This window comes from Pseudarthrobacter sp. rb (genome assembly GCF_056389225.1).
Genome location: NZ_JBWJAR010000001.1, coordinates 266451 through 381793, shown reverse-complemented (window position 1 = coordinate 381793; position 115343 = coordinate 266451). Strand labels below are relative to the sequence as shown.

Sequence of the window (115343 nt, the reverse complement as noted above, 5' to 3'; positions counted from 1 at the left end):
TCTGCCAGACCACCATGCGGTCGGTCATTTGGCCGATGGAGCGGGTCACCGAAATGGCGGCTTCCTCCGTGAGCTTGCCGGCGCGGACCAGGTCCACCACCGTGGACAGGGCGGCCTGGTCACGTTCGGTGAAGGCGACGTCCTCATCGCCGAAGTTCGGGAAGCCCAGGGCGCGCCAAAGTTTGCGGGCAGAGAGCAGTGAGAGTCCCGCGCCGGCAGCAACTTCACGACGGCGGAGCTTGCGTTCACCACCCAGCAGCCGGGCTTCGAGCGCCTTCATGGCCAGGCGCTCGGCGGACATGGCACCTGTGGGCGGGTGCCGGTCGACGGCGGGCATTTCCGCGGGGGAATCCGGGCCGGCCAATGACGCGCCGGCGTGGTAGTCGTCGGAAGCAGGCTCGACGGCGGCGGTTCCGGTCGGGATGCGCTCGACGCGTTCCTGCTGGGCCTCATCGGTCATCCCGTCCACCTTCTCTCATGTCCTCCGGAAAAGCACCGGCGGGGTAATACGTCGCGCCACCCGGCTGGGTCCCGCTGTCGTCCGGCAGTTCCCCGATGGCGTCGAGGATAAAGTCGCGGAACCGGGCGACCTCGGGCACGTCGCGAAAGGTCACCATGCCCTGGTGCCCGGTTTCCAAGGATATATTCCCTGAGCGCACCAGTCGCTGCAGCAGCGATTCATGGACTGTCAGGTTGCGCACCGACGCCAGGTTCACCTGCTGGTCCCGCCGGTTCAGCAGGCCGTACCGGGCCACCATCCGCTGGCTGGTCAGGGTGTAGCGGGTGCCTTGCCAACGCAGCAGGCGGGGCAGGCAATAGCCCAGCCATACGGCGGCGGCGGCGAGGACGCAGGCGGTCACGAGCCAGGGCGTCCACTGGCGGCCGAGGGCCGGCGCCACACGGGCTGCGCCGCCGCGGATGACCCAGGCGCTGGCGAAGGCGGCAAGTGCAGGCGCCAGGACAAAGGCCACCGCGGCTCCGGCGAGCTTCCTCGGCTGCGGGCGGGTAGTGACGATGACCTGCTCCCCTGGCACGAGGGTTTTACGCATACCCACCCTGGTTTGGCGCGTCCGGGGATGTCCAGGGCCGCAGGTGCACCACGTCACCGGCAGTGACCACGTGCTCGTGCGAGTCCCGGTCCACCACCAACAGGGAGCCATAGTCATCCAGCCGGGATGCATGCCCAATGATTTCGTGGTCGCCGGGCAGTTGTGCGCGCACCTGCTTTCCCAGGGTGACCATGACGGCCTCAACCCTTTTGTGCAGCGAAGGGCCCCCCGCCATGCCTGCCGTCGGGTCGCCGTCGGCGTTGCAGAAACTGCGGTACAGGACCGCGAAGTGGGACAGGTAGCTTTTCAGCAGCGCGGTGCGGTCGGTGGTGCGGGCACCTTCGATGACCACGGACGTGGCAGTGGGAACCGGAAGTTCGCTTTCGCGCAGCGTGACGTTCAGCCCGGTCCCCAGGATGACGGGGGGCACGCTGCCGTCCACCATGGGGCCCAGCTGGGCCAGGATGCCGGCGATTTTCCTGCCGCGCACCAGGACATCGTTGGGCCATTTGAGCTCGGCCGGGAGGCCGGCCGTTTCCAGCAGCGTTTCACGCAGCGCCAGGGCTGCGATGAGGGACAGCCAGGAGTAGCTCTGGGTGGGGAGGGGCCTGCCCTCCGCGTTGACGGGACGCAGCACCACGGAGACAGACACCGAGCTCAGCGGGGGCGCCTCCCACCGCCTGTCCAGGCGTCCCCGTGCGGCTGTCTGGTACTCCGCCGTCAGGACGGAGAGGTCCGGCCATGCCCCAGGGTCCACCGTGACACCGCGCAGGAGGTCGGCGTTGGTGGAGCCGGTGGAGTCCACGACATCGATCCGGGGGATCCCCGTGGCAGCGAGGAAACGCTGGTCGGCCAGGTCCCCTCGGTTCAGGGGGGAACCCGGTGCATGTGCGTCATCCATAGCTAGATCCTACCGAGCCGGGCCGGGTCCTACCCAGCCACCCGCCCTCGCGGAACAGGCCGTCCGGGCACCGCAGGGGGCCTGCTAAAGGAAGATGTCGGGAACCAGCCGGTCTTCCGGTGCCCCCAGGCTATAGGGGCGGAAGTCGGTCACGCCCGCGGCGGCGAGGACCTGTTCATCCGTGTAGAAGTTGCCCGACGGCGGCGCGCCCGCAGCGAGGTTGCTTCCGGTCAGGACGGCGTGGGCGGCGTCGGCCATGATCTGCGGGCCGCGGGCGGCAAGCACCATGGTGTCGCCGTGGGGCATGTTGCGGATGGCCGCCGTGTCGATCAGGGTGCACGGCCACAGTGAGTTGACCCTGATCCCGTCAGCCTTCAGTTCCTCGGCCAGGCCCAGGGTGGTCAGGCTCATCCCGTATTTGGCCATGGTGTAGGCAAGGTGCTTTCCAGCCCAGGAGGGGTGGAGGTTCAGCGGCGGCGAGAGCGTCAGGATGTGTCCCTGTTCGGAGGCACGGAGCGCCGGGAGCGCCAGCTTGGACAGCAGGAAGGTGCCGCGGACGTTGATGTCCTGCATGAGGTCGTACTTCTTCATGTCCACGGCGTCCGTGGTGGAGAGGTCAATGGCGGAGGCGTTGTTGATGACGATGTCGATGCCGCCGAACCGGTCCACGGCTGCGGCCACGGCGCCGGCCACGTCTTCGTCCCTGCGCACGTCGCCCACCAGGGGCAACGCCTGGCCTCCGGCCGCCTCCAGCTCCTTGGCAGCCGTATACACGGTGCCCGCCAGCTTGGGGTGCGGCTCCCCCGTCTTGGCAAGGAGGACGATATTGGCGCCGTCCCGGGCCGCCCTCAGGGCGATGGCCAGGCCGATCCCGCGGCTGCCGCCGGACAGCAGGATGGTCCGGCCCGCCAGGGAGCCGGTGGCCCGGTACGGGCTTTCGGAGGCATGCAAAGCATCGTCGCTTGAAGTCATGGGAACACTGTAGCCCAACTATGTTACCGGCGAGTAACATTGCGATGGTGTTGCTCGAGCCGCAGAAAATTGTAGGTTCCCTACAGCCGTCGGCGCCCAAACCGTCACTAGACTTGCCAGCAGGGTTGGTCTTTTGTGTGGATGCTACTTAAAGCGCCGGACAACACGGGCCGCCAGCCGACAGAACTGACCTGCTACAGAGCCGGAGACACTTGATGAGCCACGATCTGACAACGACAGCGGGAAAGATTGCCGATTTCCGCGACCGCCAGGCGCGCGCCGAACAGCCTTCCGGCCCCGAAGCCATCGAAAAGCAGCACGCCCGCGGCAAGAACACCGCCCGCGAGCGCATCGCCCTGCTGCTGGACGAGGACTCGTTTGTTGAGTTTGACGCCCTGGCCGTGCACCGCTCCACCGCCTTTGGCATGGAAAAGAAGAAACCGCTGGGCGATGGCCTGGTGTCCGGCTACGGCACCGTGGACGGACGCCTGGTGGCGGTCTACAGCCAGGACTTCACCGTCTACGGCGGATCGCTGAGCCAGGTCAACGGCGAAAAAATCGTCAAGGTCCAGGAGTTCGCGCTCCGCAACGGCTGCCCGGTCGTGGGCATCCTGGACGGCGGCGGCGCCCGCATCCAGGAAGGCGTGGCCTCGCTGGCCATGTTCGCGGACATCTTCCGGAACAACGTCCATGCCAGCGGCGTGGTGCCGCAGATCTCGCTCATCATGGGCCCGTCCGCCGGCGGCGCGGCCTACTCCCCCGCCCTCACCGACTACGTGGTGATGGTGGACAAGACCTCGCACATGTTCATCACCGGCCCCGACGTCATCAAGACCGTCACCGGCGAGGACGTGGACATGGAAACCCTCGGCGGCGCCCGGCAGCACAACGCCACCACCGGCACCTCCACCTACCTGGCCTCGGACGAGACCGATGCCATTGAGTTCGTGCGCGAACTGCTGGACTTCCTCCCGTCGAACAACCTGGCAGAGGCACCCGTCCTGGGGCACCAGCAGGAGTTGGAGACCGACGACGACGACCTCGCCCTGGACACGCTGGTTCCGGATTCAGCCAACCAGCCCTACGACATGCGCGCAGTGGTGGAGCAGATTGTGGACGACGGGCACTTCCTGGAGATGCAGGCCCTGTACGCGCCCAACGTGATGATCGGCTACGGCCGGGTGGAAGGCCACACGGTAGGCATCGTGGCCAACCAGCCCCTCCAGTTCGCCGGCACCCTGGACATCGCCGCATCGGAAAAGGCGGCCCGCTTCGTGCGCCACTGCGACGCCTTCAACATCCCCATCATCACCCTCGTGGATGTCCCCGGCTTCCTGCCCGGCAAGGACCAGGAGTTCCAGGGCATCATCCGCCGCGGCGCGAAACTTCTCTATGCCTACGCCGAGGCCACCGTCCCCAAGCTCACCGTCATCACCCGCAAGGCCTACGGCGGCGCCTACATTGTCATGGGTTCCAAGAAGCTCGGTGCCGACCTGAACCTGGCCTGGCCCACGGCGCAGATCGGCGTGATGGGCGCGCAGGGTGCGGTGAACATCCTCTACCGCCGCGACCTCGCAGCCGTGGCCGAGGACGGCGGCGACGTCGAGGCCCGCCGTGCCCAAGTGATCCAGCAGTACGAGGAAGAACTCCTCAACCCCTACCAGGCCGCTGAGCTGGGCTACGTGGACGCCGTCATCGCCCCTTCAGACACCCGCATCCAGATCATCAAGGGACTGCGCGCCCTGCGGGACAAGAGGGCCAGCCTCCCCGCCAAGAAGCACGGGAACATCCCGCTGTGACGGCGTCTCCCGAAGCCCCGGAACCCCAGGCCGAACCCCTGCTCTCTGTGGTCAAAGGGCAGCCGAGCGCCGAGGAGCTGGCCGCGCTGGCCGCCGTCGTCCTTTCCCTCAGCGGGGAAAGCCCGGCACCGGCCAGGACCGCCAGCGTGCGGCACTGGGTGCGGAGGCAGCAGCTGCGGCTCGCCCCCACGCCCGGACCGGGAGCATGGAGACGCAGCCAGGGCTGAGCCTCGCCACCGGGTAGGCTCGGGATGTGACTACCGACACTGCACCCGCCACGCGCCCGCATACCCGGATCGACGATGTCGCGGACAACTACACCGACACCCTGATCAGGCTCAATCCGACCTTTGCCACCACCCTTGGCCTGGCGGGACATGAGACGGAATACCAGGACTTCTCCCCTGCCGGCATCGCCGGGTTCGCCGAGGCGGCACGGGATGCCCTGGTTGCGCTGGAAGGCCTGGAGCCGGAGGACGACGTGGACGCCGTCACCCTGAACGCCATGCAGGAGCGGTTGGGCCTGCAACTGCTCATCCATGCCTCCGGGTGGGAGTATGCGGACCTGAACAACATTGCCTCCCCGGCCCAGGACATCCGCGCCATCTTTGACCTCATGCCCACCGAAACCGAACAGGACTGGGAGCACATCGCCGGGCGCGCACACAACGTGCCGGCTGCCATCAGCGGCTACACCGAGTCCCTGCGCATGGCCAGGGATGCGGGCAAGGTCGCCGCTGCCCGCCAGGTACGCATCGTCATCGAACAGGTGAGCAAGTACGCCGCCGGGGACGGCTTCTTCGCAAAGCTGGCCGCGGGTGCCGCCACGGATGCCGGGCCGCTGCCCACGTCCCTGCAGGAGAAGCTCAACGCCGGTGCTGACGCTGCCCGCCGGGCCTACACCGGCCTGGCGGAATTCCTGCGCACCGAACTGCTCCCCGCCGCTCCCGAAAAGGATGCCGTGGGCAGGGCCCGCTACGCACTGGCCTCCCGATCCTTCCTGGGCGCAGAGGTGGACCTGGAGGAAACGTACGCGTGGGGCGTCCAGGAACTCGACCGCCTCATCGCGGAGCAGGAACAGGTCGCAGCCGCCATCAAGGCGGGCGCCACCATTGCCGAAGCCAAGGAAATCCTCAACAACGACCCCGCACGGCAACTGAAGGGCACGGAGGCGCTCCGGGAATGGATGCAGGACCTCTCCGACAAGGCCGTGGCCGAACTCGCCGGCGTGCACTTCGACATCCCCGAGGTGATGAAGACACTTGAGTGCCGGATTGCCCCCACCGACGAGGGCGGCATCTATTACACCGGCCCGTCCGACGACTTCAGCCGGCCCGGCCGCATGTGGTGGTCCGTTCCCGCAGGCGAGGACACCTTCACCACCTGGGCCGAAACCACCACCGTGTACCACGAGGGTGTCCCGGGCCACCACCTCCAGGTGGCCACCGCCACCTACCGGCGCGAACTGCTCAACAAGTGGCGCCGGAACGTCTGCTGGACCTCCGGCCACGGCGAGGGCTGGGCCCTCTACGCCGAGAAGCTCATGCAGGAGCTGGGCTACCTGAACGATCCCGGCGACCATATGGGAATGCTGGACATGCAGCGCATGCGGGCAGCCCGCGTGGTCTTCGATATCGGCGTGCACCTCGAACTCGAGATGCCCGAACGCTGGGGAACCGGCACCTGGACCGCGGACAAGGGCTACGGATTCCTCAAGGAAAACCTCCCCATCAGCGAAGGCCAGCTCAACTTCGAGTTCACCCGCTACCTTGGCTGGCCGGGCCAGGCCCCCTCCTACAAAGTTGGCCAGCGGCTCTGGGAACAGATCCGTGCGGAGCTCGAATCACGGCCCGGGTTCGACCTGAAGGAGTTCCACACCAGGGCCCTCAACATCGGCTCTGTTGGACTCGATACCCTGCGGCGGGCGCTGCTGAGCTGACAGTCCACCCTCCGGCCGGATCCCTGGCGGGTGGACCATGCCCACGGCAATTGGTGGACAGCGCCCACGGCAATCAATAAGCTTGCTTACTAAATTGCCGTGGCGCATTGCCGAATGAGCAGGGAGACGATGTTGACGAACCTCCAAGGGACGCCGGCTGAGACGGGGGTGCATGGCGAACTTCGCCAGGACACGTCCGTGGGTGGCAAGGACCTCACCAGATGGGACACCCGGGCAGGCCGGCGCCTGGTGGGAGTGGTCCACCGCCTCAGCCAGGTACTGGGCCCGCACGGCGCACTGATCCTGACGCTGCTGGTGGGGGCGGTCATTTCCGCCGCCTTGACCGCCGCGTTCAGCGAGGTCTATGAAGCGGTAGTGGCCGCCGACGGGGTGGCGGGACTTGACCACCCGATATTGGCGGCCAGCAAGGACCTCCGCACCCCCGCCCTGGATGTGGCTGTCACAGCATTCACCGATGTTGGCGGGACCATCGGCATGCCGGTCCTCGCCATCGCCATCATGGCGGCGCTCGCGTTGCGGCGCCGCTCCTGGACCCCCGTCATCCTGATCGTCACCGCGGGCCTGGGTTCACTGCTGATGACCATCGCCGGCAAGCGCCTGGTGGGACGAACGCGGCCGGACCTCAGCGACGCCGTACCGCCCTACGAACACTCGGCATCGTTTCCCAGTGGGCACTCACTGAACGCGGTGGTGATTGCAGGCATCGTGGCGTACCTCATTATCCTGCGGCTCCACTCGAACCGCGCCCGCATCATCACCGCCGCAGCGGCAGCCCTCTTCGCCGTTGCGATCGGCCTGAGCAGGGTCTTCCTGGGCCATCACTGGCTCACCGATGTGCTGGCCGCCTGGGCACTGGGTGCTGCCTGGCTGGCGATCGTGATCACCGCCCACCGCCTCTACCTGACGGTCAGGAAGCACCACGAACCACGAGACGTTAAGCACACCCCTGCCGGGAATAAGTAACAAATGCCGCCGCTCGCCTTGATTCTTCGGGGATTTCCCACTGAGGCCCCGATCCGGGGTGCGTAATATTTCTCAATATTGGTTCGACGTGATATTAGCGGAGGTCTAGCTTGTTCTGGTGAGCACTCAGACAAGCACCCCCTCCCCCGCAGGGAAGACCGGATTCCAGCTCCCCAAGTGGGCGGGTTCCTTCGGCTTCCAGATCATCGCCGCCCTCATTGTGGGTCTTGGCCTCGGCCTGCTGGCAAAGTACACCGGCAGCACCAAGACCAACCCCAACGCCCTCGGCGCCACTCTGCAGACCATCGGCTCAAGCTATGTGTCGCTGCTGCAGACCGCCGTTGTTCCGCTGATCTTCACCGCCGTGGTCAGTTCCATCTCCAACCTGCGGCAGGTATCCAACGCCGCCCGGCTGGCGTGGAACACGCTCCTGTGGTTTGCCATCACGTCGCTGATCGCGGTGCTGATCGGCATGGGCCTGGGCGTGCTGCTGCAGCCCGGCGCCAACACCGGCATCTCCGGAGACGCCAAGTACACCGGCAAGTCCGGTGACTGGTGGGCCTTCCTCGTGGGCCTCTTCCCCAAAAACTTCCTCGGCCTGGGCGCCAGCTCCACCGTCGCCGATTCCGGCGCCGTCACCACGTCGGTCAGCTTCAACGTCCTGCAGATCCTGGTCATCGCCATCGCCGTGGGCGTCGCCGCACTCAAGGTGGGCAAGGCCGCAGAGCCGTTCCTCACCCTCAACGCATCAGCCCTTGCCGTGATCCAGAAGGTGCTGTGGTGGATCATCCGCATCGCGCCGCTGGGCACCATCGGCCTCATCGGCAACGCCGTCGCCGTCTACGGCTGGGACACCATCGGCTCACTGGGCAAGTTCACCGTGGCCATCTACGCGGGCCTGGTCCTGGTGCTGTTCGTGGTCTACCCCATCCTGATCCGCAGCCACGGACTGTCCATCAAGCAGTACTTCTCCGGCGTATGGCCTGCCGTGCAGCTGGCCTTTGTGTCCCGTTCCTCCGTGGGAACCCTGCCGCTGACCCAGCGCGTGACCGAGCGCAGCCTGGGCGTGCCCCGCGCCTACGCCTCGTTCGCCGTGCCGCTGGGCGCCACCACCAAGATGGACGGCTGCGCAGCCATCTACCCCGCCATCTCGGCGATCTTCGTGGCCCAGTTCTTCGGAATCCACCTGGACTTCAGCCAGTACCTGCTGATCGCCCTGGTCTCCGTTCTTGGCTCCGCCGCCACGGCCGGCACCACCGGCGCCGTGGTGATGCTCACGCTGACGCTCTCCACGCTGGGACTGCCGCTGGCCGGCGTCGGACTCCTCCTTGCCATCGACCCCATCCTGGACATGGGCCGCACCGCGGTCAACGTCGCAGGCCAGGCGCTGGTCCCCACCATCGTGGCCAAGCGCCAGGGCATCCTGGACGAGTCGCTGTACAACGCACCCCGCAACGGCACGCCCTTTGTTGAAGAAGAAACAGGCAAAGACGCCGCCGCCGGTGGATCCGCCACGGACGGCACCAGCGCCGACACCGCACCCCGCGAACTGCAGGATGCAAAGGCGTACCGCGCACCCGCAAGGAACGGCGGCCCCGGGAGAACCGCCCGGGGACGCCTTTCTTGTTCAAAGGGCGGTGCCTCCGGCCAGTCACCGGCCGCCAGCAGTCAGCGGCCGCCGCCGCCAATCACCCCGTTCTGGACCGCTTTGGTCACCGCGTCGGCTTCCGCCTGCGTCAGCTTTCCATTCGCCACGGCCTTGTCCAGGCGGGTCTTGAGCGCGGCGGCGTGCTCGGACTGCTCCTCGCTGCGGATCTCCTGGAGGGCGGCCGTCACTTTCGCCTCATCCATGCCCAGCGACTCAGCCAGGGACTTGGCGAGCGCGGCCTCGCGCGCGGCGGGGTCCGGCTTCTGGCCGTCGGCGGGCGGAGTGGCGGGCTTGTTGGCGTCGCGGAAAGCCTTCAGCGCGTCAGTCACCTTGGCTTCGTCCACACCAAGTTTCGCTGCCAGCGCGGACGCCTGCTCCATGCCGCGGCCGCCGTGCCTGCCCATGCCGTCGTGGCCGGTGCCGGTACTGCCGTCAGTGGAGGCACTGGAACTTGCACTCGGCGCGGGAGTGGGAGTTGTGGTGGTGGCAGAGGCCATGCCGGCCACGCCGATTCCTGCGCCGAGCGCCAGCGCCGCGGCTGACAGGCCCAGGGTCATCTTCTTCGTGCGTGTCATTTCTTGTCTCCTGATTCGCCGTCGCCTGACGGCTTCTGGTGATACGCCTCGTGGCGGGACATTCCAAGCATCTGCGACCGGGTTCAGCAGAGGCTGTTGGGAACCTTTCGTTCTCCTGTGAATCCGGAGGCACCACGCACCCGAGCCTCCGCGCAGGACAACTTGCATGCAGTGCAAACTTGCACGTAGTGTAAGGGCGTGCCAAGCCCCTTTTCCCCGCCCGACGCAACCCAGGACGCCGGGTCCGCCGCCCCTTCCCGGCGCGAGCTGAACAAGGCCGCCACCCGCCAGGCCATCACCGATGCCGCCCTGGGACTCCTGCGTTCCAAGGGCCCCGGCAACTTCACGGTGGAGGACATCGCCGATGCCGCCGGAATTTCGCGGCGCACTTTCTTCAACTACTTCAGCAGCACTGACGCCGCCCTGGCGTCCATCGTCCACGGATTCCTGGACAACGCCATCCAGCAACTGCGCCTGCGCCCGTCCGACGAACCCATGCTTGAGTCGGCCCAGGCCGCACTGGTGGCCCTCGCCGATCCCAAGGCCATCGCGCCCCTGGCCGAATTGTTCACGCTGACCCAGCAGAGCCCGCTGATGTCACACACGGAACTGGAGGCGTGGGACCACTGCCGGGCCCAGGTCTTCACCGTGGCCCGCGAACGCCTCGCCGGCACCCCCGGTGAGCGGGACGAACTGTATGTCCATGCCCTGGCCGGCTCCATCATCTCCTGCGGAAAAGCCGCCATGGAAGTCTGGTTCAGCCGGCGCGGTCCGGACCTGTCACCCGCCTCCCTGGCGGAACTCCGCCAACTGCTTATTGATGCCATGGCCCTGCTGGGCGCCGGCTTCACCACCACTGCTTTCCCATCCGCCACCCGTTCCTCCTGATCAGATCGGTCCTCCCGCATGGCACTCCTCCTCTACCGCCTCGGCAAGTTCTCCTACCGCCGGCGCTGGCTTGTCATCTCCCTCTGGCTTGCCGTGCTGGTGGCCGTTGGCGGTTCCGCCGCGGCCTTCCATGGCACGCTGTCCAACAACTTCCAGATCCCGGGCACCGAGACCCAGCGGATCGCGGACAAGCTCAAGCAGGATTTGCCGGCAGCCTCGGGCGGAAGCGCCACGATTGTCTTCGAAGCCCCCGGGGGCGGGTTTACGGCTGAGAGCCGTGCGGCCGTCACGGATGCGCTGAAGAAACTCCAGACCATTCCCGAGGTCCGCGGCACGGTGGACCCGTTCGCCACCCAGGCCCAGGTGGACCAGGCCGGCAAAGCCATAACCGACGGCGAACAGCAGCTGGCGGCCGGCCAGGCGCAGCTTGACGCCTCCCGGACGCAGCTGGAGGCCGGGAAGGCACAGCTCGCGGCGGCCGAGCAACAGCTCACGGCCGCCGGCGCACCGGCAGCCGTGGTCGAGGCCCGGCTGGGCCAGCAAAAAGCAGCGCTGGCTGCCGGCCAGGCCAAGCTCGACGCCGGCGCCCAGGAACTGGAGGCCAACAAGGCGAAGCTGGAACTTGGCAAGCGCCAGGCCCAGGCCGCGTCCGCCATCCGCTTCGTCTCGGAGGACAACAAGGCGGCCGTGGCCCAGGTGCAGTTCAACACCTCCATCAACGGCCTGGCACCGGCGGTCCGCAAGCAGGTACAGGAGATCGCCCATCAGACGTCCTCCGCCGGCGTCCAGGCCTTTGCCAGCAAGGAAATCACCGAGGACATCTCGGCCCTGTTCGGGACGGCGGAGATCGTCGGCATCGCCGTCGCGGCGCTGGTCCTGATCCTCATGCTGGGCACCCTGATCGCCGCGGGCCTGCCGCTGCTGATGGCCGTCATCGGCGTCGGCGTGGGCGTGGGCATCACGTTCGCACTCTCAGGCCTGTTCGACATGAGCTCCATCTCCCCCATGCTGGCCCTCATGCTGGGCCTCGCCGTCGGCATCGACTATTCGCTGTTCATCGTCAACCGGCACCGGACACAGCTCCTGGCCGGCATGGACCCTGAGGAGTCCGTCGCCCGGGCCAACGGCACGTCCGGCAACGCCGTGGTCTTCGCCGGCCTGACCGTGATCATCGCCCTTGCCGCCCTGGTGGTCCCGGGGCTGCCGTTCCTCACCGTCATGGGGCTTGCCGCCGCGGGAACCGTGGCCGTGGCGGTGCTCGTTGCCATCACCCTGACCCCCGCCATGCTGTCCCTGATTGGCCGCCGCATCATCTCCAGGCGGGCCTGGGCCAAGTCCGAGGCGCACAACGCCGAGCCGGGCCACGAAGCCGCAGATATCGCCGTCGACCGCGAACGAAGCACCCACGGGTGGGGCGGCCTGGTCACCAAGCACCCCTGGGTGGCACTGACCGCCGGCATCCTCCTGCTGGGGACCCTGGCCCTGCCCGCCACCCAGCTCCAGCTGGCCCTGCCCGACGGCGGGTCCGAACCCGTGGAGTCCGAGGCCTACCAGGCCTACGACCTGACCGCCCGCAGCTTCGGCGAAGGCGTCACCGGACCGATCGTGGCCGTGGGCGAGTTCCCGGCGAACCTGGACGCGGCCCAGGCGCAGAAGCTGCAGTTCGACATCGCGGACAAGCTCCGGGCCGTGGACAACGTGGTCGCCGCCGTACCGGTGGCGCTCAGCGAGGACCGCCGGACCGCCGTCTTCCAGGTCATCCCCAAGGAAGGCCCGGCCAGCGCCAGCACGGTCAAGGTGGTCTCCGAACTCCGGGGCCTGAACGGCGAGATCAAGGCCGACTACGACGTTGCCATGGGCCTGACCGGCCAAACCGCCGGCAACGTGGATGTCTCCACCAAGCTCGGTGACGCCCTGCCGCCCTACCTGGCGATCGTCGTCGGACTCTCCCTGGTCCTGCTCCTGCTGGTGTTCCGCTCCATCGTGGTCCCGCTGCTGGCCACGGGCGGCTTCCTGCTGTCCCTGTCGGCCGCCTTCGGCGCCGTGGTGGCTGTCTACCAATGGGGCTGGCTGGGGAACGTCTTCGACGTGGCCAACCCCGGCGCCGTGCTGAGCTTCCTGCCCATCATCCTGATCGGTGTGCTGTTCGGCCTGGCCATGGACTACCAGGTGTTCATCGCCTCCGGCATGCGCGAGGCCTACATGCACGGGTCATCCGCCAAGGAAGCGGTGCGGGTGGGCTTCCGGCACGCGGCCGCCGTGGTCACCGCCGCCGCGATCATCATGGTCAGCGTGTTCTCCGGCTTCATCTTCAGCCACCTCACCATGGTCCGGCCGCTGGGCTTCGCGATGGCCTTCGGCGTCCTGTTCGACGCGTTCGTGGTCCGGATGACCATCGTCCCGGCTGTGATGTACCTGCTGGGCGCCAAGTCCTGGTGGCTGCCGCGCTGGCTGGACCGGATCCTGCCGGACGTGGACGTGGAGGGCGCCAAGCTCAACCGCGGCCAGGCTGCACCGGCTCCGGGCGAGCTGGTCCACTAGGCTGAAACCGTGCTGCATCTGATCCTCGCCTCCCAGTCCCCCGCCCGCACCAAGCTCCTGGCGGAGGCCGGCATCCGGCACACCGTGCTGGTCTCCGACGTCGACGAAGCGGCCGTCCAGGCGCAGTACGGCGTCACGGACCCGCACGACACCGCGCTGCTGCTGGCACGTGCCAAGGCCGAAGCCGTCGCCGCGCTGCCGGAAGCGGAGGGCGCGCTGGTGCTGGGCTGCGACTCCGTTTTCGAGTTCGACGGCGAGGCGCACGGCAAGCCGTACACCGCCGACGTCGCGCGGGAACGGATGCTCCGCATGAGCGGGAGGGCGGGGGTGCTGCACACGGGGCACTGGCTGGTGGACTGCAGGGACACGGACGACGACGGCGCCGCCCGCGGTTCGGGCGCCACGCTCGGGGCGGTCGCCTCCGCCGAGGTGTCCTTCCTGGACATGGCACCGGAGGAGATCGACGCCTACATCGCCACCGGCGAGCCGCTGCACTGCGCCGGCTCCTTCACGATCGATGGCCTGGGCGGGGCCTTCATCCGGAAGGTCGACGGCGACCCGCACGCCGTCGTCGGCCTCTCCGTCTCCACCCTGCGCGGCCTGCTCGCTGCTGCCAACGTTCGCATCACGGACCTCTGGCCGCCGCGGTAAAGTACTCCCTTTTCTGCACCACTTGTAGCTTCCCTACAAAGGCGGGCCGGTTTACACGCGGATTCCGCAAGTAATATCGGCGGAACCTCCAAAACCGCGCTAGGCTCCCTGAAGGAAAGAAGGAGACGCCTTGTCAGCAAATTTGGAGCAGTCCGCAGGAACCACGCAGCCCAGCCTCACAAAGGTGCTGATCGCCAACCGCGGCGAAATCGCCGTGCGGATCATCCGGGCGGCCCGGGATGAAGGCATCGCCTCCGTGGCCGTCTACGCTGACCCGGACCGCGATGCGCTGCACGTCCGGCTCGCTGACGAGGCCTACGCCCTGGGCGGGACAACCGCTGCCGAGTCGTACCTGGTCATGGACAAGATCATTGACGCCGCCCGCCAGTCCGGCGCCGACGCCATCCACCCCGGCTACGGCTTCCTGGCCGAGAACGCCGAGTTCGCCGCCAAGGTGATTGCCGCGGGCATCACCTGGATCGGCCCCTCCCCCGAGGCCATCTCCGCCCTGGGCGACAAGGTCCGCGCCCGGCACATCGCCGAAAAGGTGGGCGCTCCCCTGGTCCCCGGCACCGCCGACCCCGTCGAATCCGCCGGGGAAGTCCTGGAGTTCGTGGACCGGCACGGCCTGCCGGTGGCCATCAAGGCGGCCTTCGGCGGCGGCGGCCGCGGCATCAAGGTAGCCCGCACCCGCGAGGAAATCCCCGAACTCTACGAATCCGCCGTCCGCGAGGCAACCGCCGCCTTCGGCCGCGGCGAATGCTTCATCGAGCGCTTCCTGGACGCTCCCCGGCACGTGGAAACCCAGTGCCTGGCCGACGCCCACGGCAACGTGGTAGTGGTGTCCACCCGCGACTGCTCCCTCCAGCGGCGCAACCAGAAACTCGTCGAGGAAGCTCCGGCACCCTTCCTCACCGAAGACCAGAACCGCCGTCTCTACGAATCCTCCAAGGCGATCCTGAAGGAGGCCGGCTACCTGGGCGCCGGCACGTGCGAATTCCTGGTGGGCCAGGACGGGACCATTTCCTTCCTCGAGGTCAACACCCGCCTGCAGGTGGAGCACTGCGTCTCCGAGGAAGTCACCGGGATCGACCTGGTCCGCGAGCAGTTCCGGCTGGCCCGCGGCGAGGAACTGGGCTACGGCGATCCCGAGGTGCGCGGACACTCCATCGAGTTCCGCATCACCGGCGAGGACCCGGGCCGCAACTTCCTGCCCGCCCCCGGCACGCTCCGCGTCCTGAAGAACCCCACCGGTCCCGGCGTCCGCGTCGATTCCGGCGTGGAACAGGGCGACGTCATCAGCGGGAACTTCGACTCCATGCTGTCCAAGCTCATCATCACCGGTGCCAGCCGCCCGCAGGCCCTGCAGCGCGCCCGCCGCGCGCTGGAGGAAATGGTGGTGGAGGGCATCCCCACCGTCATCCCGTTCGACCTCGCAGTGGTCACGGATCCAGCCTTCGCACCCGCCGAGGGGCCCTTCACGGTCCACACGCGCTGGATCGAAACCGAGTTCACCAACAACCTGCCGGCCTGGACCCCGGACACTGCCGTTGACGGCGAGGGCTCCGCCGGGGAGCGCCAGCGCGTGGTGGTGGAAGTGGGCGGCAAGCGCCTCGAGGTGGTCCTCCCCGCATCCCTGGGCACCCCGGGAACGGCCTCGGCCGCCACAGGCAAGCCGGGCAAGTCCAAGAAGCGCTCCCGCTCCGCCGGTCCGGCTGCGGCCACCGGCAATGCGCTGACCTCCCCCATGCAGGGCACCATCGTGAAGGTGGCCGTGGCGCACGGGGACGTGGTCACCGAAGGCGACCTGGTGGTGGTCCTCGAGGCCATGAAGATGGAACAGCCCCTCACCGCGCACCGGTCCGGCACCATCACGGGCCTGACGGCAACGGCGGGCGAAACGGTGTCCGCGGGCGCCATTATCGCCACCATCGAAGACTAGAAAGCGGCACACGCAGCCATGCTCGCACCAAGTTTCCAGGAAGAAGTGGACCGCTACCACCAGGCGGTCCCTGAAATCACCCGGGGAAACCCGGCGCCGATCAAGGACCTGTATTCCCGGCTGGATGACGTCACCCTGGCCAACCCGTTCGGCGGCATAGCCCGCGGCTGGGCGCAGGTGGAGGCGCGGCTGGACCAGGCCGCGCGGCAGTTCCGCGACGGCGAGATGCTGGGCTTCGACACCGTCACCTCCTACACGGCCCGCGACACCGCATACCTGGTGGAGACCGAACACTTCCGGGCACGGCTGGACAGCGCCGCCGCCACGGAGGAGTTCGCGCTCCGCGTGACCAGCATCTTCCGCCGCGAGGAGGGCTACTGGAAGCTGGTGCACCGGCACGCGGACCCCGCCGCCCGGCCGCAGTCCCGCCGCTCGCTCACGCAGCCTCCGGCCTGAGCCGGCTGCCCCGCGGGTGCCTGCGGGTGCCCGGCGGGGCCCGTTGCCGGCACGGTGACCGCTGCTCGAATGCTGGCAGGCGGCGCCGGCAGGATGCAGACTTAGCACATGCTGCCTTTCCTGCTCCTGGCCTCCCGCGCGGAAGACGCCGCCGCTGAGGACGAGTACGCCGCGTACCTGAGGTACGGCGGGCTGGAGGAGCGGGAGCTGCACCGGATCCGGCTCGAAGCCGCTCCCCTGCCCCCGCTGGACCTCTCCAGGTACTCCGGCGTCATCGTGGGCGGCAGCCCGTTCACGTCCAGCGACCCGCCGGAGCACAAGAGCACGGTCCAGCACCGGGTAGAGCAGGAGCTGGCCGCACTGCTGGACCAGCTGGTGGCCCGCGACTTCCCGTTCCTTGGCGCCTGTTACGGGGTGGGCACCCTCGGGAGCCACCAGGGCGCCGTGATCGACCGGACCTATGGCGAGCCCCTCGGCGCGGTGGAAGTGGAGCTGACCCGCGAAGGCCTGCAGGACCCCATCCTGCAGGGAATGCCCCAACGGTTCACGGCGCTGACCGGACACAAGGAGGCCGTCAGCTCGCTGCCCCCGCACGCTGTCCTCCTGGCACGGGCCGCCACCTGCCCGGTCCACATGTTCCGGATCAGGACCAACCTGTACGCCACCCAGTTCCACCCCGAACTGGACGCCGACGGGCTGGTGACGCGGATCGATATCTACCGGGACGCCGGGTACTTTCCACCGGAGTCCGCCGAGGAGCTCATGGCTGCCGCACGGCGGTTCACCGTCACCGAGCCCATGGCCGTACTGAAGAACTTCGTGGCCCGCTACGCCCGGTAAAAACGGCAATGCCCGGCGTGCCGAAAGGCAGCGCCGGGCATTGGGGCAAACGAAGCGTCAGGCGACGTTGTTCTCGTAGTCCAGGTCGCGGGTCTCACGGGTGAGGAACAGCGCGATCAGGGTCAGCACAGCCATGGATGTCAGGTAGATGCCTACCAGCAGCGGGCTGCCCTTGGCGGCTTCCCACAGGGCGACGGCGATGAACGGGGCCACCGCGGCACCCAGGATGCTGGAGAAGTTGTAGCTGATGGCTGAGCCGGTGTACCGGACGTTCGTGGGGAACAGTTCCGGCAGCAGCGCACCCATGGGGCCGAAGGTGAGGCCCATGAGGGAGAACCCGAGGATCAGCAGGCCCATGGTGCCCACGAAGCCGCCGCTGAACAGCGGGACAAACAGCAGGCCGAAGACGAAAATGCCGGCGGTGACGGCCATGAGCATCTTGCGGCGGCCGTACTTCTCGGCCAGCGGTCCGGAGACCAGGGTAAAAATGCCAAAGAATACGACGCCGGCAATCAGCATCCAGAGGAAATCGTTGCGGCTGTAGCCAAGGCCCGGAACGAACGCGGCGGCAGCGGCTTCGGACATGGGCTTGCCGGCCTTTTCGGCTGCGGCCTTGGCGCCCTCCAAAGTCGGCTTAGTGCCGTAGGTCAGCGTGAACGTGGTCATCAGGTAGAACAGCACATACGTGGCCAGCATGATGAAGGTGCCCAGGATCAGCTGGCGCCAGCTGGACTTGAAGACCCGGCCCAGCGGAAGCTTGGCTACCTCGTTCGATTCCACCACCTTGGTGAAGGCCGGGGTTTCGATCAGCTTGAGCCGGACGTAGAGGCCCAGGATCACCATGACGGCGCTGAGCAGGAACGGGACGCGCCAGCCCCAGGCCTGGAAAGCTTCCGGGGTCAGGGTGTAGCTGGCCACCAGGAAGATGACGTTGGCAATGATGAAGCCGATGGGGGCACCGAGCTGCGGGAAGGTGCCGTAGATGGCGCGCTTGTTGGCGGGGGCATTCTCCGTGGCCAGCAGGGCCGCGCCGCTCCACTCGCCGCCGAGGGCCAGGCCCTGGGCGAACCGCAGGACCACCAGCATGGCCGGCGCCCAGAACTCCCAGCCCGGAACCAGCGCCGTGGGCAGGCAGCCGATGAGGAAGGTTGCGATGCCCATGGTCAGCAGCGACGCCACAAGGGTTCCCTTGCGGCCGAACTTGTCGCCGAAGTGCCCGAAGACGATCGAGCCGAGGGGGCGGGCAACGAAGGCCACGCCGAAGACGGCGAAGGAGCTCAGCAGCTGGGTGGTTTCGTTCGCGCCCGGGAAGAAGAGCTTCGGGAACACGAGCACGGCGGCCGTGGCATAGACGTAGAAGTCGTAGAACTCCACAGTGGTGCCGATCAGGCTGGCCACGATAACGCGGCCGCGGGAGTTCACCGGCTGGTGCGAACCAGGCACCTTGGTGGTATCGGTGGATGACATGGGTAAACGCTTTCGTGAGATCGGCCGGGCGCAGGCAGTGCTGCCTCCCGGCGCGAATAGTTAGAGTTCGATCTTACTTCGCCGCGTCCAGTCAATGGACGAAACGTCCACAATGCGGACCTGTGTTGTGCATCTCATATTCCGGGCCCTGGCACCGCCTCACGCCGCATGGCGGGCCCGGATAGGCAAAAGTCACAGCGCGTTAACAAACATCGACTGTCCGCGAAACGCGCCGTCCCTACCTTGGAGGAACAACATCCCCCGAAGGAGGTAACCCGTGACTGTTGACCGCACCGTTGATGCCGTATCCGCCAGCGCACAGCCCGGCCCTACCCGCACTACTGACGCCCCCGCCCTTGAATTCCGCCCCGGCCGCTGGATCGCCAACTGGGATGCCGAGAACAAGGAACAGTGGGAGGCCGCAGGCCGGGCCATCGCCCGCCGCAACCTGAACTGGTCCATCTTCGCCGAGTTCCTCGGCTTCGTCGTCTGGCAGCTGTGGTCCATCGTCGTGGTCCAGCTTCCCGCCGCAGGCTTCACCTTCTCCACCTCGGAAATCTTCTGGCTCATCTCCATGCCAAGCCTGGTGGGTGCCACCCTCCGCATCCCCTACACCTTCATGGTCCCCCGCTTCGGCGGCCGCAACTGGACCATCGTCTCCGCCCTGCTGCTCCTGATCCCCTCCACCGGGCTGGCCCTCTGCGTCTCCAACCCGGACACACCGTTCGGTGTCATGCTCCTCGTGGCTGCCCTCGCCGGCTTCGGCGGCGGCAACTTCGCCAGCTCGATGGCCAACATCACGTTCTTCTACCCGGCCAGGGAAAAAGGCTGGGCGCTGGGACTGAACGCCGCGGGCGGAAACCTGGGGGCCGCCGTCGCACAGCTTGCCGTTCCCATCGTCATCACCCTGCTTGCCGCGGGCACCGTCAACCTTCCCCTGGCGGGCTGGATGTGGGTCCCCTTCATCCTGCTGGCCGCATTCGGCGCCTTCAAGTACATGAACAACCTCACCAGCGCCAAGGGTGACGTGGCCGGCTCGGTCGCTGCACTGAAGGAACCGCACCTGTGGATCATGGCGCTGCTGTACATCGGCACCTTCGGCTCCTTCATCGGCTTCGCCGGCGTGTTCCCCAAGCTGATCAAGGACTACTTCCCCGCGTTCTCCTCCATTGGAGTGGGAACCGTGGCCCTGTCCCTGGCCTTCCTCGGCCCCCTGGTGGGTTCGCTGGCCCGTCCCTACGGCGGCCGCATGGCGGACCGCATGGGCGGGGCCCGGATGACCGTGTCCGCCTTCGCCGCGATGGCCGTGATCACGCTGACCATGATCTGGACCCTGCCGCTGAAGAACTTCCTGCTCTTCCTGGTCCTCTTCCTGATGCTGTTCACTGCCAGCGGCTTCGGCAACGGGGCCACGTACCGGATGATTCCGGTCATCTTCGCCACCTCCAGCCGGGCTGCCCGGAACGGTGCAAACCCGGTGGCCACCCAGCGGCTCGCGTCCTCGGCCCTCGGCCTGATCTCCGCGATCGGCGCTTACGGCGGCTTCGTGATTCCCCAGGTACTCAACGCCTCCAGCACCGCCAGCGGCTCCTACACCCCGGCCTTCTACGGATTCGTCGGCGCCTACGTCCTGATGCTGGTGGTCTGCTGGACCTGCTACATCCGCAACGCCGGCCGGAACGCGATGGGACACGTCTAACATGACAAAAAGCGCCGACACGCACGGCCCTTAGTGCGCCCTGCAGTGCGCCATGACGCTCACGTCCCCGGCGGACCTGGCCCCGGCTTCGCAGCCGGGGCCAGGCCCCGCTCCTGCACCTGCCGGCTCCAAGGCATCCCCCGTCCTGGACGTGGCCGGCCGGGACTTCCCCACCAACCGCGGCGGCCTGTGCCGCAAGGGCTGGACCTCGGCCACGCTCCTGAACCACGCGGGCAGGATCACCGAGCCCCTGCTCAGAGGTGCTGACGGGATCCACCGTCCCATCGGCTGGGACCAGGCCCTGAACCTCGCCGCTGCGGCAGTCAAGGACGCCCGCGCCCGGTACGGTGCGGACGCCGTCGGCGTCTTCGGCGGCGGCGGCCTCACCAATGAAAAGGCCTACCAGCTGGGCAAGTTCGCCCGGCTGGCGCTGGGCACCTCCCGGATCGACTACAACGGCAGGTTCTGCATGTCCTCCGCGGCCGCAGCGGGAATGCGCGCCTTCGGCGTGGACCGCGGGCTGCCGTTCCCGCTCGAGGCCCTGGACACCGCCAGCACCATCCTGATGCTCGGCTCAAACGTTGCCGAGACCATGCCGCCGTTCGTCCAGCACCTGCAGGGAGCCCGCGACGCCGGCGGGCTGGTTGTGGTGGATCCCCGCCGCTCCGCCACCGCGGCCTTCACGGCCGACGGCGCCGGCCTCCACCTCCAGCCCCTTCCCGGCACCGACCTCACCCTGCTGCTGGGCCTTTCGCACGTGGTCATCCACGAGGACCTGGTGGACACCGCCTACCTCCAGGAGCGCACCTCGGGCTACAACGCCGTCGTCCGCAGCGTGAACGCCTTCTGGCCTGAACGCGTCCAGTCCATCACCGGCGTCCCCGCGGACCTGATCCGCGAAACCGCCAGGATGCTTGCCGCAGGCGCCCGCAAGGGCGGCAGCTACATCCTTACCGGCCGCGGCGTGGAACAGCACGTGGACGGCACGGACACCGCCACCGCGGCCATCAACCTCAGCCTCATGCTGGGCCTGCCCGGCTCCGCCCGCAGCGGCTACGGCACCCTCACCGGCCAAGGCAACGGCCAGGGCGGCCGCGAGCACGGCCAGAAGGCCGACCAGCTGCCCGGCTACCGCAAGATCACCGACCCCGCCGCCCGCGCGCACGTCGCCGCGGTCTGGGGCATCCCCGAGGAACTCATCCCCGGCCCCGGCCTGCCCGCCGTCCAGCTCCTGAAATCACTGGGACAGCCCGACGGCGTCCGGTGCCTTTTTGTCCACGCCTCCAACATCGCGGTGGCGGCACCTGACGCCAACGCCGTGATCGAGGGGCTGCGGAGCCTGGACTTCCTGGTGGTCTGCGACTTCTTCCTGTCCGAGACCGCTGCGGAGGCGGACCTGATCCTTCCCGTCCTCCAGTGGGCCGAGGAGGAAGGCACCCTGACCAACCTGGAAGGCCGCGTCCTGCGCCGCCGCCGTGCCATCTCCCCTCCCGCCGGTGCCCGCAGCGAACTCTGGATCATGGCCCGCCTGGCCGAGCGCCTGGACGCCCCGTCCACCTACAGCGACGATCCGGAAACCGTCTTCGAGGAACTCCGCCTGGCTTCCGCGGGCGGCCTGGCCGACTACTCCGGCATCGACTACGCCATGCTGGACCGCGGCGAGGCCGCCTACTGGCCGTACCCGGCCGGCAGCACCGGAACGCCCCGGCTGTTCCGGGACGGCTTCGCCCACCCCGACGGCAAGGCGGTCATGGTCCCGGTGGCGCCGCGCCGCCGCCGGGCTCCCGCAGCTGAAGCCGCCGGGCACGCAGCAGGCCCCGCCGGCACAGCCATGACCCTCATCACCGGCCGCCTCCTGGAGCACTACCAGTCCGGCGCCCAGACCCGCCGGGTCGCCGAGCTCGCCGCCGCCCAGCCGGAGGCCAGGATGCAGATCCACCCGGCGGCGGCCGACGCCATGGGCATCGCCGCCGGAACACTGGTGTCGGTGTCCAACGGGCGCGGCGAGGTGGTGTGCCGGACCGAGCACAGCACCGCGATCCGCCCGGAAACGGTGTTCCTGCCCTTCCACTTTCCCGGGGCTGAGAGCGCCAACCGGTTGACGGAAGCGGCGACGGATCCGGTCTCCGGGATGCCCGAGTTCAAGTTCAACACCGTTTGGGTCCGGCCCGTGGCCGCGCCCGAATCCGCCCGCATGCTTCAAACGACGGAGGCCTCATGAGCGAGCAGATTGTCATTGTGGGATTCGGCCCCGTGGCCGCCCGGCTGGTGGACGAGCTCCTGCCCGCCGTGCGCAGCGGACACGCCAGGCTCACAGTGGTGGGCCAGGAAGCCGAGGCCGCCTACAACCGCGTCCTGGTGGCCGATCTCGGCGTCGGCCGGACCACCGCTGACGCCCTTGCCCTCGCCGACAACGCCGAGCTGGTTGCCGAGGGAGTGGACGTCCGGCTGGGCGTCCGGGTTAAGCGCGTGGACCGGGCGCGGCAGCAGGTGGCCCTGTCCGACGGCGCGTCCGTGCACTACGACCGGCTGGTGTTTGCCACCGGATCCCGGCCGGTGATTCCCAACCTCACCGGCATCAATCCGGACCCGTCTTCCCCCGTGCTGCCTGCCGGAGTCACGGCACTGCGGGACCTCCGCGACGCCCAGGTGTTGCGGCAGGCGGTGGCCGGCGGCAAGCGCGTGGTGATCCTGGGCGGAGGCGTCCTGGGCCTGGAAACCGCATTGGCCGCCGCTGAGGAAGGTGCCACGGTCACCGTGGTCCACAACGGCCCGCACCCGCTGGGCCGCAGCATCGACCGCGGCGGCGGGGCGGTCCTGGCCGCAGGGCTGCGCCGCTGCGGCGTCCGGGTGGCCGGCAACGCCCGGTCCACCGGCGTTGAGCACAACGCGCCCGACGGCGGGTTCTCGGCTTTGCTGCTGGATGACGGATCGGCGATCGACGGCGACCTCCTGGTCATCTCGTGCGGCGTACGTCCCCGGACCGAGCTGGCCGAAGGCTGCGGCCTCTCCACCGGCGCCGGCATCCTGGTGGACCACAGGCTGCGGGCACACCACGAGCCGCACATCTTTGCCATGGGCGACTGCGCCGAAGTCCGTTGCCCGGATCCGGGCTGCGCCACGTGCCGGAACGCCTCCGGACCGTCCGGGCTGGTGGGTCCGGGCTGGCGGCAGGCCGAATGGCTGGCCGGCTACCTCACCCTGTTGGCCGAAGGGGCGGAAGCGGACGCAGAAGTGCTGCCTGCGCTGCCGCCGGAACAGCCCGGCGTCGTGGTCCTGAAGGCCCGGGGCATGAACATGGCCGTGGCCGGGGACAACGCTGCCGAGCCGTGGGACGAGGAAGCCCTCACGGCCGGTGCGGTCAACGGAAGGCCGCGCCTGCAGGTGTCGCAGTGGGCCGATCCGGAGCACGGCCGGTACGTCAAGATGACCACCCGGGGCGGTGTGCTGGAAGGCCTGGTGGCGGTGGGCATGCCCCGGACCGCGGCCGAACTCGTGGGGCTTTTTGAACGGGGCGCCGAGCTGCCCGCGGACCGGTCACTGCTCCTGCGACTGGATGGATCGGACCAGCTGCCCGGGGCCGGGGCTGCCGACCCCGCCGGCACCGTCTGCCGGTGTGCGGGGGTCAGCGGGGCGACGATCACGGCGGCAGCCTCTGACGGCTGCTCCACGGTGGCCGAGGTTTCCAGGGCCACCCGCGCCGGCACTGGGTGCGGTGGCTGCCATGAGGACATCAAGGGCCTGATCGAACAGCACTTCCAGGCGGCAGCGGCATAGCGGCTGCGGGGCTTTGGCCCCTGATCCGGTGAGGGGCCTTGACGGCGGCGTCCGCGCAGCATGTGATGGACGGGACTGACCCGCGCGCCCATCTTCCGGGCCGGACGCCTGCCGTTCGGAACAACGAAAGGACTACCCCATGTCCCTGCTCGACTCCGCCCTCTGGGAAGGCAAAATCTACCTCAACGGCTGGCGGGCGGGCGGCGGTGGGGCCGCCCCCAGCATGGAACCGGCTACCGGTGGGCAGCTGGGGAGCTATGGCGTGGCTTCCGTGGCGGACGTCCGCGAAGCCGCAACCGCCGCCGCGAAGGCGCAAAAGGAATGGGCTGCCCGCAACCCCGAGGACCGGGCAGCGGTACTGCGCCGCGCCGGACAGCTCTGGGAGGAGCACGCTGCCGAGGTCCAGGACTGGATTGTGCGCGAATCAGGCGGCATTCCGCCCAAGGCAGGGCTGGAGACGCATATCGCAGCCAATGAATGCTACGACGCGTCGGCGCTGCCCTCGCTCCCTGCCGGTGACGTGCTGACGTCCAACGAAAACCGCTGGTCCTTTGCCCGGCGCCGTCCGGTGGGTGTTGTCTCTGTCATCGCGCCGTTCAACTTCCCGCTGATCCTCTCCATCCGCGCCGTGGCCCCTGCCCTGGCATTGGGTAACGCCGTGCTGCTCAAGCCGGACCCGCGGACCGCGGTCTGCGGCGGCGTGACCGTGATGCGCATCTTCGAGGAGGCCGGGCTTCCGCCGGGCCTGCTCTCCCTGCTGCCCGGCGGCGCCGACATCGGAGCCGCCGTCGTCGAAGCCCCCGAGGTCCGCGTGATCGCTTTCACGGGATCGACGGCGGCCGGGCGGAAGATCGGTGAAACGGCCGGCCGCCTGCTCAAGCGTGCCCACCTTGAACTCGGCGGCAACAATGCGCTCATCGTGCTCCCCGGCGCCGACCTGGCCAAGGCGGCCTCCGCGGCGGCGTTCGGCTCGTTCATGCACCAGGGCCAGATCTGCATGGCTGCCGGACGCCACATCGTGCATGAGGACATCTACGACGACTACGTTGCCGCCCTGTCGGAGAAGGCGGCCCACCTGCCCGTGGGAGATCCGAAGAGCGGCACCGTGGCGCTGGGGCCGGTCATTGATGAGCGCCAGCTGCAGCGGGTGGACGGGATCGTCCAGGACGCGGTCCAGGCGGGCGCCCGGCTCGCCGCCGGGGGAACCCACGATGGCCGGTTCTACCAGCCCGCCGTGCTGGTAGACCTGGACACTGACAGTCCTGCCTGGAAGGACGAAATCTTCGGCCCCGTGGCCCCGGTGATGAAGTTCTCCACCGTGGATGAGGCTGTGGCGCTGGCCAACGACAATGAGTACGGCCTGTCCATCGGGATCCTGGGCGACGTCGGACTGGCCATGACCATCGCCGACCGGCTGGACTCCGGGAAGGTCCACATCAACGAACAGACGGTCTCCGATGAGGCGAACTCCCCGTTTGGCGGAACGAAGAACTCAGGCAACGGCTCGCGGATCGGCGGCCACCACGCCAACATGGAATCGTTCACCGAGATCCAGTGGCTCACCATGCGACCGGACATCGCCCCGTACCCGTTCTAGGCCCGTTCCCGTCTTAGGGCGGGCAGCCCTCCGGTTACCTGTCACAGCCCGAATATTTGCCCCGCCAATACGTAGACTCCGTAAGCGCCCGCGGCGAGGAGGGCACCCAGATAAGTGAGCACGAGCCGCGTGTCGCGCAGGAAGCATTTGGACCGTGCCAGGCCCCGCCGCCTTGCCTTCCAGTACCCCGCAAACCCAAGGCCGGCGAAGACCGCCAGTGCGGCAGGTCCCGCCAGCCACCCCAGCAGCGCAACTGTGGCAAAAATGCACAACCGGAGCGGATCATACGGTGCCTGGCCGGTGGGTGCGGGGGTGCCCGGACCCTGCGGGGTGGAGTGCGCTGCGGCGTGTCGGCGCACCAGTTGGGACGGCTTAGGTCCTCCAGCAATGCGCCGGGCATCAGAGGCCGGGTCCATGAATCCTCCCTAAACCTGGCGCACCGGAAGCAGCCGTGCGCCGGTCGCCTTGCTCATCCGCTGCCGGGCAAGGGAAGGCCATGCCTGGACAGCGCAGAAGGGCGCGCACTGGTGCTCCCCGTCGTCGCCCTTGGTTCCGACGTGGACGCAGCATTGGGTGAGCCGTTCCTCGATCATGGTGGACATGTCCATGAAGGGCTTGACCATGATCCGGGTAACCCGCTCGGCCAGGAGCCGGCGCAGGCGCTGCTGCTGGCCCGGAAGCTTGCCTGCCGCCAAAGTGGTCAGCGTTCCGATGCCAAGATCGCACTGCGTGCAGATGTTCTTCCAAAGATCCATGGTCCGTGGGTGCGACAGGGACGACTGCTCACTCAGCAGGTCCAGCAGAGAGGTCTTCATCAGGTTCCGCAGTTCCAGCGGGATGGCGCTGTCAGCAATCCGGTTGGCGATGCTGTCAGGATTGAGTTCGAGCCACGACAGCAATTGGTCGTGGCCTATGAGCGCCGCCAGTGAACGCCAGGTGCCGGCGTCGTCCTTGAGCATGTAGCCCACCGATGCGCAGTGCGGATGGGAGCACGGCAGTGCCGTGAGGTCGTGCCAGGAGACCACACCACCGGTTTGTGACTCGAGCCTGTCCAGGACGCCGGTATGCGTGAGCCGGTCCAGGGGGTCGATGCCGTGCCCGCGCCCGGATCCAAACACGGGCTGCAGCGCCACGCCGCCCACGTACGGGGTCTCCAGGGCGCGCATCACCACGTCACCGATCTCACTGTCGTTGACCCCCAGGGATGCCGTCATGGTCAGGGTTGTGAATATCCCGGCCGCGGACAGGCGGGAGATGGCCGCATCCTTGTAGCGGGTCAGGTCGCCGCCCCGGTGGTGGATTGATGCCTCCCTGGAAGAGCCATCGTATTGGAGGTACACCTCCACGCGGTCACGGTGCCGCGCCAACAGGGCAAGCAGTTCGTCGTCAGTGGCTATCAGCATGCCGTTGCTGTTCACCATGATCCGCACGATCGGCCGGGCCACGAGTTCGTCCAGCAGCTCCGCCAGGTACGGGTACAGCGTTGGTTCACCGCCAGACAACATCAGCACATCGAGGCGGTTGTTCTCGCGTGCCAGGCGGGTATCAATATTGGCCAGCACCTCCTCAAGCGGAGCCACGCCCTGCAGTTGCGGTCCGGAGGCGGTGAAACAGGTGGGGCACTTCAGGTTGCAGTGCTCGATGATGTCCTGGAGCAGGATGCAGGTGTGCTGGGTCTGCATGGGGGGAAGCCCGTAGGCATACGCCTCGGGGATGGGACGGAAATTGCCTGCCCGGTCAGGAACGTGCTGCTTGGTGGGCGCCTGCCATTTCTCCAGGTAGCGAAGGATCTCCGGGGACTCGTCGTAGAGCGTGCGGACCAAACCGTGGTCCGGGCAACCTCGTTCAAGCCACACCCGCCCGCCGTGGATCAGCAGCGCCCCGGACAGCCGCCGGACCTCGCTGAGTGGAGGGTTGGTTTCATGGCAACGGGGGCAGAACGCCGTGACGTAGCGGTGGATCCGGTCACCCCGCAGCGGCTGGCCGGGCCCTGGCAACTCTCGAGACCTCATTGATCAGTGCTCCTTCTCAGACTCTGGTCTGTGCGAGGGCACCCACGCACAGTCCCCCGCCGAGCAACAGGAAGATGCCCAGCCCAATCAGCATCCCCGCCCCGGTCCGCGCGGTATCGGGGCGCACGGCAAGGGCAATGCCCAGTCCCAGGTAGACGGCGATGGGGACAAAGGCAGCGGGTCCGGCCAGGATGCTGGTCGCCCAGGAATTCGGCGCACCGACGCCGATTGTTGCCCAAAGGTAGAGGATGTACAACGCCAAGGCGCCAAATGTGAGGCCCGGGCCCAAGTAGCCGCGCCGCGGTTGCCGCTGCTGCCCCGGGCGGTGGGGCTCCTTCGGAGGGGGCGGAGCCTCCTGGTCATCGTCCATATCAAGCCCGGACCTGGACAAGGAAGCTGATGCAGAGACCGCCGCCGAGCAAGACAAAAGCGCCCAGGCCGATCAGCAGGCCTGCGCCCCAGAACGACGTCCGGCGCCGTACTGCAAGCACGATCGCCACGGCCAGGTACAGGACGATGGGAATGAAGGGCGCCGGTACGGCGAGGACGCTTGCGGACCAGGCATAGGGCCCTTGGGCTATGGTTCCCAGGACGTAGACCGCGTACAGCGCCACGGCGCCAAACACGGCCCCCAGCCCCAGGGACCCGCCCCGTGGTTCGTTGTCCTGGGCGTTCTCTTGCCGCCGTGGAGGAGGCTGCAGTGGCCCATCGGGGGTTTCTCCGCTCATGCCACGGTTCCTTCCAGTGCAGGGCGGACGGGCTTCCTGAACACGCGCCGGACGCGCCAGGCCAGTAAAGGCAGGACCGCCAGCAGGAACAGTTGGGGGCGGCTCAGGCCAAGCCAGAGGACCTCGTTTCCCCGGACGAACTCGACGAAGAACCTGAAGACGGCGTAGGCGCTGACGAAACAGATGAAGAGGTCACCGGGATGGGGCATGGCGTCCCGGTAACGCCACATCAGGGCGAAGGCGGCCAGGTGGAAGGCGATCTCGTAGGCGAAGGACGGATGGAGGGCCACTCCCGCCGGGGCACCGGCCAGCGCAGCCTGGGCAGGGGTGAGGATGATGCCCCAGGATCCGCCGGTGGGGGTGCCCGGGAGCTCGGTGAGGAGGCAGCCCACCCGCCCGATAACCAAGGCCAGGGCCACCGCAGGCGCCAGCAGGTCTCCCGTGGACTCCCTGTAACCGGTCAGCCGTTTGCCAAGGTGGACGCCGAACCACGCCCCCACCAGGCCGGCGAGGATGCTCCGGTCACCGTTGCCCCACCAGTCCGCCAGGGACACCTGCCGGGATACGTCCCAGGTGAGCACGCGGGAGCCGATGCCCCCAAAGGCCACGGCGAAACCGGCGATGGGCCACAAGCGGGGGTCCGTGAGGCCACGGCGGCGCTTCTCATAGGCGTAGAACAAGAGGGCTGCACCGATGCCCAGCCCCACCATGCCGGCATGCACCAGCGCGTTTCCCGCCAGGGGAAGCCCAATCATGGGCAGAGTGTAGCAACGGAACGCCCACCGAATGCGGGCCCTTCGGCCCTTACATGTGGACGTGCAGGCGGCGGGCTGCCTCGGAGATGGATCCGGTGAGCGACGGGTACACGGTGAAGGTGCTGGCGACGTCGTCCACGTGCAGCTTCTGCTTGACCGCGATGGAAATGGGGAAGATCAGCTCGGAGGCGTTGGGCCCCACCACCACGCCGCCGATCACCGTGCCGGAGCCCTTCCGGGCGAAGATCTTCACGAACCCGTCCTTGGCGTTGCGCATCTTGGCGCGGGCGTTGCTGCGCAGGGAGAGCTTGATGACGTCGGCCTGGTACTTGCCGGACTCGATCTCGGCTTCGGAGACGCCCACGTTCGCGATTTCCGGTGAGGTGAAGATGTTGGAGGCCACCTGGTGGAGCTTGAGCGGGGTGACGCCGTCGCCCATGAAGTGCGCCACCGCGATCCGGCCCTGCATGGCGGCCACGGAGGCCAGCGGCAGGACGCCGGTGCAGTCACCGGCGGCGTAAATGTTCGGGGCCGTGGTCCGGGAGACGCCGTCGACCTTGATGTGGCCGCTTTCGCTCACGGCCACGCCGGCCTCCTCAAGGCCAATCCCGGCAGTGTTGGGGATGGAGCCAAGGCACAGGAGGCAGTGGCTGCCGGTCACCTTGGTGCCGTCGGAGAGGGTGACCACCACGCCATCGTCCGTGCGTTCCACGGTCTGGGCGCGGGAGCGGGACAGGACCCGCACACCGCGGCGTTCAAAGACTTCCTCCAGGACCACTGCGGCGTCAACGTCTGAGCCGGGCAGCACGCGGTCACGGCTGGAGACCAGGGTGACCTTGGAGCCCAGGCCGTTGTAGGCTGACGCGAATTCGGCGCCGGTGACGCCGGACCCCACCACAATGAGCTCCTCGGGCAGCTCGTCGAGGTTGTAGATCTGCGTCCAGTTCAGGATCCGTTCGCCGTCCGGGCGGGCCGTTTCCAGCTCGCGGGGGTGCGCGCCTACCGCCAGCAGGATGGTGTCGGCTTCGACGGTTTCGGTGCCGTCCACGGTCAGGACTTCGATCCGGTGGCTGTCCAGGAGCCGGCCGGAGCCTTCGATGATGCGCACGCCCTGTTTCTCCAGGCCGTCGCGGATGTCCCGGGACTGGTTGCGGGCCAGGTTAAGGAGGCGGTCGTTGATGTGCTTGAGGTCGGCGCGCATGACCGGGACGAAGTCGCCGCCGTCGACGTCGAACTTCACTCCCAGCTCGCCGGCTTCCGCGACGCGGGTCATGAGGTCGGCCGTGGCAATGAGGGTCTTGGAGGGGACTACGTCGGTCAGCACCGCGGATCCACCGAGCCCGGCACGTTCGATGACGGTAACGGTCGCCCCCAAAGAGGCGGCCACCATGGCAGCTTCGTATCCACCGGGACCACCTCCCAGGATTGCGATCCGGGGGGAACTGAAATCTGGATGCGTAGTCACAGTCATCCATTCTCTCCCATTTACGGCCGGACCACCAAGAAACCAGGGTGCTTTCCGGGCCTGCCGTGACCGGGGCAACATGGGCGGCAGGATAACTTGTACTGGTGAGTACAACAGACTTCCTGAACACTGACCCGTTCGCCGCCGCCCGCGCCGCCGCGGACTACATTGCGGAAGAAACCGGAGTGGACCGCCATGACACCGCCCTGGTTCTAGGTTCCGGGTGGGGCGAGGCCGCAGACCTGATCGGCGAGACCACCGCCACGCTGTCCGCCGAGGAAGTTCCCGGCTTCCACGCCCCCGCCGTGGAAGGCCACGTTGGCACCATCCGTTCCGTGCTGACCACGTCCGGCAAGCGCGCCCTGGTCCTGGGCGCGCGCACCCACTACTACGAGGGCAGGGGCGTCCGCGCCGTGGTGCACGGCATCCGGACCGCTGCGGCTGCCGGATGCAGCACCCTCGTCCTCACCAACGGCTGCGGCGGCCTCAACGAGGACTGGGCCCCCGGCACCCCGGTGCTGATCAAAGACCACATCAACCTCACCGCCGCTTCCCCGCTGGAAGGCGCTACGTTCGTGGACCTGACGGACCTGTATTCGCCGCGGATCCGCGGGCTGGCCCGGGAAGTGGACCCCACCCTGGACGAGGGCGTGTACGCACAGTTCCCCGGCCCGCACTATGAGACCCCGGCGGAGGTGCAGTATGCCAAGCGGATCGGTGCGGACCTCATCGGGATGTCGACGGCGCTTGAGGCCATCGCAGGGCGTCATGCCGGCATGGAGGTGTTCGGCATTTCGCTGGTCACCAACCTTGCGGCAGGCATCAGCCCCCAGCCGCTCAGCCACCAGGAAGTCATCGAGTCCGGCCAGGCAGCGGGCCCGCGCATTTCCAGGCTGCTGGCTGACATCATCGCCCGGCTCTAACGGGTCAGGCGCCCGGGGTGCGCCACGTGGGCGGGCAATGACGATAGCGTTATGCCCATGACGTCTTCCGATGCCGAACTTCGCCTGCTCACCGAAGCCCGCGAATGGGCTGCCCAAGACCCGGATCCCGCAACGGAGGCGTCGCTCCTGGAGCTGGTCCGCCTCGTGGAGGATGGCGATCCCGCGGCCCGGCAGGAACTGGAAGACAGCTTCCGCGGCACACTGCAGTTCGGCACTGCGGGACTGCGGGCCGCGCTGGGCCCCGGCCCAAACCGGATGAACCGGGTGGTGGTCCGCCGGGCTGCAGCGGGACTCGCGGCGTTCCTGGTGGAGGCCGTGGCCAAGGCGGCGGCCGGCACCCGGCCGCGTGCCGTCGTCGGCTATGACGCCCGCTACAACTCGGATATTTTCGCCGCGGAAACGGCGGCGATCTTCACCGCGGCCGGCATCGAGACCTTCCTGCTGCCGGCAGCCCTCCCCACTCCCCTGTTGGCCTACGCTGTCCGCGCCCTGGAGTGCGACGGCGGCGTCATGGTCACCGCCAGCCACAACCCGCCGCAGGACAACGGGTACAAGGTGTACCTGGGGCGGAACGCGGTAACGGCAGAGGGCGACGGCGCCCAGATCGTGGCGCCGTATGATGCCGAAATCGCCGCGCGCATCAGCGCCGTGGGGCCGCTGGAGTCCATAGCGCTGGCAGGGGACGGATGGACCGTCCTGGACGGCTCCATCGCCGCCGAGTACCAGCGGGCGACGGCGGCACTCGCAATGCCGGAGCGCTTTCCGGCCCGCGATCTCCGGATTGTCCTGACCCCGCTGCACGGCGTCGGCGGCGGGACGGCGCTGGAAGTGCTCAAGGCGGCAAGTTTCACGGATGTCACCGTGGTGGCCGAGCAGGCCGATCCGGACCCCGATTTCCCCACCGTCAGTTTCCCCAACCCGGAGGAACCCGGCGCACTGGACCTTGCCCTGGAGGCAGCGGCGCGGCTGGACGCCGACCTGGTCATCGCCAATGACCCCGACGCCGACAGGGCTGCCGTGGCGGCCAAGGACCCCGACACCGGCGCGTGGCGCATGCTCCGCGGGGACGAAGTGGGGTCCCTGCTGGGCGCCCACATGGTGGCCCGGCTCGCGGACGGCGACTCCCTTGCGGAGGCTGACGGCCGCCGTGTGTTCGCCAATTCGATAGTCTCCTCCCGCCTGCTGGCTCGCATCGCCGCGGCCGCCGGACTCGACCATGAGGAAACGCTGACCGGATTCAAGTGGATTTCCCGGGTCCCGGGGCTGGTCTACGGGTACGAGGAGGCGCTGGGATACTGCGTCGCGCCGGATCAGGTGAAGGACAAGGACGGCATTTCCGCCGCGGTCCTGATCGCCGAACTCGCGGCCACCGCCAAAGCCGCAGGCAAGACGGTCTTCGACACCCTGGACGAGCAGTACCTCCAGCACGGCCTGCATGCCAGCGACCAGCTGAGCATCAGGGTTGCGGACCTGGGACTGCTGGACGCCATGATGAACCGCCTCCGGGTTTCCCCCCCGGAGTCGTTCGGGCAGTCAGCGGTGGAGGTGTTCACGGACCTGGCCGAAGGCAGCGCACAGCTGCCGCCCACGGAGGGCCTGCTCTACATCACCCGGAACCTGACCCGCGTGATCATCCGGCCCAGCGGCACCGAGCCCAAACTCAAGTGCTACCTGGAAGTCATCCACCAGGTGGGCTCCGCCGCGGAACTGCCGGCGGCACGCCAGGCGGCACGCGCCTCGCTGGATGAAGTCCTCCACGACGTGAGCGAGGCGCTGGGACTTTAACCGGGGAAAGGGCGTGCCTCTTCGGCGCGCCCTTACCCTGCGGAAAATCCTAGAGCTCCACCTCGACGAAGCCGTCGCTGACACGGGTGCTGAACGCTGCCAGCCGCAGGCCCGGAGTGGTGAAGCATTCACCGGTCTCCAGATCGTAGACCTCCTTGTGCAGCGGCGAGGCGATCGTGGGGCGGGTGCCCTTGGAGCCGAGGATGCCGCGGGCCATGACGTGGGCTCCGGTGGCGGGGTCCTCATGCGCCACGGCGAAGACTTCGCTGGGGCCGGTGCGGAACAGTGCCACCTGGCAGCCTGCCACCAGGGCGGCCTCGCCCCATGCCGGTTCGAGGTCATCCACCATGCAGACACGGTGCCAGCCGGTCCCGAACCCGGCGGTGTCTGATTCGGCGGCGAGCGCCCCAAGTTCAAGTGTTGCCGTCATGTCCGGCTCCTTTCCCTGTGCCTGTTGTCCCTTGCATTGGCAGCTTTTGCGGCCGTGTCCCACGCTAGGGTCCGGGTGTTTCAAAGGGGTGCGGTGAATGTGTCCGGCGCGTAAAAGAGACCTAACGCGGGCGGAAATGCGTTCGTGATGCAGAAGTTAAGTTGACGAAACAATTGGGAAACTGAGGCGAAACTGCCCCTTCCTAGGCTGGATGCACAAGCTGCAGAGCACCGTCTGCGGCCCATGCGAAAGGCCCACAGTGACCGAACAGACTTCAAGCACAGAGACTCCGCGCCGCATCGTCGTCGCCGGCGGCGGCCCAGCGGCCCACCGTTTTGCGGACGCCATGCATGCCCGCGGCCTCGACGGCTGGCATGTCACGGTCCTCACCGAGGAAGCCCACCTCCCCTACGACCGGGTGGCACTTTCCAAGGCCCTCACCGATGCCGGGGTGGACCTCACCCTGGGCACCGCTTCCATGTGGGACCACGGCTCGCTGGTCCTGAAGACCGGCGAGCGCGTGGTGAAGATCAATCCGGAAACAAAGAGCGTGGAAACCGCCGCCGGCCACAGCTACGAGTACGACCAGCTGGTGGTGGCCACGGGCTCGGACGCTGTACGCCTGCCCATCCCCGGTGCTGAGCACGCCCACGTGTACCGGACGCTTGAGGACGTGTGGGCCATCAACAAGGCCATCGCCGAACTCACCGCAAAGCTCGGCCGCAAGATCAACGCGGTGACCATCGGCGGCGGACTCCTGGGCCTTGAGTCGGCCGCCGGCACCGAGCAGCTCGGCGCCACCCCCGTCGTCATCAACGGGGCTCCCTGGCTGATGAACACCCAGCTGGACGAGGGTGCGGGCCAGGCCCTGGGCCGGCTCATCGAGGCGAAAGGCTTCGAGGTCCACGGCGGTGTGTTCCCTTCCGAGATTTTGGCGGACGACGACGGCCAGGTCACCGGAGTGCTCATGGCTGACGAACGCGTCATCCCGGCAGACCTGGTGATTGTCGCCGTCGGCGTCAAACCCCGCGACGAACTCTTCCGCGCCGCCGAGGGCGAAGACCAGCTCTTCAGCCTGGGCCCCCGCGGCGGGGTGGTCATCAACGATTACTGCGCCACCGAAGTACCGGGCATCTGGGCCATTGGCGAAGTGGCCAACTTCGGCGGCATGTGCCTGGGCCTGGTGGCGCCCGCCAACACCATGGCCGAGATTGTGGCCGACCGGCTCCACGGCGGCGACGCCACCTTCCCGGGTTTCGACACGGCCACCAAGCTCAAGCTCTCAGGCGTGGACGTTGCCAGCTTCGGCGATGCCTTCGCCCGCACCGAACATGCCCTCGAAATCGTCTACGCCGACCCCGCCCGCGGCGTGTACCAGAAGATCGTGACCACCGACGACGCGAAGACCCTCCTGGGCGGCATCTTCGTGGGCGACGCCTCCCCGTACATGAGCCTGCGCCCGCTCCTGGGCCGCGAACTTCCCGCCGAGCCCGGCGCGTTCCTCAGCGCGGCCGGCGGCGGGGACGCTCCGGAAACCGAACTGCCGGACGACGCCACCCTCTGCTCCTGCAACAACGTCACCGCGGGAACCATCCGGGACACCATCAACGGCTGCGGCGCCTGCGAGGGCAACGCCCCCGTCCAGGAGCTGGGCGAGCTGAAGGGCTGCACCCGTGCCGGCACCCAGTGCGGTTCCTGCGTGCCGATGTTGAAGAAGCTGCTGGAAACTGAGCTGACCAAGTCCGGCGTCGAGGTTTCCAAGGCCCTGTGCGAGCACATCGAACTGTCCCGGCAAGAACTCTTCGACGCCATCCGTGTCCTGGGGCTGACCTCCTTCGAGGAGATCATGGCCAAGTACGGCACCGGCGCGGGCTGCGACATCTGCAAGCCCACCATTGCCAACATCCTGGCCAGCCAGAACAGCGCCTACGTGCTGGACGCCGGCCGCGGAACCCTGCAGGACACCAACGACCGTGCCCTGGCGAACATGCAGAAGGACGGCACCTACTCGGTGGTCCCCCGCATCGCCGGTGGCGAGATCACCCCGAAGAAGCTCGGAGTAATAGCCGCCGTCGCCGAAAAGTACGGCCTGTACACCAAGATCACCGGCGGCCAGCGGATCGACATGTTCGGCGCCCGGCTCGAACAGCTCCCGGAGATCTGGAAGGAACTGGTGGACGCCGGCTTCGAGTCCGGCCAGGCGTACGGCAAGAGCCTGCGCACGGTGAAGTCCTGCGTCGGTTCCACCTGGTGCAGGTTCGGTGTCCAGGACTCCGTGGCCATGGCCATCCAGCTGGAGCTGCGGTACCGCGGCCTGCGGAGCCCGCACAAGCTCAAGATGGGCGTCTCCGGCTGCGCCCGCGAATGCGCCGAGGCCCGCGGCAAGGACGTGGGCGTGATCGCCACCGCCGACGGCTGGAACCTCTATGTGGGCGGCAACGGCGGAGCCACGCCGGCGCACGCACAGCTGCTGGCCAAGGACCTGGACGACGAGACCCTGATCAAGTACATCGACCGCTACTTCATGTACTACATCCGCACGGCGGACCGCCTGCAGCGCACGGCCCGGTGGCAGGAAGAGCTCGACGGCGGCATCAAACACGTGGAGGACGTGGTGGTCAAGGACACGCTGGGCATCGCCGCAGACCTCGAGGCTGCCATGGCCAAGCACGTGGACACCTACGTCGACGAGTGGGCTGACACCCTGAAGGACCCCGAGCGCCTGCGCCGGTTCCGCTCGTTCGTCAACGCACCCGACCAAAAAGACGACTCCATCACCTTCGTTCCGGACGAGCGCGGCCAGATGCGGCCCGCCACTGCGGAGGAGAAGGGGAAAGTCCTGATCGGGGCCTCCATCCCGGTCCGCACCACCACGACCACCTCTGGAAACGAGGCATAACCATGCAGCTCAGTATCGACCTCACCGGCCGGGACGTCCTGGTGACCGGCACCCCTGCTGCCGCGCGGCAGGCGGTGCGGCGGTACAAAGCCGCGGGCGCCGTCGTCCACCGCCTCACCAGCCCGTACAACGCCCAGGGCGCCCCGCTGCCCAAAGGACTGTTCCTGGTTGCCGCCGTCGAGGACGGGCAGCCCGGCTGGGCCGGCCTCCTGGACCGCTGCCGGGACGCAGGCATCCCCGTCGCTGCCGAACCTGCCGCCGGTGCCGCCGGGCACGTCACCCTGGTAGGGGGCGGCCCGGGCACCAGCGACCTGCTCACCGTGGCCGCCGTCAAGGCGCTGCGCGATGCGGACGTGGTGTTTTACGACCGCCTCGCTCCGTACCAGGAACTGCCGCTGCTGACGTCCGCGGAACTGGTGGATGTGGGAAAGAAGCCGGGGCACCACAAGGTCAGCCAGTCGGATATCGAAAAGCTGATGGTGGAAAGCGCACTGGCCGGGAACAATGTGGTCCGCCTCAAGGGCGGGGACCCCTACGTGTTCGGCCGCGGAGGCGAGGAAGTAGCCGCCTGCGTGGCCGCCGGCGTCCAGGTCCAGGTGGTGTCCGGCGTGACCAGCGCCATCTCGGTGCCCGCCGCTGCAGGCATCCCCGTCACCCACCGGGAAGTCAGCCACATGTTCACCGTCGTCTCCGGGCATGCACCACTCACCGAAAAGGAGCACCACCACCTGGCCGGCCTGGGCGGCACCATCGTGGTGCTCATGGGCATCGGCACCCTCCACCAGCTCGCCGCCGGCCTTCGCCGCGCCGGGATGCGCCCGGACATGCCCATGGCAGTGGTGGAACGCGGATACCGGCCGGGCCAGCGCACCACCATCGCCGATCTGGGTACCATCACCTCTGCCGCGGCCGGCTGCAGCAACCCGGCCGTGCTGGTCATCGGTGAGGTGGTGCGGGTGGCTGAAGCCAACCAGCAGCACGCCGGTGCCGCCGCCGACCTGGACAGGCTGGCGGCCTCGCTGCTGGGATCATGAAAGGATTGACCCCCATGACTGCACTTGCACCGGCCGAATCACCGCAGGCTGAAGAATCCACCGACGCCGCGGAGTCGCCGCTGGAGGGATTCCGCATCGGCGTCACCTCGGACCGGCGGTCCCGCGACCTGATCGAGGCCCTGGAACGGCGCGGCGCTGAAGTGCTGCACGCCCCCGCACTGAAGATCGCCCCCGTCCAGGAGGACATGCGCCTCATCGAGGACACCCGGGCCATCATCGCGGCCAAACCCGACCTCTGCATTGCCACCACCGCCTATGGCATGCGCCGCTGGTGCGAGGCAGCGGATTCCTTCGGGATCGGCGACGAGCTGCTGGAGACGCTGGGCAGCTGCCGCATGTTCGTCCGGGGACCGAAAGCCCGCGGTGCGGTGCGCGCGGCCGGCCTTGCCGACGTCGGCATCAGCAGCGACGAAACCACCTCCACCCTGGTGGACATGCTGCTCACCGAGGGCGTCCGGGGCAAGACTGTCGCCATGCAGCTGCACGGCTACACCGACGTCCGCCAGATCGAGCGCCTGCGGATGTCCGGTGCCACGGTCCTCACAGTCACGCCCTACCGCTGGGTCAAGCCCGACGGCGAGGACAGGCTTCCGCGGCTGATCGACGCCGCCTGCACAGGCAACCTGGACGTCCTGACCTTCACCAGCGCCCCCGCCGTGGACGCCATGTGGAGCACGGCCCATGAGATGGGGCTCTACAAGCAGCTGGTGGAGAGCCTGAAACTGAACGTCACCACGGCCGTGGTGGGTCCTGTCACGGCGCAGCCCCTCCTGGACGCCGGGATCACGCCGCTCATCCCCGAGCGGTTCCGCATGGGCGCACTCATCCGGCTGGTATGCGAGCACCTGGCACTGAACCACGTCCGACGGCTGGAGACCCGCTCCGGGAGCCTCGAGCTACGTGGCCGCAGCCTGCGCATCGACGGCCGGCAGGTGGAACTGGCGCCGGCTCCCCTGCTGCTCCTGCGCGCCCTGCTGGGCGCCGGCGGCGCGGTCCTGTCCCGCGAATCGCTGTCCGACCTGCTGGAACTGCGCGGCTCCGTCCACGCGCTGGACATGACCGTGAGCCGCCTGCGGTCCTCGCTGCCGGACGGCAAGCTGATCGAAACCGTGGTCAAGCGCGGGTACCGGATCCGCGTCTAGGTGGCTGCGGCCGGGCGCCCAGCGCCCGGCGCGGCGGCTTTTGTGTCGGCGGACGGACGAATGAGAGGTGCGTCACGGGTTCTGTTACCGGCGGGTAAATACTGGCGAACACGAGTCCGCTAAACAGCAACTGAAGGGAAACACCCCGGAAAAGACGCGCGCCTACGCTGTGTTCCATCACGAAGTTCCGGCCGCTTACCGGCCGCCAGCGAAAGGGCCAGCACATGTCCGCTCCGGCACCCTCACCGTCCACCTCCACCGCAACCCGCATTGTCATTGCCGGTGCCGGCCCCGCTGCCCAGGCCCTGGTGGCGCAGCTGGACCGCGCCCGGTTCAGCGGCACCATCACCGTGCTGAGCAACCGCGATGACACTCCCGCCGAGCTGCTGGAGCTGGCCCTGCTGCCCCAGGTTTCCGTACGCTTTGGCCAGCCTGCCAGCCACATCGACGCGGTCAACCGCACCGTGGCCACGGCTGACGGCATGGAGTTCGCCTACGACCACCTCGTCATCGCCACCGGCTCCGCCCCCGTGGCGAACCCGGTGGACGGGGCCGCGCAATGCCTGAGCTATGCCACCATCGACGACGCACCGCGCATCGCGAACTCCGTACAGAAGGTGGCACGGGAGCTGGGGCGGCGCCCGGTGGGGATCCTGGTGGGCACCGGAGCCGCGGCGGGACAGGCCGAAGCGGTTCTGCGGGCCAAGGGTGTCCGGCCCATCCGCACCACCGCCCGCCCTGCCGCCGTCATCCCTGCTGTCGTGTCCGGTGCATCCACCTCCCGGGCGCCCGCGTCCGCCGTGGTCTTCGAGGATGGCAGCAGCATGACCGGTGACCTTGTTGTCCTGGCCGAGGAACGGGTCTCCCGCGACGGGCTGGCCGCCAGCGCAGGCCTGCAGACCGCAGCCGGGGGTGGCATCGTGATCAGCCGGGACTACCGCACGTCTGTTCCGGGGATCTGGGCGATCGGGGACGCGGCAGCGTTCGACGGCGTGCGGCTGGGGCTGCTGGTGGCAGCGGCTTCGGCGGCAGGCGCCTGCGCCACCCAGCTGCTGACGGCGGCAGCGGAAGCGCCGGCCCTGCAGGCGGCCTGAGCGGCCGTGCCCCGCTGCGGGGGCGCCGGGCTCTCCTGGCGCTCCCGGCGCTCCGGGTGGGGCATGCTGCGGTGCGGCCCGCTGTGACAAGATGGTTCCCGAAACCGAGTCAACGCCGGGCCCACAAGGCACTCCGAGAGGACCATCATGAGCAACGAAGCCACCGTTCACGCAGGCACCGCCCACCCGGCCGGCCGCGCGGACATCGCCTCCTACATTGACCACACGCTGCTCAAGCCCGAGGCCTCGGAAGCTGACGTACTGAAGGTCTGCGCCGAGGCGGCCGAGTACCGGTTCAAGTCGGTCTGCGTCAATCCCATCTGGGTCAAGACCGTCACCACCGCCCTCAGGGGCTCGGGCGTCCTCACCTGCTCCGTGGTGGGCTTCCCCCTGGGGGCCACTCCCACGGACGTGAAATCGTTCGAAGCCCGCGGCGCAGTCCTGGACGGCGCCGAAGAGGTGGACATGGTGATCAACATTGCTGCCGCCAGGGCCGGTGACAAGGGCGCCCTGACGGAGGACATCGCCGCCGTGGCTGAGACCGTGCACGCCGGCGGTGCCATCCTGAAAGTCATCATCGAAACAGCCCTCCTGACGGATGAGCAGAAGGTGCTGGCGTGCCAGGCTGCCGTGGAGGCCGGAGCCGACTTCGTGAAGACCTCCACGGGGTTCAACGGCGGGGGCGCCACCGTCAAGGACGTGGCCCTGATGCGCAGGACCGTCGGCCCGGAGGTGGGGGTCAAGGCCTCCGGGGGCGTACGGTCCCTTGCCGATGCGCAGGCTATGATTGCAGCAGGTGCAACACGAATTGGTGCCAGCTCCGGAATTGCCATCGTCAAGGGTGAACAGGGTTCAGCCGCTTACTGACCCTGGCCGGAAGCCGCCACAGATCAAGCCCCGCGGGGCCGAGGAGGAACACATGTCCAGCCAGATCAACGCGTCCAGCAGGGACTCGGCGTCCAGCCAGGAATCGGTCCGGACCCCGCAGAACGAAAACAACCTCGCCACCAGCGTGGTCCTGTTCGTGATCTGCTTCGCCCTGTTCCTGGGCGCCATCTACTCACTGTCCTTCCTCACCCTGGGCAACCCGTGGCCCATGGCCGTCTGCCTGGGCCTCTTCGCCCTGGCATTCTGGCTTCCGCAGACCATCTTTGGCCGTTCGGACTCGGCCGGCGAGCACTAAAGACCTGATCAGCAGCACAAGAAGGGACCCCGGACATTGTCCGGGGTCCCTTCTTCGTCTGGTGATAATGGTGCCGCCGGCTAGAACCAGAGCCTGATCCAGGCGCCTGCGGCTGCCGCCACGCGGCCCCAGTGGTGCTGGGCAATGGCCCAGCCGGCCATGGTCATCCCCACCATGGCGTAGGCGCTCACCGGGATCAGCACCAGCCATTCCCGCTTGGAACCGGCCCGGCCCAGCAGCGGCACGGACAGGGCGCCGTTGGCACGCCAGATGTTCCGCAGCAAGGGCAGCCGGCGGAGCATTTTCGGCGGCCGGACCACGAGCGGCCACAGCAGCGGCACTCCCCCGGTGGTGATGAGGTCTCCGACGATGTGCACCACCACCCCGATCAGCATCGACGTGGGCAGCCAGGTCCACTGTTCCGGCGCGTAGGCCGTGACCAGGCCGGCCATGACCAGCGCGAAGATCCAGTTGGAGATGAAGCCGCTCTTGGGAAAGAGTTTCAGTGCCTTCGCCGCGATGTTGATCAGGAACATGCACAACAGCCCGGCGCCGACGGACAGGCGCCCCCATCCTGTGTCCATGTGGATCTGCGATGCCAGGCCGGCCAGGAAGACGAAGAACGCCGCCCCGAGGATGGAGTGCGTGCCCTGCCGGTGCCCGCCGCTGGCATTCTCAATGCCGCGCGCAATCACGTTGGACAGCGGCGGCAGCGAATGGGCCACCGTGCTGGACCGGTGGTCCCAGTCGCATACCAGTGCGGTGCCCGCGGTGGCCATGCCGCCGATCAGGATGCCGGTGGGATCCAGCGGGTACCAGCCCAGGGTGTACGGGCCGGTGGACGCAACAGCTACCCACGCCGCGGCTCCCGACGCGGCGTGGTGTCCTCCCATCAAGTGCTAACTCACCGCCAGCGGGGCGTCGGAGAAGATATTCCGGATGACGCCGTTGGCCCATTCCAGGATCTCGGCGTCCTGGAGGTCCCGGCCGCCGATCCGTGCCGTCTTGGGCTTGGGAATGAGGATGGCGTCCATGGCCGGCTTGGACTGCGATCCCGGGTACATCCGGTTCAGCCGCATGGTCTTGGACTCCGGGAGCGAGGCCGGGGAGAACTTGATGAAGTTGCCCTGCAGCGCCACGTCGGAGAGGCCGGCCTCGCGGGCGGCGACACGGAACCGTGCCACTTCCACCAGGTTCCGGGCAGGCAGCGGCAGCTCGCCGTAGCGGTCCACCAGCTCGGCCTGGACCTCGTCGATGGCCTCGTTGGTGAGGGCTGCGGCGAGCTTCCTGTAGGCCTCCAGGCGAAGCCTTTCGCCGGGAACGTAGTCGTGCGGCAGGTGCGCGTTGACCGGCAGCTCGATCTTCATCTCCGCGGCCTTCTCTTCGGCTTCGCCACGGAAGTCCGCCACGGCCTCGCCCACCAGGCGGATGTACAGGTCGAAACCCACCCCCTGGATGTGGCCGGACTGTTCCCCGCCCAGCAGGTTGCCGGCACCGCGGATCTCCAGGTCCTTCATGGCCAGCTGCATCCCGGCACCGAGCTCGTTGTGGGCGGCAACGGCTTTGAGCCGTTCCAGCGCCACCTCACCCAGGGGTTTCTCGGAAGGGTACAGGAAGTACGCGTAGGCACGTTCGCGGCCACGGCCCACACGGCCGCGGAGCTGGTGCAGCTGCGACAGACCGTACTTGTCCGCCCCGTCCACGATCAGCGTGTTGGCGTTGGAGATGTCCAGGCCGGTCTCGATGATGGTGGTGCACACCAGGACATCGAAGCGCCGTTCCCAGAAGTCCACGATGATCTGTTCCAGGCGGCTTTCGGACATCTTGCCGTGCGCCACCTCAACCCGGGCTTCCGGGACCAGTTCGCGGATCTTCGCCGCGGTCCGTTCGATGGTGGACACCCGGTTGTGGACCAGGAACACCTGCCCTTCGCGCATCAGCTCGCGGCGGATGGCGGCGGAGGTCTGCTTGTCCGTGTACGGGCCAACGTAGGTCAGCACCGGGTGCCGCTCCTCCGGCGGGGTTGCCAGTGTGGAGGTTTCCCGGATGCCGGTGAGGGACATCTCCAGGGTGCGGGGAATCGGGGTGGCACTCATGGCCAGGACGTCCACGTTGGTGCGCATCTTCTTCAGCGCTTCCTTGTGCTCAACGCCGAACCGCTGTTCCTCATCCACGATCACCAGGCCGAGGTCCTTGAACTCGAAGTCCTTGGACAGCAGCCGGTGGGTGCCGATCACCACGTCCACGGCGCCGCTCTTGACGCCCTCGGCGGTTTCCTTGGACTCCTTGGCGGACTGGAACCGGGACAGCGGCTTGACGCGCAGGGGAAAACCGGAGAACCGCTCAGTGAAGGTCTCGTAGTGCTGCTGGGCCAGCAGGGTGGTGGGCACCAGCACCGCCACCTGCTTGCCGTCCTGCACGGCCTTGAACGCAGCGCGCACCGCAATTTCGGTCTTGCCGTAGCCCACGTCGCCGGACACCAGCCGGTCCATGGGGATTTCCCGCTCCATGTCCGCCTTGACCTCGTTGATGGTGGTCAACTGGTCCGGCGTCTCCACGTAGGGGAAGGCTTCCTCGAGCTCGCGCTGCCAGGGGGTGTCGGGGCCGAAGGCGTGGCCGCGGGAGGCCATGCGGGCCGAGTACAGCCGGATCAGTTCACCGGCGATCTCCTTGACTGCCTTGCGGGCCTTGGACTTGGTGCTGGCCCAGTCCGCGCCGCCCATCTTGCTCAGCACCGGAGCATCGCCACCGACATACCGGGTCACCTGGTCCAGCTGGTCTGTGGGGACAAACAGGCGGTCGCCGGGGGCGCCGCGCTTGGCGGGTGCGTATTCCAGCACCAGGTATTCCCGCACACCGTCGCCGCCGCCGGCCACCTTGCGCTGGATAAGTTCCACGAACCGGCCGATGCCGTGCTGTTCGTGGACCACATGGTCCCCCGCCACCAGCTGCAGGGGGTCGACGGCGTTGCGCCGCTTGGAGGGCATCCGCCGCATGTCCTTGGTGGACCCGGCAGAGGTTCGGCCCAGCAGGTCGGCCTCGGTGAGCAGGCCGATCTTGAGCCCGTCCAGGACAAACCCACGGCCGACGGCGGCAGTGGTTACCTCGATGATGCCCGCCTGGGGCTCGTGGTCCAGGCTGTCCACCCGGGCGCAGGGGATGTCGTTCTCGTGGAAGAGTTCCGCCAGGCGCTGCGCAGGCCCCGGGCCCTCGGTGGCCACCACGATCCGCCACTGGTCGCGGACGTGCGAGCCGATGAAGTCCATCATCTCGGCAACGTCGCCCTGGTAGCCACGGGGTTCCCGGGCGTGCAGGTTCAGCACGTCGATCTCCGGCAGCAGCTCCGCATCCTGGGCCAGCGAGGTGATGGACCACCAGGACACGCCGTGCGCCAGCGCTGAGCCGCGGGTTTCGGCCAGCGACCGGAAGCTCGCCGAATGCAGCGCGGCCGACGCCTGTGAGCTGAGGTCCAAAGGTGCCGAGCCGCCGTCGGACGCGGTGGACCACGCCGCCTCAAGGAACTCCTCGTTGGTGGCAGCGAGGTCGTGGGCGCGGGTGCGCACCTTCTCCGGTTCGATCACCACGGCGATGGAATCGGCCGGCAGCTGGTCCACGAACGGAACCATCGCATCCACCAGGACAGGCGCCAGCGACTCCATGCCTTCAACCGCGATGCCGCCGGCGATCTTCTCCAGCATGTCGGCGGCGGCCGGAAGCTGGGATTTCAGCGTGGCCGCGCGGGACATCACGGAGGGGGTGATCAGGATTTCCCGGCATGGCGGGGCGTGAAGTTCGGTGGGGTGGTGGATGCCCGGGGCGGACAGCGAGCGCTGGTCGGCCACCGCGAACCAGCGCATCTGGTCCACCTCGTCCCCGAAAAACTCAACGCGGATGGGATGGTCCTCCGTGGGCGGGAAGACGTCGATGATGCCGCCGCGGACAGCGAACTCGCCGCGGTGCGTCACCATGTCCACCCTGGCGTAGGCGGCGTCAGCGAGGCTCTTCACCACGCTGCTGAACGGAACGTCCTGGCCAACCTTGAGGGTGACGGGCACCAGGTCGCCAAGGCCGGCCACCACGGGCTGGACCACGGCGCGGACGGGCGCGACGACGACGCGCAGCCGGGCCGTCGTCGAACTTTCCGGATGTGCCAGCCGGCGCAGCACGGACAGCCGGCGGCCCACGGTGTCCGAACGGGGCGAAAGCCGCTCGTGCGGGAGGGTCTCCCAGCTGGGGAACTCTGCAACCGAATCGGCGGGCAGGTAGGCGCGCAGGGCTGCGGACAGGTCCTCCGCCTCACGGCCGGTGGCGGTGACGGCAAGCACGACGCCCGGCTCCGCGGACTGTTCTGCTGCGGCCGCGGCGAGGCCGTCCGCCATCTCCGCCAGCAGCACGGGGCGCAGGCCCGCGGGGGCACTGATCTGGTAATCCTGGCCGCGGACGGCAAAGCCACGGGCGGCCTCGGCACCGACCCGGGTGAATGTCTGGTCCGGTTCAAGGGCGCGGCGGAGTCCGTCCAGCGTCGGGAGCGCGGCGGACTTGCCCGTGCTGGATGTGCCGGCGGCGGACTGGCCGGGAAGACTCATGGCAGAAGCTCCTGTGGTGTTCATCGAAAACAAGCAGGCAACGCGAAAACCCGAAATTCTCTGCGAATCCCGGGTACTCCCAGCCTACCGCGCAGGAACGACATGGCAGCACGGCACCTATCTCCGGGGGAATGGATCTAGGCTGGCAAAGCCGATCCATTTCCGCAGCCTTTTCGCCGGGGCAGCCGTCCTCATGGGCCGCCGCTGCGAATTGCTTGGGACGAACAGGAGCCAGCATGACCGCAATGAGTGCCCAGCCAACACCGAAGACCGTCCTCGTTACCGGTGCCACCGGCTACATCGGCGGCCGGCTGGTGCCCAGGCTGATCGAGGCAGGCCACACCGTGAAAGTGCTGGTCCGCTCTCCCGAGAAGATCGCCGGTGTCCCGTGGCGGGACAAAGTGGACGTCGTGCAAAGCAGCCTCGATGACGGCGACGCCCTCCGCGACGCCCTGTCCGGCGTCGACGTCTTCTACTACCTGGTCCATTCCATGGCGGCAGGCGCCGGGTTCGAAGCGAAGGAAAAGGCCATGGCCAGGACCGCCGCGGACGCTGCCGCCGCCGCGGGAGTGCAGCGGATCGTGTACCTGGGCGGTCTGCATCCCCAAGACGTCGAGCTGTCCACCCACATGCGGTCCCGGGAGGCGGTGGGCAAGGTGTTCCTGGACAGCCCGGTGGACGCCGTCGTCTTCCAGGCGGGCGTGGTGATCGGTTCCGGCTCCGCGTCCTTCGAAATGATCCGGCACCTCTCCGAGACGCTGCCGCTGATGCCGGCGCCAAGCTGGGTGCGCAACAGGATCGAGGCCATCGCTGTGCGCGATGTCCTGTACTACCTGGTGTCCGCCGCGTCCCTGGAGGGCGCCATCAACCGGACCTTCGACATCGGCTGCCGGCAGGTGCTGACCTACGCGGGGATGATGAAGGAGTATGCCGCGGAGGCGGGACTGCCCTACCGCGTGGTGCTGGCGCTGCCGGTGCCGGCACCCAAGCTCGCCGGCATGTGGGTGGCCCTCACCACCCCCATACCGCTCTCCATGGCCGTACCCCTGGTCCAGTCCCTGCAGCATGACGCGGTGTCCAACGAGCACGACGTCGACGAGTACATTCCCCAGCCCGACGGCGGCCTCACCCCTTACCGGACAGCGGTGGCCCTGGCACTGGGCAAGGAGCGGGACGGCCAGGTGGAAACCACGTGGGCCAATGCGGGCGCCGACTCCGACCCGTTGCCCAGCGACCCCGACTGGGCCGGGCACAAGGTGTACATCGACGAGCGGACGTTCCACGGCGACGTGGATCCCGCCCATGTCTGGACCATTATTGAAGGCATCGGCGGACGCAACGGCTGGTACTCGCTGCCCCTGGCCTGGCAGGTCCGTGGCTGGCTGGACAAACTCACCGGCGGCGCAGGCCTGCTCCGCGGCCGCCGGCACCCGCACACGCTGGTGACGGGGGAAGTTGTGGACTGGTGGCGGGTGGAGAAGATCGAACACGGCAGCCTGCTGCGGCTGCGGGCGGAGATGCGTGCGCCGGGGCGGGCATGGCTGGAGCTGTCCGTGGAGCCCGACGGCGGTGGCAGCCGCTACCGGCAGCGCGCCATTTTCTTTCCCAAGGGCCTGAGCGGACGGCTCTACTGGCTCGCCGTCCTTCCCTTCCACAGCCTGATCTTCCCCGCCATGGCACGGAACATCACCACGGCCGCGCAGAAACTGGCCGATGCGGACCGCGCCCAGCTGACCCCGTAGGATGTTGGAGGCGTAAATCCTTTCCCGACGTCCCAGGAGGACCCATGGCGCTGAGCGCAACCACCACCCTTCCGCACTCCGTTGACAGCGTTGCCGCTGTGCTGGTGAACGAAGATTTCCAGCGCCACGTCAGCCAGCTGGTGGGCGGCACCCTGGAATCCTTCAGCGTGGACGGCGACACTGCAGGGGCCTTCAACACCACGTCCGTACGCACCCTCCCCACCACGCGGCTGCCGGAAATCGCCCGGAAATTCGTGGGTGAGAACCTCAAGGTGACCCAGGTGGAGAACTGGGAAGCACCCTCGGCAGACGGCTCCCGCCAGAGCAACATCTCGCTGAAGATCGCCGGCGCCCCGGTGGATGTCACGGCCGTGCAGCGGCTGGTGGCTGACGGCGGCGGAACGCGCGTTGAGCTGGAAGGCGCCGTGAAGTCCTCCGTCCCGTTCCTGGGCGGAAAGATCGCCGACGCCGCTGAGCCCATGGTGGCCAAGGCACTGAACCTGCAGGCTGCCCAGGCGCAGGCCTGGCTGGAAAGCCACTAGCCCATGCAGCTTCCCGTCTTCGCCGCGCTGGTCCTGATCATCGCCGGCGTCTGGTCCCTGGTGGTCTGGCCGCAGTTCCTGCGCCGGGTGATGAAGGATCCGCGGGCCCGTGATGCCGCCGGCAAGGCAACCAGGTTCCTGACCGTGCATGTAGTGCTGGTGAGCATCTCCATGGTGCTCGGACTGGCCACCGCCGTGATCGGCGTCCTCGGCCTGCTCGGCTAAGCTTCCCGGCCAAGGCAGGCGTTTTCCGCACGAAACAGCCCGGGCCTTCCTCCTGCTGGAGGAAGGCCCGGGCTGTTTGCTGTCCGGCTCAGGCTGCCTGGTTGAGCGCGTCCTCGGCCGCCACCCAGGAAATCATGGCGCACTTGACCCGGGCGGCGTAGCGGGCAACTCCCTCGAACGCAGCGGCATCCCCCAGCAGTTCAGGATCGGCGTGGACCTTGCCCCGGGAGCGCAGCACCTCCCGGAAGCTGTCGATGACTTCATGCAGTTCGGCCACCGTCATGCCTTCGGCGAGATCGGTGAGGACCGACGCGGAGGCCATGGAGATGGAGCACCCGGCCCCGTCCCAGGCAATCTGGGCCACCTTTCCCTCCTGGACGGCAAGCCGGAGGGTCACTTCGTCTCCGCACACCGGGTTGAGCTGGTGCGACTGCCCCGTGGACGTGCCTTCAGGCGCTTCCGTGGCGGCGAGCCCGCTGCCGTGGCGGGCCTTGGAATGATCCAGGATGATCTGCTGGTACAGCTGGTCAAGGCTCATGGTGTACCTTTCGTCTTCTCCGCTAGGCGCGGAAGTAGGCCCGGACGCCCGCGACGGCTTCGAGGAAGCGGTCCACGTCGTCAGTGGTGTTGTAGAGGTAGGCGCTGGCCCGGGTGGTGGCGGTCAGGCCAAGCCTTCGGTGCAGCGGCTGGGCGCAGTGGTGCCCCACGCGGACGGCAATTCCCCGTGAGTCCAGGAACTGCCCGACGTCGTGGGCGTGGACACCTTCGACGTCGAACGCGGCAAGGCCGATCCGTTCCCGGCCGGCGGCCGGACCCAGGACCCTGATGCCGGGAATGCCCTCCAGTCCCGCCACCATGCGCTGGCCCAGCTCTGCCTCCCACCGGTGGATGCGGTCCAGCCCCGTCTCGGTCAGGTAGTTGGCGGCGGCGGCCAGGGCCACCGCCTGGGAGATGCGCTGCGTCCCGGCTTCGAAACGCTGGGGCGCCGGAAGGTACTCGGCCCGTTCCATGGTGACAGTGGTGATCATCGATCCGCCCGTCAGGAACGGCGGCAGGATATCCAGGAGCTCCTGGCGCCCGTACAGCACTCCGATCCCGGTGGGGGCAAGCATCTTGTGGCCGGAGAAAACCGCGAAATCCACGTCCAGCTCCTTGACATCCAAGGGCAGGTGCGGCGCGGATTGGCAGGCATCCAGGACGACCAGGGCGCCCGCGGCATGTCCAAGGGCCGTCAGCTCCTGCACGGGGTTGATGATTCCCAGGACGTTGGAGGCGTGGGTGAAGGCCAGGACTTTGGTGCGCGGGCCGATGATGCTTTCCGCCTGCTCCATGCGGAGGCTGCCATCATCCCCGATGGGGATGTAGCGGAGTGTGGCCCCCGTACGGAATGCCAGCTCCTGCCACGGAATCAGGTTGGCGTGGTGCTCCATTTCCGTCACCACGATTTCGTCGCCGGGCTTCAGGGCCAGTCCCCTGAGGGCTTGGTCGCCACGCCCCTGGGCAGCCCACAGCCCGGCATTGGACAGCGCATAGGACAGGAGGTTCAGTCCTTCTGTGGCGTTGGACGTCCAGATGGTTTCGGCATAGTCCGCACCGATGAAGTCGGCAATGGTCTGCCTGGCATCTTCGAAGACTTCCGTGGCCTCCACGGCAAGATGGTGGGCCCCGCGGTGCACGGCAGCGTTGCGCTGCTCGTAGAACTCCTGCTCCGCCTCGATGACGCTCGAGGGATTCTGCGACGTGGCCCCGGAGTCGAGGTAGACCAGCGGCTGCCCGTTGACCAGCTGGTTGAGGACCGGGAAGTCATTGCGGATGCGCAGCACCTCGGCGTTGTCCATGACAGGGACGGCATGTTCCAGTGTGGCTGGCGTTGATACTACGGCCAAAACGAACTCCTTGGGCTGCCAATGTCTGACACCCAATTGTCCCACACACGGCTGTGGCGGCCGCCCGGGAGGGGCAGCCGCCACCGCTGCCCCGGGCTTCAGCCGAGGGAGCAGAGGGCCGGCGACGGCTGGGGGGAGAGTCTCGGTCTCAGAAGACTCTGACGTCGCCGGCCCCGTCTATGCCCGGGCCCCGAGGGGACCGGAAGTTGAGAGGGCCTCAATGTCCTGTTCGGCCTGCTCCGCGGCTTCCAGCCGGCCGCTTTGCTTTGCCTCCTTAAGTAAAGCCCGTGGCGGCCTCCCGTACACGAGTAGGAAGTACTCGAATCCCCGGGGGAGAACTACCGGGGCGCGGTGCTCCTACGCGGCCGGCGTCCCGTGGGCAGCGGGGACCTACCTCCCGCGGGCAGCGGGTACCGGCGTCCCGTGGGCAGCGGGTACCGGCGTCCCGTGGGCACCGTGTACCTGCACGAGGGCCCGCAGGCCCTGGGAACGGACAAATGTGCGGAAAACAGCGGGGGCGCGGCCCGGCCGGGGACCTACTTGGGGAGGGCGGACTCCAGCTCATCGCGGCTTCGGACCCCGAGCTTGACGTAGGTACGGTACAGGTGGCCCTCCACCGTCCGTACGGAGACCATCAGCCGCTGCGCAATCTCCCGGTCCGTCAGCCCCTGCACTGCCAGCTCCACGATGTCCTGTTCCCGCCGGGTGAGGCGGACGGCCGGCGCAGCTGCAATGAAGCGGCCTTCCCGGAACCGTTCCCCGAGTTCGTGGTCGCACTTCTCACGCTGGGCAACAGCCTGCCGGGACCGGCGGCGTTCGCCGGCCTGTTCCAGCACCGTGCTGGCGCGGGCATACGCTTCCCGGGCCAGGTTGACAAAGCCTGCCTCCTCCAGCGAGGCAGCCGTTGCCATGAGGGTATCGCCGTCGGCGTTTTCCCAGGCGGCGGCCAGGGTCAGCAGAGCTTCCGCCCAGCGGCCTTCCACCCCGGGGGCGGCCGTCTGCACCATGGGGACAACCGAGGGGTCACCGAGGTCCCAGCACATCGCGAAGACTTCAAGGAGGTTTCCGGTCCGGGCGGACGCCTCCGTGGTGGTCATCAGCGTCTGCAAAGCGGCCAGGCCCTTGCCGTCCCGGACAAGGTATTCAGCAGCCGCGGACACGTAGGCTTCGGCAAGGAGATCATGCGCGGGCCAGCCGGCGCCGGCATCTTTGTGATCCTGTTCCAGGCGCTTTGCCTGTTCCGAGTCCCCCAGCCTGGCAGCGGCGTAGAAGCCCAGTGCGGTGCCGAACCGGTACAGCTGCAGCGGGTCGTTGAGCCTCAGCGCCTCCACGGCGGGCAGCAGCACCTGGTAGGCGCGCTCCATCCTCCCCTGCCGCAGCAATGAGTAGCCCTGGAGCAGCTCAAGGCTTCCGTTGAAGGTGGCGGCCCCGGGCGCATTTCCGGCGGCGTAGTGGTTGAGTTCCCGCTCAGCCGACTCCCATTCACCCATGGCCAGGTAGTCGGAGACCAGCCGTCCCAGCACGAACTCCGGGAAGAAAAAAAGGCTGCCCTCCAGCGGGGGAAGCTCCGAGGCTGCCAGCAGGGCAGCCTCCAGGCCTTGGACGGGGCGTCCAGCCGAAGCCAGGGCATGGGCCAGCAGCCCCTCGGCCATGGCACGGAGCGGTTCGCCGCCGGTGCCCGCGCGGCGCTTCCGCATCACATCCACGTGGTCGTTCAACGCCTGGATGTTGACCTCGGCAGCCAGCTGCAGCAGGTGCAGGAGTTCTTCCTGCCAGCTCTTTTCGCCGCCGGAAGGTGCTGCGTGCTTTTCGACGTCCTCCGCCACCACGCCAAGGGGGTGGCCGAGGGCCTGGTGTGCCGAAACCCGGAGCAGCAGGACCGCCGGACCCTCAGTGTCCTCCGCCAGCGGGAGCCAGCAGGCGTCCAGGAGGGCCGCGGCCTCCGAATAGGAGCCTTCGTTGTACAGCGCCCGCGCCTGGATGGCCTGGGCCAGTGGAACCAGCGGAGGATGGTGGATGCGGGCCGCGATGGTACGCGCACTGTGGTTGCGGAATCTCAGCAGGGCCTCTTTGGCTGCCGCCAGCAGCTCGTCGTCACTGACCCGGAGTCCGCACTCCAGGGCCCATTCCACGGACCGCAGCCGGCCCTCCCCCTGCAGCAGGGTGGGGTCCTGGTGGGCCTTGACCTTCTCCAGCAGCTGGAGGCTGCGGGAGACGGAAACGGTACTCCTGATGGCGCCGGCAAAGAGCCCGTTCCAGATGGCAAGCTCGGCCGGGATGCCGGGCGTTTCAACGATCATTTGCTGGTCCAGCAGTGAACGGACCACCGCAGCCCCGCTGATGTCTTCGATGACTTTCCGGCCCACCGGCCCTGCCAGGGCGATGAGCTTCAGGGCTTCCTGTTCCTCGGGTCCGCGCCGGAGGTGGTCCTTGGCCACCACCGCTGCGAGGCGTGGCCCGTCCGCGGGCAGGGAGCCCAGCAGCATCCAGATTCCATTGCGTTTGGCGAGGACACCGGATTCAGCAGAGTCATGGAGCAGGGCATCAAGTATCCGGGGATTGCCTCCCGACGCGTTCCAAATGGCGTCCACAGTCGCTCCGGGGACTGTGCCGTCAAGGGCGTGGGCCAGGACCTCTTCTATCTGTTCGCGGTTGAGGGGACGGAGGTCCACGCGCTCGGCAAGACCGTCGTACCAGAGCTGGTCCAGCGGCTGCGGCAGGCCGGGCCGGGGACGGGCGGCCGCCACCACGGTGGCCCAGCCGGCCGAGATCACCTCGGCCAGCACGCCTGCCGATGCGTCATCCAGGTGGTGGGCATCGTCCACGGCAAGCAGGACGGGAGCTCCGTTGCCGCCCTTCAGCTTCTCGAAGTATGACCACATGGAACGGAGCACCGCCACGGGTGACACGGACTCCTCCGCCGTGAGCTCCCCCGTATAGGGAGTGAGGACCCCGAACGGCACCCCTGCCAAGGCCGAGCTGGCGTGGATGCGCAGGATGCTCATGCTCCCGGCGAGGCGCTCCGTCACGGCGTCAGTCACTGCCGACTTCCCAATGCCCGCGCCGGCCATGATGAAGACGGCCTGGTGGGTGCCGTTCCGCACCATGTTGCAGATCCGGTCCACCGGCTCCCGGCGGCCGGTCAGGAGCCGGTGCGCAGCCGGCGGCTTGTGGCCATTAGACGAGTCCAGTCAGATCACCCCTTGAAGTCACGCCCAGCTTAGTGAAGACCTGGTACAGGTGGCCTTCAACGGTGCGGACTGACACACCCATTTCCATGGCGATGTCGCGGTTTGACGCGCCGCGGCCGGCCATTCGGGCAATTTGCCGTTCCCGGCTGGTCAGCAGCGGGCTCCCACTGCTGGGCACGATGGGCAGGTTGGACACTGTGGCGGCCAGGATGTCCAACCGTGCCTGCGCCGTTCGCGCAGAGAGGGCGTCCCCCTCCTGGCGGGCGAAATCCACCGCAAGTGCCATGCACCGCGCTTCCACGGCATCGAGTTCGAGCGTGGCGGCGAGTTCGCCGCCGGCGAGCAGGGCCTTGGCGTCCTTTGTCCTGCTTCCGACGGCGATCAGCCGTGACACTTCCGCCAGCGGGCCCTGCCGGTGACCGGCGATGTCCTCCAGAAGACGGAAGTCGGTGTCGCTGCCGTTCACGGTTGCTGCCAGCAGGTAGATGCCGGCGATAGTGTGCCTGCCTGCCTCCAGGTTACGGCGGGCCCCCTGCTTCAGCCCGGCCACCGCTTCCGAGTCTCCCAGCCAGCGCCCGGCGACCAGCGCACAGAATTCGATGATGCTTTCCGTGGCGAATCCTGCCTTGCCGGAAGTGCGTTGCAGTTTGGTGAGGTACTTGCGGGCGAACGCCGCATTGCCGGTCTGCGCATAAGCCAGGGCCGTGGCCGCGTACGCGGTCCGCAGCGCCGCCTGGACCGGTTGCAGCTCCAGCTGGGCTGCAGCGGAGATCAAGGGCTCCAAGGCGGCCTCGCCGCGGCCGGAAAAAGCAAAGGCCACCCCGGCCGCGAGTTCGGTGGCGGCGCTGCGGTACGGCAGCCGGTGGGGCTGGCCTGTGCTGAAGGGGGTGAGGAGATCGATGCAGCGCCGCCACTGGCCCGCCACCAGCAGGACGAAGTAAGCCTCCCTGGTGTAGCGCTCACGGAGGCCGACGATGTGGGAGGCGTCGGTGAGCTGGCCGCCGAGCTGGCGCATGAGACCCAGGGCGTCCATCTCGCGACCGGTCAGCGCGAGAGCGCTCATCAGGGTGATCGCGGACTGGAGCCGGAACTCGGTGTCAGGGTTGACGGCAGGATCGGCCGCGCGTTCGAGCGCGGGGATCATGGCAGCGTGCTCACCGGTGTGGGCCCGGTATTCGAATTCGCTCAGGGAGATGCGGTTCACTGCCACCGCGGCCGGTTCAGGCCAGGACAACCCCTGGGCCGTCCGGTCCAGCCGTTCCCGGGCGGAGGCCAGCAGTTCCGGGATCTTGGCCGCCTGCTCCGGAAGGGAGCGCATGACCCGCGCTTTGGCGGCAACCACCTGGGCATATTCCTCAAAGTCCAGGGCCTCAAGTTCCGGCTGGGAAATATCCTCCAGTGCGGAGAGGGCCTGGACCGGCAGGTCCAACTGCAGATACGCCGCGGCCTTTTGCCGCTGCGCGGACGGCCATCCGGCGTCGGTCCTCTGCACCATCTCCGCATAGGTCAAAGCAAAACGGGGATCGAAGAGCTGGACGGCAGCCTGGGCCGCCGCCAACGCGAGCGCCGGCGCCAGCTCGGCCTCGCACTCGTGGGTCCAGGCGGCAAAGGACATCAGTTCTTCCACCGTCATGGCTGCCGGATCCGGCTCCCGGCCGCCCAGCAACACGTTGCGAAGCTCCCGCCGGCGGGAAATGCTCAGCCAGGTCCTGACGACGTCCCCGATGTATTTCTCCCGCAGCGACACCCAGCGGTGCTCGGAGTCATCGATCTCCAGCAGTCCGCCGTCTTCCATGTCCGCGACCACGTCCGCGCCGTAAATGGCGGTAAGGCTGGAGAGCTCCACCCGCCGGGCACAGGAGAGCATCTCGATGACTTCCCGGGTTTCCGGTGTTTCCCGCGACCACCGGGAGCGGACGATGTCATCGAGGCTGGCAGCGCCGTCGAGGACCACCTTGTCCCGCAGCGTCCAGACGGAGTCAGACAGGACAAGGTTTCCGGAGAGCTGCTGTTCGGTGACCAGGGCTTTGAGGAGCAAGGGATTTCCACCCACCATCTGGTGGTAGGTGCTGACCAGGGAGGAAGCGACGCGGTGGCCCAGCAGAGACAGCAGGACCTGCCTGGTTTGCAGCTCGTTGAGGTTGCTGAGCCGTACTTCGGTCAGCTTCCGGTCTGTGAGCAGCCAGTGGAAATCCGCCGGCAAGTCACTGGAGTTGGGGGCAACGGCAATAATTTTCGCCGTACCGGTCAGCAGGACGTTGAGCAGCACGCCGGCGCTCATGTCGTCGATGCTGGTGGAAGTGTCCAGCGTAATGACGCAGGGCCGTCCGGCGGCGTCGCTGCGGATAAGCGAGGTGATGCCGCGCAGGATGGCGGTGGGCGACCCCATGTAGGCCTGCGGCAGCCGGGCCAGCAGGAACGACAGGCAGCCGTACGGAGTGGTGGAGCCTGAAGGGCCGCTCCGGAGCTGCAAAGACCAAACGTCAGGACCGAGGTCCGCCACTGCTGCGCGGGCCAAGGAGGACTTACCCACTCCCCTGCCGCCGGTGATCACAACACCCAGAGAGTTTTCGCTGGTCAGGGCGGTGCGAACAGCGTCGAGATTGGCGCTTCGTGCAGGCATGGACCATTGCTGGCCCTCCGGGGCCCCGGAAGTCGGCGTGGGCAGCCCGTCACCTTGCGGCGTTGACCCACGTCCCCAGCTGAGTGGCTCGATCGACATGAACTTTTCCCCTACATCCTGCAATAGCGGGATGTAGCCCCATTGCTCCCCCGCATAGGAAGAAGAGTACCCTGTGGCACAGACACGGAAACAGGGCCGGAGGGAACTTTTACGTTTCTGTCTGTTGTGAGGCCGCTTTGGCAGGGTGGAATTTCTGCTGGGCGGCGGTGAGCCCCTCACGGAGCAGGGACTCTACGGCATCGGCTGCGTCGTCCAGCAGGAAGGGCAGTTCCTTGAGCTCCGCGGTGCCAAAGTCGCGCAGTACGTAGTCGGCGGTGTCCATCCTGCCGGGCGGACGGCCCACCCCGACACGGACCCGCAAGTAGTCCTTGGTGCCGAGCGCCTTGGAGATGTCCCGCAACCCGTTGTGGCCGCCTTCCCCGCCCCCGAGCTTGAGTTTGACCGTGTTGAACGGGATATCGATCTCGTCATGCACCGCGACCACATGGTCTGGGGCAATGCCATAGAAGTTGGCAAGGGCGGAGACCGGGCCACCGGAAACGTTCATGTAGCTCATCGGCTTCGCCAGGACCACCCGGGGCCCACCAATGCCCAGCCGGCCTTCAAGGACCTGGGCCCGGGCCTTATGGGTCTTGAAGCCGGCCCCGATGCGGTCCGCGATTTCATCGAGCACCATCTGGCCCACGTTGTGCCTGTTGCCTTGGTACTGCGCGCCGGGGTTGCCGAGGCCGACGATCAGCCAGGTGTCTGTCATGGGATCAATCCTAGGGGGACGGTGTGGACAGGATGGCAGCGCCCGGAAGGACGCCGGCCTGCGGACATGGCAGTGGCCGGACCCCAGGAGGTCCGGCCACGGCGGGAAACGGCGGAGTGGTTACTCGGCTGCTTCTTCTTCAGCTGCGGGAGCTTCCTCTGCTGCGCCTTCAGCGGCAGCTTCAGTTTCTTCGCCTTCCTCGGCGATTTCGACGGCCTCGGAGATGTTCACCACGAGTGCCTCGGCGTCGGTCAGGAGGACGGTGCCCTGGGGCAGGACCAGGTCGGAAGCGTGGATGTGCTCGCCGGCGGCGCGGCCTTCGATGCTGACCTCGATGGCGGTGGGGAGGTGGGTTGCCTCGGCCTCGAGGGAGACGACCGTCAGTTCCAGGTTGTGGACGGTGCCGGGGGCGGTTTCGCCTTCAACGTGGACCGGAACGTCAACCGTGACCTTTTCGCCCTGGCGGACGGTCAGGAGGTCGATGTGCTCGATGATCTGCTTTACGGGATCGCGCTGGACGTCCTTGACCAGGGCCAGGTGGCCTTCGCCGTTGATGTCCAGGGACAGCAGTGCGTTGGGGGTGCGGACCGCCAGGGTGGTGGCCTTTGCCGGCAGGGTCACGTGGATGGGGTCTGCGCCGTGGCCGTAGATGACGGCGGGGATCAGGTTGGCCATCCGGGCGCGGCGGGCGTAGCCCTTGCCGAATTCGGTGCGCAGTTCTGCTGCGAGCTTCTGCTCAGACATGTAAATCTCCTTGAAGACTAAACGGGGTTCAGCAAGGGCGGAGGTCTGGTGTGACCTTCAACGCCGGGCGGCCGGAAGGCGGCCCTTCAAGAAGGCAGTCCCTCGCAGGAGGGACGCAGACCCAGTCGATAACGGAGGCTATGCCCTCCCTCGCCAAGGTATCGCCTAAAAGCCTACCAGTGCGGGGACCATTTCCTTAAATCCCCACCTGCCCCCTGAGCTCGCGAGCTCGCCCAGGGAACCCTGCCGGCGTGGGCCCAGACCCCGCCGGCTCCTGCCGGCGGGGTTTCGTTTTAGTACTGTCTTAGGCCTTGCCGTCGAAGAGGCTGGTGACCGAACCGTCGTCGAACACCTCGCGGATGGCCCTGGCGATCAGTGGTGCGATCGAAAGGACCGTCAACTGCGGGAAGCGCTGTGACGAACCCAGCGGGAGCGTGTTGGTGACCACCACTTCGCGCGCGCCGGACTCCGAGAGGCGGCGGGCGGCGGGGTCGGAGAAGACGGCGTGGGTGGCCGCGATGATGACATCCTTGGCGCCGGCGTTCTTCAGGACGGTGACGGCGCCAGAGATGGTTCCGCCGGTGTCGATCATGTCGTCGATCAGGACGCAGGTGCGCCCCTCGATCTGGCCCACCACGGTCTTGGAGACCGCCTGGTTGGGGACAGTGAGGTCGCGGCTCTTGTGGACGAAGGCAAGGGGTGCGCCGCCCAGGCGTTCGGCCCACTGTTCGGCGACGCGGACGCGGCCGGTGTCCGGCGATACGACGGTGATGTTGTCCGAGCCCACCCGGGTCCGGATGTAGTCGGCCAGCAGCGGAATGGCCATCAGGTGGTCAACCGGGCCGTCGAAGAAGCCCTGGATCTGGGAGGTGTGCAGGTCCACGCTCATGATGCGGTCTGCGCCGGCGGTCTTGTAGAGATCCGCCACCAGCCGGGCGGAGATGGGCTCGCGGCCGCGGCCCTTCTTGTCCTGGCGGGCATACGGGTAGAACGGCGACACCACGGTGATCCGCTTGGCGGAAGCCCGCTTCAGCGAATCGATCATGATCAGCTGTTCCATGAGGTGGTTGTTCAGCGGTGCGGGGTGCGCCTGGATCACGAAGGCGTCAGTGCCGCGGACACTTTCACCGGCACGGACGTAGATCTCGCCGTTCGCGAAGTCGTAGGCATCCAGCGGGAGGAGTTCGGTGCCGAGCTCCTTGGCGATTTCCCGGGCCAGCTCCGGATGGGCCCGCCCGGAGGCAAGCACCAGCTTCTTCTCGCCGTGCGCCGTAATTTCGCTCATTGTTACTTGCCCTCTTCTGTAGATGCCGGGGTACTTGAGGAGTCATTGGTGGCCGCCTGGGCCAGTTCGGCGGAGCGGGTTCCGGGGCGGTGCGCCGGAACCCAGCCTTCGGTGTTGCGCTGTGCAGCGATGCTCAACGCAAGGGCACCGGCCGGTACGTCTTTGCGGATCACCGCGCCGGCGCCGCTGTAGGCGCCGTCCCCCACGGTGACCGGGGCAACAAAGACCGTGTTGGAGCCTGTCCGGACGCCCGAGCCGATCACCGTGCGGTGCTTCTTCTCGCCGTCGTAATTCGCCGTGATGTTGCCACAGCCGATGTTGGTGTCCTCGCCGATTTCGGCGTCCCCGGCATACCCCAGGTGGGACAGCTTGGAGCCACGGCCGATGGTGACGTTCTTGGTTTCGTAAAAGGCGCCGATCTTTCCCTTTTCGCCCAGGACGGTGCCGGGGCGAAGGTAGGTGAAGGGGCCGACGGCGGCGCGCGGGCCGATCACCGAGCCGGAGCCATGGGTGCGGACCACCGTGGCGCCCTCGCCGACTTCGACGTCGGTCAGGGTAGTGTCGGGGCCCACGACGGCGTCCCTGGCCACCGTGGTGGTGCCGTGCAGCTGGGTGTTCGGCAGGAGCCGGACGTCCTCGTCCAGCGTGACGGAGGAATCGATCCAGGTGGTGGAGGGGTCCACGACAGTGACGCCGGCACGCATCCAGGCTTCCACCGTCCGGCGGTTCAGCTCGGCGCCGAGTGCTGCGAGCTGGACGCGGTCGTTGGCGCCTTCCACCTGCCAGCGGTCAGCAGTGACGACGGCGGCAACGCGGCCGCCTGCCTCGCGTGCGAGTCCCAGCACGTCGGTGAGGTATTTCTCGCCCTGGGCATTGTCGGTGGTCACCTTGGCCAGCGCCTCGCGGAGCACGGCGGCGTCGAAGGCGTAGATCCCGGAGTTCACTTCCCGGATCAGTTTTTCGGCCTCGGAGGCGTCCTTGTGTTCGCGGATGCCGGTGACGGAACCGTCCTCGCCGCGCAGGATACGGCCATAGCCGGCGGCATCATCCAGGACCGCCGTGAGGACCGTCACGGCGTTGCCTTCGCGTTCGTGGGTGGCAACGAGTTCCTTCAGCAGGTCGCCGGACAGCAGGGGCACGTCACCGTAGGTGACCACCACGGTTCCAGCCAGGTCCTCATCCGCGTGCAGGGCATGCAGGGCGGCTTCCACGGCACGGCCGGTGCCGGGCACGTCGTCCTGGTCCACAATGACGGCGTGGGGGTCGAGGGCCGATACGTGGCCGGCCACCAGGTCGCGTTCGTGGCGCACCACAATCGCAAGCCTTTGGGGGGCTATGCTGCGGGCCGCCCGGAGGGCGTGGCCCACCATGGAGAGGCCGCCGATTTCATGCAGGATCTTGGGGGTACGCGACTTCATCCGGGTACCGGCGCCTGCTGCCAGAACGATTACAGCGGCCGGGCCGGCATTCTCGGGGATCACGTACGGGCTCTCCTTGCTTGGTTGTGCTGGCGCTTGGCGGCGTCCGGCGGCCCAGGCCGCCGGGCACCGGGTGCCATCCTCATGATCGCGCCCCGCGCAGCAGTTCCGCCCATAGGATTCGAACCTATACTCCACGGCTCCAAAGGCCGGGGTGCTGCCGTTACACCAGAGCGGACCGTGCCGGAGGACTCAAGGCCCGGGGCACAAGTCCCTATTTTGCCACGGGTTCAGGGCCCCGCGCGACACGGGGCGTTCCGCTCCCGCCCGCCCCGCTGAATAGCGCCGCCGGCGGTGGGGCATGATGGGAAGGTGAGCAACAACCTTCCGCGGATGCGGATGACTGGCCTGCAGCGCCGGAGCCAGCTGATCGACGTCGGCCGCGGCCTTTTCGCCGTCCGCGGGCTGGACGGGACCACCATCGAGGAGATTGCAGCCTGCGCGGGAGTGTCCAAACCGGTCATCTATGAACACTTCGGTTCCAAGGAAGGCCTGTACACGGAAGTGGTGGACTGCGAATTCCACATCCTGCTGGACGCGGTCAACGCCGCCCTCACCGAGGAAGCCAAGCCCCGCGTCCTCGTGGAACGCGCCGCCCTGGCCCTGCTTACCTACATCGAGGAACGCACGGAGGGCTTCCGCATCCTGATGCGCGACGCGCCGCCCTCACAGCCCGAGGGCGCCTTCTCCACCCTGCTGTCCCACGTCACCGCCCGCGTCGAACACATCCTCTCCGACGAATTCTCCCGCCGCGGCCTCAGCGGCGAAGACGGCGCCATGTACGCCCAGATGCTGGTGGGCATGGTGGCGATGACGGGGCAATGGTGGCAGGACAGCCGCCAGCCCGACAAGCAGACCGTTGCCGCGCATCTGGTCAACCTCGCCTGGAACGGCCTGACCGGCCTCAAGAAGGACCCTGAGCTGCAGTCCGAGCCGTAAGCCCCGCCGTGGTTCCGTCCGCGGCGAAGGGCTGGCTCCGGCACCTAGGGTGAGTTCAGTCGCCGAGGAGTTCTGAGGACTCCAGCCACTCCATTTCGAGAGCGTCCTTTTCGTCCGTGAGCTCCTTGAGCTGCTTGTTTTGGTCGGCGAGCTTGTCAAAGTTGCCGGCCTCGGTGGTCTTCACCATGTCGTCGTGAAGCTTCTTCTCCTCTTGATCCAGCTTCTTGAGCTGCCGCTCGATCCTGTTGAGGGTCTTGCGCGCCTCGCGCTTCTCGGCCTCGGAAGGGCCTGCGCCGGTCCCCCCGGCAGCCTGCGCCTGCCCGGCGCTGGTCACCGGGTTTCCGCCGCCGGTCACGGTTGAGCCGGCCAAGGCTGACTCGCGCAGCTCAAGGTACTGGTCCACGCCCCCGGGCAGGCCACGCAGCTTGCCGTCGCCGAGCAATGCCATCTGGTGGTCGGTCACCCGTTCGAGCAGGTAGCGGTCGTGGCTGACCACCACCAGGGTGCCCGGCCAGCCGTCCAGGACGTCCTCGACGGCGGCAAGGGTATCGGTGTCGAGGTCGTTGGTGGGCTCATCGAGCATCAACACGTTGGGTTCGCCCACCAGCAGCCGGAGGAGCTGCAGGCGGCGCCGCTCACCGCCGGAGAGGTCCTTCACCGGCGTCCACTGCTTCTGGTTGGTGAACCCGAGCTGCTCCACCAGCTGGCCAGCCGTGAATTCCTTGCCGCCCACGTTGAAGGAACGCTTTTCCCGCTCAATGACCTCGATCACGCGCAGGTCAGCGACGTCGTCGAGCTCCTTGACTTCCTGGGTGAGGACCGCGGTGACCACGGTCTTTCCCCGCTTCAGCCGGCCGGCGTCGGGTGTGATCTCGCCGTTGAGCAGCTTGAGGAGGGTGGTCTTGCCGGCGCCGTTGACGCCCACCAGGCCCAGGCGCTCCCCCGGGGCCAGGCGCAGGGTGATGTTGTCGAAGAGCTTCCTGCCGTCGTCGCCGCCTTGGAAGTTCAGGGACACATTCTCAAGGTCAAGGACGTCCTTGCCCTGGCGGGCGGTGGCCATCTTACTCAGCGCCATGGAGTCACGCGGAGCCGGTACGTCGGCGATGAGCGCGTTGGCTGCCTCGATCCGGAACTTCGGCTTGGCGGTCCGGGCAGGGGCACCCCGGCGCAGCCAGGCGAGTTCTTTCTTGACCAGTTGCTGGCGCTTACCCTCCACCACTGATGCCATCCGGTCCCGTTCCGCACGGGCCAGGACGTAGGCTGCGTAGCCGCCTTCGAAGGGGTCCACGATCCCGTCGTGGACCTCCCAGGTCTTGGTGCAGACTTCGTCGAGGAACCAGCGGTCGTGGGTCACCACCAGGAAGGCGCCCTGGTTTGGCCGCCAGCGCGTCTTCAGGTGCCGGGCCAGCCAGGCAACGCCCTCGACGTCGAGATGGTTGGTGGGTTCGTCCAGCATGATGACGTCGTGGTCCTCGATGAGCAGCTTCGCCAGGGCCACCCGCCGCTTCTGGCCGCCGGAGAGGGCGTGGACATTGGCGTGCCAGTCGACGTCGGACACCAGGCCGCCCATGATCTCCCGGATGCGGGGGTTGCGGGCCCATTCGTAGTCCGCCTGGTCACCCACGATCGCGGCACCCACCGTCAGGTCGCCGTCGAGCACGTCGCTTTGGTCCAGGTACCCCACGTTGACGTCGCCACGCTTGGTGACACGGCCGGAGTCCGGGGTGGAGCGCAGGGCCAGCAGGCGCATCAGCGTGGACTTGCCGTCACCGTTGCGGCCCACCATGCCGATCCGGTCCCCCTCCTCCAGTCCCAGGGTGACGCCGTCCAGGACGGTGCGGGTTGCGTAGGAAACCGTGAGGTTTTCGCCGCCAAGAAGGTGTGCCAAAGGGAACTGCTTTCTGCTGCCGGACTGGAAGTATTAAAGGAGGGTGTCGGAGATGATGCGCGCGCCCGGGACCGGGCCGTGGACCGCGAGTGCTGTCAGGCCGTAGCGCTGCAGGTCCTCTGCGAGGGCAGCAGCTGCCACGGAATCCTCGGCCAGCAAAGCCACGGTGGGGCCGGATCCGGAGACCATGCCTGCCATGGCGCCGTGGGACTCGCCGATTCCCAGCGTATCGCGCAGCGCAGGCGAGAGTTCAATGGACGCCCTTTGCAGGTCGTTGACCAGCACACGGCTCAGGGATTCCGCGTCGCCACCCCGCAGCGCCGCCAGGATCTTCGGGTCAACACCGGTGGGTTCCCCCGCGTCGATTCCCTCGGCGTCGCGCAGCCGGTCCAGGGTCCGGTACACCTCGGGAGTGGAGAGGCCGTAGTCGGCCACCACCAGGACCCAGTGGGTCTGCGCCTTGGCCAGGGCCGGAGAGAGTTCGTCGCCCAGGCCAAGCCCGACGGCGGTTCCACCCAGGAGCGAGAAGGGGACGTCGGCACCCAGTTCCGCTGCAAGGTGTGCCAGTTCCTCACGGGACAGCCCGCTGTTCCAGAGGGCGTCGCAGGCCAGGAGCGTGGCAGCGGCGTCGGCGGATCCGCCGCCCATGCCGCCGGCCACCGGGACCCGCTTGGTGATCTCCAGGTGCACGCCGGTGGCGTGTTCGGAGACGTCGGCCATGATGGCGGCCGCCTTGTAGGCCAGGTTGCTGCTGTCCAGGGGGATGTCGACGGCGTCGAGGTCCAGGGTGCTTTCGGGGCTGAGGCTGATGGTGATTCCCGGGGCGGCGGTGCTGGTGGCTGCCACTTCCTCATAGAGGGACACCGCGAGGTAGACGCTGGCCACCGAGTGGTAGCCGTCAGGCCGCAGCGGCCCAACGGCCAGGGACACGTTGACTTTGCCGGGTGCCTTGACGCGCACCGTCCTGGCCGCGAAACGCCCCCCGCCCGCCCTCTCAAGTCCCGCGTTCACGGGCGGTTTTCCCTGGCTTCGGCGATCCTGGCGAATGCGGCGATGTCGATGACCTCGCCGCGTGCGGTGGGGTCGACGCCGGCTGCCAGCAGGCAGCGCTCAGCTTCCGGTGCTCCCCCGGCCCAGCCTGCCAGGGCGGCCCGGAGCGTCTTGCGCCGCTGCGCAAACGCCGCGTCCACTACGGCAAACACTTGTTCGCGGGTGGCGGTGGTGGCGGGGGGTTCGCGCCGGGTGAAGGCCACAAGCCCGGAATGGATTTTGGGGGCCGGCCAAAAGACGTTCATGCCGATCACGCCGGCCTTGCGCATCTGGCTGTACCAGGCGGCCTTGACGGACGGAACACCGTAGGTCTTGGACCCGGGTCCGGCTGCCAAACGATCTGCCACCTCGTCCTGCACCATCACCAGGCCGTGCTGCAGGCTGGGGAAATGCTGCAGGAGGTGCAGCACCACGGGAACTGCCACGTTGTAGGGCAGGTTGGCTACGAGCGCCGTGGGTTGCACCGGCAGTTCGGTGACCTTCATGGCATCGGCGTGCACCAGGTGGAACGCGTTGGCGGCGGCCGGGCGCCATTCCTTCACGGTTTCGGGGAGCTTTGCGGCAAGGACAGGGTCGATTTCGACGGCGACGACCGCCGCTGCCGCGTCGAGCAGCCCCAGCGTCAGGGAGCCCAGCCCGGGACCGACCTCGAGCACTGTTTCATCCGGCCCCACGCCTGCTGCGGCCACAATCCGGCGGATGGTATTGCCGTCAATGACAAAGTTTTGGCCCAGGGTCTTGGTGGGCCTGACCCCAATTTCCTCTGCCATCCGGCGTATGTCGGAGGCACCGAACAACGGTGCAGGAACGGCGGGGATCGGTTCAGTCACCTAGGTATCCTATCCCGCGCGGCACTTTGGCCCTCCCCGGTTAACGGCTGTGGCCGGCCCCGTAGTACCCGGGGCCGGCCACAGCTGTTTCCTGCGCGTTGATGCTGGCTGATCAGCGGCTGGCGGCCCAGCCGCAGCCCCACGGTGACAGGCCACGCTGTGCGTAGACGCGGTTGGCGATGTCGATCTGCTGCGCCTTGGTGGCCAGGCTGGCGTTGGGCGCGTAGGCGCCGCCGCCGGCGCCAATCCAGGTCTGGATGTCGAACTGGAGGCCGCCGTAGTAGCCGTTGCCGCTGTTGATGCTCCAGTTTCCGGTGGACTCACACTGGGCAATCTTGTCCCACATGGCTTCATTCATCATGGCCGGTGCTGCTGCGCCGGTGTTGGCGCCTGCGGGGGCAGCGGGGGCCGCGGCGGCCTGGGGTGCAGGCTTGGCCTTGGTGCCCACGGTGACCTTCTCGGTGACGGGCTGGACCGCTACGTTCTCCGAAACCAGGGTGCGGGAAGCCTCCCGGCCGTCAACGAGCACCAGCTTGAAGGTGCGCTCGATCTTTCCGGCGGCCCCGGCCTGTGTCACTTCCTTCTCACCCTTGAGCATGTCCGCGCTTTCGGCGGTGACGGTTTCGAAGGGAACGTCCTCGCTGGTGACGGCGGTCTGTCCGGTGTCAACCCGGGAAACCTTGATGACCATGTTGTTCACCACGTTGGCGTTGGCCGGCTGGGAGGTGCGGTCATTGGCGCCGAGGGTCACGCCGGAGTCTTCAAGGACCTTGCCGACCGTGGGGGCGGTGGTGGTGGCGGTGTTCACCTTGCCGTCGGCCACGATGCTGACGGTCTTGGGCGTGGAGATGGAGACGTAGGAACCGGCGAGCGAAAGGGTGGCATCCTTGGGCGCCGAAACGGTCGAGGCACTGGCCACGCCGAGTTCAGTCACCAGGTCCTCGACGTCCTGCGCCGTGGTGTTGACCGTTTTCTCGGCACCGTCAAGGCTGACCTTGACTTCTTTGGCCTGGTTGATGTTGATGACGGTGCCGTTCCGGACGGTGGCGTCAAGGGCGGGGGAAACGCGGTCGCTGGGCTTCAGGTCCAGGTTGGCGCTCTTGACCACCTGTGCCACTGTTCCACCAAAGGACTGCACCGACGACGCTTTGCCGTCCACGTTGAGCGTAATTGTTTTGTTATTGCCCACGAAGGCTACGAGGCCTGCGACCAGGCCGCAAAGCACCAGCAGCTGGGCGCCAACCTTTATAAAGCTGAACTTGCCGTCCGATGTGAAGAACTTGATCACGATTGCCCGTAACTCTCGGTCCATCCGGGCACGGGGAATGCGCAATAAAATGCCCGGAGCAACCTCGAAAAGGAGAGTCCGGGCACCAGTGCGCCGCCACACTCCGCGCAGCGGCAGGCCGGATATTGGACAGGCCGGCCCGGCTGCACATGGAGTGAAATTACCCGTTGGCCTTCCCCGACCCCGGCTAATAGTTTTCCACTGTAACCGTAGCGTTATAAAGCAGCCAACATTTTTGCATACCAGGTATGCAAATGAGAGTGCCACAGAAGAGTGGAATCAGGCCCAGGATCCGTATGCCCGCACCGTATTTTCGCTGATGGAGGTGCACAGGGCGGCGAGGTCGGAGCCTGTCAATTCTGCCATGGCGCGCACGGTGTAAGGGACCATATAGCTCGCGTTCGGACGCCCCCTGTGCGGGTGCGGCGTCAGGAAGGGAGCATCCGTTTCCACCATGGTGAGCTCCCGGTCCGCGACCGCGAGCGCGGCACGGAGGTTGGCGGCATTCCTGAAGGTCAGGGTGCCGGCAAAAGACATCCACCAGCCCTGTTCGTTACACGTCCGTGCCAGGTCCTCGTCACCGGAGAAGCAGTGGAACACCACCCTTTCCGGTGCACCTTCCTCCCGGAGCACACGGACCACGTCGCTGTGCGCGTCCCGGTCATGGATCTGCAGGGTGAGGCCGAGGCGCTTGGCGATGTCGATGTGGCGCCTGAAGGAGTACTCCTGGTGCCGCAGCCCCTCACCTTCCGTGCGGTAGAAGTCCAGCCCGGTTTCGCCGATGGCCCGGATGCGGGGATGCGCGGCCAGCTGTTCGATCTCGGCAAGCGCCGCTTCCAGTCCGCCCCGGGAGGCGTAGTGCGGAGCATCGTTGGGATGCAGTGCCACGGCTCCCAGGAGCCGTTCGTCCTGGTCCACCGCCTCCACCGTGAACCGCGAGGACTCCAGGTCGCAGCCCACCTGCACGGCACCCTGCACACCCACGGCCTCTGCCGCATCCAGTGCAGCCTTGATCCCCACTGGTCCCTTTCCTTCCGGGAAGTCCAGGTGGGTGTGGTTGTCCATGACCGGTACCGGCAGGGGCTCCGGCGCAGGCGGGAAATCCTTCCGGCGCCCGGCGTCGGCCTCCGGTTCCGCGTCTGCGGCGCGCACGCGGTAGGCGGCGGGAATCGACGAATTGCACATCCAACCAGCCTAACGGCCGAAGGCTCCCCATATTTGCCGGAACTCTCTGTCGGGCACGGCAGTTGTGTTAGTAGTCTGGAACGAAGACACGCGCACGCCCACCGAGGGGCGAAGGCAGGCTTGCTGTCACGTCCAGGTGAAAGCCGGGCTGAAAGGTTGCCGATGGAACCCCACCGACGCACTGCCAACAACGCAGGCGCACCGAACCTCAACCTGGCCGGCGTCGCCGATTCCGTCAGCCACCTGAACGGCCACCGGCAGGCAGCCATGGATTCCGGTGCCTTCCACGCAGCAGCGCAACGCATCCTGACCACTGTCAATACCGTCATCGACGGCAAGTCCGATGCCGCCAAGCTGGCGCTCACCGTCCTCCTCGCCCAGGGCCACCTGTTGGTGGAGGACGTGCCCGGCGTCGGAAAGACCCTGCTGGCAAAAACCCTGGCGCGGACCATTGACTGCACCGTCAACCGCATCCAGTTCACCCCCGATCTCCTCCCCTCCGACGTGACCGGGGTGTCCATCTACAACCAGGCTTCCAGGCTCTTCGAATTCCGGCCCGGCGCAGTGTTCGCCAACATCGTCATCGGTGACGAAATCAACCGTGCGTCCGCCAAGACCCAGTCGGCCCTCCTGGAATGCATGGAGGAGCACCAGGTCACGGTGGACGGCACGTCCTACAAACTCGATGAGCCGTTCATGGTGGTAGCCACCCAGAACCCCATCGAAATGGAAGGGACATATCCGCTGCCGGAGGCGCAGCGGGACCGCTTCATGGCCCGGATTTCCATGGGCTACCCGGACAAAGACGCAGAGATCGAGATGCTTGAGACGCACCAGGCGGTCTCGCCGCTGGCCACCGTCTCCCCCGTGGTCACCGCTTCCGATGTCGCCGCCATGATCGCCACCGTCCAGCAGGTCTACGTCTCGGATCCCGTGAAGGAATACACGGTCTCGATAGGGCGGGCCACGAGGGAAAGCCCGCTGCTGCGGCTGGGCGCGAGCCCCCGGTCCATGCTGCAGCTGCTGCGCGCCGCCAAGGCCACCGCTGCCTTGGACGGCCGCGATTTTGTGCTTCCGGACGACGTCGGTGATGTGGCCGAAGCCGTCCTGGCGCACCGGATTATCCTTGACCGGAAGGCTGCCGGCGCAGGCGAGACCCCGCACAGCGTCCTGCGCGGCATCCTGTCCCGGCTGCCCGTGCCCCAGGCGGCCCCGGGGCAGCCCAACCGGGCCGCGGCGGCCGCCGGCGGCAGGAACCGCTAGGGGCAAACCATGGCCTTCCTGCATACGCTCCCGAAGCACCTGTTCACCAGGCGCGGATGGGGCATGCTGGCGGCCGGCGCCTTCACGTTGGCGGCAGCCCAGGTCATGGGGCGCCGTGACCTTTTAACGCTGGCACTGCTGCTGCTGGTGCTCCCGCTCGTCTCCCTCGCCGGCGTCCGCCTGGTGAAACCCCGCTTCCGGGTCTACCGGGAATTCAACCCTTCCCCGGTGGAAACGTCGGCACCCGCCATTGTGAATCTTGCGGTGGCCAGGACCGGCCCCGGCAGCGGGCGGGTGGTCATGGAGGAGCGGCTGCCGGCACAGTTTGGCCAGGCACCTGCGTTCCGGTTCCCGTCCCGTTCCGCCACCGGCGGCACGAGCCGTTACGAATACCACCTCACGTCCAGGTATCGCGGGCAGTTCAGGATTGGGCCGGTAACTGCAGAGTTCACGGACCCCTTCGGCCTCTCGCTGCACCGGCGGCCCATTGACGACGGCGACGTCCTCACCGTGACGCCGGCCGCCGTCGCACTGCCTGCCACCGGGCTGGGCGGAGCGCGGGGCAACGACGGCGTCACCGCCACCCGCGTGCGTGCGAACCCCAGCGACGACGATGTCATGACCCGCGAGTACCGCCACGGGGACCCCATGCGGAGGGTCCATTGGGCGGCCACGGCCAGGCACGGGGCCCTGATGGTCCGGCAGGAGGAATCGGTCACCACGCCGGAAGCGACCCTCATCCTTGACCACCGTTCCGGCGCGTTTGCCGGCGGCCTTGGCACATCCATGCCGGGGCTTCCCGGCCACGATGGGCATGCGCCCGCCACCAGCGACACCTTCGAGTGGTCCGTTGTTGCCGCCATGTCCGTCAGCGCCCATCTGGCTGAGCGCAATTACAGCCTTCGGCTGCTGGATTCCGGGGGCGACCCGGCATTCCTGCACTCGCCCTCCTCTCCGGAGCCTGCGGCGGAAGAGTACAGCGGCGCATCCGGCCTGCAGTCGATCGCCGAGAGCCTGGCTGCCATCCATCTTTCCGGCACGCTCCACCCGCGGCGGGACGGAGCGCACCCGGACCTGCCCGGCACGAACACAGAGCGGCGGGCTGCTGCCGGGGCGCGGACGCATGCGGGCAGCGACCAGGGGCCGACGGCATTTGATGACCGCTTGATGGACAAGCTGTCCGCGCACCGCATGCGGGGGCCACTGATCGCAGTGTTGGGCCGGATTACCAAGGAGGAAGCAGCAGCCCTGGCACCGGCTGCAGCGTACGGGACCGATGCGTTCGCACTCCTTGCGGTGGAACGGCCCGCGGAGTTCCAGGATGTCCTCGACGTGCTGAGGCAGGGCGGCTGGCGGGCCGTAGCCGCGGCGCCGAAGACCCGGCTTGCTGCTGCCTGGGGCCAGTTCGCCCAGGACCCCGCCCTGCCCGTGGCGCCCGCATCGGAGGTCCGCCGGGGAGCGGGGGTGGCGAAATGACGATCGCACCGGCCCGGACGACCGGCTACGGACACCAGGCCCGGGACAATCGGCGGATTCCTGCGGGGCGCACGGGTACGGGCGCCTATCCCTGGGCCATGGCGGCGGCAATCTCTTTGGCGGTCTGCGGGGCGGCCCTGTCCCTGAACGGTGTCCTTCGCGGCTGGAACTGGTACTGGCCCGCCATGACCACCGTGCTGGCGGTGGCCTTCACGCTTGCCGTGCTCCGTTCCATCCGCGCCCAGCCGCTGCTGGTCACCGCCGGAGGGTTCGTGGTGCTGGGCGGCGTCCTGACCATGACTTTCTTCCGCAGCTCCAGCTTCCTTTGGGTGGTCCCCACCGGTGCCACACTGCCTGAGCTGGACCGGCTGATCCAGCGCGCCAGCGAAACCGTGCTCGCAGAGACAGCGCCTGTGGCGCCCAACGCCGGAATTGTCATGGTGGTCTGTGCCGTGCTCGGCCTGGCGGTCATTCTGGTCGATGCCCTGGCGGTGCCCCTGGGGATGCCGGCAGCTTCCGGCACCGGCCTGCTGGCCCTGCTGGTGGTCCCGGCCATGATCAAACCCCAAAGCGTGGGCGTCGGGAGTTTCCTTGCCACCGCGGCGGGATACCTGCTGATCCTTGCCTTCAGCCAGTGGTTTGCCCCGGACGGCAGGCTGCAGGGCGGATCGGCACGCAGTCCCGGACTGATGCGCCGCGCCGCGCTGACCGGGGCCGTGGCCCTGGCCGCCACCCTGGTGCTGCCACTGGCCATTCCAGGCTTCGACCGCGGCACCTTCCCCCAGGGGTCCAGACTGAATCCGTGGGGCGCCTCCACCGGCCTCAACCCGATGATCACCCTGGGCAACAGCCTGCGCACCCCTGACGGAAGCGGCAGGATCACGTATGCCACCAATTCACCCACGCCCCTCTACCTGCGCTCGGTGACCGTGGACAATTTCGACGGCGATTCCTGGGGCCCCGACGACCGCAACGCATCCCGGGTCCCTCTTGACGGCCGGATCGACCCCGGCTATCAAGTCCTCACCGACGAACAGGTGCGCCTGGTAACCGCCGTCGACGCCGGTTCCTTCACCAGCCCCTACCTGCCGGTCCCCTATGCCCCTGAAACCGTCCGGGGCCTGGGCGGCCAGTGGACCTGGGACCCGGCCACGCTGAGCATCAAGGGCACGGACACCACCACCCGGCGGCAGGAATACCTGGTGACCTCTGCCGTGCCCAAGCTCTCCGCAGCCCTGCTGGCCCAGTCCTCGGCTCCGGCACGCGGCATCCCCGACGTCTTCACCAGGATTCCGGGCAATGTGCCGGACATCGTCAAAACAACTGCACAGACTGTGGCCGGAGCCGCCGGGACGCCGTACCAAAAAGCCATGGCCATCCAGAAGTACCTGCGCTCGTCCGAGTTCACCTACTCGCTGCAGTCACCGGTGCAGGGCGGCTACGACGGCAACGGGCTCTCCGTCCTGGCAGACTTCCTGCAGCAGAAGAGCGGCTACTGCATCCACTACGCCTCAGCGATGGCAATGATGGCCAGGCTGGAAGGCATTCCGAGCAGGATCGCTGTGGGTTACGCCCCCGGCAGGCTGACTGGGGCCACCATAACGGTGGCCGGCCAGGGGCCCCTCCCGGAGTACGAGGCCGATGCCCGCGACGCCCACGCCTGGCCGGAACTGTATTTCCAGGGCCTGGGCTGGGTGCCCTTCGAACCGACCCCTTCGCGGGGGGTGGTCCCTGACTACGCCACAGAGACCTCAGCACCATCAGTGGCGGAATCGCTGGGCAACAACGACGGACTCATTCCCGACACCGTCCCGGTACCCGCACCTTCCCCCAGCGCAACGGCACAGGCCCTCCCGGGCGCAGGCGGAAGCGGCTCCGGCGATGGCGTGCCCCTGATGCCCTGGCTCCTTGGAACGGCCGGAGCGGTGGGCCTGGTACTGCTGGCCGCCGCCCCGCACCTGGTCCGCGCCGCCGCCCGGTCCCGGCGGCTGCACCCGAAGCGCCCGGACCTGGCCGTCCCGCTGGCGTGGAGCGAGCTCCGGGACCTCGGCACGGACTACGGGCTGCCCGCCGGAAACAGCGAGACACCGCGGGCCTACGCGGCCCGGTTCCGCAGCACACTGCTGGGCGAGCCCGGCGGTATGGACCAGGACGCCCACGAGGCGGTGGCCTCCCTCACCTCAGCCTTTGAGCACCACAGGTATGGACGTCCGGGCGCCGGTAGTTCCGCCGACTCAGTAGTCCAGGACCTTGCAGCCGGCATTTCCGCCGTGGAGGCGTCACTCCGCGCCAATGCCCCGCTGCCAAGGCGGTGGGCTGCTTCGTGGCTCCCGCCGTCGGTCACCCTGCGGCTGGGCCGCCTGCTCAGGATGCCGTTCAGCGCAGCCGGCCGTGCCATCCGCCGGGTGCCGCACGCCCGGACACGCTTCAGGGCAGCGCCGGACGACGGCGGCAGCAAGGCAGGCGGGGGCTGAACACACAGGTGCCGGCCGGGAAAGTCCCGGCCGGCACGTGTGGTTTTGCGGACTGCCGGGCCTAGCCGGCGTAGGGGTCGGCGATGCCGATGTACTGCGTGTAGAGGTACTCCTCGATGCCTTCCAGGCCGCCTTCGCGGCCCAGGCCCGACTGCTTCACGCCACCGAAAGGTGCTGCAGCGTTGGAGATGACCCCGGCGTTCAGGCCGAGCATGCCGGTTTCCAGCCGCTCGCCCATCCGGATACCGCGGTTGATGTCCTTGGTGAAGACGTACGCCACCAGCCCGTATTCCGTGTTGTTGGCCAGCCGGACGGCCTCGTCCTCGCTGCTGAAGGTGATAATCGGGGCCACCGGGCCGAAGATTTCCTCGGACAGGATCCGGGTCCCCTCGGAAACGCCGGAGAGGATGGTGGGCTGGTAGAAGTAGCCCGGGCCCTCCACGGGAGCGCCGCCCAGGACTGCCTTGGCACCGGAGGCGAGGGCGTCGGAGACCAGCTCGTGCACCTTGTCCCGGCTCTTGCCGTCGATCAGCGGGCCCACCTTGGATTCGGGTTCGGTGCCCCGGGCGGTAGTCATTTCCTTCATCTTCGCGGCGAACTTCTCGGCGAATTCGGCCGCCACCGACTCATGGACGATGAACCGGTTGGCAGCGGTGCAGGCCTCGCCCATGTTGCGGAGCTTTGCGGCCATGGCGCCGGTGACGGCAGCATCCAGGTCGGCGTCCTCGAAGACCAGGAACGGGGCATTGCCGCCCAGCTCCATGGAGGTGCGCAGAACGTTTTCGGAGGCATCGGCCAACAGGCGGCGGCCAACCTCGGTGGAGCCGGTGAAGGACAGCTTGCGGAGGCGGGAATCCTTGATCAGCGGTCCCGTGGTGGCCCCAGCCGTGGAGGTGGGGATGACGTTGAGGACACCGGCGGGCAGGCCGGCCTCCTGCATGACGGCGGCGAACAGCTGGGACGTCAGCGGCGTGAGGTTTGCGGACTTCAGCACCATGGTGCAGCCGGCAGCGACGGCGGGCGCGATCTTGCGGGTGGCCATGGCCAGCGGGAAGTTCCACGGGGTGATCAGCAGGCAGGGGCCTACGGGCTTCTTGGCCACCAGGAGGCGGGATTTGCCGTCCGGCGACACCGAGTAGCGCCCAAAGGCACGTACTGCTTCCTCCGAGAACCAGCGCAGGAACTCGGCCCCGTACGTCACTTCGCCGCGGGCTTCGGCCAGTGGCTTGCCCATTTCCAGGGTCATCAGGAGGGCGAAGTCTTCGGCCCGTTCCGTCACCAGGTCGAAGGCCCGGCGGAGGATTTCCCCGCGTTCGCGGGGCGGTACCTTCGCCCAGGACTCCTGGGCCGCCGCGGCAGCGTCCAGGGCCGCCGCACCATCTTCGGGACCGGCGTCGGCAATGCTCAGCAGCACCTTCCCGGTGGCGGGATCCTCGACGTCGAACGTCTTGCCGGACGCGGCGTCGCGCCACTCACCGTTGATGAGCAGCCCAGTGGGAACGGAGGCCAAAAGCCGGGTTTCGCGCTCGGCGGTAACGGCCGGCTGTGCAGTGACAGTCACGATGACTCCCTCGTCGGTAGGGTTGTGGCAGCCCGTCGCCGCGGCCGGAGTGACCGGGATCATGGGGCTGATTAACAGCCAGACTACTGCGGGCCAACCCCATGGTCTACGCCGTTGCGCACTGCGGAATCGCCGCCGTGCTGTGCAGCTGCACAGAGCAGCAGCACTGGCCCGGGAGTGGACCGGCCGGGGCCTTAACGGGCCTTAGCGGGCGGCGAGGACCGCTGAATAGAGCTCCCGCTTGCTGACCCGGACATCTTCGGCGACGGCGGCTACGGCCTCCTTCAGCCGGATGCCCTGGGCCACCAGTTCGTTGACGGCCGCAACGTGGTCCTCGGGCGTCCCGGCCGTCTGTTCGGGCGCGCCGCCAAGCACTACGGCAATCTCGCCGCGAACCTCGTTGTCCTCAGCCCACTGGAGGAGTTCGCCCACGGTGCCGCGGATGACTTCCTCATACGTCTTGGTCAGTTCGCGGCACACTGCGATGGGCCGGTCCGGGCCGAACCTCTCCCGCAGGGCCCGCAGCATGGCTTCAAGCCGGTGCGGTGCCTCGAAGAACACCATGGTGCGCCGCTCCCCCGCAAGGTCCGCGAGGCGCGAGGCCCTCTCACCGGCCTTGCGGGGCAGGAATCCTTCAAAGCAGAACCGGTCGGTGGGCAGGCCGGACAGTGCCAGTGCCGTGAGGACCGCGGACGGCCCGGGGACAGCGGTAACCGGAAGTCCCGCGGCGATGGCCCCCTCCACCAGCCGGAAACCGGGGTCTGACACCGCAGGCATCCCGGCGTCTGTGACCATCAGAAGCGTGCTGCCTGCACGGACCTGGTCCAGGAGCTCAGCCGTCCGGGTGGCCTCATTGTGCTCGTGGTAGCTGATAACGCGGCCCGCAACGGCAACACCCAGGCTTTGGACCAGGCGGTGGAGCCGACGGGTGTCTTCTGCCGCCACGATGTCCGCGGTGCCCAGCAGTTCCACCAGCCGGGCGGAGGCATCGCCGGTGTTCCCGATGGGAGTGGCGGCAAGGACGATCCGTCCCGCCGTCGAAGGGGCGGGCTCGGGAAGGGGGCTGGGGTTTGGGTCCACCCACCAAGCCTACTGCGGCAGGGTCTTCCAGCCGCAAAAGGTAGCATGGGGCTCGTGACGCAGACCTCGACGCGGCCCGCCGGGGCCGGGAAACCCAGCCCGGCGGCATCCCCTGCCGGCACCGGCGCCACTGCAGGGGAAGACGGCGGGAAAGCAGGCCGCCCCTGGATCAGCCGGCCGAATGAAGCGTTCACGGCCGAGGCGCTGAAGACCAGGCTGATCGGTACCGGACCATCCTGGCGCGACTACCCGCCGTCGCTCCGGCTCTGGTACATCCTGGTCCCGGTGCTCACGGCCGTGGCCGGCGGCCTCCTCCGGTTCATCCGCCTCGAAGTGCCGCACAAGCTGGTGTTCGACGAGACGTACTACGTCAAGGACGCCTACTCCTACCTCATCAGCGGCTACGAACGCAGCTGGCCGGACAAAGCCAATGATTCCTTCAACGCCGGGAACCCCGATGTCCTGCTGAACACTCCCGAATATGTGGTCCATCCGCCGGTGGGCAAATGGATGATTGCGTCCGGCATGTGGCTGTTCGGGCCGGAGAACCCCTTTGGCTGGCGCTTCGCGGCAGCACTCACAGGCACCCTCACCGTGCTGCTGGTCTCCCTGATCGCCCTGAAACTGTTCCGCTCGCTTCCCCTGGCGGGCGCCGCGGGGCTGCTCCTCGCCGTCGACGGCCACCACCTGGTGATGTCCCGGACGTCGCTGCTGGACATCTTCCTCACGTTCTGGATCCTCGCCGCCTTCGGTGCCCTGCTGATGGACCGCGACGATGGGCGCCGCCGCCTGGCGGCCCGGCTGGCACGCGCCGCTGCCGCGAACGGCGGACAGCCACCGGCCGGCGCCCTGCTGACGGGCCCATGGCTGGGGGTGCGCTGGTGGCGGGTTGCCGCCGGGGTCTGCATGGGCCTGGCGGTGGGAACCAAGTGGTCGGGCCTGTTCTTCCTGGCCGGCTTTGGCCTCCTCACCGTGCTCTGGGACCTCAACGCCCGGCGGGTGGCGGGCATGCGGGGCTGGATCAGCGGCGGAGCCATCCGGGACGGCATCCCGGCGTTCCTCGGCATGGTCCCTGTGGCAGGGATCGTCTACTCGGCGACCTGGACAGGCTGGTTCCTGTCGGACAACGCCTACTTCCGCCATTGGGCGGAAAGCAACCCTTCGGCAGAATGGGGATGGCTCCCGGACTCCGTGAGGTCCCTTGTCCACTACCACCTGGAAGCGTACAACTTCCATCAGGGCCTGAGTTCGGAGCACCCCTACCAGGCCAGCGCCTGGAGCTGGCTGGTCATGGGGCGGCCCACGTCGTTCTTCTATGAATCCCCGCCCCAGGGCACCCCGGGCTGTGACGTGGACAAGTGCACCTCCGCCATCCTGTCGGTCGGGAACCCGCTGATCTGGTGGCCGGCGGCCATCGCGCTGGTGGTCCTGCTGTTCTGGTGGGCGGGACGCCGGGACTGGCGCGCCGGGGCCGTGCTGGCCGGCGTCGCTGCGGGCTACCTGCCGTGGTTCATGTATCCGGAGCGGACCATGTTCTACTTCTACGCGGTCTCCTTTGAACCGTTCCTTGTCCTGGCCCTGGTGTACTGCCTGGGGCTGGTGCTGGGAAGGTCCTCGGATCCGCCGTGGCGCCGTCGCTCCGGCCTGTACTTGGTGGTCCTGTTCCTTGCTGCGGTATTACTGCTCTCGGCATTCTTCTACCCGATCTGGACCGCCGAAGTGATCCCGTACGTCGACTGGAAAGTCCGGATGTGGATGCCATCCTGGATCTAGGGCAGGATGGCAACAGAGACCTGATGGAGCCGCTGCCGCGGCGTGGCAGCGGAAACGGAGACCTGCTGTGAGAGAAGCGAGTACCGAACTGCTGGTTGAGCTTGACGCCGGCAGCAACGTGACGGACCTGCTGCTGGAGCAGCACGCCGCCAACCCGGCCCACGCCCTGTACCGGCGGAAGGGCCCCAACGGCTGGGTGGATGTCACCGCGCAGAAGTTCCTGCAGGACGTCAGCGCCCTGGCCAAAGGCCTCATCGCCGGCGGCCTGGAGCCCGGCGACACCGTGGCCGTCATGTCCCGCACCTCCTATGAGTGGACGCTGGTGGACTTTGCCATCTGGTTCGCCGGCGGCGTCACGGTACCCATCTACGAGACGTCCTCCGCAAGCCAGGTGCAGTGGATCATCCAGGACGCAGGAGTCCGCCGCGTCTTCGCCGGCGACCGCGCCACGGTCCAGCTCGTCAGCGGCGTGGTGGCAGGTTCCGCCGAGCTCAGCGACCGCCTGGTCAACGTGGTGCGGATGGATTACGACGGCGAGGCCCCGGACCTTGCCAGCCTCGCCGCTGCAGGCACCGGAGTCAGCGATGCCGAGCTGGAGCGGCAGCGAAGCCGCGCGGGGCTGTCCGACCTCGCATCGCTGGTGTACACCTCGGGCACCACGGGAAAGCCCAAGGGGTGCGAGATCACGCACGGGAACTTCGCCCTGGTGGCCCGGAACATCGTTGCGTTCCTGCCCGAAATCCTGCAAAAGGACCAGGCCCGCACCTTGATGTTCCTGCCGCTGGCCCACGTGCTGGCCCGGGCCGTCCAGGTGGTCTGCCTGGCCGCAGGGGCAACCCTGGGACACACCCCCGGTGCGGCGCAGCTGCTGGAAGACCTCGGCACGTTCCGGCCCACTTTCCTGCTGGTGGTGCCCCGTATCTTCGAAAAGGTCCGGGCAACGGCAGCGCACAAGGCCGCCGTGGCAGGCAAGGGGAGGCTGTTCGATGCCGCGGCAGCAGCCGCGATCGCGTACTCCCGGGAACTTGACCGGCAGAGCCGCGGCGAGGGTCCGGGTCCTGGGCTGCTGGTCCGGGCCCGGCATGCAGTGTACGACCGGCTGGTCTATCCGCGGCTGCGCCAGGCGCTGGGCGGAGAGGTGGGATACACCGTTTCCGGCGCCAGTGCGCTGGCGTCCGAGGATGCACACTTTTTCCGTGGCGTGGGCATTCCCGTCCTGGAGGGTTACGGGCTGACCGAGACCACGGCGCCCTGCACCGCCAACACGCCGTCCCGCACCAAGGTGGGAACCGTGGGGATCCCCATTCCAGGCACCACCATTCGCGTGGCTGAAGACGGCGAAATCCTGGTCAAGGGAATCGGCGTCTTCAGGGGCTACCACGGCAACCCGGCGGCGAACGCCGAGGCGTTCGTGGACGGCTTCTTCCGCACCGGTGACCTTGGTGTCCTGGACAAGGACGGCTTCCTCACCGTCACCGGCCGGAAGAAGGACCTGCTGGTCACTGCAGGCGGCAAGAACGTGGCGCCGGGGCCGTTGGAGGAAAAGATCCGCGCCCACCAGCTGGTGGGCCACGCGGTGGTGGTGGGCGACGGCAAGCCCTTCGTCTCGGCCCTGCTGACGCTGGACCCGGAAGGCGTTGCTGACTGGCGGTCCGAGCGTGGCCTGCCTCCGCTCCCCCTCAGTGAAGCTGCCGGTGACCCCCAGGTCCTGGCCGCCCTTCAGGAGGCAGTGGACCTTGCCAACCAGATGGTGTCCAAAGCCGAGTCGGTGCGAACGTTCAGGCTCCTGGACGCCGAATTCAGCGTAGAGTCCGGGCACCTGACGCCGTCACTGAAGCTGAAGCGGGCCGCCGTCGTCAAGGAGTTCCAGGCGGAGATCGCCAAAATCTACGGCTGATCCACCTTTTCCTGTTCCGCGTCCCCGCGCTTTTCCTGCGGTGCAACACCTCGGCGGCGTCGGGTGGGCCACGTGAGCACCAGCGTCACGATGGATGCCAGGAGCACCAGGGCGCCGATGCCGATGCCGGCGTCGATCCAAAACTGGCTGGGGAACAGCCTGATCAGGGTGTCGTCCAGGCTGAACGTCCAGGACCCGTCAGCGAAGAAGATCCGGTGGAACTCGGTGAAGAACTGCTGCCAGCCCAGCGCCGCCAGTGCGCCCAGGCCCAGGATGAGGACCAGCGTGATGATGGAGCCGGCGAAGAGGCCGCGCCGGACTCCGCCGGTGCTGCGCCTGCGCAGGTACAGGATTGCGATCAGTGCCAGGAGAAGCAGCAGCGCACCGGCGCCGAAGGTGGACATGATGACCGTCTTGACGTCGGCCATGTGGCTGACTTCGCCGTCCTTGAAGAGTTTTTCGCCGCCGCGCTGCACCAGATCGCCCAGGTACCTCGGGCCGGCCCAATTGAGGAGGTAGTCCACCGCGTAGGAGCCGTAGGTCATCCTGTCGTCGGTGCTGAAGCCATAGCCGTCGCCCGGGAAACCGGGACGGTTGTACTCCACCCAGAGGAAGAGCGGGGTGGTCACTGCGCGGACGGCAAGGATCAGGAGGATGAACGGGTAGATGATGGCCAGCAGGACCTGCATGACGCGGGGAGCCACAGGCTTGGCATTCGCGGCGCTTTCGCGCTGGGCGTTGCGGCGCTCCACTTCCTCCTCAGGGGGACGGACGTGCAGGGCGGAGGTGGGAAGGGGCTCGTTGAAAACCGGCGAAGCACTGCTGCCGGCATGCCCATCCGTGGACGTGGCGGCGGTCGACAGGCCGGCGCCGGCCCGGCCGGCAGCGGACGGGCCGGCAGCGGGATTTCCCGTGGCGGAGGATTCGACGGCGGCTTCCGCAGCCTTTCGGTGTGCACGGCTTTCGGGTTGGGCGGCCTTACCCTCCGCCACGGACTCCTGCCGGTCAGGCCTGTCGCCGAGGGGTTCTCCCCTGCCGGACTTGTCGCCGCCGGGTTCTCCCCCGCCGGACTTGTCGCCGCCGGTCTTGCCGCCACCAGTGGGCGTCAGCCAGGAGAACGCGGGCTCATCGGAGTCCCCGGACGTATCCAGCAAAGGTTCCGGCTGCGGCGCAGCGCTTTTGGCGCGGACCGGTGTTTCGTCATTCACAGCAGCGTCACTTCCGTTGGGTTCCGCACCGGCCCCATGCCGCCGGTGCAATCGATTCTGCTTTCGAGCCTACCGTCCGGGACTTCCGCTGGGCGAGGAACCACCCCGGCAGGATTACAACGATTCAGGCAGCGATTTCCGTGTAGCCCGCGTCTTCCCGGCGGAGGTCGCCGCGTTCCCCGGCGAGGAATGCGCGCCTGCCCCACACCAGGACGTAGATCCAGTACGCGGCGAGGACTGCCGCACCGATGCCGATCCTGGCCCAGGCAGGCAGCGGACTGGGCGTGACAAAGCCTTCCACCAACCCCGAGACGAACAGTACGAAGACCAGCCCCACGGCCACCGTAACCAGCGACCGGCCTTCTTCCGCGACCGCCCGTCCCCTGGTCCGCGGCCCGGGCGAGACCATGGCCCAGAAGATCCGCAGTCCCGCGGCCGAGGCAACAAAGACGGCGGTCAGCTCCATCAGTCCGTGCGGCAGGATGTAGCTGAAGAAAACGTCCGATTTGCCGGCGGACGCGAAGATTCCGGCGGCAATGCCCACTCCCTGGGCATTGCCGAACAGGATCATCGGCACCCAGACCCCGGTGATCCCCAGGGCCACGGCCTGGGCACTGATCCACGCGTTATTGGTCCATACGGCTCCGGCGAAGGACGCTGCAGGGTTCTCCGAGTAGTAGTTGATAAAGTCCTGCTCCACGTACTGGGCGGCGGCGGTCTCAGAGGCTACGGCCCTGAGTGCCTCCGGTGACGTCCCGATCCATGCCGCGTACGCCGCGGCGATGAGGACGAAGGCTGCTCCACACGCCAACGTCAGCCAGGTCAGTCGGTACAGCGCAGCCGGCAGTGCCACCACGAAGAACCTCGCAAGGTCCGCCATGGCGTTGGACCGTGCACCGGTAAAACGCGTCCTGGCCTGGGCAAGCGTGGCGGAGAGGGATGCCGACAGCCCGCTTTCCGGGGCCACGGAACGGACCAGCGACAGGTGGCCGGACGTCGACTGGTACAGCGCCAGCAACTCGTCAGACTCGGCGCCGGTGAGCCTGCCTTTTCCCGCGAGCTCCTGCAGCCGCGCCCATTTGTCCGCGTTAACGGCGGCGAAGGCATCCATGTCCACGGCTACAGCCTAGCGCCCGGCATTAGACTTTGACCGTCCGCACCATCGGACGGTCCATACCAGCAGCTGCGAAGGGCGGGGACGCAGTGTGAGCCAGATAATCACCGGCGAGGCAGTAGTACTCGAGCTGCGGCCCGCGAGCTTCGCTGCCCGGGCCCTGGGCCTGGTCATCGACGTCGTCGTCCATGTGGTCCTGCTCGTGTTAATCATGATTGGCCTGTCCGCCGCCGGCGCTGACCTGGACGATGCAGCCGCGCGCGCCCTTGGCCTGGCCGCCGTCGTTTTCTGCCTGGTGATGGTGCCGGTGGGGGTGGAAACACTGAGCCGGGGCCGGTCGCTCGGCAAACTGGCCACCGGCCTGCGGGTGGTGCGTGAGGACGGGGGCGCCATCCGCTTCCGTCACGCCGTGATCCGCGGGCTGACCGGATTCCTTGAGATTTACCTGACGTTTGGCGGGCTTGCCCTCGCCGTGGCACTCTTCAACGACAAATCCCGGCGGCTCGGCGACCTGCTCGCCGGCACGTACGCTGTGCGCAGCCGGGTTCCCGCGGAAGCGGCCGTCCGGGTTTTCGTGCCGCCGTACCTGCAGTCCTGGGCTGCCGCGGCGGACATTGGACGTATCCCCGACGCCACGGCGCGCAGGGCCGCCCAGTTCATCCGCCAGGCCGGGCGGATGGCTCCGCTTTCCAGGGCAGGGATGGCCCAGGCGATCGCCGAGGAACTGTCGGCCCATGTGGCACCCGCCCCGCCAACCGGGACCGGTCCCGATGACTACCTGGCCGCCGTCGTCGCTGAACGCCGGAACAGGGAGTACACCAGGTTGACGCAGTCACGCCGGCGGAACACGGAGACAGGCCAGCGGCTGCAGCGCCTGCCCTTCGCCGATTGACTCAGTTGTCGTACTCGCTCCACGGAATGTTCCAGTCGCCAAACCCGTCGGTGTTCGCAGCATAATCACCCTCGGTATTGATGATCTGGACGACGTCACCGGTTCCCATGTTGTCGAACACCCAGGCTGCCCCGTCCGGGAGGAACCCGATGCAGCCGTGGGACACATTGGTGTTCCCGATGTACGGATAGGCGGACTCGAGTGCCTGGTGGATGTAGGCGCCGCTCAGGGTAAGGCGGATGGTGTATTCGACGTCGGCCTCACCGTAAAAGGCGGGGTCACCCGGTTTCAGGCCGATGCTGGCAGCCCTGAAGTGGTCGAACCGGTTCTTTTCCATCAGCACCGCGTATCCCTTGGCGGAAGGGAAGCGCTTGTCCCCCATGCTGACGGGCAGCGTCTTGACGGGCTGGTCGTTGACGCTCAGCGTGAACGTGTGGGCTGTGGCGTCCGCGACGGCCACCTTCTTGTCCCCAATGTTGACGTTCACCTTCTTGTTGAAGTTCGCGATCTGGCCGTTCCCAAGGTCGACGCCGAAAAGCTGCATGTCCATGGTGATGGTGGAGTTCGCCGCCCAGAAGTTCTCGGGCCGGTACCGGACCATGGTGTCGCTGTACCAGTGGAAGGCTCCGGCCTGTCCTGCCGTGGTGGTGACCTTGATGGCCTTTTCCACGGCGGCACGGTTGGTCACGGGCTCGCTGAAGATGATCTGCAGGGGCTGGCCGACGCCAACCTTCATGCCGTTCAGCGGATAGATGGCGGCGTCCGCCTCATGCGAGCTGGAGACGGTGTTGAAGGACTGGGTGGTGCTGGTTTCGCGTCCTGCAGTGTCCTTGACCACGTACGTGTAGCTGTACTCGGTGTTGAACTCCAAGGGAGCGGTGGCGGACCACGACGTCCCACTGGGGTCAATGCTGCCGTCAATGGTCTTCCCGGCAGTGCTGGCGAGGGTGACACGCTGGATGATCCCGTTGCCTACCTTCAGGGACACCGGGGCGGCGGGATTGACCTGCTTGGCACCGTTGGCCGGGGCGGCGTCAAGCTTGACCGGCGGCACAACGGGCGATGCGATGCCCGGCGATGTCCGCAGTGCGGAGCCTGCCTCGGATTCAAGGGGTCCGCCCGCAAGGCCTGGAGCGACAGCGGCGAAAACCCCGCCCACGGCAGCCAGGACACAGACGGCCGCCACGGCAAGGACTTTCTTGGTGGTCCCCTTGCGACGGGGCTTTACATCAGGCTCCATGTTTTCGATCCTACGTGCAGAAAATAACGGCCCGGGCGCTTGAACGCGCCCGGGCCCTTACGTCTCAGTAACGATAGTGGTCAGGCTTGTAGGGGCCGGCCACATCGATGTCCAGGTACTCCGCCTGGTCCTTGCTCAGTTCGGTGAGCTCAACGCCCAGGGCGTCCAGGTGCAGCCGCGCCACCTTTTCATCCAGGACCTTGGGCAGGACGTAGACCTTGTTCTCATACTCGTGCTGGTCCCGTTTGGTCCACAGCTCGATCTGGGCGATGGTCTGGTTGGCGAAGGAGTTGCTCATGACGAATGACGGGTGGCCCGTGGCGTTGCCGAGGTTCAGCAGGCGGCCTTCGGACAGGACGATGATGGACCGTTCGGTGGCGGTGCCTTCATCGAAGACCCATTCGTGGACCTGCGGCTTGATTTCGACCTTTTTGACGCCCGGGATGCGGGCCAGCCCGGCGATGTCGATTTCGTTGTCGAAGTGGCCGATGTTGCCCACGATCGCTTTGTTCTTCATACCGGCCATGTGCTCGGCCAGGATGACGTCCTTGTTGCCCGTGGTGGTGATGAAGATGTCGCCCTGCGCCAGGACGGATTCCAGCTTGGCCACCTGGTAGCCGTCCATGGCTGCCTGCAGCGCGCAGATAGGGTCAATCTCCGTGACGATCACGCGCGAACCCTGGCCGCGGAGGGCCTCGGCGGCACCCTTGCCCACGTCGCCATAGCCACACACGACGGCGACCTTGCCGCCCATGAGCACATCCGTGGCCCGGTTGATGCCGTCGGGCAGGGAGTGGCGGATGCCGTACTTGTTGTCGAACTTGCTCTTGGTCACGGAATCGTTGACGTTGATGGCAGGGAAGAGCAGCTTGCCCTGGTCAGCCAGCTGGTACAGGCGGTGGACGCCGGTGGTGGTTTCCTCGCTGACGCCCCTGATCGTGGCAGCGGTCCGGGTCCACTTCTGCGCGTCTGCGGCCAGGGAACGGCGCAGCACGTCGAGGAAGATGCCGTATTCCTCCGAATCCTCGGGATCCGCGGACGGAACGTTGCCAACGGCCTCGAACTCCACACCCTTGTGCACCAGCATGGTGGCGTCGCCACCGTCGTCCAGGATCATGTTGGGACCGAGCTCGGGGTTGGTTTCGGCGCCGGGCCAGGTGAGGATCTGTTCGGCGGTCCACCAGTATTCCTCAAGGGTCTCGCCCTTCCAGGCGAACACCGGCACGCCCTGCGGATCCTCGACGGTGCCCTTGCCCACCACCACGGCTGCGGCGGCTTCGTCCTGGGTGGAGAAGATGTTGCAGGAGGCCCAGCGGACCTCGGCGCCCAGTGCCGTAAGGGTCTCGATCAGCACGGCGGTCTGCACCGTCATGTGCAGGGAACCGGCAATGCGGGCACCCTTGAGGGGCTGGGTGGGGCCGAACTCCTCGCGGAGGGACATCAGGCCGGGCATTTCGTGCTCGGCCAGGCGGATCTGGTGCCGGCCGGCTTCCGCCAGCGAGATGTCGGCAACTTTGTAGTCAAAAGTCATGGGTGGTCCTTTGCTTGGTCCGGGTCCTGGTCCAGTCCCCGTGCTGCTGTTTCTGTGCGTGCGGAGGCAGGCGAACTAGTGCCCTGCCGCAGCGGGATCGTGCTGGTCGGAACCTGCCGAGGCTGCTGCAGCCAGCAGCTCCGGAGGCAGCAGCAAAGGGATCCCGTCCTCGATGGCGTACCGGTTCCTGACGCCCGTATCCCCGGCGGCGGTGGCCACCAGCTCCTCCCCCTCCTGGACCAGGGGCGAGCCGGTCACGGGGCAACGCAGGACGGACAACAGCTCGGGACTGATCTTTGGCATTTGTTCATGCTCCCTGGCGGGCGCGCTCGCGCCGGTAGCGGAAAAGATGTGCAGCTTCCAGCCTACCGCCAGATGGGGCTCAGGAAGGTTCCCGGAGGACCCGCAGGTGCCCCCGACGTGCGCCTTCGGTGCCGGCCGGAGCTTCCAGGGCGGAATGGTGTGCCCGCTGGGCAGGCGCCTGCGGCTCCGGAGGGAGGGCGGCGGCGTCGCGAACAGCGTTGGCAAGCGCCAGCAGGTCATCGGGTCCCGGCTGCTGCGGGGTGGACGGCATTGCCAGGCGCAGTACTTCCCAGCCGCGGGGCACCGTCAAAGAATCAGCGTGCTGCTCGCAGAGATCGTAGCAGTGCGGTTCGGCGTAGGTGGCGAGCGGACCCAGGACGGCGGTGGAGTCCGCGTACACGTACGTCAGGGTGGCTACCGCCGACTGGCGGCAGGCAGACCTTGAACATTGACGGATAGCTCCCACGACATCACAGACTACCCCTTCGGCACCCAAAACCCGTGCATTGCAGGCAAGGCCCGACGCGCCCCCGGAGCAGAGGGGATGTATCGCGTAAATGCTCCCCCGGGTTTACAGTCGATGTATGCAGTCATCGAACCATGAATCAGGTTTTTCGGTCCGGTTGGCTGACCCGGATGCCCCCGCGGCATCGGGTGTGGAAACCGCCGGCAGGAGCTTCTCCAGGCGGCGCCGGAACCGGCACGGCCGCGGCCTCCGTGGCGAGGTGATGCTGCCCACCCATCCCGGATACCGCACGCGCGCCGACCGCTTCGACGACATGGTGCTGGACTCAGCCCAGCGGCTGCACGACATCTGGGGCAAGACCCTGGACGGCGTACGGTTTGGCGTGGATGAGATCCCGCCGGACCTCGAGCAGCTGGCCGCGAATGCGTCCACGCCACCCATGGGCTCCTACACACCCGCCGCGGGTGAGGACGGACCCATGATTACGCTGTACCGGCGCGTGGTGGAACAGGCGTGCTCCAGCGTCGAAGAGCTCCAGGACCTGGTCCACGACGTGGTGGTCGAACACACGGCGGAGATGCTTGGCGTGGCACCGGAGACCTTGGATCCCGTGTACCGCCGCCGCTACTGAACCGGCGCCGCCACGCAGAGCCCGGACCTCCGTCACCTCCTTAGTAGCGGGGGGCCGCCTTAGTAGCCCAGCGTGACCGGCACCGTTTCCTGGCCCGCAGCAGCAGCCAGGAAGGCCAGTGAGGAAACATCGTTGCGCCCATCCTGCCCCACGAGCACCGCTCCATAGGCGGCGTCACCGGAGGCGGAGACCACATAGCCCACCACGTCCGCGCCCTCGGCCTGGGCAGGAATGCTGATGGAGGCCGTGGTGCCGCCCGCTATGTCTGCGGAGGCCGCGGCACGCACCTTTCCGTCAGCCGTGATGGGGGCATAGGTAATGGTGGCCCTGGTATCCAGGACCCCGAACACCAGTTGGCGCTGGCCGCCCTTGGGGACTGGAACCACGTGCTGGCTGCCGAGCCGCACGGCCGATGCCGCCCACGCCACATCCGAGGCTTGTCCCGCCTGGAGCCCGCGGCTCATCCGTGCGGCGGCGAGGAAGGAGACGTCGGATGAGGCGGCTACCGTGTACTGCCCGGCGGGTACCCCGGCCAGCGACACCTCGGTGGTTGAACCGGCTTTTGCGGTGATGACGCCGCCGGAGGGAAGCGCGTGCTGGCCGTCCCGTCCGTACAGCTTGATTTCCACCACAGCATCGGAGGCGCCGGGAACGGTCAGTTCGAGGGCCGGCCCGGCGTCACGGTACCCGGGCTGTGCCGTCAGGGCAGCGAGTCCGGCTGGGTCCTGGATGTCCACTCCTGTCATCACCTGACGGACCGCAGGGGCAGTCCCGGGGCTGATGTAGTCCACCCCGCCCGGGGTAAGGCCGCGCAGGAAGCTTTGCTGGATCGAGGCTGCAACCGGTCCACCGGCGCTGCGGACGTGCACGCTGAGCTGGGACTCGTTGGGTGCGAGGCCGGCGAGGACTACGCTGCGTGTGGTGCCGGGGGCCACCAGCAGCCCCCGGCTGCCGGGCGCCTGGATTTGGCCGCCCGAGCCGAACAGTTCAAGGCTCACCGTGGCTGGTGTGCTGGAGGCGTTGGTCAGCGCGAGGATGGAGGTGCGGCCAACCGTGGTGCTGGCACCCGCCAGCCATTGGTCGTTCGAGGGTTGCACGCAGGTGGCCGCAGCACTGCCCTGCAGGTCGCCGTCGGTGGCCGTGTATTTCATGGCGCCCGCGGCGGACGCATTTTGGTTTGCCACGGCGTTGGCGCTCAGGACGTTCACCTGGTCCACGGTGCGGTCCGCCACCACTCCGGCACGGAGTTCCTGGGGGGCCCCGGGCGTGGGCGCCGGACCCGGGTCCTTGGCGATGTCGACGGCGGCCGTCCCATCCAGGTGCGCCATCCGGCTCCCCGGCAGCACACCTCCGGCGCTGAGCACTGCCGCACTGACCCGGGTTGCCGCAGTGGCCGATTCGGGCCGGAACTGGGCATCGGTGCCGGCCTCGGTGCCCTCCAGCAGCCGCGCAGGACCCGGGCACACGCCGAGGCTCGCCCCCGCGGGAACAGCGGCTTCGGCAGCCGGGACCGTCCGGCTGGAGGCAGGCTCGGGCATCAACGATCCGGCGGCCACTACAGCTCCGCCGCCGGCAAGAATCAGGACGCCTGCCGCCACTCCGGCGACGGAAGCGGCACGGCCCTTCCCGCCAGGCATCCGAGTGGAGCCGCTGCCGGACGTCTTCCGGCCGCGGCCGGCTCCGGTTTCCGCTACGGCAAGCTCTCCGGCGGAAGCGGGTTTCCCCTCCGGTGCCGGCTGTTGGGCGGGCAGCGGCGCCTCGGCAGCGTCCGGCGCTCCAGCGCCGGCCCCCGCCTTGGCAGCCGGTGGGGTGTGCTCATGCATGTTGGTGTTCCTTACGCAGGGAGCCCTCGTCCCGTGAGAGGCCGGTCCGCGGCCGCCGGGCGGGCATGGGGATTGCGAGGATGACGGTGAGCCCAATCACCACGATTTGGCTGGCAGCAGCCCAGAACGACCACGGGTTCTCGTAGCGGACCGTCAGCTGGCCGGCGGTCGCGGGGAGGGTGAAGGCCTGTGCCCAGCCGGAGGTGGTGGAGGTCAGCTTCCGCCCGTCGAGCCAGGCACTCCACCCGGGATCCGCCCGCTCGGCAAGTACTGCCAGGCGGCCTTCCGGTCCCCCAGGGACAGCTGCGTCGACGTCGTCGGTGCCGGAAGCGACCAACGCTGTGGCCGAACCGCCGGCGTCAACAATACGGACACGGTGCGCCACGTCGGCGGCCTGGAGGCTCCGCTGGTTCAGCGGGCTGATCCGCCACAGCCAGCCGACGTCGGTCTGCCCCACGGCCACCAGGCCGGGGACTGCGTCCATCCGGCTTGCGGTCAGCTGGGCGGCGGTATCCGCGGAGCGGAGCACCACGAAGCCAACGCCGAGCTGTTCGAGGTCGGAACGGGGATCCACGCCCTGCCCCGCAACCATGGTGGCTACAACGCGTCGGACGGCTGCGGTGACGTCGTCGTCGTCGCGCACTTCTTCAGCACCGGGGGCACCGATGATGTTTCGGGCGGAGGCGATGGCGGAGAGGCTGTCCAGCGTTGTGCCGGACCCGCGCATCAACGACGCGCTGAAGGTGCCGTCGTCTCCGGTGCTGAGCAGGAGGGTGCGCGTCTGTTCCGGACCGGTTCCGCGGTCTATGGCGGTGGCGGGAAGGGAGCGTCCGGTCGCGGCCTGCACCAGCCGCGCAGCACCCAGCGCTCCCCCGTTCCCGGACGCCGCAGCGGATGAAGCGGGTGGGACAGCCTGGGGTGCGGGTGCGGCAGCGGTGGCCGGACGCAGCAGGTTCTGCGCGGACCAGGCGGCCATGCCTGCCAGTGGCCCGGCCAGCAGTACCACCAGGCCGAGCGCCAGGACGGTGCGGGCCGCCGTCCCGGTCTTCGCGCCGTCACCGGAAGCCCGGTCGGCTGCGGACAGCAGTTGTTCGGCACCGAGGAGGGCGGCTGCAAGGAGGGCAAAGGACGCGGCGGACACTGCGGGTCCGGGGAATGGCGTCACCATGACATCCGCGCTCAGGCCGGTGGCAACGTGGCCTGCCAGCCAACCACCGGCCAGAGCAATGATGGAACCGGTCCAGAACCATCTGGCAGTCCGGGCGCGGCGTCCGGCGCTGAAGAGTCCCACAATGGCAAGGATCAACACCGGTCCTGCGATGAGCACGGCCAGCAGCAGGGCCCAGGGCGCTGTCCCGCCCGTGAAGGCCGCCAATCCCTGGAGGCCGCCGGCGGGGTCGAATGACAAGGGCTGGCCCAGGATTTGCTGCCACAGCGGAGCGGCGTCGAATCCCAGTGGGAGTCCCGGGTCGGCCAGGAGTGCACGCGGCCTGTCGAGTGTGGACAGTGCAAAGGGGACAAACAGGGCTGCGCTGGGCAGCAGCGCCCACCACACTGTCCGTCCGCGCCATCCCAGCAGGAGGCCGCACAGCACGACGACCACGGTGGCGGGGATGAGCAGGGAGGGCGCCGACGCGGTGGTGACCGCCAGCGCCAGGCCGGCAGCTGCGGCCGCTGTCCACGACGGGACTCCGTTGATGCCCGCCTTGGCCGGGAGTTGCTCACCAGCCGGGTAGATGGACGCCGCGGTGGTGCTGAACCGTCCGTGTCCAACGGCCGAGCCCGTTGCGCGCAGCAGGCCCAGGACGACCAGCGGCAGCATGATGTGCGCGATCAACGCCCCTGCCCGCCCCTGGTTCAGCGCGGCCTGGAGCGCCGGTGCGGCAGCCCAGAAGATTGCGGCCGCGAAACGGAGCCGGCGGCGTTCGGTCACCCCGCCGGCGGCGAACCACGCGGTGAGTCCGGACAGCGGGGCACCGAGCAGAAGCAGCCAGGCCATGGCGGCGTTGGCATCGCCTCCGCCGGAGAGGCCGATGACCCACAGGACATAGTCGAAGGGATCGCCTCGGCCGGGAAGGCCCGCACCCAGGCTGATCCACCAGCTGGAGGCGTTGTGCCAGATGTCCCCCAGCCCCGCGGACACGGGGATCAGGGCGCCGCCGGTTACAGCCTGGGCCCGGAACAGTCCTGCCAGCGCCAGCAGCGAGGCCACAGACGCGATGATGACGGCTGCCAGGGCACCGTTGCCCACCCAGCCGCGCTTGCTGGTGGCGAGGGCGGCAAAGTCGTCCGCGGCGTCGCCGGTGGGCTGGTGCGCGAGCGGATCCTGCACGAGGTGGTCGGCGCCTGACCCGTCGGATCCCAGCGCCTCCATCAAGGACCGGCGGTGGCTCCACACCTCACGGCGCGGGGTCTGGAGCTTGCGGATGACGGAGCGGCGGATGCGGCGCGTACGTTTGGCTGCCCGGCGGGCCTTGGCCACGGCCCTGGGCCGCCCCAGGGCGGCGGACGTGGCAAGAAGTTGGGAGATGCCGTGGCCGGGGTCTTTGACCACGATGCTCAGGACCAGCTTGAAGAGGCTGCCAAGCAATGCGCCGAGGCCATGGATGGGAACCATCCACAGCGGGCTGTGCTTCAGGCGCAGGTGGACCTGCGCCTTGCGGGCTGCGGATGGGTTGCCCAGGGCGTGCGGCCGGTGCGCCACATGAAACATCCTGGCCGCGGGCACCACCACCACGCGGTGTCCCGCCAGGCGGTTCCGCCAGCAGAAGTCGACGTCGTCGCCGCTGCCGGGGAGGGCGGGATCGAAACCGCCCAGGTGTTCCCAGACGTCGCGGCGCACCAGCATGCCGGCGGAATTCACGGCGAAGGTATCGGTGCGTCCGTCGTATTGGCCCTGGTCCATCTCATCGGCGTCGATGAGCGTAAGCCGCTCGGCCCACCTGCTGGTGGAAAGGCCCACGTCCATCAGTTTCCGCGGCGAATGCCAGTCCAGTTGCTTGCAGCCGGCAACAGTCACCGAGGGTGCGCGCTCCACAGCGCCCAAAAGTTCCGCGAGGGCTTCCGGCGCGGGCGCGGCGTCGTCGTGCAGCAGCCAGATCCACTCTGTCCGGCCACCGTCGGCGTTTCCGTCGAAGGGCACCAGCGCTGAAAGCGCGGCGGAGACGGCGGCACCCATGCCGCCTTTGCCCCGGGGTTGGCTGAGAACGGCGGCGTCGCCCAGGGCCTCCCTGAGGAGGCTGCAGGAATCGTCGCCGGAGCCGGTGTCGACGCCAACGGCACGGTCAGCCGGGCGGGTTTGGGCCGCCAGGGCTGAAAGGGTTCTGGGCAGATAGGCACTGCCGTTGTGGGCAACCACAACGGCAGTGACATGGACGTCCTGAAGAATTAGATTGCTCGCTTCCTTAGCCGCCGGCGCTCACGCTCGGAAAGGCCTCCCCAGATACCGAACCGTTCGTCATTGGCCAACGCGTACTCAAGGCACTGGGACCTCACGTTGCAGGCGCCGCAAACCTTCTTGGCATCGCGGGTGGAGCCGCCCTTTTCGGGGAAGAAGGCCTCCGGATCCGTCTGTGCGCACAGAGCGTCCGTCTGCCAGCCCAGTTCACCTTCGTCGTCGAAGTCCTGCTGGAGCGGCAGCCCGATCCAGACCGGCTGGGCCGTCCCGGCGGCAGCAATTTCCATGGGCGGATCGAGGTCGTCTTCCGGCTCCGCGCCGCCGTCCAGGAGGGCTTCATGCGCTGCAAGGAACGCCGTAGCCTGGTCTTCGAGGACGCTGGTGGAATTCCTGTTGTACCGCTCCGCAGCATCAGGATCGGCGGGATCCACGTACCAATCGCTGGGCACCCCCCGCGCACGGTACTTTGCCGTTGCCTGACCGGCCACGACGGCATCTTCCTGGATACGCTCTGCTTGCCCCACGGCGACCCTCCTGATGTTTCAGCCACTGCCTGGATACGTGGACACTCGGTTGTGTGCCGGTATTTACGCAATTGCTTTAGTTACCTAATTACACGTGTGTAACTAGGGCTAGTCAAGCCGCTGCCGGGATAATAGACAGTCCCGGTTCAGAAGTTTGCGTACGCCACGCCCGGGATTTTCCCCGGCCCCGGCGTGGCGGGGACGGCAGCGTGGCGTTAGGGGCCTGAAACCCCTCCAAAACGCAGGGCTGGCGGGGAAAATACCCGGTCTTCGCCGAAATAGCAAGCACACTTAGCAACGATAGTGATTAACATCACTTCCTGTTGCGTGCGAGGGAAACGCCGCTGCCGCCGGATGACCGGGGCAAAACCGGAGTGGCAGGATGAAACCATGACGACAACCCCCGCAATCGACCTGATGGGCACCCTTCGCTCGGGCAACTCCACGGCCCCACGCCTCACGTGGTACGGCCCAGACTCGGAGCGGGTGGAATTGTCCGGACGGGTCCTGGACAACTGGGTGGCAAAGACCAGCAACCTGCTCCAGGACGAACTGGACGCGGAGCCGGGCATGCGGCTGCGGCTTGCCCTTCCGGCGCACTGGAAAGCCATGGTGTGGGCGCTGGCCGGCTGGCAGCTTGGCCTGGAAACAGTATTCGACGGCGGCCCGGCCGACTTCCTCGCCACGGACGATCCCACTGCGGCCACTGGGCAGCATGGCGCTGTCATCGCCGTGGCGCTCCCCGCCCTCGCCATGCGGTGGGCCGGCGGTCTTCCCGCGGGTTGGATCGACTACGCGGCCGAAGTGCGTTCCCACGGGGACGTGTTCATGCCGCACACCGATCCGGATCCGGCAGGCTGCGCCCTCCGGACCGCCGACGGGCATACCGTCCCCCACCGGGACTTGTTGACCGGTTTTGCCCTGCAGCATGAGGACGGCGCCAGGGTTCATATCCCCGCAGACCGGGGACTCGAATCAGCGTTGTCCAGTGCGCTGGGAGCCTGGCAGCGCGACGGTTCGGTGGTGCTGACCCATCCCGATGTGGCCCTCACCGACAAGCTGCGCGCGGACGAACGCATCCACGGCAGCTAGCAGCTGGTGAGCGCTAGGCCTGCGGGCCGCCGTCGGCGGAAGTAGGCGCCGGACGCTCCGCCGCGCGTGCGGGCTCGCGGTGCGGGTGGGCTTCGATGATTTCGTGGTCGTGGGAGAATTCCGGCTCCTGGTCCAGTTCCTGGTTGAAGACCAGGAACCGGTACGCGAAGAAGCGGACAACCGTGGCGACCAGGATGCCAGCCACGCCCGCGAGGAACAGCAGGTTCTTGTCGTCGATTCCCATCCAGTACTTGGCCAGCGCCGTAAACCCGGTGGAGATGCCGATGCCAATGCCGTTGATGATGACGAACATGATGAACTCGCGGAGCACGTTGGCCTGGCGGCGGTGCCGGAAGGTCCAGAAGCGGTTTGCCACCCACGAGAAGACCGTGGCAACGGTCGCGCCCACAAATCGTGCCTTCGCCTCGCTGTCCGACATGGGGCCGTGCATCAGGTAATAGGTCAGGCCGTTGTCAATGACGAACGCCACACCGCCCACCGCACCGAACTTGGCCACCTCACGCCAGAAGAGTGAGGCGAGCCCCCGGATACGATCTGCAAGTGCACTAAACATGACCCTCCATGGCCGCGACGAACTGTGGGCCACTCGGCCAAAGGTCCATTTTAGCCCCCAAAGCTTTGAGCCGCCCGGCAGAAGCAGGTGACCTATGTCCCGCCCATGGAAAATACCGTTCCCCCGCCGGGCCGTAAAAGCGGGATCGGGCCCGTCTTCGGTAGGCTGGCAGATGTGACTTTTCCAGTGATAGGCGTGGTTGGCGGCGGCCAGCTCGCGCGAATGATGGCCCCTGCCGCTACAGCACTCGGCTTTGAACTGCGTGTCCTCGCTGAAGGTGAGGACGTTTCGGCAGTGTCGGCCGTCCCTGCCACACCGGTGGGCGATTACAAGGACCTGCAGACACTCCTGGACTTCGCAGAAGGCCTGGATGTGATGACGTTCGACCACGAGCACGTACCGACGGACCACCTCCGCGCCCTGCAGGATGCCGGAGTTAACGTCCAGCCCGGACCGGATGCCCTGGTCCATGCCCAGGACAAGCTGGTCATGCGTGCCGCCATCGACCGGCTGGAACTGCCCAATCCCGCGTGGGCGTCCGTGGCGGACGTTGACGCGCTGGTCCGCTTCGGGGACGAAACAGGCTGGCCCGTAGTACTGAAAACCCCCCGGGGCGGCTACGACGGCAAGGGTGTGCGGATCGTCGCCTCAGCCGAAGAGGCCGCGGAAGCCGCTGACTGGTTTGCCGCCATGAGTCCCCTGCTGGCCGAGGCGAAGGTCGAGTTCACCCGCGAACTCTCCGCGCTCGTGGCCCGCACCCCCGACGGCGAGGCCCGCGCCTGGCCCGTGGTCCACACCATCCAGGTGGACGGCGTCTGCGACGAGGTGATCGCACCCGCGCTGGACATCCCGCTGGAGGTTGCTGCCGCAGCTGAGGACGCAGCATTGCGCATCGCCGCCGAGCTTGACGTCACCGGCGTCCTTGCCGTGGAACTGTTCGAAACCCCGGGCACAGGGGCTGGCTTCCTGATCAATGAACTGGCCATGCGGCCGCACAACACCGGCCACTGGACCCAGGACGGTTCCATCACCAGCCAGTTCGAACAGCACCTCCGCGCAGTCCTGAACCTGCCGTTGGGTGCCACCGACGCGCTGGCACCCGTGACCGTTATGAAGAACTTCCTGGGCGGAGACAACCAGGATCTGTACTCCGCCTACCCCATGGCGCTGGCCACCGAACCTGCTGCCAAGGTGCACTGCTACGGCAAGTCGGTGCGGCCCGGGCGCAAGATCGGCCACGTCAACCTGATGGGCAGTTCGACGACGGAGGTGGACTCCGTCCGCCGCCGGGCCACGGCCGTGGCGGGCATCATCCGTGACGGGCGGGTTACCACCGAAGAACCTTCCGCAATTTTCGAGGAGAACGCATGAGCGCCGAAGCCACCCCCGCCGCCGGTTCCGCCGCGGGCCCCCTGGTGGGCCTGGTCATGGGCTCCGATTCTGACTGGCCGGTCATGGAGGCTGCGGCGGACGCCCTGGCCGAATTCGGCATCCCCTTTGAAGCCGACGTCGTCTCCGCCCACCGGATGCCCACCGAGATGATCCGGTACGGCCAAACCGCGCACGAGCGCGGGCTGCGCGTCATCATTGCCGGCGCCGGCGGCGCGGCCCACCTGCCAGGCATGCTTGCCAGCGTCACGCCCCTGCCGGTGATCGGGGTTCCTGTTCCCCTGAAAACCCTTGACGGGATGGACTCCCTGCTCTCCATCGTCCAGATGCCGGCAGGCGTGCCCGTGGCCACGGTTTCCATCGCCGGTGCCCGCAACGCAGGGCTCCTGGCCGTGCGGATGCTGGCGTCCGGCACCGATGAACTTGCCGCGTCCCTGCGCTCCGATCTCCTCGACTTCGCTGCGGACCTGAACGCCGTCGCCGCCCGCAAGGGCGCGAACCTGCGGCAAAAAGTCAGCGAAGTCTTCCCCGGCGGCTCCAGCGCTCTTCGGGGCAGCCGTTAGGGCGCCGGGCATGGCCAGCAGCAGCAGCGTTCTCAATACCGGCTCCGGTCCATCACTGACGGACCCGGTCCGCTATCCGGTCAGCGCTTCTCCCGCGGTCCGGACCAAGCGTGCCTTCGTCCTGGTCCTGCTGACCCTCCTGGTACCGGGCAGCGCCCAGCTCGTGGCAGGCGACAGGAAGCTGGGACGGACAGCCCTGCGGGTAACGCTCTGCGTGTGGGCACTCCTGCTGCTGGCAGTGGTGCTCTTGCTGGTCAACCGGAGCCTGGTCATCAGCATCGCCACCAACCCGGTCACCTCGCTGCTGCTGGTGGTGGTGATGTCGGCACTGGCCCTCGGCTGGGCTTTGCTGTTCCTGAATACCCTGCGCCTCATCCGCCCTGTCCTGCTGGCACCGCGGGCCCGCCCCGCCGTCGGCATTGCCCTGGTGGTGGCGCTGGTTCTGGGCAGCGGCTCCATGGGGTATGCCGCCTACCTGCTGAACGTAGGCCGCAACGCCATCGGCAACATCTTCTCGTCCGGTCCCGCCATCGAGCCGGTGGACGGTCGGTACAACTTCCTCATGATGGGCGGCGACGCCGGCGATGACCGCACGGGCCGCCGGCCTGACAGCCTGTCCATCCTGAGCGTGGACGCCCAAACGGGCCAGACCGCCATAATTTCCGTGCCCAGGAACTTCCAGAACGCGCAGTTCAGCGAAGGCTCCCCCATGCGGGCCCTCTACCCCGACGGCTACGACTGCGGCGACGAGTGCCTGATCAACGCCATCAACACCGAGGTTACCAACGAGCACGCGGACCTCTATCCCGGCGTGGCGGACCCCGGGGCGCAGGCAACCATGGAAGCCGTTTCCGGAACGCTGGGCATGAAGATCCAGGCTTACGTACTCGTTGACATGGAGGGGTTCTCCACCCTGATCGAAGCCATGGGCGGCATCCGGATCAAGGCCGGCGGCTGGGTTCCCATGAGCGGCTATTTCGACGAGGCCACCAAGACCCACGGGATGCCCCTCGGGTGGATTCCGGCCGGGGACCAGACGCTCAACGGCGCGCAGGCCCTCTGGTACGGGCGGTCGCGCGAGTACGTGGATGACTACTCCCGCATCCAGCGCCAGCAGTGCGTGCAGCAGGCAATGCTGAAACAGCTTGACCCCGCCACCCTGCTGTCCAAGTTCGAGGACATCGCCGGCGCGGGAACAAAGGTGGTGGAGTCAAACATCTCTTCCGCCCAGTTGGGCAGCTTCCTGGACCTCGCCATCAAGGCGCGGGGCAAGGACGTCAAACGGCTGACCATCGGGCCGCCGGACTTCGATGCATCGTTCTCCACGAACCCCGATTTCGACCAGATCCACGAACGGGTGGACCAGCTGCTGGCATCGGCATCCGCCAAGGGTGCACAGTCGGCAGGAATTCCCGACGACGGCACGGCAGTTCCGCAGGCAGGCGCCGGACACGTCCAGGCGGCCGGGGCTGTCCCCGCCACCCTGCCCGCCGCGGGCAGCGCTGTCCGGCAGCCCTCGCCGTCGGACTTCACGCCGGTGACCACCACACCCGACGGCGAGCCGATCACCGAAGAGATGCTGACCCAGCTCAAGCTGGAGGGCAACGAAGAGGCGATCCGCCAACTCGTGGCCACCAACGGTCAGTGCGCCCCGCTCTAGGGCCCACCCATCAGCTCCCAACCATCAAGGAACGGAACGGTTTTGTACGAGATTGACAACGTCCTGCGGGACTACGCCTGGGGTTCGACGACGGCGATCGCCTCGCTGCTGGGGCGTCCCGAGTCGGGGCGCCCGGAGGCCGAACTGTGGATCGGAGCGCACCCTGACTCGCCGTCGGTGGCGCACCTGCCGGAGGACGGGACGCGGAGCCCGCTGGACTCCCTGATCTCCTCCGACCCGGAACATTTCCTGGGCGCGGAATCCGTGGCGGCCTTCGGCCCCCGGCTGCCGTTCCTGGCCAAGATCCTTGCGGCCGCGCAGCCGCTCTCCCTCCAGGTCCACCCGAGCCTGGACCAGGCCCGGGAAGGATTCGCACGGGAAAAGGCAGCCGGACTGGATGCCCATGCCCCGAACCGGAACTACAAGGATGACAACCACAAGCCCGAGATGATCTTCGCGCTCACGCCGTTCGAGGCATTGTGCGGATTCCGGCCGGTGGCCGAGACCCGGAAGATCCTGCAGCACGTTGCGGATGCCTTCCCCGCGGGCAGCCAGTCCCCGGAGCTGGTCCAGGCCCTGATCGACGATCTTGCCGGCCCGGATGAAAGCGCAGGACTGCGCCAGGCCTTTGAACGGCTGATCGCCGGCGGCCAGGGCGTGGCAGAGGACACCGCCCTGGTGGTGGCAGCCCTCCTGTCCGGGGCACCGCTTGAGCCCTACCAGGCCGAGCTGGGCACTGTCATCAGCCTCAACGAAAAGTATCCCGGCGATCCCGGCGTGCTGATCTCACTGCTGCTGAACCGGATCTCCCTGAAGCCCGGTGAGGCGGTCTACCTTCCCGCTGGAAACGTACACGCCTACCTCCACGGGCTGGGCGTGGAGGTCATGGCGTCCTCGGACAACGTCCTGCGCGGCGGCCTGACGCCCAAATTCGTGGACGTCCCGGAACTCCTGAACACCATCGATTTCCACCCTGTGGCTGTTCCGATGCTCGGCGCCGAAAAGACGGTGATGGACCAGGAACTGTTCCGTCCCCCCTTCGGGGAGTTCCAGCTGCAGCGCATCGAACTGGGGCCGGACGCTGCTCCGGTCCCGCTGGCGCAGGCAGGCGCGGCAGTGGTCATAGTGGTGGCCGGCGCCGTCTACCTCGACTCCCCCAAGGGCGACCTGGAACTCGCACAGGGCGGCAGCGCGTTCATCGCCGCGGCCGAGGCCCCGGTCAACGTCCACCGGGTGGCCGGCAGCACCGGGCCGGCACTGGCCTTCGCCGTGACCACCGGCCTCTAGCACTTCCGGCAGCCGCAACAGCAAAAGGGCGGCGACGGCACCCGGGCTGGTGCCGTCGCCGCCCTTTGGCGTTGACCGGGTTGGTTGCCGCGGCTAGTTGCCCGGACGCAGCTTCCGGACCAATGGGCGGACCTGCCCGGCTGCGCCTTTCAGCAGCCGGCGCGCCTGCTGGAGGCCCTTGCGGGCGAGCGGCATGGCCTTGGAGTAGGCGGGGTAGAACGGCGACAACGGCCGTTCCCACGTTCCCATGAGCATGTTCTCGTGCCTGGCGAACTGCTTCTTGAAATCGGAAATGCCGTCGTTCAGGAGGCCGTTGAAGTCGTAGCGGCTGCAGCCGTCTTCCCGCATGGCCTGCAGCGCCGCCCACTTCACGCCGTAGTTCACCCGCTGCTTCTGGCCCTCGGCGGAGACACCGCCGTAGAGCTCGAAGGCGGTAGCGCCGCTGCGCGAAAGCCAGGTGAAGGCAAGCATCTGCTCGCCATCGAACGCGGCGATGATCGGCGAGGAGTCGCCGAGGTTCCGGAAGATGTCCCGGTAGTACTGGTCCTCGTGGATGCCGAATCCTGCCCGCTCCGCGGTCTGGTGGTAGATGGCCAGCACCTGGTCCAGCTCGGAATCGTTTTTGACCTTCCGGAATTCAACGTCGCTGCGCATGGCCTTGCGGATGTTTGCCCGCGTGGACTTGGACATCTCGGCCATCAGCTCGTCGTCGGAGCGGCTGAGGTCCAGGATGAGCGTTCGCGGGATGAGCACGGTGTTGTTGGTGGATTCGCGGAAGCCCGCGGCGGCCACGGCACCGGCAAATGCGGAATCCCGGTCCCAGTCCGGTTCGATGCTGAGGGCCACGCCCCGGTGGCGGAGGGCGGCGTGCTCGGCCAGCCGGTTCAGGACCAACTGCGCGTTCTCCACTGAGGACATGGGTCCCCGGGGAATGTAGACCAGGGCACGGAAGGGGACGGGAAGCCGGCGGACCAGGAGCTGGGCGCAGCCGATGGTTTCGTCCCCGGCCTTGACCAGGACCCGGTCAACGGACCAGCCGTGCGCCGCCTTGGTCTCGCCCCAGCCCCACAGCTGTTGCGGATGCCCCTGGAACCGGTCAACGTGCTCGTCCCAGAGGGCGCGGTCAGTACAGGGAACAACAGCAGGAATCATGGCTTAAACCCTATACCAAGGCCTTAACGCCAAAACCCCCGGCGCGCGTGTGGCGCACCGGGGGCTTTGCAGTCAGGAGGACCTGGCGGTCAGTTCTTGCGGGCGTAGCCTTCCCACTTGCTGGCCTGGTGCTCGCCCTCCACGAAACGGATGGTTCCGGACTTGGAACGCATCACGATGGACTGGGTGAGGACCTTGTCCTTGGAGTAGCGCACGCCCTTGAGCAGGTCGCCGTCCGTGATGCCGGTGGCGGCGAAGTAGCAGTTATCGCTGGAGACGAGGTCGTTGGTGGAGAGCACCCGTTCGAGATCGTGCCCGGCGTCGATGGCCTTCTGCTTCTCTTCGTCGCTGGTGGGCCACAGGCGGCCCTGGATGACGCCGCCAAGGGACTTGATGGCACAGGCCGCCACGATGCCCTCGGGGGTGCCGCCGATGCCCATGAGCGCGTCCACGCCGGTGCCGGAGCGGGCCGCGGCAATGGCGCCGGCGACGTCGCCGTCCATGATGAATTTGGTGCGGGCACCAGCTTCGCGGATCTCCTCCACCAGCGGGCGGTGGCGGTCGCGGTCGAGGATCATGACGTTGAGCTGGTTGACCTTCACGCCCTTGGCCTTGGCGATCAGGTGCAGGTTCTGCTTGACCGGCAGGCGCAGGTCCACCATGTCTGCGGCTTCGGGGCCGGTGACGAGCTTTTCCATGTAGAACACGGCAGAGGGATCGAACATGGAGCCACGCTCGGCAACAGCCAGGACGGCCAGTGCGTTGTTGATGCCAAGGGCGGTCAGGCGGGTTCCGTCGATCGGGTCGACGGCGACGTCCACCTCGGGGCCGGTGCCGTCGCCAACGCGCTCACCGTTGAACAGCATGGGCGCTTCGTCCTTCTCGCCCTCGCCGATGACCACAACGCCGTTGAAGTGGACGGTCTGCAGGAAGGAACGCATGGCGTCGACGGCGGCGCCGTCGGCGGTGTTCTTGTCACCGAAGCCAACCCAGTGGCCGCCGGCGATGGCCGCGGCTTCGGTGACGCGGACAAGTTCAAGGGCAAGGTTGCGGTCCGGCTCGTCGTGGCCCACCGCAAGGGACGGCGAAATCGTGGAGTACTTCTGGGTCATGGACGCTGGTGACACGTGAACCTCTTCTTCGAGTGGCGATCATTGAACCCGCCCGCCGGTGCAGCAGAACGGTGATTCCTCTGTTACCGATCATAGTCGCGGCGCAGCGCTGGGGGTGGCCCGTGACGCAACCCCGAAATGTGCCTTGCCGCCGGCCGGGGCCCGCGAACCGGCCCGAATGGAACTCCGGCTCCGGGATGGGCGACTATAGAGGGGTGAATGACATGCAGGAAGCCACCAGTCCCAGCTCCGGCCCGGCACAGCCCGATGGCCGTCCCGGCGCCGCGGACAGCAGCGCCGATACCCCGGTGAAGCCCGTCATTCCGGCGGCCGCGGCCAAGCGCGCCAATGCTTCGGTGATCGGCATGATCATTGCCCTGGTGCTCAGCATCGCGGCGTTCCTGCCCGTTGTCCTCATGAATCCGCAGCCCAAAAGCGAGGCGTACCGCCCGGACATCGACGTGGCGTCGGTGGCCCGGAACGCGGCAGATGTGGCGGGATTCACACCCGTTGCGCCGGACACCGGCAACGCCTTCCGGGCAAATTACGCCCGGTGGGAAGCAGGGACGGGCAGCGGCGTGCCTACCTGGGAGGTTGGCTACGTGACCCCCAAGACGTCCTTCATCGCCTTGGTGCAGACCACCCAGGCCAACCCCACCTGGCTGCTCCAGCAGACCAAAAACGCCCCCGTTACCGGCTCGCGGAATGCCGGTGGCCGGGAATGGGAACTGCGTGACACCGGCAAGGGCGAAAAGTCGATGGTCCTGAACTACCGCGGCAGCACCGTTGTCCTCTCCGGTGCAGCGCAACTGGACGAGTTCGCAACCCTCGCGGCCGCCGTCGTGAACTCCCTGGAGAGCAACCCGGCCGTCACGGTTTCACCGTCGGCCGGTCCCACCCCGTAAAGTGGGGCCGTGACGACTAACCTGACCCCTGCACTGGCCTGGCGCCGCCTGCGCGAAGGCAACGAACGTTTCGTAAACGGCGAGTCCTCCCATCCCAACCAGAACGCTTCGCGGCGCTCATCGCTGGTGGATACGCAAAATCCGTTCGCCGTGATTTTTGGCTGCTCCGACTCCCGGCTCGCTGCCGAAATTATCTTCGACGTCGGCCTCGGCGACGTCTTCGTGGTCCGCACCGCCGGACAAGTGATTGACGACGCCGTCCTGGGCTCGCTCGAATACAGCGTTGCGGTGCTGGGGGTGCCGCTGATCGTTGTGCTCGGGCATGACAGCTGCGGCGCAGTGACCGCCACCAGGGACGCTGTGGAGACGGGTGAAATGCCCGCAGGCTTCATCCGCGACCTCGTGGAACGCATTACGCCTTCCGTCCTGACGTCCCTGCGGAACAACCAGCCCGAGGTCAATGACATGGTGGTGGAGAACGTCAAGCAGATGTCCCATCGGCTTGCGGACAGTTCGCGTGTGATTTCGGACGCAATTGAAAACGGCCGCACTGCGGTCATCGGCCTCTCCTACCGCCTGGCAGAGGGCCGCGCCGACCTTGTTTCCGGAATCGGCGAGCTCTAGGAACCCCACGCCGGCGGCCCGCCGGGCCGCCGGCAATGCTCCCTTATCGGTTTTCGATGGGGCGGCCGGGAGCCATAAGCTAGCCCCATGACTTCCACTGAAGAGTTCCGCATTGAACATGACACGATGGGCGAAGTCCGCGTCCCCGTGAACGCACTGTACCGCGCGCAGACGCAGCGGGCAGTAGAGAATTTCCCCATCTCCGGCAAGACCCTGGAGCGCACCCACATCGAAGCGCTTGCCCGGGTCAAGAAGGCTGCCGCCCAGGCCAACGCAGAACTGGGCGTGCTCGACGGCGAGCTGGCCAAGGCGATTGCAGACGCTGCCGATGAGGTGGCTGCCGGCAAGTACGACGGCGACTTCCCGATCGACGTTTTCCAGACCGGCTCCGGCACGTCCTCGAACATGAACACCAACGAGGTCCTCGCAGAGCTGGCCACGCGTGCGCTGAAGGCCGCAGGCAGCGACAAGGTGGTCCACCCCAACGACCACGTCAACGCCTCCCAGTCCTCCAACGACGTGTTCCCCACGTCCGTGCACGTCGCTGCCACGTCCGCCCTGATCAACGACCTCATCCCCGCCCTGGGCTACCTGGCAGAGTCGCTGGAGCGCAAGGCCATTGAGTTCAAGGACGTCGTAAAGTCCGGCCGCACCCACCTCATGGACGCCACCCCGGTCACCCTGGGCCAGGAGTTCGGCGGCTACGCCGCACAGGTCCGCTACGGCATCGAGCGCATCAATGCCTCACTCCCCCGCGTGGCTGAGGTTCCCCTCGGCGGCACCGCCGTGGGCACCGGCATCAACACCCCAGCAGGGTTCCCCGAGCGCGTCATCGAGCTGCTGGCCACCGATACCGGCCTGCCGCTGACCGAGGCCCGCGACCACTTCGAGGCCCAGGCGAACCGCGACGGCCTGATCGAAGCGTCCAGCCAGCTGCGCAACATCGCCATCTCGTTCATGAAGATCAACAACGACCTCCGCTGGATGGGCTCCGGCCCCAACACGGGCCTGGGCGAGATCGCCATTCCGGACCTGCAGCCCGGCTCCTCCATCATGCCCGGCAAGGTCAACCCGGTTATCTGCGAGGCCTCCATCATGGTGGCCGCACAGGTCATCGGCAACGACACCGCCATCGCCTGGTCCGGCACCAACGGCGCCTTCGAACTGAACGTCGGTATCCCGGTCATGGCCGCCAACCTGCTGGAGTCCATCCGCCTGCTGGCCAACACCAGCCGCGTCATGGCGGACAAGATGATCGACGGCATCACCGCCAACGTGGAGCGCGCCCGCTTCCTGGCGGAGGCTTCCCCGTCCATCGTCACTCCGCTGAACAAGTACATCGGGTACGAGAACGCGGCTAAGATCGCCAAGACCGCCGTCAAGGAGGGCCTGACCATCCGCCAGGCCACCGAGAAGCTCGGCTTCGTCGGCGAGGGTGACGGCAAGGTCTCCGAGGCTGATCTCGACAAGGCCCTGGACGTCACCACCATGACGGCTCCGGCCCACAAGGCCTAACAAGCCAGACAGGGCCCAACAAGGCCAAAGCGTCCGACGGCGGCCGGTCACCTTTTGAATGAAAGGTGACCGGCCGCCGTCGAACTTTAACCTGCAGGCCGGCCCACAATTTGCACTCAATTCAAAAGAGTGCAAAACTTTACTTTGTGACAAACAGTGCAACTTCCGATCCAGGTCTGCGTGAACGCAAGCGGGCTGCAACCCGGCGCGCCATCACTGCTGCCGCGCGGAGCATGACCGCCGAGCACGGGCTCACCGGCTATACCGTGGAGGAAGTGTGCGAGGCCGCGGGCATCTCCCGCCGGACCTTCTTCAACTACTTCCCCACCAAGGAAGACGCCATCATCGGCCACGCGGACGACGACATTCCGTCCGACATCATCGAGGACTTCATTGCCGGCGGAGCCGGATCACCGGCAGGACAGATCTCCCCAACGCTCTTCCGGGACCTGGTGGCACTCTCCCTGCGATTAGCCGAAGGCATGTCAGCCTCGGAAGAAGACACCCGGCAGCTCATCGGGGTGGTCCGCAAGGAACCGCAGCTCATCCTGAGGATCATCGGTGTCACGGAGCAGCGAGAGGCCCAGTTCGCCCGGGACGTCGCCCGGCGTGAAGGAGTGGCCGCCGACCACCCGGTGGTGCAGATGGCCGTCGTGCTGCTCAGCACCATCGCCCGCAAGAGCAGCATGGCCTACTTCTCCGACGGCAACACCCGCAGCTACCCGGACCTCCTGCTGGAGAACATTTCCGCCGCCAGCGTCCTGTTTTCACAACCGTTCAACACCCCTGACACCCCCGCAGCAGAAGGACAATCATGAGTACCGCCCCCACCAAGGCGCCGGCAGGGCCCCTTCTGCTGACGCAAAAACGCATCTGGATCATCTTCTCCGCGCTGATCGCCGGAATGCTGCTCTCAAGCCTGGACCAGACCATCGTCTCCACGGCCATGCCCACCATTGTGGGCAAGCTTGGCGGCGTGGAGCACCAGGCCTGGATTACTACCGCCTACCTGCTGGCCACCACCATCGTCATGCCGATCTACGGTAAGTTCGGTGACATCCTTGGCCGCCGCAACCTCTTCCTGGTGGCCATCGCGCTCTTCACGCTCGCGTCGGTGGGCTGCGCAATGGCCACCGATTTCTGGGGCTTCGTCACCTTCCGCGCCATCCAGGGCCTGGGCGGCGGCGGCCTCATGATCCTCTCCCAGGCGATCATCGCCGACATCGTTCCCGCCAAGGAGCGCGGGAAGTACATGGGACCCCTGGGTGCCATCTTCGGCCTTTCAGCCGTGGCCGGACCATTGCTCGGCGGCTTCTTCGTGGACCACCTCACCTGGGAATGGGCCTTCTACATCAACATCCCGGTGGGCCTCGCAGCGTTCGCCATCGCCTGGTTCGCCTTGACGCTGCCTACCAAGAAGGCCGAAAAGCGGATCGACATCCCGGGCGTGGTGCTGCTGTCCGCCGCCACCACGTGCCTGATCTTCTTCACCGACTTTGGCGGCAAGAAGGACGAGGGCTGGGATTCGCCCCTCACCTGGGCATTTGGGGCGGGCCTGCTGGTGTCTGCTACCGCCTTCGTCTTGGTTGAGCGGCGCGCCGAGGACCCCATCATCCCGCTGAGCCTGTTCCGGAACCGGATCTTCATCAATGCCACGGCCATCGGCTTCACCCTGGGGCTGGGCATGTTCTCCGCCATCGCGTTCGTTCCCACGTTCCTGCAGATGTCCTCTGGCACCTCCGCCGCAGAATCCGGGCTCCTCATGCTTCCGATGATGGCCGGGCTCATGGGCACCTCCATCTACTCGGGCATCCGGATCTCAAGGACCGGCAAGTACAAGATGTTCCCGATCCTGGGCGCCGCGCTGACCATGGCCGCGATGCTGTGGATGACCACCCTTACTGCCAGCACCCCCATCTGGGTCATCTGCCTCCAGCTGTTCGTCTTCGGTGCGGGCCTTGGCCTGATCATGCAGGTGGTGGTCCTGGTGGTCCAGAACTCGGTGCCGGCTGACCAGATCGGCACCGCCACCAGCACCAACAACTACTTCCGCGAGGTAGGCGCCGCCATGGGCGTGGCAGTGTTCGGCTCCATCTTCACCACCCGGCTTTCCGAGGCGCTGACCAACGCCTTCACGGGGGCAGGGGCGTCCGCTGAGCAGGCCGGGCAGTCCACCCGGACCCTGGACCCGCAGGCGCTGGGCCAACTCCCGGAACAGCTGCGCGACGCCATCGTGAACGCCTACGCCGATTCCCTGGCGCCCGTGTTCTGGTACCTGCTCCCCTTCATCGCCGTGGCCCTGCTGCTGGCCATCACGCTGAAGCAGATCCCGTTGTCCGACACCGCCGGTATGGTTGCACGCGGCGAAGCCGTGGGCGGGGAGGAAGCGGAGCGGCTCGCCGCCGACCTTCACGGCACTACTGCCGGCGACGTGGAAGCCGGACGTGGCGGGGGCACGGTGAAGGACGACGACGGCGAGCTGGTTTCCCAGGGCCGCTGACCGGCGTCGCGGCAGCCTCTACGGCTCGAAGTGGACGGCTGCGGAGGGTGCGAGCGCCTGGCGGATGCTGGTGAGGTGCCCGGGCATGAGGTCGGGAAGTTCGTCCAGGCCGAACCAGCCCACGGCCAGGGATTCGTCGTCATTGACCCTGGCCTCGCCGGAGACGTAGCGGCACAGGAACACCACGTCCAAAAACTCGCAGACATCACCGTTGGGGTAGGTGACCGGACCCACAGCGCCCACTGACACCACGCGCTCGGCCTCGGCCACCACAGCCGTTTCCTCGAAAATCTCGCGGATCAGGCCGCGGGCCGGCTGCTCCCCGGGGTCCAGCATGCCGCTGACGAGAGCCCACTGGCCGTTGTCTGCCCGCTGGGCCAGCAGGATCCGGCCGGCGTCATCCACCACCACGCCCCGCACACCGGGCACCCAAATGGGATCGTTGCCGATTTTCTTGCGCAGCTTCAGGACGTATTCGGGTGCAGGCATAGCGCCAGCCTATCCAATCACCAAGCAGAGGCCCCGCCGCTCAGGCGGGAAGCAGCATGGCGGCTGCGGCCCCGGCGAGCATGAACGGCCCGAACGGGATGGACGACTTCAAGGTCCCCCGCCGGGCGGCAAGAAGGGCTACGGACCACAGGCCGCCCAGCAGGAAGGCCAGGAAGGTCCCCGCGAAGAGGTGTCCCCAGCTGAGATAGCCAAGGTACATGCCCAGCACTCCCGCGAGCTTAACGTCACCGAACCCCATGCCGGGCGGATAGACGAACCGGAGGACAAAGTAGAACAGCCACAGGATTCCGGCCCCGGCCACCACGCGGAGGGCAGGGGCCGAAAGGATCCCTGTGGTGTCACCGGCCGCCTGGAATGGGCTGGTCCAGGCAACGGCGGCTGCCGCCAGCAGGAGCACGCCGGCCACCGCATAGGACGGAAAGACGATCCGGTTGGGCAGGAGGTGGTGCCGGACATCGATGATGGTCAGCCGCACCGCCATCACCGCAAAGTAGAGGCAGGCCGCCAGCACCAGCCAGAAGGCAAGCGGGGTGTGCTGCCAGAGTTCACCGAGTCGTCCGATCACCCCTCGGATGCTACTGGATCCACCCATTCCCGCCGTAGCGGCCCCGCGTAAAATGTGGATATGTCGACCTGGGACTCCCGGCGCAGCCCGGTTCCGGAATCACCTGCCGCCCCGGCGGACCTGGCCGCCGTGTTCCGGAACCTCTGCCGCTCCTCCCCCTGGAAGTGGCAGTCGCTGCGGTTTGAGTACTGGGACCAGGCCTTTGCCTCAGCCCCCGCACCCGGTGCCACCTTCGTCCGCGCCTGGCTGCGCCGTCCGGGCGCGCTCCGGCTCGAAAGCCCGGATCGTCTGGTCCTGCACAGCACTACGGGGATCAACGACTCCCGGGACGTCTTCTATGTGAGCGCCACGCGCAAGTCCTGGCTCCTCCCCCCGCACCTGGTCACCCCCGTCTATGACGACGCCGGACTGGTACGCCGGCGCCCCGAGGCCGCTTACGGCGAGCCCGGATTCGGCAACGGCCGCTTCTCGGCTGCGCTGGACCCTGTGGAGCTCGCGGGAAATGCACCCGTGCCCATCGAGTTTCCCGGCAGCAACGCGCTGGACATCAGGGAGTTGCGGTATTCCGGGCACGAAGGCCGGTCCGTCATTGAAGCGGTGGTGGTGCCCAACGCCGCCTACCGCCCCATTGATCCTGCCGCGCCCCTGTGCCTGCCCGGCCGGTCCCTGCTGCGCGTGGACGTGGGGACCGGCGTCTGTGTGTCCAGCCAGTCGCTGGAACCGGAGACGGAAGGCTATGGCCACTGGATCCGGATCATCGCCGTGGACGAGTACATGCTGGATGACCTGTTCCTGGCCCAGTCCATGAACCTCACCGACGTCCGCCGGCACATCAGCTGGGACATTCCGGCCTGATCGTGACAGGTCCTCCCGGCCCAGGTCGGCTAGGCTTCGCGGATGACGACGATGAGCTCCATCTGGCCCCTGTTCGACCTCAGGCTGACCACGCCCCGGCTGGAGCTCCGGCCCATCACCGACCAGGACATCCCGGCGGCTGTCGACGCCGCCCGCAGCGGAATCCACGACCCCGCCACGAACCCGTTCAGCACGCCGTGGACCGAGCTGCCCGGTGACGAACTGGGCTCCAATATGGCCCGCTGGTACTGGCGCTGCCGCGGGGAGTTCACGCCGGAGCACTGGACGCTGCTCCTGGGGATCTGGCATGAAGGGCAGTTCATCGGGTGCCAGGACGTTGGTGCCAAGGACTTCACGGTGCTGAAGACTGTCACCACCGGCTCCTGGCTCAAGAAGTCCGTCCAGGGCCGGGGACTGGGCAGGGAGATGCGTGCCGCCGTCGTCCTGTGGGCCTTTGAGTGGCTCGGCGCGGAAGTCGCCGAGTCGGAGGCCGCCGCCTGGAACAGCGCCTCCCTGGGCGTCTCCCGTTCCCTCGGCTACGAACTCAACGGCACCACCCGCAAAGCCTGGGGCACAAAAGTCGAAACTCTCCAGCACGTCCGCCTCACCCCGGAAACCTTCAACCGCCCGGACTGGGAGCTGCAGGTCGAGGGCCACGAAGCAGCGGCGAAGTTCCTCAGCGTGCGTTGAGTTGCCGGGCAGTGGCCGGGTTCGTCCGCCTCGAGCCCTTCGCCGTGGCCTGGTGAACCCGGCCAAGGACACGCACGAAGGGCAGCAGTCCCGCGGACGCAACCCCGGTCACGCACAAGGGCCGTGGCCCGGCGAACCCGGCCACGGCCCCTTGCTCAGGTGAGGTCAGCCCTCCAGGAGTTCCGTCACCAGGGCCGCGATCGGTGAACGTTCCGAGCGGGTCAGGGTGATGTGGCCGAAGAGGGGATGTCCTTTCAGGGTTTCGACGACGGCGGCGATTCCGTCGTGGCGTCCCACGCGCAGGTTGTCACGCTGGGCGACGTCGTGGGTGAGCACGATCTTGGAGTTCTGGCCCATGCGGCTCATGACGGTGAGGAGGACGTTCTTTTCGAGAGACTGGGCCTCGTCGACGATCACGAAGGCATCGTGGAGGGAACGTCCGCGGATGTGGGTGAGAGGCATGACCTCGAGCATGCCCCGGTCCATGACCTCTTCCACCACTTCCTGGCTGACCAGGGCGCCCAGGGTGTCAAAGACTGCCTGTGCCCAGGGGTTCATTTTCTCGGACTCGGAACCCGGCAGGTAACCGAGTTCCTGGCCGCCCACCGCGAAAAGGGGCCGGAAGACGATCACTTTGCGGTGTTCGCGGCGTTCCAGCACAGCCTCGAGGCCCGCGCAGAGGGCCAGTGCCGACTTGCCGGTGCCGGCGCGGCCACCGATGGATACGATGCCCACGCCGGGATCCATCAGCATGTCGATGGCCAGCCGCTGTTCGGCCGAACGGCCGTGGAGGCCGAACACGTCACGGTCGCCCTTGACCAGGCGGACCTGCTTGTCGGCGCCCACCCGGCCCAGTGCGGAGCCGCGGTTGGAGAGCAGCACCAGCCCGGTGTTGACGGGCAGTTCCGCGGCGGCGGGGATGAAGACGGGTTCGTGGCCGTAGAGGGTGGCGATGTCCTGTTCGTCCGCCTCGACTTCGGCAACGCCGGTCCAGCCGGAGTCCTTGACCAGCTCGTTCCGGTACTCGTCGGCAGTAAGCCCCATGGCGGATGCTTTGACGCGCATGGGCAGGTCCTTGGAGACAACCGTGACGTTGCGCCCCTCGTTGGCCAGGTTCTTGGCGACGGCGAGGATGCGGCTGTCATTGTCCCCGCTGCGGAAGCCCAGCGGGAGCACCTCTGTGGAGATGTGGTTCAGTTCCACCATGAGGGTGCCGCCCTCATTCCCGATGGGCAGGGGCTGGTTCAGGCCGCCGTGCTTGACCCGGAGGTCGTCCAGGAGCCGCAGGCCATTCCGGGCGAAATAGCCCAGTTCCGGATCGTGCCGTTTGGCTTCGAGTTCGGTGATGACCACGACGGGGACCACCACCTCATGTTCGGCGAAGCGCAGGAGTGCCCGCGGGTCGGAGAGCAGGACGGAGGTGTCGATGACGAAGGTGTGGATGTCGGCTTCCCTTCCGGAGACGGCAAGACCGGCCGCAGCATCAGTTGCTGCGCCGGTCACAGAGGTGGCTCGCTCGGCGCGAGAGGTAGCTTTTCCGCCCTGTCCAACCAGGACCTCGGGCAGTTGTTCAGAAGTAGCCACATCGACTCCAGCCCCGGGCGCCAGCCCGGAATTGTTATTGGTGAGGCGGCTCGGCCACGAGGCCGGATCCGGCCTCCCATACACCCGGTGCGATGTTTCGCTCCATGTACTGGCCTCCCCGATCAGCCGGCGGTTTTGCCTGCTGATGGATATAACGTAAATCCACTCCGGGTCATTTCCGCAACTATTTGGCGGCGATTTCTCCGGCGGATGTATGAACCCGTGATGAACCGCGGGGTTCAGGTGCCAAAGCGCCGCTGCCGCCCGGCGTAGTCCCGCAGGGCGCGGAGGAAGTCAACCTTGCGGAAGGCGGGCCACAGGGCCTCGCAAAAGTAGAACTCGCTGTAGGCGCTTTGCCACATCAGGAAGCCGGAGAGGCGCTGCTCCCCCGACGTCCTGATCACCAGGTCCGGATCCGGCTGGCCCCGGGTGTACAGGTACCGGGAAATGTCATCGACGCACAGGTCATCGGCGAGCCTGGAAATGTCCGTGCCCTTGGCGACGGCGTCATGCAGGAGTTCACGGACGGCGTCGACGATCTCCCTGCGGCCCCCGTACCCCACTGCCACGTTGACGTGGATCTTTTCCCGGACAGGAGTCCTGGCCGTGAGTTTGTTCAGCCGCTCGGCCAGGTAGTCCGGAAGCAGTTCCGGGGCACCCATGGCATGCACGGAGATGTTCGCGTCTTCGTCCAGCCGGTCCAGGGTGTTGGCGATGATCCCCATCAGGAGGTCCAGTTCCTCGCTGGAGCGGTTCATGTTGTCCGTGGAGAGCATGTACAGCGTCACCACCTTGACGCCGAGCTCCTGGCACCAGCCCAGGAATTCGTGGATCTTGTCCGCACCCGCCTGGTGGCCCTGGGCGGTGGGGGCATTGAATTGCTTGGCCCAGCGCCGGTTTCCGTCCACCATCACACCAATGTGCCGGGGAATGCGGTCGCGCGGGAGGTCCTTGAGCAGCCGGCGCTCGTAATAGCCATAGAGGAACCCGGGCAACTCCACGCGTCCACTCACCTGACTTTCCTGCCGTACCTACATCCACATCCTAGGCTACCGCCCGGGACACCCCGGGACGGGGAGGACCTCATGACAGGCCTGAAAGTATGTTACCGATCAGTAACTTACCGGTCCGTAAGTTATTCTGGTGCCATGAACAGCGACTCCCCGCAGGCCTCCCCGGCGCCCCGGCCCGAGGACTGGAACTCCAGCCAGGATCCGGAGCCCAGCGCGGTGGATGATGCCGCGGTCCGCCTGGCGGAACTACTGATGGTCAAGCCCAAATGGCGCGGCTGGATCCACACCGTCACGGCCCCGCTGGCACTTGCCGCAGGGGTCATCCTGGTTGTCCTCGCCCCCACGGTTGACCGCCGGGTCACCTCTGCCATCTACGCTGCCACCGGCGTTCTGCTGTTCGGTGTCAGCGCCGTCTACCATCGCGGCAATTGGTCCCCGCGGGTCAAGCTCATCCTGAAGCGGCTGGACCATACCAACATCATGCTGGTGATCGCCGGCACGTACACGCCACTGGCATGGACCCTGCTGGAACGCCAGCAGGCTGTGGTGCTCCTGTGGGTGATCTGGGCCGGAGCCATCCTCGGAGTGCTGTTCCGGCTGCTCTGGACTGATGCGCCGCGCTGGCTCTACGTTCCGATCTACATCGCGCTGGGCTGCGGCGCGCTGTTCTACCTGCCGCAGTTCTTCCAGGCCAGCATTCCGGCAGCAGTGCTGATCTGCGTGGGCGGCGTCCTCTACATCACGGGCGCTGTCTTTTACGCCCTCAAGAAGCCCAACTTCAGCTACTACCACTTCGGCTTCCACGAACTGTTCCACGCGTTCACCGTGTTTGCCTTCGCAGCCCACTTCGTGGCGATCGCGCTGGCGGTCCTCGCCTAAAGCCGCCCAGGCGGCGGGGACCCTCTTACTCGCGGGGCCGCGGGAGCCCGTCTGCCGGGCCGTTTCCGTTGGCGTCCGGCGCTGCCTGGCGGGTGCCGTCGTCGAGCCCATCATGGGCGTCTGCGGCGTCAACGTCTGCCGCGGCAGCGGCGGCCAGGCGCTCTTCCTCCACCTGGGCGCGGTAGCGTACCCTGCGGATCCGCCGCACCATGTCCACAATGAGCAGGGCGGTGGCCACAACAAAGAAGGCCGTCATGATGAACCCCAGAAGGCCCGGCGTTACCTGGTCCTCGGATATTCCGTCCCGGAGCGTCGGAGTGGGCAGCGGGCTCGGCGTGGTGGCGAGGCTGAGGAGCAGAGAATGCACGGTTAATACCTTCTGGTGGAACGGATGCAGCAGGATGCGGACGGAACGGCCCGTCGCCGCACCCGTCTTCTACACAAGATAGAAATGGCCTGCCTGTCTATCTTAGCCCGGCGAACAGGTCCTTCTCGGGGAGTTCGGACGGCACCCGGGAGTGGATCAGGGAGTAGTCTTCCCAAGGCCAGACCCGGCGCTGCATGTCCGGCGAAACCGCGAAGAAGAAACCCAGCGGGTCCACCTGCGTGCGGTGGGCGCGCAGTGCGTCGTCGCGCATTTCGAAGAAGTCGCCGCAGTCCACCTGGGTGGTGGTGGGGTGCGCGGCAGGAGGTGGCGTGTGCCCCTCCGCATCGGACTCCAGCCACGCGGCCAGGCGCTCGGCATACGGGGACTGCAGACCTGCCTCTTCGAGCGCAAAGTGCAGTGCCCGGAACCTCTCCGGGCTGAAGGCCCGGTCGTAGTAGAGCTTGCTGGGCTCCCACGCCTCCCCCGCGTCCGGGTAGCGTTCCGGATCCCCCGCTGCCTCAAACGCTTCCACGGCTACCCTGTGGGCCATGATGTGGTCCGGGTGGGGGTAGCCGCCATTCTCGTCATAACTGAGGATGACGTGCGGCTTGAAGGACCGGACCAGCCGCACCAGGGGCGCGGCCGCCTGTTGCAGGGGCAGGGTGGCGAAGGAGCCGGCCGGAAGGGGCGGGAGCGGGTCGCCCTCCGGGAGGCCGGAGTCTACAAAGCCCAGCCACCGCTGGCGGATGCCCAGGATGGCGGCGGCCCGCTGCATCTCCAGCCTGCGCGCGCCGGCCATGTCCCGCTTGGGATGCGGCTCACCTTCAACTGCCGGGTTCTGGATGTCGCCGCGGGAGCCGTCCGTGCAGGTTGCCACCAGGACATCCACGCCGTTGGATGCATACATGGCCATGGTCGCAGCACCCTTGCTGGATTCGTCATCCGGGTGGGCGTGGACCGCGAGCAGCCGGAGCGGCACCTGGGATTTGCTGGGCGCTGTCATGGAGGGGACGGCTCCTTAATTTTGTCTTTAGCGGCTCTGGGGCAGCTTACGGGTGATGCGGGCGGGCGCCGCGCCTTGCCGGCAGTTGGTGCCACCGCGAAAGCGCCGGCGGAATGGGCACTAAACTGGTCTGGTGACTTCCCCGGACCAGCCGGCCCAATCCGTGCCCGCAGACACTAGCCTAGCCAATCGGTATGGTGCTAAAAAGCGCCGGCTTTCCCCCAAGGCAGCCCGGCTGGCCATCGGCGTCGCGCTGGCCGTGGGGATCGGGTTCCTGGCCTGGGTGACCACGTCCAATTCGCTCTCCGGGGTGTCGTTCAAGGACGTGGGTTACAGCACCGCCGATGCCACCCTCGCCGAAGTCGACTTCCAGGTGACCCGGGAACCGGCCAAGCCCGTCAAATGCGCCGTGAAGGCGTTGGACGCCAAGTTTGCCGTGGTGGGTTGGAAAGTGGTGGACATCCCGCCGTCCGCGGCGGACTCAACGCCCGACGGCGGCCGGACAGTCGCCCAGCGCGTCACGTTGCGCACGGAGTCGGCGTCCGTGTCCGGCGTGGTGGACAGCTGCTGGATTCCCGGCGGGGAGTCGTAAGGGATGTGATGCGCGACGCTTGCTTGTTGGGTTATCTCCAAGGGATTGACTACAATGGAGAGATACCTTTACCCCGCTGAGCTGGTTACTGTTCCACAAGTGGCCACCGTGGCGGGGTCTTTTGCATGTAGGACCACTAGAGGAGAAGTCCGTGTCTACCACCAACAGCGCATCTGCAGCCTGGCTTACCCAGGAAGCTTTTGACCGCCTGAAGGCAGAGCTGGACCACCTTTCCGGCGCAGGCCGGGCGGAGATCGTCCAGAAGATTGAAGCAGCGCGGCAAGAGGGGGACCTCAAGGAAAACGGGGGCTACCACGCGGCCAAGGAGGAACAGGGCAAGATTGAAGCCCGCATCCGCCAGCTGACGGTCCTGCTCCGGGACGCCCATGTGGGTGAAGCGCCTGCCGATGACGGCATCGTTGAGCCCGGCATGCTCGTGGTTGCCAGGATCGCCGGGGATGAGGAGACCTTCCTGCTGGGGTCTCGCGAAATCGCCGGCGACTCGGACCTGGATGTCTTCAGCGAGAAGTCCCCCCTTGGTGCGGCCATCCTGGGGCACAAGGAGGGCGAGACCCTCAGCTACGTTGCACCGAACGGCAAGGACATCAAGGTGGAGATCCTCTCCGCCAAGCCCTACGCCGGGTAACGCCAGGACAAGCAGCAAGCCGGTCCAGCAAAAGCGGCGGCCGGCCCCACAGGGCCGGCCGCCGCGTTTATGTCTGCACCCGAAGGACCCCCCGGGCCCC

General features: G+C 67.5%; 96 protein-coding genes, 1 tRNA gene and 1 pseudogene (1 of these 98 only partly in view). 49 read left to right on the top strand and 49 right to left on the bottom strand.

The window, feature by feature from the left end; all coding sequences use genetic code 11:
• From ACWRN3_RS01660 to ACWRN3_RS01645, 4 genes are all read right to left on the bottom strand, one after another.
• A protein-coding gene (locus tag ACWRN3_RS01660; protein WP_236561043.1) for an adenylate/guanylate cyclase domain-containing protein crosses the window boundary here: on the bottom strand, positions 1-337 show its beginning. 743 nt of this gene lie to the left of the window's left edge; only the first 337 of its 1080 coding nucleotides appear in the window; the start codon lies at positions 335-337; its stop codon lies beyond the left edge, outside the window.
• A 112-nt stretch (positions 338-449) separates the two neighbouring features.
• Positions 450-1049 (bottom strand): PH domain-containing protein, encoded by a 600-nt coding sequence (locus ACWRN3_RS01655; RefSeq protein ID WP_255174940.1) that lies wholly within the window; start codon positions 1047-1049, stop codon positions 450-452.
• On the bottom strand, positions 1042-1950 hold the full coding sequence (locus tag ACWRN3_RS01650; RefSeq protein WP_255174939.1) for a biotin--[acetyl-CoA-carboxylase] ligase: 909 nt from the start codon (positions 1948-1950) through the stop codon (positions 1042-1044). The genes ACWRN3_RS01655 and ACWRN3_RS01650 overlap by 8 nt, the downstream gene beginning before the upstream one ends.
• 84 nt (positions 1951-2034) lie before the next feature.
• Positions 2035-2922, bottom strand: a complete 888-nt coding sequence (locus ACWRN3_RS01645; protein WP_476739695.1) for an SDR family oxidoreductase — start codon at positions 2920-2922, stop codon at positions 2035-2037.
• A gap of 215 nt (positions 2923-3137) precedes the next feature.
• Here ACWRN3_RS01645 and ACWRN3_RS01640 point away from each other — a divergent pair, with 215 nt between their 5' ends.
• The 5 genes and pseudogenes from ACWRN3_RS01640 to ACWRN3_RS01620 all read left to right on the top strand — a co-directional run.
• A complete protein-coding gene (locus ACWRN3_RS01640; protein WP_476739694.1) occupies positions 3138-4721 on the top strand; it encodes an acyl-CoA carboxylase subunit beta in 1584 nt (527 codons plus the stop codon).
• Positions 4718-4948: an acyl-CoA carboxylase epsilon subunit gene (locus tag ACWRN3_RS01635; protein WP_255174936.1), complete on the top strand. Its 231-nt coding sequence runs from the start codon at positions 4718-4720 to the stop codon at positions 4946-4948. Before ACWRN3_RS01640 ends, ACWRN3_RS01635 begins: the two co-directional genes overlap by 4 nt.
• Before the next feature lie 26 nt (positions 4949-4974).
• Complete coding sequence (locus ACWRN3_RS01630; RefSeq protein ID WP_476739693.1) at positions 4975-6660, top strand: DUF885 domain-containing protein; 1686 nt, start codon at positions 4975-4977, stop codon at positions 6658-6660.
• A gap of 129 nt (positions 6661-6789) precedes the next feature.
• Complete coding sequence (locus ACWRN3_RS01625) at positions 6790-7644, top strand: phosphatase PAP2 family protein (protein WP_255174934.1); 855 nt, start codon at positions 6790-6792, stop codon at positions 7642-7644.
• A gap of 118 nt (positions 7645-7762) precedes the next feature.
• Positions 7763-9211, top strand: a pseudogene (locus tag ACWRN3_RS01620) (dicarboxylate/amino acid:cation symporter); the annotation flags it as partial.
• A 101-nt stretch (positions 9212-9312) separates the two neighbouring features.
• Here ACWRN3_RS01620 and ACWRN3_RS01615 read toward each other — a convergent pair.
• Entirely contained in the window at positions 9313-9867 is a 555-nt protein-coding gene (locus ACWRN3_RS01615) for a hypothetical protein (RefSeq protein WP_324644612.1), read from the bottom strand.
• Positions 9868-10065: 198 nt separating this feature from the next.
• Between ACWRN3_RS01615 and ACWRN3_RS01610 the strand changes: the two genes are divergently transcribed.
• The 6 genes from ACWRN3_RS01610 (at position 10066) to ACWRN3_RS01585 (ending at position 17185) form a co-directional block, all read left to right on the top strand.
• Positions 10066-10755, top strand: a complete 690-nt coding sequence (locus ACWRN3_RS01610) for a TetR/AcrR family transcriptional regulator (RefSeq protein WP_324644611.1) — start codon at positions 10066-10068, stop codon at positions 10753-10755.
• Between the two features lie 18 nt (positions 10756-10773).
• Positions 10774-13296: an MMPL family transporter gene (locus ACWRN3_RS01605; protein ID WP_324644610.1), complete on the top strand. Its 2523-nt coding sequence runs from the start codon at positions 10774-10776 to the stop codon at positions 13294-13296.
• A gap of 9 nt (positions 13297-13305) precedes the next feature.
• Positions 13306-13947, top strand: coding sequence for a Maf family protein (locus tag ACWRN3_RS01600; protein ID WP_476739692.1), 642 nt, complete (start codon positions 13306-13308; stop codon positions 13945-13947).
• A gap of 130 nt (positions 13948-14077) precedes the next feature.
• Positions 14078-15889 carry an acetyl/propionyl/methylcrotonyl-CoA carboxylase subunit alpha gene (locus ACWRN3_RS01595; RefSeq protein WP_476739691.1) on the top strand — a complete coding sequence of 604 codons (1812 nt, stop codon included), beginning with the start codon at positions 14078-14080 and terminating at the stop codon, positions 15887-15889.
• 18 nt (positions 15890-15907) lie between these two features.
• Positions 15908-16345, top strand: a complete 438-nt coding sequence (locus ACWRN3_RS01590; RefSeq protein ID WP_159632463.1) for a YybH family protein — start codon at positions 15908-15910, stop codon at positions 16343-16345.
• A 108-nt stretch (positions 16346-16453) separates the two neighbouring features.
• Entirely contained in the window at positions 16454-17185 is a 732-nt protein-coding gene (locus tag ACWRN3_RS01585) for a glutamine amidotransferase (protein ID WP_224025498.1), read from the top strand.
• 57 nt (positions 17186-17242) lie between these two features.
• Here ACWRN3_RS01585 and ACWRN3_RS01580 read toward each other — a convergent pair whose 3' ends face one another.
• Entirely contained in the window at positions 17243-18652 is a 1410-nt protein-coding gene (locus ACWRN3_RS01580) for an MFS transporter (RefSeq protein ID WP_159632465.1), read from the bottom strand.
• 277 nt (positions 18653-18929) lie between these two features.
• Between ACWRN3_RS01580 and ACWRN3_RS01575 the strand changes: the two genes are divergently transcribed.
• From ACWRN3_RS01575 to ACWRN3_RS01560, 4 genes are all read left to right on the top strand, one after another.
• Positions 18930-20351, top strand: a complete 1422-nt coding sequence (locus ACWRN3_RS01575) for an MFS transporter (RefSeq protein ID WP_307488526.1) — start codon at positions 18930-18932, stop codon at positions 20349-20351.
• A gap of 52 nt (positions 20352-20403) precedes the next feature.
• On the top strand, positions 20404-22572 hold the full coding sequence (locus ACWRN3_RS01570; protein ID WP_476739690.1) for a molybdopterin oxidoreductase family protein: 2169 nt from the start codon (positions 20404-20406) through the stop codon (positions 22570-22572).
• The gene (locus tag ACWRN3_RS01565; protein ID WP_476739689.1) at positions 22569-24128 is read left to right on the top strand and encodes an FAD-dependent oxidoreductase; all 1560 of its coding nucleotides are present in this window, start codon (positions 22569-22571) and stop codon (positions 24126-24128) included. The genes ACWRN3_RS01570 and ACWRN3_RS01565 overlap by 4 nt, the downstream gene beginning before the upstream one ends.
• Before the next feature lie 139 nt (positions 24129-24267).
• Entirely contained in the window at positions 24268-25725 is a 1458-nt protein-coding gene (locus ACWRN3_RS01560; protein ID WP_476739688.1) for a benzaldehyde dehydrogenase, read from the top strand.
• A 41-nt stretch (positions 25726-25766) separates the two neighbouring features.
• On the opposite strand, the gene ACWRN3_RS01555 is transcribed toward ACWRN3_RS01560, so the two are convergent.
• From ACWRN3_RS01555 to ACWRN3_RS01530, 6 genes are all read right to left on the bottom strand, one after another.
• On the bottom strand, positions 25767-26141 hold the full coding sequence (locus ACWRN3_RS01555) for a hypothetical protein (RefSeq protein WP_476739687.1): 375 nt from the start codon (positions 26139-26141) through the stop codon (positions 25767-25769).
• A gap of 9 nt (positions 26142-26150) precedes the next feature.
• Positions 26151-27737 carry a radical SAM protein gene (locus ACWRN3_RS01550; protein ID WP_476739686.1) on the bottom strand — a complete coding sequence of 529 codons (1587 nt, stop codon included), beginning with the start codon at positions 27735-27737 and terminating at the stop codon, positions 26151-26153.
• A gap of 16 nt (positions 27738-27753) precedes the next feature.
• Positions 27754-27999, bottom strand: a complete 246-nt coding sequence (locus ACWRN3_RS01545) for a hypothetical protein (protein WP_255174920.1) — start codon at positions 27997-27999, stop codon at positions 27754-27756.
• A gap of 109 nt (positions 28000-28108) precedes the next feature.
• Positions 28109-28465, bottom strand: coding sequence for a hypothetical protein (locus tag ACWRN3_RS01540; RefSeq protein WP_476739685.1), 357 nt, complete (start codon positions 28463-28465; stop codon positions 28109-28111).
• Positions 28462-29220: a prolipoprotein diacylglyceryl transferase gene (locus ACWRN3_RS01535; protein WP_476739684.1), complete on the bottom strand. Its 759-nt coding sequence runs from the start codon at positions 29218-29220 to the stop codon at positions 28462-28464. The genes ACWRN3_RS01540 and ACWRN3_RS01535 overlap by 4 nt, the downstream gene beginning before the upstream one ends.
• A 49-nt stretch (positions 29221-29269) precedes the next feature.
• A complete protein-coding gene (locus ACWRN3_RS01530; RefSeq protein ID WP_224025491.1) occupies positions 29270-30685 on the bottom strand; it encodes an NAD(P)H-quinone dehydrogenase in 1416 nt (471 codons plus the stop codon).
• 104 nt (positions 30686-30789) lie between these two features.
• Between ACWRN3_RS01530 and ACWRN3_RS01525 the strand changes: the two genes are divergently transcribed.
• On the top strand, positions 30790-31608 hold the full coding sequence (locus tag ACWRN3_RS01525) for a purine-nucleoside phosphorylase (protein ID WP_159632475.1): 819 nt from the start codon (positions 30790-30792) through the stop codon (positions 31606-31608).
• Positions 31609-31665: 57 nt separating this feature from the next.
• A complete protein-coding gene (locus ACWRN3_RS01520; protein ID WP_476739683.1) occupies positions 31666-33414 on the top strand; it encodes a phospho-sugar mutase in 1749 nt (582 codons plus the stop codon).
• A 49-nt stretch (positions 33415-33463) separates the two neighbouring features.
• On the opposite strand, the gene nirD is transcribed toward ACWRN3_RS01520, so the two are convergent.
• Positions 33464-33844: a nitrite reductase small subunit NirD gene (nirD, locus tag ACWRN3_RS01515; protein ID WP_476739682.1), complete on the bottom strand. Its 381-nt coding sequence runs from the start codon at positions 33842-33844 to the stop codon at positions 33464-33466.
• Between the two features lie 259 nt (positions 33845-34103).
• Between nirD and nirB the strand changes: the two genes are divergently transcribed.
• From nirB to ACWRN3_RS01485, 6 genes are all read left to right on the top strand, one after another.
• The gene (gene nirB / locus ACWRN3_RS01510) at positions 34104-36743 is read left to right on the top strand and encodes a nitrite reductase large subunit NirB (protein WP_476739681.1); all 2640 of its coding nucleotides are present in this window, start codon (positions 34104-34106) and stop codon (positions 36741-36743) included.
• 2 nt (positions 36744-36745) lie between these two features.
• Positions 36746-37777 carry a uroporphyrinogen-III C-methyltransferase gene (gene cobA / locus ACWRN3_RS01505; RefSeq protein WP_255174912.1) on the top strand — a complete coding sequence of 344 codons (1032 nt, stop codon included), beginning with the start codon at positions 36746-36748 and terminating at the stop codon, positions 37775-37777.
• Between the two features lie 14 nt (positions 37778-37791).
• Positions 37792-38940 (top strand): uroporphyrinogen-III synthase, encoded by a 1149-nt coding sequence (locus ACWRN3_RS01500; protein ID WP_324644597.1) that lies wholly within the window; start codon positions 37792-37794, stop codon positions 38938-38940.
• Between the two features lie 224 nt (positions 38941-39164).
• Positions 39165-40034, top strand: coding sequence for an FAD-dependent oxidoreductase (locus ACWRN3_RS01495; RefSeq protein WP_476739680.1), 870 nt, complete (start codon positions 39165-39167; stop codon positions 40032-40034).
• 147 nt (positions 40035-40181) lie between these two features.
• Positions 40182-40901, top strand: coding sequence for a deoxyribose-phosphate aldolase (gene deoC / locus ACWRN3_RS01490; protein ID WP_476739679.1), 720 nt, complete (start codon positions 40182-40184; stop codon positions 40899-40901).
• Positions 40902-40953: 52 nt separating this feature from the next.
• The gene (locus tag ACWRN3_RS01485; protein ID WP_255174908.1) at positions 40954-41217 is read left to right on the top strand and encodes a hypothetical protein; all 264 of its coding nucleotides are present in this window, start codon (positions 40954-40956) and stop codon (positions 41215-41217) included.
• A gap of 80 nt (positions 41218-41297) precedes the next feature.
• Here the strand turns inward: ACWRN3_RS01485 and ACWRN3_RS01480 are convergent, their stop codons facing one another.
• Positions 41298-42110, bottom strand: a complete 813-nt coding sequence (locus tag ACWRN3_RS01480) for a metal-dependent hydrolase (protein WP_324644595.1) — start codon at positions 42108-42110, stop codon at positions 41298-41300.
• A gap of 6 nt (positions 42111-42116) precedes the next feature.
• Positions 42117-45803, bottom strand: coding sequence for a transcription-repair coupling factor (gene mfd, locus ACWRN3_RS01475; RefSeq protein WP_476739678.1), 3687 nt, complete (start codon positions 45801-45803; stop codon positions 42117-42119).
• A gap of 236 nt (positions 45804-46039) precedes the next feature.
• Between mfd and ACWRN3_RS01470 the strand changes: the two genes are divergently transcribed.
• From ACWRN3_RS01470 to ACWRN3_RS01460, 3 genes are read left to right on the top strand one after another with little or no spacing between them, the layout of a single operon-like run.
• Positions 46040-47545: an SDR family oxidoreductase gene (locus tag ACWRN3_RS01470; RefSeq protein ID WP_476739677.1), complete on the top strand. Its 1506-nt coding sequence runs from the start codon at positions 46040-46042 to the stop codon at positions 47543-47545.
• A gap of 44 nt (positions 47546-47589) precedes the next feature.
• The gene (locus ACWRN3_RS01465) at positions 47590-48087 is read left to right on the top strand and encodes a DUF2505 domain-containing protein (protein WP_255174904.1); all 498 of its coding nucleotides are present in this window, start codon (positions 47590-47592) and stop codon (positions 48085-48087) included.
• Positions 48088-48090: 3 nt separating this feature from the next.
• Positions 48091-48312 carry an SCO4848 family membrane protein gene (locus tag ACWRN3_RS01460; RefSeq protein ID WP_159632487.1) on the top strand — a complete coding sequence of 74 codons (222 nt, stop codon included), beginning with the start codon at positions 48091-48093 and terminating at the stop codon, positions 48310-48312.
• Positions 48313-48400: 88 nt separating this feature from the next.
• Here ACWRN3_RS01460 and sufU read toward each other — a convergent pair whose 3' ends face one another.
• From sufU to ACWRN3_RS01415, 9 genes are all read right to left on the bottom strand, one after another.
• Positions 48401-48850, bottom strand: coding sequence for a Fe-S cluster assembly sulfur transfer protein SufU (sufU, locus tag ACWRN3_RS01455; protein ID WP_159632488.1), 450 nt, complete (start codon positions 48848-48850; stop codon positions 48401-48403).
• A gap of 22 nt (positions 48851-48872) precedes the next feature.
• Positions 48873-50198, bottom strand: coding sequence for a SufS family cysteine desulfurase (locus ACWRN3_RS01450; protein WP_476739676.1), 1326 nt, complete (start codon positions 50196-50198; stop codon positions 48873-48875).
• A 536-nt stretch (positions 50199-50734) separates the two neighbouring features.
• Positions 50735-53305 (bottom strand): LuxR C-terminal-related transcriptional regulator, encoded by a 2571-nt coding sequence (locus ACWRN3_RS01445; RefSeq protein ID WP_476739675.1) that lies wholly within the window; start codon positions 53303-53305, stop codon positions 50735-50737.
• A 70-nt stretch (positions 53306-53375) separates the two neighbouring features.
• A complete protein-coding gene (locus ACWRN3_RS01440) occupies positions 53376-56012 on the bottom strand; it encodes a helix-turn-helix transcriptional regulator (protein ID WP_476739674.1) in 2637 nt (878 codons plus the stop codon).
• Positions 56013-56220: 208 nt separating this feature from the next.
• Complete coding sequence (gene pth, locus ACWRN3_RS01435; protein WP_324644589.1) at positions 56221-56826, bottom strand: aminoacyl-tRNA hydrolase; 606 nt, start codon at positions 56824-56826, stop codon at positions 56221-56223.
• A gap of 120 nt (positions 56827-56946) precedes the next feature.
• Positions 56947-57570 (bottom strand): 50S ribosomal protein L25/general stress protein Ctc, encoded by a 624-nt coding sequence (locus ACWRN3_RS01430; protein ID WP_476739673.1) that lies wholly within the window; start codon positions 57568-57570, stop codon positions 56947-56949.
• Between the two features lie 304 nt (positions 57571-57874).
• On the bottom strand, positions 57875-58855 hold the full coding sequence (locus ACWRN3_RS01425) for a ribose-phosphate diphosphokinase (protein ID WP_159632494.1): 981 nt from the start codon (positions 58853-58855) through the stop codon (positions 57875-57877).
• A 2-nt stretch (positions 58856-58857) separates the two neighbouring features.
• Entirely contained in the window at positions 58858-60336 is a 1479-nt protein-coding gene (glmU, locus tag ACWRN3_RS01420) for a bifunctional UDP-N-acetylglucosamine diphosphorylase/glucosamine-1-phosphate N-acetyltransferase GlmU (protein ID WP_324644587.1), read from the bottom strand.
• Positions 60337-60439: 103 nt separating this feature from the next.
• A tRNA-Gln gene (locus ACWRN3_RS01415) sits at positions 60440-60511 on the bottom strand.
• 134 nt (positions 60512-60645) lie between these two features.
• Between ACWRN3_RS01415 and ACWRN3_RS01410 the strand changes: the two genes are divergently transcribed.
• Entirely contained in the window at positions 60646-61272 is a 627-nt protein-coding gene (locus ACWRN3_RS01410; protein ID WP_159632496.1) for a TetR/AcrR family transcriptional regulator, read from the top strand.
• Positions 61273-61327: 55 nt separating this feature from the next.
• On the opposite strand, the gene ACWRN3_RS01405 is transcribed toward ACWRN3_RS01410, so the two are convergent.
• From ACWRN3_RS01405 to ACWRN3_RS01385, 5 genes are all read right to left on the bottom strand, one after another.
• Positions 61328-63160 (bottom strand): ABC-F family ATP-binding cassette domain-containing protein, encoded by a 1833-nt coding sequence (locus ACWRN3_RS01405; protein WP_324644586.1) that lies wholly within the window; start codon positions 63158-63160, stop codon positions 61328-61330.
• Between the two features lie 33 nt (positions 63161-63193).
• Positions 63194-64171, bottom strand: coding sequence for a 4-(cytidine 5'-diphospho)-2-C-methyl-D-erythritol kinase (locus ACWRN3_RS01400; protein WP_324644585.1), 978 nt, complete (start codon positions 64169-64171; stop codon positions 63194-63196).
• Positions 64168-65040 carry a 16S rRNA (adenine(1518)-N(6)/adenine(1519)-N(6))-dimethyltransferase RsmA gene (gene rsmA / locus ACWRN3_RS01395; protein ID WP_159632499.1) on the bottom strand — a complete coding sequence of 291 codons (873 nt, stop codon included), beginning with the start codon at positions 65038-65040 and terminating at the stop codon, positions 64168-64170. The genes ACWRN3_RS01400 and rsmA overlap by 4 nt, the downstream gene beginning before the upstream one ends.
• Before the next feature lie 112 nt (positions 65041-65152).
• Positions 65153-66352 (bottom strand): transglycosylase family protein, encoded by a 1200-nt coding sequence (locus ACWRN3_RS01390; RefSeq protein ID WP_476739672.1) that lies wholly within the window; start codon positions 66350-66352, stop codon positions 65153-65155.
• 255 nt (positions 66353-66607) lie between these two features.
• Positions 66608-67513 carry a TatD family hydrolase gene (locus ACWRN3_RS01385; protein WP_476739671.1) on the bottom strand — a complete coding sequence of 302 codons (906 nt, stop codon included), beginning with the start codon at positions 67511-67513 and terminating at the stop codon, positions 66608-66610.
• Positions 67514-67675: 162 nt separating this feature from the next.
• Between ACWRN3_RS01385 and ACWRN3_RS01380 the strand changes: the two genes are divergently transcribed.
• From ACWRN3_RS01380 to ACWRN3_RS01370, 3 genes are read left to right on the top strand one after another with little or no spacing between them, the layout of a single operon-like run.
• Positions 67676-68776 (top strand): AAA family ATPase, encoded by a 1101-nt coding sequence (locus ACWRN3_RS01380; protein ID WP_476739670.1) that lies wholly within the window; start codon positions 67676-67678, stop codon positions 68774-68776.
• A 9-nt stretch (positions 68777-68785) separates the two neighbouring features.
• Complete coding sequence (locus ACWRN3_RS01375) at positions 68786-70252, top strand: DUF58 domain-containing protein (RefSeq protein ID WP_476739669.1); 1467 nt, start codon at positions 68786-68788, stop codon at positions 70250-70252.
• Positions 70249-72726: a transglutaminase TgpA family protein gene (locus tag ACWRN3_RS01370; RefSeq protein ID WP_476739668.1), complete on the top strand. Its 2478-nt coding sequence runs from the start codon at positions 70249-70251 to the stop codon at positions 72724-72726. The genes ACWRN3_RS01375 and ACWRN3_RS01370 overlap by 4 nt, the downstream gene beginning before the upstream one ends.
• Positions 72727-72787: 61 nt before the next feature.
• Here the strand turns inward: ACWRN3_RS01370 and ACWRN3_RS01365 are convergent, their stop codons facing one another.
• Positions 72788-74287 (bottom strand): NAD-dependent succinate-semialdehyde dehydrogenase, encoded by a 1500-nt coding sequence (locus tag ACWRN3_RS01365; RefSeq protein ID WP_224025469.1) that lies wholly within the window; start codon positions 74285-74287, stop codon positions 72788-72790.
• 204 nt (positions 74288-74491) lie between these two features.
• The gene (rsmI, locus tag ACWRN3_RS01360) at positions 74492-75367 is read right to left on the bottom strand and encodes a 16S rRNA (cytidine(1402)-2'-O)-methyltransferase (protein ID WP_324644580.1); all 876 of its coding nucleotides are present in this window, start codon (positions 75365-75367) and stop codon (positions 74492-74494) included.
• A 45-nt stretch (positions 75368-75412) separates the two neighbouring features.
• Between rsmI and ACWRN3_RS01355 the strand changes: the two genes are divergently transcribed.
• Complete coding sequence (locus tag ACWRN3_RS01355) at positions 75413-77140, top strand: dolichyl-phosphate-mannose--protein mannosyltransferase (RefSeq protein WP_324644579.1); 1728 nt, start codon at positions 75413-75415, stop codon at positions 77138-77140.
• 67 nt (positions 77141-77207) lie between these two features.
• Positions 77208-79037, top strand: a complete 1830-nt coding sequence (locus ACWRN3_RS01350) for an AMP-dependent synthetase/ligase (RefSeq protein WP_324644578.1) — start codon at positions 77208-77210, stop codon at positions 79035-79037.
• On the opposite strand, the gene ACWRN3_RS01345 is transcribed toward ACWRN3_RS01350, so the two are convergent.
• On the bottom strand, positions 79028-80245 hold the full coding sequence (locus ACWRN3_RS01345; protein ID WP_324644577.1) for a TIGR01906 family membrane protein: 1218 nt from the start codon (positions 80243-80245) through the stop codon (positions 79028-79030). The two genes, ACWRN3_RS01350 and ACWRN3_RS01345, sit on opposite strands and share 10 nt — an antisense overlap.
• 124 nt (positions 80246-80369) lie before the next feature.
• Positions 80370-81362, bottom strand: a complete 993-nt coding sequence (locus ACWRN3_RS01340) for a stage II sporulation protein M (protein ID WP_324644576.1) — start codon at positions 81360-81362, stop codon at positions 80370-80372.
• A gap of 88 nt (positions 81363-81450) precedes the next feature.
• Here ACWRN3_RS01340 and ACWRN3_RS01335 point away from each other — a divergent pair, with 88 nt between their 5' ends.
• On the top strand, positions 81451-82251 hold the full coding sequence (locus tag ACWRN3_RS01335) for an RDD family protein (RefSeq protein ID WP_476739667.1): 801 nt from the start codon (positions 81451-81453) through the stop codon (positions 82249-82251).
• 1 nt (position 82252) lies between these two features.
• Here ACWRN3_RS01335 and ACWRN3_RS01330 read toward each other — a convergent pair whose 3' ends face one another.
• The 4 genes from ACWRN3_RS01330 to ACWRN3_RS01315 form a co-directional block, all read right to left on the bottom strand.
• Complete coding sequence (locus ACWRN3_RS01330; RefSeq protein WP_255174883.1) at positions 82253-83491, bottom strand: L,D-transpeptidase; 1239 nt, start codon at positions 83489-83491, stop codon at positions 82253-82255.
• Between the two features lie 64 nt (positions 83492-83555).
• Positions 83556-85022 (bottom strand): adenosylhomocysteinase, encoded by a 1467-nt coding sequence (gene ahcY / locus ACWRN3_RS01325; RefSeq protein ID WP_324644574.1) that lies wholly within the window; start codon positions 85020-85022, stop codon positions 83556-83558.
• 75 nt (positions 85023-85097) lie between these two features.
• Positions 85098-85325, bottom strand: coding sequence for a Trm112 family protein (locus ACWRN3_RS01320; RefSeq protein WP_159632512.1), 228 nt, complete (start codon positions 85323-85325; stop codon positions 85098-85100).
• Between the two features lie 79 nt (positions 85326-85404).
• The gene (locus tag ACWRN3_RS01315; protein WP_159632513.1) at positions 85405-85791 is read right to left on the bottom strand and encodes a DUF3499 domain-containing protein; all 387 of its coding nucleotides are present in this window, start codon (positions 85789-85791) and stop codon (positions 85405-85407) included.
• Positions 85792-85909: 118 nt separating this feature from the next.
• Between ACWRN3_RS01315 and ACWRN3_RS01310 the strand changes: the two genes are divergently transcribed.
• Positions 85910-86422 carry a metallopeptidase family protein gene (locus tag ACWRN3_RS01310; RefSeq protein WP_476739666.1) on the top strand — a complete coding sequence of 171 codons (513 nt, stop codon included), beginning with the start codon at positions 85910-85912 and terminating at the stop codon, positions 86420-86422.
• A 59-nt stretch (positions 86423-86481) separates the two neighbouring features.
• Here ACWRN3_RS01310 and ACWRN3_RS01305 read toward each other — a convergent pair whose 3' ends face one another.
• From ACWRN3_RS01305 to ACWRN3_RS01295, 3 genes are read right to left on the bottom strand one after another with little or no spacing between them, the layout of a single operon-like run.
• The gene (locus ACWRN3_RS01305) at positions 86482-88245 is read right to left on the bottom strand and encodes a DUF5719 family protein (RefSeq protein ID WP_476739665.1); all 1764 of its coding nucleotides are present in this window, start codon (positions 88243-88245) and stop codon (positions 86482-86484) included.
• Positions 88238-91603 carry a glycosyltransferase family 2 protein gene (locus ACWRN3_RS01300; RefSeq protein WP_476739664.1) on the bottom strand — a complete coding sequence of 1122 codons (3366 nt, stop codon included), beginning with the start codon at positions 91601-91603 and terminating at the stop codon, positions 88238-88240. The genes ACWRN3_RS01305 and ACWRN3_RS01300 overlap by 8 nt, the downstream gene beginning before the upstream one ends.
• Positions 91604-91632: 29 nt before the next feature.
• Positions 91633-92166 carry a WhiB family transcriptional regulator gene (locus ACWRN3_RS01295; RefSeq protein WP_159632517.1) on the bottom strand — a complete coding sequence of 178 codons (534 nt, stop codon included), beginning with the start codon at positions 92164-92166 and terminating at the stop codon, positions 91633-91635.
• Between the two features lie 390 nt (positions 92167-92556).
• Here ACWRN3_RS01295 and ACWRN3_RS01290 point away from each other — a divergent pair, with 390 nt between their 5' ends.
• The gene (locus ACWRN3_RS01290) at positions 92557-93258 is read left to right on the top strand and encodes a TIGR03089 family protein (protein ID WP_255174878.1); all 702 of its coding nucleotides are present in this window, start codon (positions 92557-92559) and stop codon (positions 93256-93258) included.
• A 13-nt stretch (positions 93259-93271) separates the two neighbouring features.
• On the opposite strand, the gene ACWRN3_RS01285 is transcribed toward ACWRN3_RS01290, so the two are convergent.
• Positions 93272-93832: a GtrA family protein gene (locus ACWRN3_RS01285; protein ID WP_159632519.1), complete on the bottom strand. Its 561-nt coding sequence runs from the start codon at positions 93830-93832 to the stop codon at positions 93272-93274.
• A gap of 174 nt (positions 93833-94006) precedes the next feature.
• Between ACWRN3_RS01285 and ACWRN3_RS01280 the strand changes: the two genes are divergently transcribed.
• From ACWRN3_RS01280 to manA, 4 genes are read left to right on the top strand one after another with little or no spacing between them, the layout of a single operon-like run.
• Complete coding sequence (locus ACWRN3_RS01280; protein ID WP_224025459.1) at positions 94007-95203, top strand: 5-(carboxyamino)imidazole ribonucleotide synthase; 1197 nt, start codon at positions 94007-94009, stop codon at positions 95201-95203.
• Complete coding sequence (purE, locus tag ACWRN3_RS01275) at positions 95200-95784, top strand: 5-(carboxyamino)imidazole ribonucleotide mutase (protein WP_324644572.1); 585 nt, start codon at positions 95200-95202, stop codon at positions 95782-95784. The genes ACWRN3_RS01280 and purE overlap by 4 nt, the downstream gene beginning before the upstream one ends.
• A 10-nt stretch (positions 95785-95794) precedes the next feature.
• Entirely contained in the window at positions 95795-97444 is a 1650-nt protein-coding gene (locus ACWRN3_RS01270; RefSeq protein WP_476739663.1) for an LCP family protein, read from the top strand.
• Positions 97445-97486: 42 nt separating this feature from the next.
• Positions 97487-98731, top strand: coding sequence for a mannose-6-phosphate isomerase, class I (gene manA / locus ACWRN3_RS01265; RefSeq protein ID WP_476739662.1), 1245 nt, complete (start codon positions 97487-97489; stop codon positions 98729-98731).
• A 93-nt stretch (positions 98732-98824) separates the two neighbouring features.
• Here manA and ACWRN3_RS01260 read toward each other — a convergent pair whose 3' ends face one another.
• Together ACWRN3_RS01260 and glpX are read right to left on the bottom strand one after the other, a co-directional pair.
• Positions 98825-99883 (bottom strand): lipid II:glycine glycyltransferase FemX, encoded by a 1059-nt coding sequence (locus ACWRN3_RS01260; protein WP_476739661.1) that lies wholly within the window; start codon positions 99881-99883, stop codon positions 98825-98827.
• An 89-nt stretch (positions 99884-99972) separates the two neighbouring features.
• Complete coding sequence (gene glpX, locus ACWRN3_RS01255; protein ID WP_200830737.1) at positions 99973-100995, bottom strand: class II fructose-bisphosphatase; 1023 nt, start codon at positions 100993-100995, stop codon at positions 99973-99975.
• Positions 100996-101219: 224 nt separating this feature from the next.
• Between glpX and ACWRN3_RS01250 the strand changes: the two genes are divergently transcribed.
• The 5 genes from ACWRN3_RS01250 (at position 101220) to ACWRN3_RS01230 (ending at position 106539) form a co-directional block, all read left to right on the top strand.
• Positions 101220-101900 (top strand): DUF4245 domain-containing protein, encoded by a 681-nt coding sequence (locus ACWRN3_RS01250; RefSeq protein WP_476739809.1) that lies wholly within the window; start codon positions 101220-101222, stop codon positions 101898-101900.
• Between the two features lie 9 nt (positions 101901-101909).
• Entirely contained in the window at positions 101910-102524 is a 615-nt protein-coding gene (locus tag ACWRN3_RS01245; RefSeq protein WP_255174874.1) for a carbonic anhydrase, read from the top strand.
• Between the two features lie 87 nt (positions 102525-102611).
• Positions 102612-104039 (top strand): class II fumarate hydratase, encoded by a 1428-nt coding sequence (locus tag ACWRN3_RS01240; protein WP_364400991.1) that lies wholly within the window; start codon positions 102612-102614, stop codon positions 104037-104039.
• A 146-nt stretch (positions 104040-104185) separates the two neighbouring features.
• Complete coding sequence (locus tag ACWRN3_RS01235) at positions 104186-104857, top strand: TetR/AcrR family transcriptional regulator (RefSeq protein WP_476739660.1); 672 nt, start codon at positions 104186-104188, stop codon at positions 104855-104857.
• A complete protein-coding gene (locus tag ACWRN3_RS01230) occupies positions 104854-106539 on the top strand; it encodes an MDR family MFS transporter (protein ID WP_476739659.1) in 1686 nt (561 codons plus the stop codon). The genes ACWRN3_RS01235 and ACWRN3_RS01230 overlap by 4 nt, the downstream gene beginning before the upstream one ends.
• Before the next feature lie 18 nt (positions 106540-106557).
• Here the strand turns inward: ACWRN3_RS01230 and ACWRN3_RS01225 are convergent, their stop codons facing one another.
• Together ACWRN3_RS01225 and ACWRN3_RS01220 are read right to left on the bottom strand one after the other, a co-directional pair.
• On the bottom strand, positions 106558-107028 hold the full coding sequence (locus tag ACWRN3_RS01225) for an NUDIX hydrolase (RefSeq protein WP_255174871.1): 471 nt from the start codon (positions 107026-107028) through the stop codon (positions 106558-106560).
• Between the two features lie 40 nt (positions 107029-107068).
• The gene (locus ACWRN3_RS01220; protein WP_476739658.1) at positions 107069-107614 is read right to left on the bottom strand and encodes a prepilin peptidase; all 546 of its coding nucleotides are present in this window, start codon (positions 107612-107614) and stop codon (positions 107069-107071) included.
• A 60-nt stretch (positions 107615-107674) separates the two neighbouring features.
• Here ACWRN3_RS01220 and ACWRN3_RS01215 point away from each other — a divergent pair, with 60 nt between their 5' ends.
• On the top strand, positions 107675-108469 hold the full coding sequence (locus tag ACWRN3_RS01215) for a hypothetical protein (RefSeq protein ID WP_476739657.1): 795 nt from the start codon (positions 107675-107677) through the stop codon (positions 108467-108469).
• A gap of 42 nt (positions 108470-108511) precedes the next feature.
• Positions 108512-109159: a GNAT family N-acetyltransferase gene (locus ACWRN3_RS01210; RefSeq protein ID WP_476739656.1), complete on the top strand. Its 648-nt coding sequence runs from the start codon at positions 108512-108514 to the stop codon at positions 109157-109159.
• 165 nt (positions 109160-109324) lie between these two features.
• Here ACWRN3_RS01210 and ACWRN3_RS01205 read toward each other — a convergent pair whose 3' ends face one another.
• Together ACWRN3_RS01205 and ACWRN3_RS01200 are read right to left on the bottom strand one after the other, a co-directional pair.
• Entirely contained in the window at positions 109325-110743 is a 1419-nt protein-coding gene (locus ACWRN3_RS01205) for a PhoH family protein (RefSeq protein WP_476739655.1), read from the bottom strand.
• A 239-nt stretch (positions 110744-110982) separates the two neighbouring features.
• The gene (locus tag ACWRN3_RS01200; protein ID WP_255175547.1) at positions 110983-111744 is read right to left on the bottom strand and encodes an isoprenyl transferase; all 762 of its coding nucleotides are present in this window, start codon (positions 111742-111744) and stop codon (positions 110983-110985) included.
• Between the two features lie 147 nt (positions 111745-111891).
• On the opposite strand from ACWRN3_RS01200, the gene trhA reads away from it, so the two are divergent.
• Positions 111892-112635, top strand: coding sequence for a PAQR family membrane homeostasis protein TrhA (gene trhA, locus ACWRN3_RS01195; RefSeq protein WP_255174866.1), 744 nt, complete (start codon positions 111892-111894; stop codon positions 112633-112635).
• Between the two features lie 25 nt (positions 112636-112660).
• Here trhA and ACWRN3_RS01190 read toward each other — a convergent pair whose 3' ends face one another.
• Positions 112661-113002, bottom strand: a complete 342-nt coding sequence (locus ACWRN3_RS01190) for a hypothetical protein (protein WP_324644565.1) — start codon at positions 113000-113002, stop codon at positions 112661-112663.
• Between the two features lie 97 nt (positions 113003-113099).
• Complete coding sequence (gene mca / locus ACWRN3_RS01185) at positions 113100-114005, bottom strand: mycothiol conjugate amidase Mca (protein WP_324644564.1); 906 nt, start codon at positions 114003-114005, stop codon at positions 113100-113102.
• 133 nt (positions 114006-114138) lie between these two features.
• Between mca and ACWRN3_RS01180 the strand changes: the two genes are divergently transcribed.
• Together ACWRN3_RS01180 and greA are read left to right on the top strand one after the other, a co-directional pair.
• Entirely contained in the window at positions 114139-114597 is a 459-nt protein-coding gene (locus tag ACWRN3_RS01180) for a DUF4307 domain-containing protein (protein WP_324644563.1), read from the top strand.
• A 151-nt stretch (positions 114598-114748) separates the two neighbouring features.
• Positions 114749-115243 (top strand): transcription elongation factor GreA, encoded by a 495-nt coding sequence (gene greA / locus ACWRN3_RS01175; RefSeq protein WP_159632538.1) that lies wholly within the window; start codon positions 114749-114751, stop codon positions 115241-115243.
• The last annotated feature ends 100 nt before the right edge of the window (positions 115244-115343 follow it).

Coding starts and splice junctions, on each gene's coding strand:
- ACWRN3_RS01570 (WP_476739690.1), top strand. CDS start 20,404: ATGACGCTCACGTCCCCGGCGGACCTGGCCCCGGCTTCGCAGCCGGGG.
- deoC (WP_476739679.1), top strand. CDS start 40,182: ATGAGCAACGAAGCCACCGTTCACGCAGGCACCGCCCACCCGGCCGGC.
- ACWRN3_RS01445 (WP_476739675.1), bottom strand. CDS start 53,305: ATGGTGCGGAACGGCACCCACCAGGCCGTCTTCATCATGGCCGGCGCG.
- ACWRN3_RS01605 (WP_324644610.1), top strand. CDS start 10,774: ATGGCACTCCTCCTCTACCGCCTCGGCAAGTTCTCCTACCGCCGGCGC.
- ACWRN3_RS01615 (WP_324644612.1), bottom strand. CDS start 9,867: ATGACACGCACGAAGAAGATGACCCTGGGCCTGTCAGCCGCGGCGCTG.
- ACWRN3_RS01310 (WP_476739666.1), top strand. CDS start 85,910: ATGCAGTCATCGAACCATGAATCAGGTTTTTCGGTCCGGTTGGCTGAC.
- ACWRN3_RS01390 (WP_476739672.1), bottom strand. CDS start 66,352: ATGGACCGAGAGTTACGGGCAATCGTGATCAAGTTCTTCACATCGGAC.
- ACWRN3_RS01215 (WP_476739657.1), top strand. CDS start 107,675: ATGTCGACCTGGGACTCCCGGCGCAGCCCGGTTCCGGAATCACCTGCC.
- ACWRN3_RS01560 (WP_476739688.1), top strand. CDS start 24,268: ATGTCCCTGCTCGACTCCGCCCTCTGGGAAGGCAAAATCTACCTCAAC.
- ACWRN3_RS01480 (WP_324644595.1), bottom strand. CDS start 42,110: ATGGGAGGACACCACGCCGCGTCGGGAGCCGCGGCGTGGGTAGCTGTT.
- ACWRN3_RS01465 (WP_255174904.1), top strand. CDS start 47,590: ATGGCGCTGAGCGCAACCACCACCCTTCCGCACTCCGTTGACAGCGTT.
- ACWRN3_RS01270 (WP_476739663.1), top strand. CDS start 95,795: ATGGCCAGCAGCAGCAGCGTTCTCAATACCGGCTCCGGTCCATCACTG.
- mfd (WP_476739678.1), bottom strand. CDS start 45,803: ATGAGTCTTCCCGGCCAGTCCGCCGCCGGCACATCCAGCACGGGCAAG.
- ACWRN3_RS01260 (WP_476739661.1), bottom strand. CDS start 99,883: ATGATTCCTGCTGTTGTTCCCTGTACTGACCGCGCCCTCTGGGACGAG.
- nirD (WP_476739682.1), bottom strand. CDS start 33,844: ATGACGGCAACACTTGAACTTGGGGCGCTCGCCGCCGAATCAGACACC.
- cobA (WP_255174912.1), top strand. CDS start 36,746: ATGCAGCTCAGTATCGACCTCACCGGCCGGGACGTCCTGGTGACCGGC.
- ahcY (WP_324644574.1), bottom strand. CDS start 85,022: ATGACTTTTGACTACAAAGTTGCCGACATCTCGCTGGCGGAAGCCGGC.
- ACWRN3_RS01470 (WP_476739677.1), top strand. CDS start 46,040: ATGACCGCAATGAGTGCCCAGCCAACACCGAAGACCGTCCTCGTTACC.
- ACWRN3_RS01500 (WP_324644597.1), top strand. CDS start 37,792: ATGACTGCACTTGCACCGGCCGAATCACCGCAGGCTGAAGAATCCACC.
- ACWRN3_RS01555 (WP_476739687.1), bottom strand. CDS start 26,141: ATGGACCCGGCCTCTGATGCCCGGCGCATTGCTGGAGGACCTAAGCCG.
- ACWRN3_RS01585 (WP_224025498.1), top strand. CDS start 16,454: ATGCTGCCTTTCCTGCTCCTGGCCTCCCGCGCGGAAGACGCCGCCGCT.
- ACWRN3_RS01625 (WP_255174934.1), top strand. CDS start 6,790: ATGTTGACGAACCTCCAAGGGACGCCGGCTGAGACGGGGGTGCATGGC.
- ACWRN3_RS01460 (WP_159632487.1), top strand. CDS start 48,091: ATGCAGCTTCCCGTCTTCGCCGCGCTGGTCCTGATCATCGCCGGCGTC.
- mca (WP_324644564.1), bottom strand. CDS start 114,005: ATGACAGCGCCCAGCAAATCCCAGGTGCCGCTCCGGCTGCTCGCGGTC.
- ACWRN3_RS01240 (WP_364400991.1), top strand. CDS start 102,612: ATGACTTCCACTGAAGAGTTCCGCATTGAACATGACACGATGGGCGAA.
- ACWRN3_RS01230 (WP_476739659.1), top strand. CDS start 104,854: ATGAGTACCGCCCCCACCAAGGCGCCGGCAGGGCCCCTTCTGCTGACG.
- trhA (WP_255174866.1), top strand. CDS start 111,892: ATGAACAGCGACTCCCCGCAGGCCTCCCCGGCGCCCCGGCCCGAGGAC.
- ACWRN3_RS01650 (WP_255174939.1), bottom strand. CDS start 1,950: ATGGATGACGCACATGCACCGGGTTCCCCCCTGAACCGAGGGGACCTG.
- ACWRN3_RS01550 (WP_476739686.1), bottom strand. CDS start 27,737: ATGAGGTCTCGAGAGTTGCCAGGGCCCGGCCAGCCGCTGCGGGGTGAC.
- ACWRN3_RS01520 (WP_476739683.1), top strand. CDS start 31,666: ATGACGTCTTCCGATGCCGAACTTCGCCTGCTCACCGAAGCCCGCGAA.
- ACWRN3_RS01425 (WP_159632494.1), bottom strand. CDS start 58,855: ATGAGCGAAATTACGGCGCACGGCGAGAAGAAGCTGGTGCTTGCCTCC.
- ACWRN3_RS01430 (WP_476739673.1), bottom strand. CDS start 57,570: ATGTCTGAGCAGAAGCTCGCAGCAGAACTGCGCACCGAATTCGGCAAG.
- purE (WP_324644572.1), top strand. CDS start 95,200: ATGAGCGCCGAAGCCACCCCCGCCGCCGGTTCCGCCGCGGGCCCCCTG.
- ACWRN3_RS01290 (WP_255174878.1), top strand. CDS start 92,557: ATGACGACAACCCCCGCAATCGACCTGATGGGCACCCTTCGCTCGGGC.
- sufU (WP_159632488.1), bottom strand. CDS start 48,850: ATGAGCCTTGACCAGCTGTACCAGCAGATCATCCTGGATCATTCCAAG.
- ACWRN3_RS01590 (WP_159632463.1), top strand. CDS start 15,908: ATGCTCGCACCAAGTTTCCAGGAAGAAGTGGACCGCTACCACCAGGCG.
- ACWRN3_RS01485 (WP_255174908.1), top strand. CDS start 40,954: ATGTCCAGCCAGATCAACGCGTCCAGCAGGGACTCGGCGTCCAGCCAG.
- ACWRN3_RS01225 (WP_255174871.1), bottom strand. CDS start 107,028: ATGCCTGCACCCGAATACGTCCTGAAGCTGCGCAAGAAAATCGGCAAC.
- pth (WP_324644589.1), bottom strand. CDS start 56,826: ATGACAGACACCTGGCTGATCGTCGGCCTCGGCAACCCCGGCGCGCAG.
- ACWRN3_RS01250 (WP_476739809.1), top strand. CDS start 101,220: ATGCAGGAAGCCACCAGTCCCAGCTCCGGCCCGGCACAGCCCGATGGC.
- ACWRN3_RS01440 (WP_476739674.1), bottom strand. CDS start 56,012: ATGCCTGCACGAAGCGCCAATCTCGACGCTGTTCGCACCGCCCTGACC.
- ACWRN3_RS01285 (WP_159632519.1), bottom strand. CDS start 93,832: ATGTTTAGTGCACTTGCAGATCGTATCCGGGGGCTCGCCTCACTCTTC.
- ACWRN3_RS01370 (WP_476739668.1), top strand. CDS start 70,249: ATGACGATCGCACCGGCCCGGACGACCGGCTACGGACACCAGGCCCGG.
- ACWRN3_RS01355 (WP_324644579.1), top strand. CDS start 75,413: ATGGGGCTCGTGACGCAGACCTCGACGCGGCCCGCCGGGGCCGGGAAA.
- ACWRN3_RS01380 (WP_476739670.1), top strand. CDS start 67,676: ATGGAACCCCACCGACGCACTGCCAACAACGCAGGCGCACCGAACCTC.
- ACWRN3_RS01535 (WP_476739684.1), bottom strand. CDS start 29,220: ATGATTGGGCTTCCCCTGGCGGGAAACGCGCTGGTGCATGCCGGCATG.
- ACWRN3_RS01640 (WP_476739694.1), top strand. CDS start 3,138: ATGAGCCACGATCTGACAACGACAGCGGGAAAGATTGCCGATTTCCGC.
- glpX (WP_200830737.1), bottom strand. CDS start 100,995: ATGACCCAGAAGTACTCCACGATTTCGCCGTCCCTTGCGGTGGGCCAC.
- ACWRN3_RS01210 (WP_476739656.1), top strand. CDS start 108,512: ATGACGACGATGAGCTCCATCTGGCCCCTGTTCGACCTCAGGCTGACC.
- ACWRN3_RS01330 (WP_255174883.1), bottom strand. CDS start 83,491: ATGGAGCCTGATGTAAAGCCCCGTCGCAAGGGGACCACCAAGAAAGTC.
- ACWRN3_RS01375 (WP_476739669.1), top strand. CDS start 68,786: ATGGCCTTCCTGCATACGCTCCCGAAGCACCTGTTCACCAGGCGCGGA.
- ACWRN3_RS01495 (WP_476739680.1), top strand. CDS start 39,165: ATGTCCGCTCCGGCACCCTCACCGTCCACCTCCACCGCAACCCGCATT.
- ACWRN3_RS01645 (WP_476739695.1), bottom strand. CDS start 2,922: ATGACTTCAAGCGACGATGCTTTGCATGCCTCCGAAAGCCCGTACCGG.
- ACWRN3_RS01655 (WP_255174940.1), bottom strand. CDS start 1,049: ATGCGTAAAACCCTCGTGCCAGGGGAGCAGGTCATCGTCACTACCCGC.
- ACWRN3_RS01565 (WP_476739689.1), top strand. CDS start 22,569: ATGAGCGAGCAGATTGTCATTGTGGGATTCGGCCCCGTGGCCGCCCGG.
- ACWRN3_RS01540 (WP_476739685.1), bottom strand. CDS start 28,465: ATGAGCGGAGAAACCCCCGATGGGCCACTGCAGCCTCCTCCACGGCGG.
- ACWRN3_RS01320 (WP_159632512.1), bottom strand. CDS start 85,325: ATGCCAAAGATCAGTCCCGAGCTGTTGTCCGTCCTGCGTTGCCCCGTG.
- ACWRN3_RS01580 (WP_159632465.1), bottom strand. CDS start 18,652: ATGTCATCCACCGATACCACCAAGGTGCCTGGTTCGCACCAGCCGGTG.
- ACWRN3_RS01385 (WP_476739671.1), bottom strand. CDS start 67,513: ATGTGCAATTCGTCGATTCCCGCCGCCTACCGCGTGCGCGCCGCAGAC.
- ACWRN3_RS01305 (WP_476739665.1), bottom strand. CDS start 88,245: ATGCATGAGCACACCCCACCGGCTGCCAAGGCGGGGGCCGGCGCTGGA.